Below are 115,343 nucleotides of genomic sequence, written 5' to 3'. Positions count from 1 at the left end.
CCGCCGAGGAGCTTTCTGCCTCCGTCGAGGAAATCGGCCGCCAGGTCCGGCAATCGGCCAGCGCCGTCGAGCAGGCGGGCCAACGCACCGAGAAATCGGTCGCCGAAATCGAGGGCCTTGCGGCAGCGACCCAGCGCATCGACGGCGTGCTGAGCCTGATCCAGGCGATCGCCGAGCAGACCAATCTCCTGGCGCTCAACGCGACGATCGAAGCGGCGCGTGCCGGCGATGCCGGCCGCGGCTTTGCCGTGGTCGCTCACGAGGTCAAGGCGCTGGCCGAGCAGACGGCGAAAGCGACCGCCGAAATCGGGCAGAACGTCGGCCTGATCCAGACCTCGACCAAGACCTCCGTCGAAGCGGTCCGCGAGATCGGCAATGCGGTGCGCGAGATCAACGAGGTGACTTCCATCATCGCCAGCGCGATCGAGCAGCAGGATTCGGCCACCCGCGAGATATCGTCGAATGCGCAACTGGCGGCACAGGGCAACGGAACGCTGGTGGTCAATATCTCTTCGCTCAGCGATGCGATCGGCACGACCAGCACCGCCGCGGCCTCCGTCCTCACCGCCTCCAGCGAACTGACGGCCACCGCCGATACGCTGTCCCGCGAGGTCGAAAAATTCTTCCGCAATCTGCGCGCGGATTCATCCGAGCAAATGCGAAAGACGGGGACGTAAGGCGCCTTTGGCGCAGTAGCCCTCACCTCTCGCGCTTGCGGGTGAGGGAGCGACGGCCCTCGGTCTTAGCCCCTCACTCCACCAGCACCACATCGACGGCGACGCCGAGCTTCTGCTTGCGCGATCCAACGATGATGCCGTCGACTGGCGAGACGTCGGAAAAATCCCTGCCGATCGACAGGATGATGTGGTCGTTCTCGACCAGCAGGTCGTTGGTCGGGTCGAAGCCGACCCAGCCGAATTCGGGGCCGCACCAGACCGACACCCAGGCGTGGCTGGCGTCGGCGCCCTGCAGGCGCGGCTGGCCGGCGGGCGGAATGGTTCGGAGATAGCCGCTGACATAGGCCGCCGGCAGGCCGAGCCCGCGCAGGCCCGCGATCATCACATGGGCAAAGTCCTGGCAGACGCCGTGGCGCTTTTCGAGCACTTCCCGGAGCGGCGTCGAAATCACGGTGGCTTTAGGGTCATACCTGAAGTCGTTGCGGATCCGGGACATAAGGTCGACGGCGCCTGCGAGGATGCCGCTGCCCGGCGGGAAGCTTGGTGCCGCATAGGCGGTGAGCGGCGCCAGCACCGGCACCAGCGAACTCGCAAAGACGTACCCGACCGGCGAAGCGGGACCAAGACTGGTGGCCTCGAATGCCACGTCGCGGATGCGCTCCCAGGACGGGCTGGGCGCCGCGCGAGCAGGCGCCCGGCGCGAGACCGAAACCCGCGAGCGGGAATCGATCCGCAAATTGCGATGCGCGGTCTCGATCAGCACGCTCTCGGTATGGGTTCCGAAAAAGTCGCGCCGCGCCGTGCGCTCGGCCGGCCGCGGCCGGATCTCGACCGAATGTGAGATCAATTGCTGCCCGTCGCTGCTCCGCGGCTCCAGTCGCAGCGAGCAGCGCGCAAAGCTTACCGGGCTCTCGTAAGCATAGGTCGTGACGTGACGGATGTCGTAGATCACGCGAGGCCCGTCAGCTTCTCCGGCCGGCTCGCATGCGGTCCGTGCGGGAAATAATGCTGACCAATCGCGTCGGCGAGATTGAGCAGAGCCTGTTCGAGCCCGAACATGGTCGTGACGTCGAGCGCTGCGGCCTCTCCCGTCGTCAGCGTTGCCTGCAATGCCACGGCCAACCGTTGTGGCCGCTCGATCAGGCCGTGCTCCTTCAGGCTCGGCAGGGCTGCGATATGATCGTTCAGCGTCGCCACCTGAAACGCGACCGAGCGCGGATTATAGGGATCGAGCACCGCAAGATCCCGCACCGGCGCCAGCGCCGGCCCAACCAGATAGCGCGAGCGGTAGGTGATCTGGCAATCCACCAGCGTCAGCAGGGCATCGAGGTCATCCTCGCCCGCTTCGTCATAGGCAAACTGCCGCGCAAACCGCACGGTGTTGATGGCGCGCTCGGCGCGGCGGCCCATGTCGAGGAAGCGCCAGCCGGCGGCGCGGTTCATGTTCTCCTGTGCGAGGCCGGCAAGGCTCGCCAGCTCCTGCAGCGTCAGTTCGGCGGCACTGACGACGCTGTCGTCGTCGTCGACCTGCAGCGCGAGGCGCTCCACCATCTCGGTGATGATCTGCCAGGCGTCGGGCGACAGCCGCTCGCGCAGCGAGCTCGCGGTGCGTTGCACCGATCGCACCAGAGAAAGCGCCGAGCCGAACTTCTCTTCGCTCTGCAGCGCCTCGGCGATGACCCGCGCCGGGTTGGTCCGCGTCGCCTGCGAAGTCGCGCCCCACGTGACCAGAATTCGCTGGATGCGCTCGACCGAATGCAGCGCGGTTGGCGCGCCGTTGGCCGGATCGCGCGTCGAGGTGCCGAGCGCGCGGATCAGCCGCAGCGTCGCCTCGGCGCGTTCGAGATAGCGGCCGAGCCAGAATAAATTGTCCGCGGCGCGGCTCGGCACCACGCCGGCGATCCGCCTGATCCGTACGGTTTCGGCGGCCGGCAGCAGCGTCGAAGTCGAGACCGCCTTGTCGGAAACCACCCAGACGTCGGCCGCTCGCGCGCCGTCCCCCATCGACACCGCGCGGGCATCGGGTTGGTCGGCGATCCGGCAGAAACCGCCGGGCAATATGGTCCACCCCTGCGGGGTGGCCGCGGCAAATACCCGGAGCACAAACGGGCGCGGCGTGATCCGCCCCCGCTCCCATACCGGTGTGGTCGACAGCCGCACCAGTTCCTGACCGACGTAATCGATGCCGCGGTCGGTGATCGCCTGCCTGAGCCGGTCGCGTTCGTCGGGCGGCAGCTCGCCGGCAAGCACCGGCCCATGGCTGGAAAAGCCAGGAACGGCGCGACCATAGGCGCCCTCGATCGCGAAATCCTCCAGCCGCGACAGCACCTCCTCGCGCGCGGATTTCTGGCCGCACCACCAGGTCGCGATGTGCGGCATGATCAAGGTCTCGCCGAGCAGACGCCGGCACAGGCTTGGCAGGAAGCCAAGCAGCGCCCTCGCCTCCAGCACGCCCGAGCCCGGCATGTTGGCGATCACCACGCCGCCCTTGCGCACGACGTCGATCAGGCCGGGCACACCGAGCTGCGAGGAGGCATCGAGTTCGAGCGGATCGAGAAAATTGGAATCGACCCGGCGCAGCAACACGTCTAGCCGCTTCAGCCCCGCGACGGTGCGGATATGGATGCGGTCGCCGCTGACGGCGAGATCGTCGCCCTCGACCAGCAGAAAGCCGAGATAGCGCGCCAGCGTGGCGTGTTCGAAATAGGTTTCGCTGAAGGCCCCCGGCGTCAGCAAGCCGATCCGCGGCTCGTCGCGGTCGGCGCTGGCGCGCAATGAATCGCGGAACGCCTCGAAGAACGGCGCCACCCGCTCGACGTTCATCGACTTGTAGAGATTGGAAAAGGCGCGCGACAGCACCAGGCGGTTTTCGAGTGCGTAACCAGCGCCCGACGGCGCCTGCGTGCGGTCGTTCAATACCCACCAGCGGCCGTCGGGGCCGCGGCCGACATCGGCAGCATAGAAATGCAGATGACGCCCGCCGGGCGGTTTGACGCCGCAGACGGCGCGCAGATATTCGTTGCTGCCGGCAATCGCGGCCGCTGGCACCGCGCCCTCGTTGACCAGCCGGCCATCGCCATAGAGATCGCGCAGGATCATTTCGAACAACTGCGCGCGCTGCGCGATGCCGGTGGTCAGTTGCTGCCAGTCGGTCTCGTCGATGATCAGCGGCAGATGGCTGAGCGGCCACAGCCGGTCGGCGGTCTCGCCGGGCGCCCGATAGGTGACGCCGGCCTCGCGCAGATGGCGGTCGGCGGAGGCGAAGCGCCGCTCGATATCGACCGGCGAAAGCGCCGCAAAGGCATCGAAGAAGCGGGCCCAGGCGGCGCGGGGCGCGCCATCAGGCCCTATATATTCGTCAGGGATTCCGGGCAGACGCGCATAGTCGCGCGTCCATTGCGCCATCCGGCGCTGGCCCGGACGGGCCTTGCTCTCCTGACTGTTGCCCTGGCCTGACATTCCGATTCCCCGAGACCGTCGCTGCCGATTAGATCAGGAGCGGCGTCCTCAAGTCGAGTGTCAAAGGGAATTCAATGGTGCGTTCCTCGGGCGGCGGCTCGATTTTGCCCGGGGTGTGGCCGTGATCCTGAAACCGGGCCAGCCGGCGGGCTTCCGCCTCGTAGGAATTGACCGGCTTGGTATCGTAGTTGCGGCCGCCGGGATGGGCGACGTGATAGACGCAGCCGCCGAGCGAGCGGCCGTTCCAGCTATCAATTAAGTCAAATGTCAGCGGCGCGTGCACCGGAATGGTCGGATGCAGCCCCGAGGCCGGCTGCCAGGCCTTGAAACGGACGGCGGCGACCGCCTCACTGGCGCGGCCGGTTGGCGTCATCGGCATCCGCCGGCCGTTGCAGGTCACGACATGGCGGCCTTCGACAAAGCCGGTCGCCTTGACCTGCAGCCGCTCCACCGAGGAATCGACATAGCGCACGGTGCCGCCGGCCGAGCCCTCTTCGCCGAGCACGTGCCATGGCTCCAGCGCCTGCCGCAATTCCAGCGCAACGCCGCCATGATGGACGCGGCCGAACACCGGAAAACGAAACTCGAGCTGCGCCGAATACCATTCCGGCGAGAAATCGTAGCCTGACAGCCTGAGCTCATCGAGCACGCCGAGAAAATCCTCCCAGAGGAAATGCGGCAGCATGAAGCGATCATGCAGCGCCGTGCCCCAGCGCACGAACTTGCCTTGTTGCGGTTCGCGCCAGAGCTTTGCGATCAGCGCGCGGATCAGCAATTGCTGCGCCAGCGACATCCGCGGATCGGGCGGCATTTCGAGCGCGCGGAATTCGACCAGCCCGAGACGGCCGGTCGGGCCATCAGGCGAATAGAGCTTGTCGATACAGATTTCGGCGCGGTGGGTGTTACCGGTGATATCGACCAGGATGTGCCGGAACAGGCGATCGACCAGCCATAGCGGCGCCTCGATGCCGGGCGGCGGCACATGCGAGAGCGCGATCTCCAGTTCATAGAGCCCGTCATGCCGCGCTTCGTCGATCCGCGGCGCCTGGCTGGTCGGGCCGATGAACATGCCGGAGAACAAGTACGACAGCGACGGATGGCGCTGCCAGTACAGCACGAGGCTTTTCAGCAAATCCGGACGGCGCAGGAACGGCGAGGCTTCCGGTGTCGAGCCGCCGACCACGACATGATTGCCGCCGCCGGTGCCGGTGTGACGGCCGTCGACCAGAAAGCGGTTGGCGCCGAGCCGGACTTTTGCGGCGTCTTCGTACAGGCCGAAGGTGATATCGACCGCCTCGCGCCAGCTTTGCGCCGGCTGGACATTGATCTCGATGACGCCGGGATCGGGCGTCACCTTGATGACCTCGATGCGCGGATCGTAGGGCGGTCCATAGCCCTCGACATGGACCGGAATCTGCATCTCCTCGGCGGTCGCCTCCACCGCCGCGATCAGTTCGAGATAGTGTTCGACCTTCTCGACCGGCGGCATGAAGACGCACAATACGCCGTCGCGGATTTCGACTGATGTTGCCGTGCGCACGGGCTTGGCCTTCGGCTTATGCGCCAGCCGCGAGGGCACGCTATCAGCCACCGCGTCCTTGTCTTCCTTCGCCAGTTCGAGCCGCGGCTCCATCGGGTCCTGTTCGACGATGTAGGGATATTCTTCCGGCTCGATATGCGGCAGCGAGGCCATGGGCAACCGCAGCCCGAGCGGAGAGTCGCCCGGGATCAGGAAAAGATGGCTGCGCCGAAGCTGCCAGCGCTCGCTCATCCAGCCCGAACCGTCGCCGTCCGCGTGCTGGATCGGCAACACGAACCCTCTGGCCTTGTTGAGCCCTTCATCGAACACCCGCGCCATGCGCGAGCGTTCCTCGGGATCGCTGAGCTTGGGGTCGCTGGGATCGACATTGACCGGCAGCGCGGCTTCCTTCTGCAGCCAGTGCACGGGATCTTCATAGGCTGATATAACGTAATCGACGCCGAGCCCGAGCCGCTTCGCGGTGCCTTCCATAAAGGCTTTGGCGTCTTCGATCCCAGCCTTGCTGGGATTTTCGATCGTCCCGATCAGATCGGCGTTCTTCCAGATCGGCGCGCCGTCCTTGCGCCAATAGAGGCCGAACGCCCAGCGCGGCAGGCTTTCGCCCGGATACCATTTGCCCTGCCCGTAATGTAGGAGCCCGCCCGGCGCAAAGCGCGCACGCAGTTTCCGGATCAGTTCATCCGCCAGCGCCTGCTTGGTCGGGCCGATGGCGGCGATGTTCCATTCCGGCGATTCCATATCGTCGACCGAGACGAAGGTCGGCTCGCCGCCCATGGTCAGTCGCACGTCATCCCGTTTGAGGTCGGCATCGACCTGTTCGCCAAGACTGTCGAGACGCGCCCAGGATTCATCCGAGAACGGCCGCGTGATCCGCGGCGCCTCGCGGATGCGCTTGACGCTCATCTCGAAGCCAAAATCGACATTGGCGAAGCCGGCGCTGCCGGAGATCGGCGCGGCGGAGCGATAATGCGGCGTGGCGGCGACAGGGATATGCCCCTCGCCCGTCAGCATGCCCGAGGTGACGTCGAACCCGATCCACCCCGCGCCGGGAAGATAGACCTCGGCCCAGGCGTGCAGATCGGTGAAATCGCTCTCGACCTCGCGCGGGCCTTCCACCGGATCGATGTCGGGCCGCAATTGCATGAGATAGCCGGAGACAAAACGCGCCGCGAGGCCAAGATGACGGAAGATCTGGATCAACAGCCACGCCGAGTCGCGGCACGAGCCGGAGCCGGCAGCCAGTGTCTCCTCCGGCGTCTGAATGCCCGGCTCCATCCGGATGACGTAGCTGATCTTTTTCTGCAGTTGCGCGTTGAGGTCGACCAGGAAATTGACGGTGCTGTCGGCTTCGCGCGGAATCTCCTTCAAGTACGCCGCGAACAGCGGCCCCTGCTCTGACGTGGCGAGATAAGGCGCCAGCTCGGTCTTGAGATCGTTGGGGTATTGGAACGGAAAGGAGTTGGCGTAAGGCTCGACAAAGAAGTCGAAAGGATTGACCACCGTCATCTGCGCGGTGAAATCGACTTCGACCTTTAGTTCGGTCGCCTTCTCCGGAAACACGAATCGCGCCAGCCAGTTGCCCTGCGGGTCCTGCTGCCAGTTCACGAAATGATTTGATGGCGTGACTTTGAGCGAATAGCTCAGGATCGGCGTGCGCGTATGCGGCGCCGGGCGCAGGCGAACGGTTTGCGGGCCGAGATCGATCGGTCGGTCGTATTTGTAGTGCGTGACGTGATGAAGTGCGACGAAGATCGACACGGACCGGAAACTCCAGCGGCTTTTTTAAGCAGAACACCGGTTCCGGGTGGGATCAAGCACTAACAACGGGCACGGAGTGCCTATGGGAAGTGCGAACGTTTGACGCCGTCATTCCGGGATGGTCCGAAGGACCAGACCCGGAATCTCGAGGTTCCGGGTTCGATGCTTCGCATCGCCCCGGAACGACGAACTAATCACTCACATCGTCGCCCCGATCACCCACGGCGCGAACTCGGCGCTGCCGAAATCGAAACTCTCGCTCTTGGTCGGCTGCCCGGATGCTGTTTTCAGCATCAGCTCGAAAATGCGCTGGCCGCATTGCTGCACGGTTTCCTCACCGTCGAGGATGGTGCCGCAATTGACGTCCATGTCGTCTTCCATCCGCTTGTACATCGGCGTGTTGGTGGCGAGCTTGATCGAGGGCGCGGGCTTGCAGCCGAACACGCTGCCGCGGCCGGTGGTGAAGCAGACCATGTTGGCGCCGCCGGCCACCTGCCCGGTCGCAGCAACCGGGTCGTAGCCGGGCGTATCCATAAAGACAAAGCCCTTCTTGGTGATGGGCTCGGCGTAGTTGAGCACGTCGACAAGATTGGTGCTGCCGGCCTTGGCCATCGCGCCCAGTGATTTCTCGAGGATCGTGGTGAGGCCTCCAGCCTTGTTGCCGGGGCTCGGATTGGCGTTCATCTCGGCGCCTTCGCGCCTGGTGTATTCCTCCCACCAGCGCATCAGGCCGACAAGCTTTTCGCCGACCTCGCGGCTGACCGCGCGCCGGGTCAGGAGATGTTCGGCGCCGTAGGTCTCGGGCGTCTCGGAGAGGATCACGGTGCCGCCGTGACGCACGAGGAGATCGCTCGCCGCACCCAGCGCCGGATTGGCCGAGACCCCGGAGTAGCCGTCGGATCCGCCGCATTGCAGGGCGACCGTCAGTTCGCTGGCCGGCACGCGCTCGCGCTTCACTCTATTGGCGTCGGTCAGCGCCTCCTTCACGAAGGCGACGCCGGCTTCCACCGTCTTGCGGGTGCCGCCGACCTCCTGGATGTCCATTGCGCGCAGGCGGCCGGCGAGCTTCTGCTCCTCCATCAGCCCGCCGATCTGGTTGACCTCGCAGCCAAGCCCGAGCACGACCACATGGGAGAAATTCGCATGCCGCGCATAGCCGCCGAGCGTGCGGCGAAGCAGCGCCAGCGGTTCATTCTGCGTCATGCCGCAGCCGGTCTTGTGGGTCAGCGCCACCACGCCGTCGACATTCGGGAAATCGGCCAGCGGGTTATCGCCGGTAAATGGATTCTTCTTGAACATGTCGGCGACAATGCTGGCGACATGGGCGCTGCAATTCACCGAGGTCAGAATGCCGATATAGTTGCGCGTCGCCACGCGGCCGTCGGCGCGGCGAATGCCCTCGAAGGTCGCGGGCAGATCGAAGTTCGGCACCGGCTTGACGTCGACGCCATAGGCGTAGTCCTTGGAAAAATCACCCATGCCGCAGTTTTGGGTGTGCACGTGCTGGCCCGGCGCAATCGGCGCGGTGGCAAAGCCGATAATCTGGCCGTAACGGCGCACCGGCTCGCCCATGGCGATCGGCCTGATGGCGACCTTGTGACCCGCGGGTATCCGCTCGACCGTGGTGACGCCGTCGGCCACCACCATGCCGGGCGGCAGGCTCGCGCGCGCGATCAGCACGCCATCGTCAGGGTGCAGGCGGATCACGGGTGCCGGGGTCATGTCGGTGTCTCCTGTGAAGTGGGCGAATAGCGAATGGCGAGTAGCGAATGGTGAACCTTGTTTCGCTGCTCTCCACCCTATTCGCCATTCGCTACTCGCTATTCGCGTACCTCAAGCCTTCCCGCCCGAGTCCTTGCGGGTCTGGTTCACCTGCATCCTGGCGTAGGTCGACATCAGGCCGACCTCGTTCGACAGCGTCACCAGCTTGAAGCCCATGTTGATGGCGCGCACCGCACCCTCGGCGCCGGAGCAGTGGATGCCGGGATTGAGGCCGCGCTTGCCGCACTCCTTGATGATCTTCTCGTAGATCTTCAGGATCTCCGGCTCGTCGCGGTCGAGCTTCGGCACCAGGCCATAGGAGAAGCCGAGGTCCGACGGGCCGATATAGACGCCATCGATGCCCTCGACATCGAGGATCGCTTCCATGTTCTCTACCGCCGTCTTGGTCTCCATCATTGGCAGCAGCACGATCTCGTCATTCGCAGTCTGCTGGTACGAACCAGCCGTACCGTACATGCCGGCGCGGATCGGACCGTTCGAGCGCGTGCCCTTCGGTGGATACTTGGCGTACTGGACCAGGTTCTTGGCTTCCTGCGGGGTGTTGATCATTGGGCAGATCACGCCATAGGCGCCGCCGTCGAGCACCTTGCCGACGATACCGGGCTCGTTCCAGGGCACGCGAACCATGGGCGTCGCCGGATGGCCGTTCATCGCCTGAAAGCATTGCACCATCGAGAGGTAATCCTGCACGCCGTGCTGCATGTCGACCGTAACACTGTCGAAACCACATTGCGCGATCACCTCGGCGGTGAAGCCGGACGGGGTCGCGAGCCACGCGTTCACCACGGCCTTGCCCGAGGCCCATACTTTCTTGACGTTGTTGGTTGCCATTGATCGCTTTCCCTTTGTGATCGCTACGATTGTTGGAGTTCGCGGTGTTGATTAGCTTGTGGCGCGCTGGATGCTCGTCTCGCTGACACCGACCTCGCGGGCGGTGTTGACGATCGCAGCCCAGGTATCGTCGGGAAGCGGCACGCCGTTTTTGGTGCGCTCGGCGCGCATCTTCCGTTCCGGATCGCCCGGGACCAGCACGGACTCGACACCGGCGATCGGCTTGGTCTCCCGGATGAAGTCGGTATAGCGCGAGATTTCGCCGTCGAAGAAGTTGGCGGTGTCCACCACCTTGGGATCGACATAGAAGGACAGCATGCCGTTGGCGAACTGCCGCCCGCCCGAGGTGGCGCCGGTGCCGGTCAGTGCACCGCCGAGTAGCTCGCAGATGAAGGCAAGGCCCGAGCCCTTGTGCTCGCCGAACGCGCGGATCGCGCCGGTACCCTTGGTGTGGTCGCGCGGCCCGTCCGGGGTGTAGGGACCGTAAAGCACGGACGGCTCCTCGCTCAGCGTACCGTCGGCATCGACCAAAGCGCCGGTCGGCAGTTTCTTGCCGCCACGGCTGGCGACCAGCACCTTGCCTTCGGCGACGATGGAGGTCGCGAAATCGAGCACGATCGGGTCCTGCCCCTTGCGCGGAATGCCAACACAATAGGGCGCGGTCGAGAGCCGTTTCTGAACGCCGCCGAACGGCGCGACCAGCAGCGAGCCGGCGGCATTGACGAAGTGCACCGACACCAGCCCTTCGGCCGCAGCCATCTCGGCCCAGTCGCCGACACGGCCGATATGGCCGGCATTGCGTAGCGCGATTGCAGACAGTCCGGCTTTCTTGCACTTCTCGATGCCGGTCCGCACCGCGAACGGCGTCACGGTCTGGCCATAGCCGAACTTGCCATCGACCACCGCAAGCGATGGCGTATCGACGACGATTTCGGGAGTCTGGTTGGGAATGACGTTGCCGGTCTTCTTCCACCTGATGTAGACGGGAACCCGGATCACGCCGTGGCTGTCATGGCCGGTGAGATTGGCCGTCGTGAGATAGGTCGCGATGCGCCTTGCTTCCTCGGGCGAGGATTCCGAATGGGAAAAAACCTCAGTGACGAAATCGATCAGATTGTTGACTTTGATGGTGACCATGTCCGGATTTCAGCCCTGTCCTTGTACGGCGGAAGCCTGCGATTGAGCAGCCAGGCCCGCGACTCCCGCGCCGGTTTTCATGACCGGCTTGGCCGGCACTTTGAGCGAAAAACCGCGCGAATGTCTACTCGCCTCGATCGCATTTAGCCAAATGATTGCAATCATTTGCCCGGCCGCTATGCATCGGCTCGGTAGCATCATGCAAATTTGTGCTTACTCATCCGCCTCCGCATCGCCCTCACCTGCTACTTCCATCGCCGCAAGGCTGCGCTCCAGTTCGCCCAGCATGTCTTGCAGCTCAGTGAGCTTGCGCGCGCCATAGCGCTGGGTGATCTCGGCGTAGATGGCTTCCGAGGTCGGCGCCACGGCCTCGATCAGCTTCAAGCCCTTGGACGAGATCGACACCTCGCCGCGGCGCAGGTCCGTCTTGGCGGCACGGCGCTCGATCAGGTCGCGCGCTTCGAGATCGCGCAGGATGCGCGACAGGCTCGGCCCCAGCAGAAACGCGACGCGCGCCAGCTCCGTCACCTCGATGGTATCCACCGCCGTCAGTGCGCGCAGGATCCGCCATTGCTGCTCGGTCAGGCCGTGGTTGCGCAGCGAGGGGCGGAACTGGCGCATCACGGCTTCGCGCGCGCGTAAGAGCGACATCGGCAGCGAACGCGAGAATTCGCGCATCGGCCCGCGGCGCGCTTCCGGTGTCCCCTCCTGGTCCGAACGCGATCCGTTCGGCGATTTCTTGCCTGTCATCTCCAGTGATCCGCCATCGGGAATCCTCGATCTCGCGAACGATAAAGTTTTGCGGCGCAACAAGCATCAAATCAGTTTGCGTCGGATAACTTAACATGTTAAACAAATTTCGGCACCCGCTTTTTTCTGAAACAGCCGGACGCTCATGGCCCTTTCAACAGACGACATCCGAAGTGCCGCAGCGCGGCTCGATCAGGCCGAAAAGACGCGCAAGCAGATCCGCCAGCTTTCGCTCGAACATCCCGCCATAACGATCGAGGATGCCTACGCTATTCAGAAAGCCTGGGTCGAGATGAAGGTCGCGCAGGGACGTGTCGTGAAGGGCCACAAGATCGGCCTGACCTCGAAGGCGATGCAGAGCGCGCTCAATATCGACGAGCCGGATTCCGGCATCCTGCTCGACGACATGTTCTTTGCCGATGGCGGGCTGGTGCCCTCGGACCGCTTCATCGGTACCCGCGTCGAGGCTGAACTCGCCTTTATCATGAAGTCGCGGCTGGCGGGGCCGGACTGCACCATGTTCGACGTGCTCAATGCCACCGATTTCGTAGTGCCCGCGCTCGAAATCCTCGACACAAGGGTCGAGCGGGTCGATCCGCAAACCAAGTCGACGCGGAAGATTTTTGATACCATCGCCGACAACGCCGCCAATGCCGGCATCGTGCTCGGCGGCCGCCCGATCCGGCCGATGGACGCGGATTTGCGCTGGATCGGCGCGCTGTGTTTCCGCAACGGCCAGCTCGAGGAGACCGGGCTTGCGGCCGGCGTCCTCAACCATCCCGCGACATCAGTGGCCTGGCTCGCCAACAAGATCGCGCCGAACGGCCTCGCGCTGGAAGCCGGACAGGTGGTGCTGGCGGGATCGTTCATTCGTCCGATCGAGACCCGCAAGGGCGACACGATCCAGGCGGATTACGGCCCTTACGGCTCGGTGAGCTGCTACTTCGCCTGAAGCTTTAGGACGACAGGAGCCATCGCAACATGCCGCACTTCACGATTGAATATTCAGGCAATCTTGACGGACGCGTCGACATGGTCGGCGTCGTAGAGCTGGTTCGCAAGGCCGCGGTCGAGACCGGCATCTTCCCGCTCGGCGGTATCAGAGTCCGCGCCGTCAAATGCGAGCATTATGCGATTGCCGACGGCCGCCAGGACTATTGCTTCCTCGACATGGTGCTGCGCCTCGGTGAGGGCCGCGACCTCGCCACCCGCAAGAAGGCGGGCGAACATATTTTCAAGGCCTTGTCGGCCTATCTCGATCCGGTCTTTGCGAACGAAAAGTTCGCGCTGTCGTTCGACATGCAGATCAACGACAAGGAAACAAGCTGGAAACGCAACAACATCCACGAAGCTCTGAAGGTGGAGGCTAGCAATGGATAAGGTGACACCTAAGGACGGGTTTCAGGCCAATCGCGACCGCGCAGCCCCCCTGCTCGCCAAGCTGAAGAGCGACGGCATCGGGCACATGATCGACGGCAAGACCGTGCCGTCGGCTTCGGGGCAGACTTTTGAGACGAAGTCACCGATCGATGGCGGCGTGCTGGCGTCGGTCGCGCGCGGCAACGCCGAGGACATCGACCGCGCCGCGAGCGCCGCAACCCGTGCCTTCAAGTCCTGGCGCGACATGCCGGCGGCGGCGCGGAAGAAGTTGCTGCATCGCGTGGCCGACGCGATCGAGGACAATGCCGACGACATCGCGGTGCTCGAATGCATCGACACAGGCCAGGCCCATCGCTTCATGGCCAAGGCCGCGATCCGGGCGGCGGAGAATTTCCGCTTCTTCGCCGACAAATGCGGCGAGGCCCGGGACGGACTCAACACGCCCTCCGAGGAGCACTGGAACATCTCGACCCGAGTCCCCATCGGCCCGGTCGGCGTCATCACGCCCTGGAACACGCCGTTCATGCTGTCGACCTGGAAGATCGCGCCCGCGCTCGCTGCCGGCTGCACGGTCGTGCACAAGCCGGCGGAATGGTCGCCGGTCACGGCGGCCCTGCTGGCAAAGCTCGCGAAACAGGCCGGCCTTCCCGACGGCGTACTCAACACCGTCCACGGCATGGGCGAGGAAGCCGGCAAGGCGCTGACCGAGCACCCCGCCATCAAGGCGATCGGCTTTGTCGGCGAAAGCGCTACGGGATCTGCGATCATGGCGCAGGGCGCTCCCACTCTGAAGCGCGTCCATTTCGAGCTCGGCGGCAAGAACCCGGTGATCGTGTTCGACGACGCCGATCTCGACCGCGCGCTGGATGCGGTCGTCTTCATGATCTACTCGCTGAATGGCGAGCGCTGCACCTCCTCCAGCCGGCTGCTGGTCCAGGCCGGCATCGCCGACAAATTCATCGAAAAGCTCACCGCCCGGGTGCAGGCGTTGAAGGTCGGGCACCCCCTCGATCCCGCCACCGAAATCGGGCCGCTGATCCACGAGCGGCATCTGGCAAAGGTCTGCAGCTATTTCGAGGTCGCCAAAAAGGACGGCGCCACCATTGCGGTCGGTGGCAAGCCGCACGACGGCCCGGGCGGCGGTCATTACGTGCAGCCGACGCTGGTCACCGGCGCGCATTCGAAAATGCGGGTAGCGCAGGAGGAGGTGTTCGGCCCGTTCCTGACCGTGATCCCCTTCAAGGACGAGAAGGACGCCGTCGAGATCGCCAATGGCGTGCAATACGGCCTGACCGGCTATGTCTGGACCGGCGACATGGGCCGGGCGCTGCGGGTGGCCGATGCGCTGGAGGCGGGCATGATCTGGCTCAACTCCGAAAACGTCCGTCATCTGCCGACACCGTTCGGCGGCATGAAGGCCTCAGGGATAGGCCGCGACGGCGGCGACTATTCGTTCGACTTCTACATGGAAACCAAGCACGTCTCGCTCGCCCGCGGGACGCACAAGATTCAGAGACTGGGAACCTAGCACTCACCGTCGTTCCGGGGCGATGCGAAGCATCGAACCCGGAACCTCGAGATTCCGGGTCTGGTGCTTGCGCACCATCCCGGAATGACGAAACTAACCAAGGGAACACCCATGCCGGTGCCGACGCACATCTTCGATCCGCCGTTCAACATCATCCGTTGCAGCCACGCCGTCCTCGATGTCGTCGATCTCGGCAAGAGCCGCGCCTTCTATGAGAACACCGTCGGCCTGCATGTCGAGGACGCCGACGACAAGGCGGTGTACTTGCGCGGCAGCGAGGAACATCAGCATCATTCGCTGGTGTTGCGGAAAGCACCGGTAGCCGCCTGCAGCCGGCTCGGCTTCAAGGTCGGCAATGACGGCGATCTCGACAAGGCCGCCAGCTTCTTCTCCGAGAACGGCATCGCCTACGCCTTCGTCGATCAGCCGTTCCAGGGCCGCACCCTGCAATTCACCGATCCCGCCGGCTTCCAGCTCGAACTCTATGCGACGATGGAGAAGCGCCCGCATCTGCTCAGGCGCTACGACCTCTACAAGGGGTGTCACCCGCAGCGGCTCGATCACTTCAACGTCTTCGCGCCCGAGGTGCAGAACACTGTCGATTTCTATGCCCGGCTCGGCTTCCGCCTGACCGAATATGGCGAGGAGGACGGGCCGAACGGGCGGATCGCGGCGGCCTGGATGCATCGCAAAGGCAACGTCCATGACTTCGCCATCACCAATGGCCGTGGCCCTCGCCTGCACCACATGGCCTACTGGACGCCGACAGCCATGAACATCCTGCATCTCTGCGACGTCATGGCCTCCAGCGGCTATTTGAAGAACATCGAGCGCGGCCCGGGCCGCCACGGCATCTCGAATGCGTTCTTCCTCTATGTCCGCGACCCGGACGGCCATCGCCTCGAACTCTACACCAGCGACTATTTCACCGGCGACCATGACCACGAGCCGCTGCGCTGGTCGCTGAACGACCCACGCCGGCAGACGCTGTGGGGCGCGCCAGCGCCGCGCTCCTGGTTCGAGGAAGGCTCACCCTTCACCGGCCAAGCGGTGCGCGAACCGGCCTTCGTCGCCGACGTTACGATTGCGGATTAAAGAAGATGGCCCCTCCCCGCTTTGCCACCTACACCGTCAACGGCGCGCAGAAGTATGGCGCGGTGACCGATGCCGGTATCGTCGATCTCTCCGCGCGGTTCGGCAAAGAATATCCGACTCTGCGCGAGGTCATCGCGGCCGGCGCGCTGACGAAGCTCGCGGACGAAGGCGTGCGGTTTCAGCCGGACCATGCGCTTGATGCGATCACATGGCAGCCGCCGATCCCCGCGCCGGAAAAGATCATCTGCATCGGCGTCAACTACCCGGACCGCAATGCCGAATACAAGGACGGCCAGGACGCGCCGAAATATCCGAGCATGTTCATGCGGACGCCGCGCTCCTTCGTCGGCCACAACACGCCGCTGGTGCGCCCGCGCGCCTCGGCGCAACTCGATTACGAGGGCGAACTGGTGCTGGTCATCGGCAAAGCCGGACGCCACATCAATGAGAGCGACGCATTGGACCATATCGCCGCCGTCACGCTCTGCAACGAGGGCACCATCCGTGACTGGGTGCGGCACGCCAAGTTCAATGTCACCCAAGGCAAGAATTTCGACTCCACCGGCAGCCTCGGCCCGTGGCTCGTACCCTATGCCGGTGAAAGCCAGATCGCGGACATCCGTTTGACCACGAAGGTCAATGGCGAGACGCGGCAGGACGACCGCACTGGCCGGTTGATCTTCGGCTTCCGTTACCTCATCAACTATCTCTCGACCTTCACAACGCTGGTGCCGGGTGACGTCATTGTGACGGGAACGCCGACCGGCGCCGGCGCGCGGTTCGATCCGCCGCGCTATCTGAAGCCCGGCGACGTCGTCGAGATTGAAGCCGAGGGTGTCGGCATGCTGAAAAACGGCGTGGTCGACGAAGCCTGAACAACTCCTGCAAGCGAGTGGATAGCACAATGAGCTCAACTTCCGGCGGCGAAGCAATCGTCAACGGCCTCGTCGCGCACGGCGTCGATACCGTGTTCGGCCTGCCCGGCGCGCAGATCTATGGCCTGTTCGACGCCTTCCATCAGGCGCAGTTGAAGGTGATCGGCGCCCGGCACGAGCAGGCCTGCGGCTATATGGCCTTCGGCTATGCCCGCTCATCCGGAAAGCCCGGCGTGTTCAGCGTGGTGCCCGGTCCCGGCGTGCTCAATGCCAGCGCGGCGCTACTCACCGCGTTCGGCTGCAACGAGCCGGTGCTGTGCCTGACCGGACAGGTGCCGACGGCGTTTCTCGGCAAGGGCCGCGGCCATCTGCACGAAATGCCCGACCAGCTAGCGACGCTGCGTACCTTCGTGAAATGGGCTGAGCGCATCGAATATCCCGACGCAGCGCCATCCGTGGTGTCGCGCGCGTTTCAGGAGATGATGTCGGGCCGTCGGGGTCCGGTATCGCTGGAAATGCCGTGGGACGTCTTCACCCAGCGCGCGCAGGTCGGCCGTTCGACGGTGCTCGATGCTGTGCGCCCACCGCAGCCCGACCCTGACCGTATCAAGGCGGCGGCGGCGCTGATCAAGGATGCGAAGCGGCCGATGATCTTCGTCGGCAGCGGCGCGATCCATGCCGCTGAGGAAATCCTCGAACTGGCCGAGATGATCGACGCGCCCGTTGTGGCATTCCGCAGCGGCCGCGGCATCGTCTCCAACGCGCATGAGCTCGGGCTGACCATGGCGGCGGCCTACAAGCTCTGGCCGAATACCGACCTGATCATCGGGATCGGCACCCGCATGGAGCTGCCGACCTCAGGTTTCCGCTGGCCGTACCAGCCGAAGGGCTTGAAGTCCGTTCGCATCGATATCGATCCGGTCGAAATGCGCAGGGTTGCGTCTCACGCAGCCATCGTCGCGGATGCCAAGGCCGGCACGGCCGATCTGGTGGCGGCCGTGAAAAAGGCCGGCTACAGCCGGACCAGTGGCCGGCGCGGCGCGATCCGCGAAGCCACCGCGGCGGCACAGCAAGAAATTCAAAAAGTTCAGCCGCAGATGGCGTATCTGAACATCCTGCGCGAGGTGCTGCCGGCGAACGCCATCGTCACCGACGAGCTGTCGCAGGTCGGCTTTGCTTCCTGGTACGGCTTTCCGATCTATGAGCCGCGCACCTTCATCACTTCAGGCTATCAGGGCACGCTCGGCTCGGGCTTCCCGACCGCACTCGGCGCCAAGGTTGCCAACCCTGATCGGCCGGTGGTCGCGATAACAGGCGACGGCGGGTTCATGTTCGGCGTGCAGGAACTCTCCACCGCCGTGCAGTTCAAGATCGGCGTGGTGACGCTGGTGTTCAACAACAACGCCTACGGCAATGTGCGCCGCGACCAGCGCCAGCATTTTGACGGCCGCGTGGTGGCGTCCGACCTGGTCAATCCGGATTTCGTGAAGCTCGCGGAATCGTTCGGCGTCCCGGCAGCGCGCGTCACCTCGCCCGATCATTTCCGGCCTGCGCTGGAAAAAGCGCTGGCCGATGGCGGGCCATATTTGATTTCGGTGGAAGTGCAGACGGACTCCGAAGTGAGCCCCTGGGCGTTCATTCATCCGCCGAAGCCGTAGTTCGTCGGCCGTCATTCCGGGGCGCGAAGCGAACCCGGAATCTCGAGATTCCGGGTCTGGTGCTAACGCACCATCCCGGAATGACTGCGGAAGAGCCTCAGGACGGTCAGCGCGCTTTTCGAAACGTCAGATTGATCCGCTGGCGCCCCATGACGGGATGTTCGCCATCGGCCAGCGACGCGACACCATGAAAGAACAGCCGCGACGGGCCACCCCAGACCACCACGTCGCCGTGCTCGAGACGATAACGCGCAGTCTTGTCGGCACGCTTCGGGCCGCCGAACAGAAAGATCGCCGGCAGACCGAGCGACACCGATACGATCGGCGCACCAAAATCGCGCTCGTCCCTGTCCTGATGCAGTGACAGCTTCGCGCCTGATACATAGCGGTTGATCAGGCAGGCCTCCGGCGCGAAGCCGTTAAAGCCGGCGTCATCAGCAGCGTCGGCCGCTACTCTGCGCAGCACAGGCGGCATCGCCGGCCACGGCTGTCCGGACTCGGGGTCGATGGCGTCATAGCGATAACCGGTGTGGTCCGACACCCAGCCGACACTGCCGCAATTGGTCATCGCGACCGACATACGGTGGCCGCCCGGCGTGATCAGATGCCGGAACGGCGCCTGTTTGACGATCGCGCGCAGTGCCGGAAGCAGTTCGGCTTCGAACGGCCGCGCGAAGCCGCGCAGCAGCACCGCGCCCTCGGCCAACGCTTCGCGCGAAGGGCGCACGTCCGGAACGGCGTCGAATAAATCCTCTGTCAATTCAGTCCGCACTCATTTGGCATCGTGGAAGATCACGCCGACGGTATGGCGATGGCCGGATCTGATACGGCTGACGCCGTGGCGCAGATTAACGCGGTAAGGCCCGCGCGTCCCCTGCACCGGCCGATGATGCACAGCAAAGGCGACCGCATCGCCCTGTTTGAGCGACACCACCTCGGGCCGCGACTGCATCCGCGGCCGCTGCTCGGTCAATACGAACTCGCCGCCTTCGAAATCGCGCCCCGGCTCCGACAGCAGGATCGCGACCTGCAATGGGAACACGTGTTCACCATAGAGGTCCTGATGCAGGCAATTGTAATCGCCCTCGCCATATTGCAGCAGCAGCGGCGTCGGCCGCGTCTGCCCGGCATCGTGGCAGCGCTTCAGGAACGCCTCGTGACGGTCGGGGTAGCGGATATCGATTCCCATCGTCTCGTTCCAGCGATTGGCAACGCCGCACAGCCGCGCATAGAGCGCCGGCCGCAATTCCGCGATCAGGTCGGGCAGCGGATAGGCAAAATATTTGTACTCGCCGCGGCCGAAGCCATGGCGCCCCATCACGATCCTGCTGCGAAAGTTCGCGTCGTCAGGATAGAGCGCGGCCAGCGCGTCGCATTCTTCCGGCAACAGCAATCCCTTCAGGACGGCGCAGCCCTGCGCGTCGAGGTCAGAGGTTACCTGCGCCCAGTCGATGGCGGCGACGCGGCTGGCGATGGTGACGGGATTTGCCTTGATGGTCGCAAGATTGGCCTTTGGCATGTCGGTCTCCGAAATTCGTTATTCCGGGACGGTTCGAAACGACGAGCCCGGAATACCGATAATTTCGTAATTCCGAGGTGCATCCACCACCCGATTCCCGGGCAATCTGCTACTGGAACCGACTAATTCTCGGCACTATTTGCCGACAATGTGCGGGCAATCACAGGTACCATGCGCAAGGCGCTCACCATCTTCGGAAAGTCCGTCCTGGCCCTGCTCTCGCTGGCAGGCGTGGCGTTGCTATGGTTCACGGGCTGGCTGATCTGGCACTATGAATACGGTATTGGCCTTCCTACCGAGACTACGCTCTCGGCACTCCCTCCGAGAGATCACGTCTGCTCCACCGGTGATCGCGGCGCGTTTGTTCCGCTCACCGATATTCCGCCCCTAGTACGCAAGGCAGTCGTTGCGTATGAGGATCTCGATTTCTACGAGCGGCCGTTGGTCGGCCCCCTAGCGCAGTTCGCGCTTGCCGTGGTCTCCAATCGCAGGCCGCCCCTCTCAAACATCTCGTTATCGGTCACGCGGGACTGCCTGAGAACGTTGAGTCCCGAATGTTGCAAAGGGATCGACTGGCACATCGGCAATTGGGTTTTCACGGGACGTGTCGAGCGCGCGCTGTCGCGGGATCGTATTCTCGAGATCTATCTGAACGACACATATTTCGGCCGGGGTGCCGATGGTGTTGCCATGGCCGCGGAAGCGTATTTCGGCAAACCTCTCACAGAACTGGATATCCACGAAATCGCATTCATTGTCGCCCGCGCCAGATACCCGTATCCGAGCAAACGTTTTGACGCGTCATTCAGAAATCGAGTCATCGATCGCATGCTGGACGCTGCAGTCATCAGCGAGGCACAGGCAGTCACGGCTAAGGATCATCCGATGCCGCTCGACAAGAATGCGAGCGACGGCCAGAACAAGCCAGGCAATCAGTAATGGCGTCTAGCCCAGCACCGGCATCGTGATCACCTCATACCCGTGGCTGATCTTGCGCTTCAGCACGGGGTCTTCCAGCTCGAACTCGAATCGACTGGCCGGGCGGATACCGCCTTTGGCCGCAAACGTGCCACCGAACATGGCGCAGCCGTCGGGTAGGCCTTTGCCGCCGAAGCCGAGGTCGATCAGGTCGTTGACCGGCAGCATGGCATCCAGCGTACCCTCCTGGTACAGCACGCGTGCGCCGCCGATAGTGGCGTAGGAGCGCAGGATCATCTTGTCCCAATGGGCGATGACGTCCTCCAGTTCCCACAGCACCGAGGCCATCGGCTTGTCGCACATCTGTTTTGAAACGGTGACGCTATAGCTCTCCACCTTGCGGTCGGTATGATCGGAGCCGCAGCCAACGAAGACGCGGCCCTGCCAGCCGATCAGCACGAATTCGACCTCGCCGCTGGAGTTTTCGCCTGAGACCTCGATGCGGTCGGCTTGCGTAATCCGCCGCGCCGAGCAGCGATAGTAGATCGGCGTCGTCGCTGGCCGCGCGATGCCGAGCGCTTCGAGCTCGGCGATGTGCTTGTCGCGCGCCACCGGATCGCGCCCGGTCCAGCCGGCGATGACGGCCTGGTCGATCGCAAGCGTCAGCGGCGTCAGCATGCCCTTGTCGTCGACGTTGAAGGTCAGATCAAACACGGATGATATCCTCCATTCCGGCGGCGAGTTCGAAGATGCGACGGTCCGCTCCGCCTGATGCCGCAAGCATCAGCCCGACCGGCATCTCGCCTTCGCGATGCGCCGGCAGCGAGATTGCGCAGCCGTCGAGCATGTTGATCAGCGTGCAGTTGCGGAGCGCCCGCAGATTCTCCGTGGCGAACAGCTTGTCGTCCGCGACAAGGTCGGCGATTCTCGGCGGCGCGTTGGCCGTGGTCGGCAGCACCAGCGCGTCATAGGGCGCGATGCGCTGTTCGGTGCGCGCAATGAACGAACGACGCGCGTTGACGATGTCGATATAGTCCGCCGCGCTGATGGCTTCGCCGCGCAGGATGCGGACGCGGACGCGGGGATCGTAGACGTCGCCTTTGCTGGTGAGTAGGTAGCGGTGCCAGGCGTAGCTTTCGGCGGCGGCAAAACCGCCCTTGCTGTTCATGACGCCGACGTCGTGAAATTCAGGCAACTCGATCCGCTCGATCAAGGCACCCTGGCGCGACAGCGTCTCCAGCGCACGTTCGAAGGTTTTGGCGACCTCCTCGTCAAGATCATCGAGCGCGATCGTGGTCGGCACCGCCAGCCGCATGCCCTTGATCGGGCGCGGCCGCAACGGCTGCACGGTTTCATCCGCGAGCATGGCGTCGAGCACCGCGCAGCAGCCAACCGAGCGCGCCAGTGGGCCAAAGCTGTCGAGCGAGGACGACAGCGGTACGCCGCCTTCAAGCGGCACGCGCGCCTGCGTCGGCTTGTAACCGACAATGCCGTTATAGGCTGCCGGAATCCGGCAGGAGCCGCCAGTATCGGTGCCCAGCGCGCCATAGGCCATCCGGTCGGCGACCGAGACCGCAGCGCCCGAGGACGAACCGCCGGGCACGTGGCCGACGCTGCGATTGAAGACGCTCTTCGGCGTGCCGTAATGCGGATTGATGCCGATGCCGGAATAGGCGAATTCGGTCATGTTGGTGCGGCCGATCACGATGAAGCCCGCGCGCCGCAGCCGCGTCACCACAGGCGCGTCGGCTTCGGCAGGTGCGGAATCGTCCAGCGCGCGCGATCCCGCACGCGTCACCTGCCCCTTGATGTCGAACAGGTCCTTGATCGAGACGGGAATGCCCGCATAGGGCGATGGTGCGGCATGCGCTTTGCGCAGATGATCCATCGCGTCCGCTGCCGATATCGCCGCGTCCTTGTCGACATGGATAAAGGCGCGCGCACCCTCGCCGCCGGGGTCGGCAATTCTTGCCAGACATTCCTCGACCAGTTTGCGCGCGGTGGTGCGCCCGGTGTCGAGATCGGCGGCCAAGGTGGCGAGTGTCGGATTACCAGGCATGATCGTCGGTCGCTCTCTCTGTTATTTGCCATCCGGCGCGGTTGGGATGTCGAGATCAAGCAGCGCCGAACTCAGCGATTTGCCATGCGCATCGAGAGCCAGCGAGCGCGTCACGCCGCCTCCCAGCGCCTGGTCCATCACGAAATTCAGTGCAGCGAGATTGGGCAGTTCATAACGAACGACCTCGCCTTGGACAACGCCGGCGAAATGCGATTTCACGCGCGCGGCCGTAACCTGTTCCAGCAACAGTGGATAGTCCTTCGCGTCATAGGCAATGACGGAGATGTTGGAGATGTTGCCCTTGTCGCCGGTGCGGGAATGAGCGATCTCGCGCAGCTTCACCTTATGCTCCCACAAATCGGACTTGCGGCTTTGCCAAATCGCGCGGCAGCAGCACGGACGCGACCGCCACGACGTCACGCGCCGATTTCCACGCGCCGCCACCAGCGGCCGGGCCGTTGGTATAGAGCGTTTCGACCTCGTTGCCGATCCTGATCGCCTCGCGCAAATTCTCGGTGCGCCCGGACACGCGCACGCGCACCTCGTAGGGTTCGCCGGCGCGCGCGGAAACTTCCGGCCCGTGCAGGGAATCGACGCCGACCAGTTCGAACCGCAGTTCGCTAGTGGCGACACTGGTGAGCTTCAGCCGCTCGCGGACGATCTCGAGCGCCAGCCTGCCCCTCGCCAGTGCGCCGGGGCCGGCATAGGAGATCTGTCCCTCGCCGATATAGCTGTCAACATAGCCGACCGAGACTTTCAGCGTGTCCGTGCGCTTCGCGCCGCGCCCGCCGCTGACACGAACACGATCGCGTCCGATTTCCTCAACCGTTACCTGCGAGAAATCTGCCACCACATCCGGCTGGAAGTATCTGGTGGGGTCATGCACCTCGTACAGCAACTGTTCCTTGCAGGTCTGCGCCGTCACGGCGCCGCCCGATCCCGCGACCTTGGTGACGACAAGGCTGCCATCCTCGCCGACCTCTCCGATCGGAAAGCCGAGCCGCGCAAGATCGGCCACATCCTTGTAGCCGGGATCGGCAAAATAGCCGCCGGTGATCTGTCCGGCGCACTCCAGCAAATGTCCGGCAACCGTCCCCTGCCCGAGCAGATTCCAATCGTCCATCGCCCAGCCGAAGGCGTGGATCATCGGCGCCAGGAACAGCGCCGGATCGGAAGCCCTGCCGGTGATGACGATATCGGCGCCCGCAGCGAGCGCCTGCGCCATCGGCTCGGCGCCGAGATAGGCATTCGCCGACAACAGCCGGTTGCCGAGCTGCTTGATCGTGCCGTCGAATTCCATGATCTTGAGATCGCCGGCCTTGCAGGCGTCGAGCACGTCGTCGCCGACGATGGCGGCGACTTTCAGAGACGGCAGTCCCAGTGACCTGGCGATCTCGGCGGTCTTTCGCGCGGCGGCTTCCGGATTGGCCGCGCCCATGTTGGTCACGATCTTGATGCCCTTTGTGGTGCAGAGCGGCAGCACCGCGCGCATCCGCTCCTCAAGCAATGGATCATAGCCGCTGTCGGGATTCTTCATGCGCGACTGCTGCGCCAGCGCCACCGTGCGCTCCCCGAGGCATTCGAACACGAGGTACTGGATATCGCCCTTCTCGGCGAGTTCGATCGCCGGCTCGATGCGATCGCCCGAATAGCCGGCACCGGATCCTATTCGTATCGTTCGCACGTCGTCTCCCTGTCGTCGCAAGCACCACGCGGCTTGCAACAGAAATACCCTAGCGCGGAAAATTACTGGCATACAAGCGCTGTGGCTTGGAGGAATGCGGCCATGCGGCAACGCCGCTGCTGGGACCGTTGACGGGGAACGGTCAATGGCGCATCAAGTTCGCAACGAGCGGCTTGGTCCGCATCCCCAAGGAGAATAGCCGAGATGGCGGAGCCCGCGCGCGCTAAACCAAAACCCACGCCTGAAACGCAGCACTTCTGGGATGGAACGCAGGCCGGCGAATTGCGCCTGCAGCGTTGCGATGCCTGCGCCAATGTCTATTTTCCGCCGCGTCCGTTCTGTCCCTCCTGCGCCTCGCGCAAGGTTTCCGTCTTCAAGGCCACTGGCAAGGGCAAGCTCTATAGTTACGTCATCAACCACCGTCCGGCCGCGCCCGGCTTCACGCCGCCTTACGCCATCGCCGTTGTCGAACTCGACGAAGGCCCGCGCATGATGAGCAACATCATCGACTGCCCGCAGACGCCGGAGGCGCTGGAGCTCGACATGAAGCTCGAAGTCGCGTTCGAAAAACTCGACGACAAGATCATCCTTCCCCTGTTCCGTCCGGCGAAGGGCTAAGCATCATGCGTAGAAACCAGGTCGCCGTCGTCGGCGCAGCCGAAACCACCGAACTCGGCGTCATCCCCAACGTGTCGCAGATCCAGCTCCATGCGGATGCGGCGCTCAACGCCATTGCCGACGCTGGGCTGAAACTGTCCGACATCGATGGCATCGCTACCGCCGTGGAAACCCCGCAGCAGATCGCCCATTACGTCGGTATCACGCCGACCTGGGTCGACGGCACCTCGGTCGGCGGCTGCTCGTTCATGCTGCACGTCCGCCATGCTGCGGCAGCGATCGAGGCCGGGCTCTGCAAGACCGTGCTGATCACGCACGCCGAGAGCGGCAAATCGATGATCGGCAAATTGCCGCGCTCGATCCCGGCCGACAGCCTGCAGGGCCAGTTCGAGGCGCCGTTCGGCGTCTACGGGCCACCCAGCATGTTCCCGATTCCCGTGCTGCGCTACATGAAGACCTACGGCATCACCCACGAGCAGATCGCCATGGTCGCCGTGGCACAGCGTGAATGGGCCGCGAAGAATCCGCGCGCGATGATGAAGGACCCGATCACGGTCGCCGACGTGCTGAACTCGCGGATGATTGCCTACCCGTTCCGCCTGCTGCAGTGCTGCCTCGTCACCGACGGCGGCGGCGCGCTGATCCTCACCTCCGCCGACCGCGCCAAGGACTTTCCGAAAAAACCGGTCTATATCCTAGGCACCGGCGAGAGTGTGGAAACGCCGATGGTCAGCCAGATGGAGACGTTCAACTCCTCGCGCGCCTTTAAAGTGGCGGGCCCCACCGCGTTCAAGGAGGCCGGCATCACCCACAAGGACGTCGATCATCTGATGATCTACGACGCCTTTGCGCATCTGCCGCTTTACGGCCTCGGCGATCTCGGCTTCATGCCGCATGAAGAGACCGGCCAATTCATCGCCGACGGCAACACCCGCCCCGGCGGCAAGCTGCCGCTCAACACCAATGGCGGCGGCTTGAGCTATATGCACTCCGGCATGTACGGCATGTACGCGCTGCAGGAAAGCGTGCGGCAAATGCGCGGCATCGCGCCTGCGCAGGTCAAGGACGCGAAGATTTCGGTTTGCCACGGTGTCGGCGGCATGTTCGCGGCGAGTGGCACGATCATCTTTACGAACGAACGCTAGGAAATGGCTGGCACGAGCCCAGCACTCAATCCGTCATTGCCGGGCTTGACCCGGCAATCCATCTCCTTCTGAAGAAGGATGGATGCGCGGGTCAAGCCCGCGCATGACGAGTGGAGTTCTGCATCGGCCTGCGAAAACAGAACAGGAGACCTCCAATGGCAAAATCACTGCAAGACAAAGTCATCATCGTCACCGGCGCAGGCCGCGGCATCGGGCGCGAGATCGCGCTGCTCTGCGCGGCCGAAGGCGCCAAGGTCGTGGTCAACGATCCCGGCGGCGCGGCCGACGGCGCCGGTTCGAATGCTGCTCCCGCCGAGGAAGTGGTCGAGGAGATCAAGAAGCGCGGCGGCACGGCGGTCGCCAATTTCGAGTCGGTCGCGGAAGCGATCCCTGCCAGCAAGATCGTGAAGACCGCGACCGATCATTTCGGTCGGCTCGACGGCGTCGTCAACAATGCCGGCATCTTGCGCGACATGATCTTCCACAAGATGAGCGTGGAGGCCTTCGAGGCCGTCATCAAGGTCCACCTGATGGGCTCGTTCTATGTCTCTCACGCCGCGGCAAGGCTGTATCGCGAACAGGAGTCTGGCTCCTTCGTGCACTTCACCTCGACGTCGGGCCTGATCGGCAATTTCGGCCAGGCCAACTACGCCGCCGCCAAGCTCGGCATCGTTGGCCTGTCGAAGTCGATCGCGCTCGACATGGGCCGCTTCAACGTGCGCTCGAACTGCGTCTCGCCGTTTGCCTGGACCCGGATGATCGGCACCATCCCGACCGAGACCGAAGCCGAGAAGGCACGCGTCGAGAAGATCAAGCAGATGGGCCCGGAGAAGATCGCGCCGCTGTGCGCCCACCTCCTCTCCGATGCCGCCAAGGACGTCACGGGGCAGATCTTCGGCGTGCGGATGAACGAGATCTTCCTGTTCAGCCAGAATCGTCCGGTGCGCTCGGTTCACCGCGGCGAAGGTTGGACGCCGCAGACCATTGCCGAACACGGCATGCCGGCACTGAAGGGATCGTTCTCCAACCTCGATCGCTCCGCGGACATCTTTACGTGGGATCCGATCTGATCCGCGTCCTGCGCAACTCACAGCGTCATTGCGAGGAGCGAAGCGGACGAAGCAATCCATAGTTCCGCACACGCTGAGGGATGGATTGCTTCGCGGAGCCTGTCATCGGGCGCGCATTCGCGCGACCCGTTGGCTCGCAATGACGGGCCCACCACTCTGTACCTGCCAGACCTCATCCTGAGGAGGCGCGTAGCGCCGTCTCGAAGGATGAATGGCACCAGCGGGGCCACATGGTTCGAGACGGCGCTACGCGCCTCCTCACCACGAGGGATTAATAGTTGCAATTGTTCAACTCAGCCCGCCCGCTTTATGCCGGATTGCAGGCTGATGTTTTTCCTCCCAACAAAAATACATGGGAGGAAATCATGACAACCTCGCTGACCAATTCCGATCCCCAGCAACAAGGCGGCGGTTTTGACCGTCGCAAGGTACTGACCGGCGCGGCAGCGCTCGCCGCTTCCGCCGTGACGATGAAGACGGCCTCCGCGGCATCGGTGGCGCCGCTCGGCCAGACCGCCGCACCGACCACGGCATCGCCGCCCCTGCCGCTCGGCCCGCTTCCCGGCGCCCGCTATCCGGATTCTCGCCTGGAGTCGATGAAGAAGCCGAAGGTTTCGTTCGGGCCATCAGGCTTTCCAGCCTTCGCCGGCACCATGGCGGTTGAGCGCGTCGCGACCGGGTTCCGCTGGGCCGAAGGTCCGGTCTACTTCCCAGCTGGGCGCTACGTGCTGTTCTCCGACATTCCCAACAACCGCATCATGCGCTTCTCGGAAGACGACGGCCATCTCAGCGTCTATCGCCAGCCGTCGATGAACTCGAACGGCAACACGATCGATCGCGAAGGACGGCTGATCACCTGCGAGCATTCCGGCCGACGGGTCACGCGGACCGAACTCGACGGCTCGATCACGATCATCGCCGACAAGTACAATGGCAAGAAACTGAACTCGCCGAACGACGCGGTCGTCGCGGCCGACGGCTCGATCTGGTTCTGCGACCCAGCCTACGGAATCGGCGGCTATTACGAGGGCATCAAGGCCGAGCCCGAGCAGGACAAGAAAAACGTCTACCGGGTGGATCCGAAATCCGGCGACATCAAGATGGTGGTCGATGACTTCGTGCAGCCGAACGGCCTTTGCTTCTCGCCTGACGAGAAGAAGCTCTATATCTGCGATACCGGCTTCACCGACGGGCCGGATAACCCGTCGCATATCCGCGTGTTCGACGTGGATCTGGCGGCCGGCAAGCTTTCGAACAGCAAGGTCTTTGCGGACATGCCCAAGCCCAGTATTACCGACGGACTGCGCTGCGACACCGCCGGGCGCCTTTGGTGCTCCGTGGGTTGGGGCGATCCGAATGAGGACGGCGTGCGCTGCTACACGGCGGACGGCGACCTGCTCGGCAAGATCCACATACCGGAAACCGTCGCCAACCTATGCTTCGGCGGCCAGCAGCGGAACAGGCTCTACATCTGCGGCTCGTCATCGCTCTATGCCGTCTACACCAGTGCGCAGGGTGCGATGAAGCCGTGAGATGCTCTCACGCGCAAAATCAGTGACGTGATCTATCCGTCATTGCGGCAAAGCGACGAAGCAATCCATCCATCCACGTGTGCGGAGAGATGGATTGCTTCGCTGCGCTCGCAATGACGGGGTGAGGCCGTCGCCCTCACCTCACCCGCTATTCCGCAAGCCCGCCGATATCCCGTTGATGGTGAGCTGAATCCCGCGCAGCACCTGCTCATCCGGGTTCTGCGCGCGGTGCTCCTTCAACAATTCCACCTGCACATGGTTGAGCGGATCGAGATAGGGGAAGCGGTTGCGGATCGACCGGTCCAGCAGCGGGTTGCCCTGCAGCAGGCGTTCGTGCCCCATGATGTCGAGCAGCGTCTCGATCGAGGAATGCCACTCCCGCCGGATGCGCCCAAAAATGCTCTCGCGCAGGGCCACGTCAGGCACCAGCTCGGCATAACGCGAGGCGATTGCGATCGAGCTCTTGGCCAGCACCATGTCCATGTTCGACAGCAGCGTGCGGAAGAACGGCCATTCGCGGTAGAGCTCCTGCAGGAACGGCATGCCCTGCTCCGGATGCTCCGCGATCCAGGTTTCGACCGCCGAGCCGAAACCGTACCAGCCCGGCAGCATCAGCCGGCATTGCGCCCAGCTGAACACCCAGGGAATGGCGCGGAGGTCCTCGATCTCGCGGGTCTTCTTGCGCGATGCCGGGCGGCTGCCGATGTTGAGCGTCGAGATTTCGGTTATGACGGTGGAGCCCCAGAAATAATCGGCAAAGCCTTCGGTCTCATAGACCAGCCCGCGATAGGCCTTGAAGGCCAGTGCCGACAGCTCCTCCATCGCCGTCAGATATTCCTCGCGCGGCGCGCTCTGCCGGGGGTGCAGCAGGCTCGCTTCCAGCGTCGCGGCAGCGAGTATTTCCAGATTGCTGCGTCCGACCTCCGGATTGGAATATTTGCTGGAGATAATCTCGCCCTGCTCGGTGATGCGGATCTGTCCGTTCACGGCGCCGCCGGGCTGCGCGATGATGGCGTCATAGCTTGGCCCGCCGCCACGGCCGACCGAGCCGCCGCGGCCGTGGAACAGCCGCAGCCGCACGCCGTGGCGTTCGAACACGTCGACGAGGCCAATCTCGGCCTTGTAGAGCTCCCAACCCGAGGTGACGAAGCCGCCATCCTTGTTGCTGTCGGAATAACCGAGCATCACTTCCTGGATGGCTCCGCGGCTGTCCACCAGCCTGCGATAATCGTGAAGGGACAGCATCCGGTCCATGATGCCGGATGAGGCCTGCAGGTCCTCGATGGTCTCGAACAGCGGCACGATGTTGATGGCGCTGCGGCCCGACGGATTGATAAGCCCGACCTCCTTCAACAGCACCGCCACCTCCAGCATGTCGGACATGCCCTTGCACATCGAGATGATGCATTGGTGGATCACGTCGGGGCCGAAATGGGCATGGGCCTCTGCGGCGGCACGGAACACCGCGAGTTCGCTGAGCGTTTCGTCGCTATACCTGACGAAGGCCGAGCTGAGCGGCCTTGCGCTGCGCAGCTCGCTCAACAGCAGGCTGACGCGGGCTTCCTCGTTCAGGTCCAGATAGGACATGCCTGATATCGCCGCATCGAACAGTTCCGCTACCGTGCGCTCATGCACCGCGGAGTTCTGCCTGATGTCGAGCCGCGCGAGGTGGAAGCCAAAACAATCCACCGCCCGGCGCAGCAGGCGCAAACGACCGCGCGCGATCACGCCCGAATTATTCGCGATCAGCGAACGATCGAGTACATCGAGATCGGCCTTGAATTCCCGCACGCTCTCATACGGTGCGCCCTCGCCGACCGGTCGTCTTGTCGTCTCGATCTCAAGCTTCAGCGCCGTCGCGGTCAACCGCGCATAAATTCCGGATACCGCGAGGCGGTACGGTTCGCCGCTTCGATGCGGCGAGGAGTCGGGCGAGCGCCCGGCGAGGGCGCGCAATTCTTCGGAGACATCGGCAAGATGCGCCGCCAGCGACAGTTCCGAGCCGAGGACGTGCAACTCCTCCAAATAGAAGCTCATCACCCGGCTCGACTGCAGCCGCAGCGTACCGCGCATGACATCGGCGGTGACGAACGGGTTGCCGTCACGATCGCCGCCGATCCAGCTTCCCATGGTCAGGAACGACGCCAGATCGCCCGGTGTGCCGCCCTCTTCCCGGTTGAGCCGATCCTCCAGCGCGCAATGCAGCCGCGGCACCTCGTGCAGGAAGGTGTAGTCGTAGAAGGAGAGACCGTTTGAGACTTCGTCGAGGACGGTCAGCTTGGTCCGGCGCAGCAGGTTGGTTTGCCACAGCGTCAGCACGGCACGGCGCAACTGCTCGTCGCAGGCCTCGGCCTCCTCCGGCGTGAGCTGGACGCGCTCGCGCCGGTCGAGCAATCCGGCGATTTCCATCTCGCGGTCGATCGTGCTCTTGCGGCGAACTTCGGTTGGGTGCGCGGTCAGCACCGGGCTGACCTGGGCATCCCTGAAGAAGCGGCGCAGGTCGACGGCGCTGAAGCCAGCCGTCTTTGCGTGGGCCAACGTCTGCGTCAGCAGGCTCGGCCGCGGTCCGCCGGGGCCTCGACCGCGCATCTGACGGATGTTGTTCTGGTCCTCGGCGATGTTGGCGAGATGCGAGAAATAGCTGAAGGCGCGAACGATCCGCACGGTGTCGGCGGTCGACATGCTGTCGAGGATGGTCTCGAGTTCCCGCCGCGCCAGCCTGTCCTCGTCGCGGTGGAACCGGATCGAGGTCTGCCGGATGCGCTCGACCAGGTCGAACACGTCGGCGCCCTCCTGATCACGAACGGTATCGCCGAGAATCCGCCCGAGCAGGCGGATATCGGTCCGCAGCCGCGCATCTTCCTCCATCGCCAGCGTTTCATCGCTGCGGTTAAGCCGGATCTCGATCTCGGAAGGCATGGTCTGGGAAGACATTGGCTCGCCACCTCAGGAACAGCCCGGCTGTCCCGAGTGTGCAATTTTTTTGCCGCGGTGCAAGATAAAGATGGAGGCGGCGCACACTCGGCGTGTGCCGGCGCAGTGCCTGTTCGGCGCGGGGCGACGGGACCGCGCCGCTGACGGTAACCGGAAAGGGTCAGCAGTCCCGTGCGGTCACAATGGCCGGACGTACCAAACACCATTGGCCCACGCCAGGGATGGCTTGGCCGCACGCCGGCCATTCCAATCCATCGACATGCAGTTGTTCGGGCCAATCTCGGTCGCTCCCTTGCCCGTCAGGACGCGAATGAGCAAATTTTGATTCAACGCGTTACGCCTAGCTAAATCCTCCGCCCCGCCCGCTCCCAATAGGGATCGCGCAGGCGGCGCTTGAAGATCTTGCCGGAATCCTCGCGCGGCAGGTTGGACTGGATCTCGATGTGCTTCGGCACCTTGTAGTCGGCCAACGAGACCTTGAGCTGGCCGCGGATGGAAGCGAGGTCGAGCGTCACGCCCGGTTGCGGCTCCACCACCGCCATCAGCGCCTCGCCGAATTCCGTGTCGGGAATGCCGAACACCGCGCAATCATGCACGCCGGGAATCGCATGCAGCGCCGCCTCGATCTCGGCCGGATAGATGTTGACTCCGCCCGAGATCACCATGTCGCGCTTGCGGTCGCAGATAAAGACGTAGCCGTCCGCATCGATGTAACCGACGTCGCCCGAGGTGATGAACCCTTCGCGATCGATCTCGGCGCGTTTTTCCGGCTTGTTGTGGTAGGTGAAATCAGGATTGCCTGATATGCGCGAATAGATTTCGCCGATCTCGCCCTGCGGCAATTCCCTGCCGTCGTCGCCGATGAAGCGCAACTCCGCGCCGGGCGAAATCTTGCCGACGGTGCCGGGCTTCTTCAGCGCGTCTTCTGAGGTGGCAAAGGTGACGGCGCCCGACTCGGTCGAGCCGTAGAATTCATAGATGACCGGGCCCCACCACTCGATCATCGCGCGCTTGACGTCGGCCGGACAGGGCGCGGCCGCATGGATGATGTGGCGCAGCGACGACATGTCGTACTTCTTGCGCACCTCGTCCGGCAGCTTCATGAGCCGGATGAACATGGTCGGCACCATGAAGATGGTGTCGATCTTCTCGGTTTCGATCACACGCAGGAATTCTTCCGCGTCGAAGCGCGGCATGATCACCAACGCACCACCGAGCCGGCCGGCACGCAGGCCGAACGAATTCGGCGCGGAATGGTAGAGCGGCCCCGGCAGCAGCGCGCGGGCGCCTGGCTTCAGGCCATAGATCAGGCTGCGCATGCGCTCGGCGTTGGCGGTCTGCTCCGGCGTCGGCGCGAAACGACGAACACCCTTGGGATGGCCCGTGGTGCCCGAAGTGTAGATCATGTTCTGCGGCTGCGGCACCGCCGGTCCGTCATAGCGCGGGTGCTGCTTCAGCCAGGATTCGAAATCGATCGCGAAATAGGGCGTGGTGAGGTCGTCCGGATCGATCTTGTAATTGGCAATAATCTCCGGCGGCGTCGGCACGCTGAGCGCGGAGACCCCTGCCGGGATCGCCTCGCGCAACTGATGCAGCATGTCGGCATGCGCGATCAGCACCGCGGTGCCGGAATCCTTCAGCACATAGTTGATCTCTTCCGGCTTGAAGTGCCAGTTGACGGGAACGCCATAGGCACCCAGCCGCATCGCGGCATAGGCCGCCTCGATGAAGGCGATGTCGTTGCGCATCAGCATGGCGACGCTGTCGCCCTGCTTGACGCCGAGCTGTTGCAATCCGCTGGCGATACGATCGGCGCGCTCGGCGACTTCCGCATGGTCGCGGCGGCGCGGGCCGCTGATGATGCCGAGGAAGGGTGGTGAGGCTGACATTGTCTCTTTCCGATCTGCTGCCGGGTTTTGTGTCGACGTCATTCCGGGGCGATGCGCAGCATCGAACCCGGAATCTCGAGATTCCGGGTCTGGTGCTAACGCACCATCCCGGAATGACGGATTAAACTATCCCGCCTCCGCAAACCGCGGCGCGCGCTTTTCCATATTGGCGCGAACCGCCTCGGTCTGGTTGGGACTGCCGAGCAACTTCTGCTGCTCGACGGATTCGGCCAACAGCGCCGGGGCCGGATCGACGGACAGCTTGTTCAGCATGCGCTTGGCGGCGCGGATCGCGTCGGGACTCTTGCCGGCGATTTCGCGCGCGACTTCGAAGGCCGCCGCGCGGGGATCGTCGCAGATCCGCGTTGCGAGACCGTAGCTCATGGCTTCCTGCGCCGAGAAGATGCGCCCGGTATAGGTGAGCTCGCGCAAAATATCGTCGCGGACGAGGCTGGCGAGGATCGGCGTGCCGGCCATGTCGGGCACCAGGCCCCATTTGATTTCCATGATCGACATCCGCGCATCAGGCGTGAGGAAGCGCATGTCGGCGCCGAGCGCGAGCTGGAATCCGCCGCCGATCGCAACGCCCTGGATAGCGGCGATGACAGGCACCGGAAGCTGGCGCCAGCCCCAGACCGCCTGCTGCGGAAAGTTCGCGACACCATGGGTACGTGCAGTCAGGTCGCGCTTCTCGCCACCGGCGATCCCGTTACCGCCGTTTTCCTTCATGGCCTGGAAGCGCCCCATATCGAGACCGGCGCAGAATGCCCGCCCCTCCCCCGACAATACTACCGCCCGGACGCCTTTTTCATGGGCCAGCCGCTCGGTCGCAGCCACTAGCGCCTCGAACATCGCGGCATCGAGCGCATTCATCTTGTCGGCCCGCACCAGCCGGACGTCGGCGATGCCGTCCGAAATCGAGATCGAGACGCGTTGCTCCATGAAAATCTCCTCGCTGATGCCGCTGTTGCGGCTTTACAGAACGGAATTGTCCGGTTTTAGTCAATCGACCAATTAACAGACAATCCCGTGGGTGGAAACGATGTTCAATGATCAGCTTCTCGCCGGGCGACGCATTCTCGTGACTGGAGGCGGCACCGGCCTCGGCAAGTCCATGGCCGCACGGTTTCTGCAACTGGGAGCCGAGGTTCACATCTGCGGCCGCCGCAAGATCGTGTGCGACGAGACCGCGACCGAATTGATGGACCTGCATGGCGGGCGCGTGGTCAGCCACGGCGTCGACATCCGCAATGCGATGGCCGTCGACGAGATGATCGAACAGATCTGGACCTCGGGGCCCCTCACCGATCTCATCAACAACGCCGCCGGCAATTTCATTTCGCGCTCGGAAGAGCTCTCGCCGCGCGGCTTCGATGCGGTCGCCAATATCGTGATGCACGGCACGTTCTATGTGACGCACGCTGTCGGACGGCGCTGGATCGCCGAAAAGCTGCGCGGCAACGTGGTATCGATCACGGTGACCTGGGTGCGCAATGGCTCTCCTTACGTGGTGCCGTCGGCGATGAGCAAGTCGGCGATCCACGCCATGACGATGTCGCTTGCGGTCGAATGGGGCAAACACGGCATCCGCCTCAACACCATTGCGCCCGGCGAAATCCCGACCGAGGGCATGAGCAAGCGCATCAAGCCCGGCGACGAGGCCGGCGCGCGCACCAGGGCGCAGAACCCGATGGGTCGCGTCGGCACCATGGAGGAACTGCAGAACCTTGCCGTGTTCCTGATCTCCGGCGGCTGCGACTGGATCAACGGCGAGACCATCGCCATGGACGGGGCGCAGGCGCTCGCCATGGGCGGCAATTTCTATCAGTTGCGCGACTGGAGCGACGACGACTGGAACAAGGCGCGCGACTCGATCAAGGCGCAGAACGAGAAGGACCGCGCGGCGCGGGGATGATCTGTCCGCGTCATTGCGAGGAGCGTAGCGACGAAGCAATCCATGCTTCCTCCGCAGCGCTATGGATTGCTTCGCTTCGCTCGCAATGACGGATGATTGCGTGTAACGCTCCGGACCAATATCATCCCGCAGGTGAACAATAATAATGCCTATGGGAGAGTCATGTCCGCTTCGCAGCAACCGGCGAATCTCGCCGACATGGTGCGCGACCGCGCCAGGATCTACGGGAACGCGCTGGCTTACGAATTCGAGGGACGCCAGACCACCTTCTCCGAATTCGACGTCAGGACCAACCGCGTTGCCAACGCGCTGATGGCGATGGGTGTCAAGCCGGGCGAGCGGATCGCCTATCTCGGCAAGAACAGCGACTTCTATTTCGAGCTGCTGATGGGCGCGATGAAGGCCACGGTGGTGATGGCGCCGGTCAACTGGCGCCTCGCCGGTCCCGAGGTCGCCTTCATCGTCGGCGACTGCAAGGCGCCGGTGCTGTTCGTGGGACCAGAGTTCATCACCCAGGTTCGCAGCATCAAGCCGCAATTGCCCGATGTCCGCACCATCATCACGACCGAGGGCGGCGCGCCGGAATGGCAGGATTTTATCGCCTGGCGCGATGCCGCCAGCGCCGACGACCCGAAGGTGCCGATCAGTCCGAAGGACATTGCGATCCAGCTCTATACCTCGGGCACCACAGGCAAGCCCAAGGGCGCGATGCTGTCGCATGCCAACTTCCTCAACCTCGCGACCGCCGGCAGCGAGGCCGAGAAGCCTGAATGGAACAAGTGGACGACGGATGACGTCTCGCTGGTGGCGATGCCGGTGTTCCATATCGGCGGCTCCGGCTGGGGCGTGATTGGTCTCTATCACGGCGCCAAGAGCGTGATTGCGCGCGAATTCGATCCGACCAAGGTGTTGGACTTCCTCGAGCAGTCCGGCGTCACCAAACTGTTCATGGTGCCGGCCGCGATGCAGTTCGTGGTGCGGCAGCCGCGGGCGCGGCAGGTCGATTTCTCCCGCCTGAAATACATGCTCTATGGCGCTTCCCCGATTCCCGCCGCGCTGCTGAAGGAGTGCATCGAGGTGTTCAAGTGCGGCTTCGTGCAGCTCTACGGCATGACCGAGACAACAGGCACCATTGTCGCCCTCCCGCCCGAAGACCATGTCGAGGGGCTGGAGCGCATGCGCTCGGCCGGCAAGGCGCTGCCCGGCATCGAAATCGCGATCCTCGATCCCGACGGCAACCGGCTGCCGCCGCGCCAGGTCGGCGAGATCGCCACCCGCTCCGGCTCCAATATGGCGGGCTACTGGAACCTGCCGGAGGCGACCGCCAGAACGCTCGGCAGCGACGGTTGGCTGCGCACCGGCGACGCCGGCTACATGGACGAGGACGGCTACCTCTATATCCATGACCGCATCAAGGACATGATCATCTCCGGCGGCGAGAACATCTATCCGGCCGAAGTCGAGAGTGCGATCTGCGATCATCCTGACGTCGCCGAAGCCGCCGTGATCGGCATCCCCGACGACTAATGGGGCGAAGCAGTGAAGGCGGTCGTGGTGATGAAGCCCGGCAAGCAGGCGAGCGCCACCGACATCATCAATTTTACCCGCGAGCGCATCGCCGGCTTCAAGACGCCGAAGTCGGTCGACTTCATGGAGGCGCTGCCGCGCAATCCGTCGGGGAAGATTTTACGGCGGAATCTGCGCGAGCCGTATTGGGCGGGCAAGGACCGACAGGTGAATTAGGCCGCTGTCGTCATTGCGAGCGAAGCGAAGCAATCCATCTATCCTCTCGCGGCACCATGGATTGCTTCGTCGCTTCGCTCCTCGCAATGACGGTGATAGCAGCAATGGCTATTTCTTCATCCGCTCGCGCAGCGCGCGGCGGCGCGTCTTGGCTTCTTCCGACCAGACCTCGTTGATATCGTAGAACTCGGCGAACACCTTGGCGTTCGGCGGCAACGTCAACCAGGGCTGCTTGGTGGACGTGAAGATGTGCACGTCCGGCGGGCATTGCGACGGGTCGTCCAACGTGCCGACGCGCACGAAGCGCATCGCCGGCCCCGCCCCGGGATAGTTGCTCCAGATGGCGACCTTGCAAATTGGACAGCGCGCGATGCGCTGGCCCTTGCCGCTGGCCGAGGGCGTATCGATGATCTCAGGCTCGGCCTTGAGGTGCTCAACCCGGTCAAACTCGTACACCGCGTTGAGCGCATGCACGGTGCCGGTCTCGCGCTGGCACCAGGTGCAATGGCAGGCGTTGACGATCAGCGGCCTGCCGGTCAGGCGATAGCGGATATGTCCGCAGGCGCATCCACCCTCCATGGCTTTGCTCCTAATGCTTCCCCGCCCCCATATATCCGAACAGGAATCCCGCCACCTTCCGCTTCTGGATTTCCTCGCTGCCTTCGGTGATGCGGTAGCGGCGGTGGTGCCGGTAGATGTGCTCGAACGGCTTGTGGCGCGAATAGCCCATGCCGCCATGCACCTGCATCGCGCGGTCGGCGGCTTCGCAGCACAGGCGGTTTGCCCAGTAGTTGCACATCGACACCCGATCGGACAGCGTGTGCTCGACCTGGGCCTGGGTGAGCTGGTCCATCTCCCAGGCGGTCTTGCGGATCAATAGCCGCAGCATTTCCGCCTGTGTCGCAAGCTCTACCAACGGCCACTGGATCGCCTGGTTCTCGGCCAGCGCCTTGCCAAACGGCTTTCGCTCACGCGCGTATTTGACGCTTTCGTTGATGCAGTAGACCGCCGCGCCCAGCGAACTCGCCGCCTGCCGGATGCGGTTCTCGTGCACAAAACATTGCGCGAGCGACAGGCCGCGCCCGATTTCGCCGAACAGCGCATCGTCAGGCACGAACACATCGGTGAAGCTGACGCGCGGATGATCCGTCGGCATGTTGAAGGTCCACATGTATTCCTCGACCTTCACGCCCTCGCTCTTCGCCGGCACCAGAAAACAGGTGATGCCGCGGGCATCGCCGTCATTGCCTGACGTCCGCGCAAACAGCGCGCAATGGGTGGCGACATGCATGCCTGTGGTCCACATCTTCTGGCCGTTGATGATCCAGCCCATGACGTTGTCGCGGGTCGACTGCACCGCCTTGGTTTCCATATGCGTCGCGTCGGAACCATGGTCGGGCTCGGTGAGGCCGAACGTAATGCGATATTTGCCTGTTATCGAGCCTTCAATCATCGCCTTCTGCTCGTCGGTGCCGTAGCGGTCGAGCATGGTGACGAGCGGCAGGTTGCCGACGATCGAATGTTCATTCTGCAGATCGTTGTGCAGGCCGAGACCCTTTGAAGCGAAATGTTCGCGGATCACGGCCATCCAGAGGTTGGAACCGTCCTTGCCGCCGTAGCGCCTCGGGATCGCGAAGCGCAGATGACCGGCGGCGTCGGCGAGATTTTTGGCCTTGCGCAGCAACGCTTCCCATTCATGCCGCGGCAGACCGCCGTTCTCGAAATCGGTACGCGCCCATTCGCGACGATGATCGAAGAAGCGGATGTTGTCGTCGGCCTCTTCCAGCGGCTTGATCTCGCGGACGATGAAGCGGTCGAGTTCGTCGAGATAGGCGGTTAGGTCGGCAGGCAGGTTGAAATCCAAGGCGGTCTCTCCCGGAAATGTCGTTTATTGCTTTTGCGTTTAGGCGCTACGCGGCGCTCCTGCTGGGATCGATTTAGCTGAGAAGACCAGCCTCAAGTCAAGCAACGGAATTGACCTTGGCTTGCGCGGGGGCCTTGCGTAATTGGATGGTTTCAGGCGCGCGCCTCGCGCTATGATCGCGGCCAATATTCTTCTCCGCAGAAAATCGAAACGGGAGCCAACATGGACCTGAAATTCTCAGAGGTGACGCGCAAGGGGCCGATCACGATCATCACGCTGTCGCGGCCGGAAGTGTACAATGCGTTGCATATCGACGCGCATTTTGAGCTCAACAAGGTGTTCGACGATTTCTCGGCCGATCCCGAGCAATGGGTCGCGATCGTTACCGGCGCCGGCGACAAGGCGTTCTGCGCCGGCAACGACCTGAAATGGCAGGCGGCAGGAGGTAAGCGCGGCTGGGACAAGGGCGGCTTCGCCGGCCTCACCTCGCGCTTCGACTGCGACAAGCCGATCATCGCCGCCGTCAACGGCGTCGCGATGGGCGGCGGTTTCGAGATCGCGCTGGCCTGCGATCTGATCATCGCCGCCGAGAATGCGACCTTCGCCCTGCCCGAGCCCCGCGTCGGCCTCGCCGCGCTCGCCGGCGGCGTGCACCGGCTGCCGCGGCAGATCGGGCTGAAGCGCGCCATGGGCATGATCCTGACCGCCCGCCACGTCTCGGCGAAGGAGGGCCTCGAGCTCGGTTTTGTGAACGAGGTGGTTCCCGTCGGTGAAGCGCTTGCGGCGGCCGAGCGCTGGGCGGAGACGATCTGCAAGAATTCGCCGATGTCGATCCGCGCTTCCAAGCAGGCCATCCAGCGCGGGCTTGACGGATCGCTGGAACAGGCGATCGCCGAGCAGCGGGAGTATCCGGCCGTGAAGGCGATGGCGGCCTCGCAGGACTACATCGAGGGGCCGAAGGCGTTTGCCGAAAAGCGACCGCCGAAGTGGCTGGGGCGGTAAGGCTTCTTTGCGCCTAACAGCTTCTCCGTCATGGCCGGGCTTGTCCCGGCCATCCACGTCTTGCTTCTCGTAGACAAAGACGTGGATGCCCGGGACAAGCCCGGGCATGACGACCGGGTGACATCCGAGCTACTTATTTCCCCAACTCCCTTTTGTACGACGCGTAGTTCGGCTGGTCGACGGCGAGCTTGTCCATGGTCGTCTGCCAGAGGTGTTCGGCGAGGCCCGGCGTCTGCAGATCGACTTCGCCTGTTGCGATCTTGTCCGACAACGCGCGATTCAACTCGAACAGCGAGCCATCCGAGCTAAGCAACTGCTTCAGCCGCGCAGCCTCCGCCGCATCGCTCCCCTGCTCCAGCGCCAGTTGCCGCGTCACGAGGTCGAGCGCGTTGATGCCGACGCGGAGCTTGAAGGCGTTGTGGCCCTTGATCCCCGGTGCGATCTCGTTGCGGAGGAAGTCCGCGACCGCCTTGATCAGTTCGGTGGGAGTGGGTTCGTCCTGCATCTTTACCCTCCTCTCGGAGCCAGCAGTCGTAACAAATCGATTTCCGTCTCCGACGAGCGCCGCCCGATCATGGCGCGCTCCATCGAATGGTCGGGGCCCGCACGAAAACGCTGCATCATGCCGCAGCACATGATGCCCCAGCGCAGCGTGCCCATCACTTCCCAGAACATCACTCTGCTAGCATCGACCTTGCGGCCGGCTTCCTCATAACCTGCGAACAGGTCCTCGCGCGTGCCAAAGCCGCCGACCGGCTTGTCGATCTCGCCGAAGCGCCAGGAATTGACGCAGATCCAGCCGAGATCCTCCATCGGGTCGCCGAAATGCGCGAGCTCCCAGTCCAGCACGGCACGAACGCCATCGGGGCCGATGATGAGGTTGCCGTGGCGGAAATCGCCATGCACCAGCGTCACCTCCTGCGACGGTCCGGGATCGCGCTCGCGCAGCCAGCGCAGCGCCAGCTCGAATACCGGCCGCGGCCAGTCGAAGCTGCGGTATTCGCGCTCGAGGTCGGCGATCTCCTTGGTCGCACTCATCTCGCGCAGCTTCGGTAGCCTCTCCGCCGGTAAGCCGTGGATGCCCGCGATCACCGTGCCCAACTGCCGCGCCAATATCGGCCGCGCTTTGGCAAATTGCTCGTCGCGCAGAATCTTGCGCGCGATGGTCTCGCCCTCGATGCGTTGCATGATGAAGCCGCGGCCGAGTTCGTCTTCCGGCCTCAGCACGTGCATCACTCTCGGTGACGGCAGGCCGGCATCATGCGCGAGTTGCATCAGCGTCGCCTCGGCATCGAGCCCGGCGGCGCGACCCGGCGACGCGCCAAATCCCGGCGGCGCGCGGCGCAGGATCGCGCCGATCGTTCCGCCGGCGTGAACGATGTCGAACGTCCAGGTCTCCTGGCTGGCGCCGCCGGAGAGTTTTGCGGCGCCGGTCACGCCGGTCGCTCCCGGATACCAGGAGGCGACGCAGCGGCCGAGTTGGGCCTCGATCATTTGCCTTTGAACTTGGCCGGGCGCTTTTCCAGGAAAGCGGTGACGCCTTCCTTGAAATCCTCCGCCGCGCCGGCGATGCGTTGCGATTCGAACTCGAGGTTGAGCTGTTCCTCGAAGGAGTTTTCCGGGCTGTCCCAATAGAGCTTTCGGATCAGCGACAGTGCGATCGTCGGACCATTGGCGAGCTCATGCGCGAGCTTCATCGCCTCTTCCATCAAAACCGCATCGTCATAGACGCGGTTGACGAGGCCCCATTCCAGCGCCTTCTCTGCCGGCAGCCGTTCGCCCATCAAGGACAGCTCAACCGAACGCGCCTTGCCGATCATCCGCGGCAGCAGCCAGGTCGAGCCGCAATCCGGCACCAGGCCGATGCGGCGGAACGCCTGTAGAAAGTAGGACGAGCGGGCGCACAGGATCATGTCGCCCATCAATGCAAAACTCATCCCGGCGCCGGCGGCGGGACCGTTGACGGCGGTGACGAGCGGGCAATGCAGCCGGCGAATACGGCGCAGGAATGGATGAAAGCCGATTTCCAGCGATTGTCCGGCATTGCTCTTGCCGGGCTTCTGGTTGTTGCGCCCCTGCAGATTGGCGCCGGTGCAGAAGGCGCGCCCCGCGCCGGTCAGCACGACGCAGCGGACTTCCTCCCGCTTCTCCTCGATCGCATCGAGCGCCTCGCCGAGACCGCCCAGCATGTCCATCGAGACCGCGTTCATGACCTCCTGATGGTCGAGCTTGAGAACGGCAACCGGGCCGTCGAAATCGAGCGTGACGTGCTTGAATTGCATTGTTTCCTCTTAACTTGTGTTTACGCGCTATTTCGCTGCGCGGAAGACCTGATGATGTCGTACCCATATTTGATTTTCCTGATGGCGTTGTCCATGCTTGCGCCAGAACATCTGCCCGCCACCGGGCGCAAGTCAGCTACCCAACAAATTGGAAACATCCCATGAGCATCTTTGACCTCACCGGCCGCACGGCCGTCATCACCGGCGGCAATGGCGGTATCGGCCTTGGTATCGCGCAGGCGCTGAACGCGCAGGGCTGCAACGTCTCGATCTGGGGCCGCAACGCGGACAAGAACAAGGTCGCGGCCGCGACCATGTCGGCCGGCCCCGGCAAGGTTCATACAGAGATCTGCGACGTCTCCGATCCCGCCTCCGTCAAGGCCGCGATGAAGGCAACGCTCGACACGTTCGGCCGCGTCGACGGCTGCTTTGCCAATGCCGGTATCGGCGGCGGCGGGCGCCGCGCCTTCATCGACCGCACCGAGGAGGAATGGCGAAAAATGTTCGCGACCAATCTCGACGGCGTCTTCCACGTGTTCCAGGCTGCGGCCCGTCACATGACCGAACGCGCGGAAGGTGGCGACAGATTCGGCCGGCTGGTCGCGACCTCCAGCCTTGCCTCGCTGTTCGGCACCGCCCGCAACGAGCATTACGCCGGCACGAAAGCGGCGCTGAACGCGCTGTGCCGCGCGCTCGCGGTTGAACTCGCGCGCCACGGCGTCACCGCAAATGCGATCCTGCCCGGCTGGATCAAGAGCGACATGACCGCCGGCATCATGGCCAACGACAAGTTCGTCGCCAACGTGATGCCGCGCATTCCCGTGCGCCGCTTCGGCGAACCGACCGATTTCGGCGGCATCGCCGTGTACCTCATGAGCAAGGCTTCGTCGTATCATACGGCGGATTGTTTTGTGATCGATGGCGGGTATGCGGCGTTTTGAGGTACGCGGCGGCATCGCGGCCACATGGTTCGAGACGCGCGGCTTTGCCGCGCTCCTCACCATGAGGGGCCAACATCTCTCCTCATCCTGAGGAGCGCGGAACGCGCGTCTCGAAGGATGCAGCCCGCGCTCTCTCCCCGCCATTGCGAGCGCAGCGACTTGTCCGCCGTAGCTTTAGCGAAGGCGGAAGCAATCTATCGCACGGCATAACGGATGCACGGATTGCTTCGTCGCCTTTTCTCGCAACGACGAGACGAGAGAGTCGGCACTATCCCGGTTTGCGGGAATCTCCATCGCGCCGGGCGGCAATTGTGTCCTGAAAACATCGTAGCCAGCTTCGCTCCATAGTCCGGCCAAGTCCGCCTTTCAGCCGCGCGATGGAGGATCGCTTGATGACGTCAGACAGACGCACATTCCTGGGTACCGGCCTCGGCATCGCCGCCGCCGTTACTTCGCATACCTACGGCCTGACCGACGCCGCGCAGGCCGACGCCGCCGAAATGCCGTCGCGCGACAGCGCTCGCACCGAGGCAAGCGGGGATTTCGGCCGCCTGATCCATCGCGAGCCGCGCGCGGTGGCGCAGCCGGTTTCCAGTGCGGAGGTCGCCAGCCTGTTGCGCCTGGCGAGAAGCGAGGGGCTGAAGGTTGCGGCGCTCGGTCAGGGCCATTCGATCTACGGCCGCTCGCTGAGCGAAGACGGCATCGTGATCGACATGCGCAGGCTCGGTTCGATCCGCGAGCTGCGGCCGGACCGCATCGTGGTCGAGGCCGGCGCCACCTGGAAAAGCGTGCTCGACGCCACGCTCGCGCAAGGCCTGACGCCGCCGGTGCTGACCAACTATCTCGGCCTGTCGGTCGGCGGCACATTGGCGGTCGGCGGGATCGGCGGTGCCTCCTCCCGGCATGGCATGCAAACCGACAACGTTCTCGAACTCGACGTGGTCACCGGAGACGGACAGGAACTGACCTGTTCGGCGACATCGAACCCGAATGCTTTTGACGCCGTTCGGGCGGGGCTCGGCCAGTGCGGCATCATCACGCGCGCGACCCTGCGCCTGCAGCGTGCACCGGAGCGCGTGCGCCGCTTTCAACTGTTCTATCCTGGCCTGACCGAGCTCATGGCCGACCAGCGGCGCGTCTTGGCGGAAGAACGCTTCGACCAGTTGCAGGGAGCAATCCTTCCCGACGGCGCCGGCGGCTGGCGATACCAGCTTGACGCGGCCGTCTACTACAACGAGGACCGTCCTCCGGACGACGCAGCTCTGCTCAAGATTCTATCGGACACGCGCAGCGCCGCCGTGATAACCGACCTAACCTATGGCGAAGACGCCGCCGCATTTGCAAAATTCGAAGCCCTGCTCCGATCGAAGGGCCAGTGGGCCACGCCAAAACCATGGTTGCTGACGTTCCTGCACGGCCGCAACGCGGAACAAATCGCGCGCGACGTCCTTGCCGGATTGACCGATGCGGATGTCGGACCGTTCGGACGGATCACCTGCTATCCGATGCTGACGCGCGCGTGCCGCACGCCGCTAGTTCGGCTGCCCGACGAGAGCATCGTCTTCCCGTTCAACGTCATCCGCATGCCGGCGTCGAACGATGCGGCCGCGGCGCAGCGGATGGTCGCGCAGAATCGCGTGCTTTACGATCGCATCCGCAGCGCCGGCGGCGTGCAGTATCCGGTTGGCGCCTTTCCGATGTCGCACGGCGACTGGAGGGATCATTTCGGATTGAGCTGGCCGCGATTCAGCGAGAGCAAGCAGCGCCTCGATCCTGCCAATTTGCTCACGCCGGGCTACGGTATCTTCTAACGGCTCTTTGGTTTGCGCATGGTCTTATCGAAAAACCGGTGTCCACTTTTTCGGATCATGCGCTAGAGCAATTCGGTCTTGAGACCGTTCGCCAGGAAATCGGCGAAGCGCCGCATCCGCTCCAGCGGTGCTTTCGTCGGCGGCCAGACAAGCTGGATCGGCATGCCTTCGGTCTCGAATTCAGCCAGCACGATCAAAAGCGTGCCTTGCTCGACGAGTTCTCTGATTTGCCAGAGCGGCAGTTGCGCGAGGCCGATGCCTTCGCCGGCCACCGCGCGGATCGCCGCAGCGCTGTTGGAGTGAAAGCGGCCGGAAACCCGGACCGCTTGCAGCTTGCCGCCGACGCGAAACGGCCATTTGTCGGCCCCGCCCGCACGCAGCACGCAGTGATGGCTTCCGAGCTCATCTGGGTGTTTCGGGGTGCCATGCTCCGCGAGGTAGGCCGGCGTACCACACGTCACGACCCGCAGCGCCTGTAGCCGGCGCGCGGCCAGCTGTTCATCGACGGACTCACCGATCCGCACCGCCATGTCGAGGCCATCAGCAACAAGATCGACCTGATCGTCAGCTGCCTTCAGCTCGATCTCGACGTTCGGATAGAGCTTTAGAAAGCGGCCAATGATCGGCGCGACATAGGACGAGGCGAACAGCACCGGCGCGCCGATCTTCAGCGGACCCGAGACCTCGCCGCGGATGTTGGCAGCTTCGTTCCGCGCCGCGATGATTTCGGCAACGGCCGGCTTGATGCGCTCGTAGAACATTCGCCCGGCTTCCGTCGGCTCCGATCGTCGCGTCGTGCGCTTGATGAGCTCGACGCCGACGGCGCGTTCCAGGGCGATCAGCGAGCGGTTGAGGGATTGCAGCGGACGTCTAAGGTGGCGCGCCGCGGCGGCCTGACTGCCCTTCTCGACCACGGCCACGAATGTTTCGAGGTCGTCCAACCGTTCCATGCCGGGATCCCTCTTTTGCGATGCTGTATCACAATGGGGACAAGCACGATCGCTCCATCCGGGTTTCATCAGCATGAAGTCGCGACGCACGGTGAGCGAAGTAAATCGGCATCGGATGATTGCCGGCGCAGCAAAACCCGCCGCTGGTGACAGCGGCGGGTCTCTGCTCTATCGGCTTAGCCCCATGGACCGCGCGAAGCGGAGGTGCGGCCCCACGGGCCGCGGCGCGGGTAGTTGCCGCGGTCGTTGACGGAAAGCGTTCCGCCCTGCGCGCCCATCTGCGCCGCGAGCTGCTGCAGCGCGGCGATGCGGTTCTCGGTCGAGGGGTGCGTCGTGAACAGATTGTCCATGCCCTGCCCCGACAGCGGGTTGATGATGAACATGTGCGCGGTTGCCGGATTGCGCTCGGCTTCCGGGTTCGGCACGACATGTGCGGCACCCGCGATCTTGCTCAAGGCCGACGCCAGCCACATCGGCTGACCGCAGATGCGCGCGCCGAGATCGTCGGCGGCGTATTCGCGGGTCCGGCTGATCGCCATCTGCACCAGCATGGCGCCGAGCGGCGCCAGGATCATCATGGCGATCGAGCCGATGATGCCGGGGCCGTGATTGTTGTCGCGGTTGCCGCCGAAGAACATGCCGAACTGCGCCAGCATCGAGATCGCACCGGCGATGGTCGCGGTAATGGTCATCAAGAGCGTGTCGTGGTTCTTGATGTGCGCGAGCTCGTGCGCGATCACGCCGGCGAGCTCCTCGCGGCTGAGCTGTTGCATCAGGCCCGTGGTGACGGCGACCGCCGCGTTCTGCGGATTGCGGCCGGTGGCGAACGCGTTGGGCTGCGCCTCGTCCATCACGAACACGCGCGGCATCGGCAGGCCGGCGCGGCCGGCAAGCTCGGCCACGAGATGAACGAGGTCGGGCGCGCTATTCCGGTCGACTTCATGGGCGCCGTACATCGACAGCACCATGCGGTCGGAATTCCAGTAGGCAAATATGTTGGTCGCGGCCGCGATCACGAGCGCGATCATCGCACCGGTGGCGCCGCCGATCAGATAGCCGACGCCCATGAAGAGGCCGGTGAGACCGGCCAATAGAATGGCAGTCTTCAGATAGCTCATTGTCGTCTCCTTAGCCCGCCCACGGCGGAAGCCGTGACTGGCATCCCAGAGGTAGGAATTCCCCTGGCGGCGCTGCAAGATACCGGGGTGCGTCGAGGCGCCGCGCTGGCTGGCGGGCCCATGGCGGCTTACCAAAGCGTAATCCGCCGTATCGGTTCCGCTCCCCTGTTCACGGGTAAGGGACCGGATCGTTCTGCGGAAAGGTCAAATCAAAGTTGAATCTCCGGTGGCCGAACGAAACCTCCGAATTCGCGCTCCAGCAGCCCCGCGAAGGCGAGCGGGGTCCGGTCTTCGAACAAGGGGCCGATGATCTGCACGCCGATCGGAAGGCCTGCCCTGGAGCGGCCCACGGGCATCACGGTCGCCGGCAGTCCCGGCGGCGTCGCGAGCGTGCCCCAGACGATCAGCGACAGATAGGGGTGCGCCTCGCCATCGATATCGATCGTGCGCTCCTCCTGATCCGGCTTCTGATCGTGCGGGAATGCAACGACGGAAAGCGGCGGGCAAACAACCACGTCGAATTCGCCGAACAGAGCAGCCCATTGCTGACGCAGGCGGGCGCGCGTGATTTCTGCCGCCATCCATTGGTGATGGCTAAGCAGCGGCGCGCGTGTTCGCCACGCTTTCAGCCCATCATCATCCGGTTTAAGCCCGGCGACGTCCTCCTGAATCTTCTTGAAGAATTCCGGAGGGCGGCCGAACGCGACAACGTTCCGCACCATACGGGTATGCAGGCGCGCCGACTCGGCCAGATCAGGCAGCCGCGAGCTCGACCGCGCAACTTTCGCGCCCGCGGTCGTAAGCCTGTTCGCGAGCTGATCGAGTGCAGCCCTGATCTCACCAGCCACCGGCACCAAGGGATGACTGTCGATCACCAGGACACGAAAGTTCTTCAGTGCGTCATGGCGCGCCCGTGGAAGGGCGAGACGGTACGCACCGGCTTCGAAATTGTCCGGTCCGGCGATCAGGTCCAGGGCTGTCGAAAGATCGGCGGCGGTTCGAGCCATGGGTCCAACGACACCGAGGCCGCTCGTCAGGTCCGTTGCCAGGGCCGGCGAACGCGGCGGGGCATGGCCGCGCTGCGGGGCCAGATTGGAAGTCGGCTTGTGGCCGAAGACGCCGCACAGATGGGCCGGCGCGCGGATGGAGCCGCTGATATCGGAGCCCAGCTCCAGCGGCACATAGCCGGCGGCCAGCGCTGCCGCCGAGCCGCCAGACGATCCGCCGGCCGTGCGCTTGATGTCCCAGGGATTGTTCGTCGTGCCGTAGATAGGATTGAAGCTCTGCCAGTCGCCGAGCGCGATCGCAAGATTGGTCTTGCCGAGGATCACGGCCCCCGCCGCCTTCACCCGCGCGACGGCGACGGCATCTTCCGGCGCCTGCCAGTCACGGCCCGAGGGGAGTCCCCAAGTCGTCGGCAATCCCCCGACATTGAAAGACTCCTTCACGGTCATGGGAATGCCGAGCAACGGCCGACGCTCGCCGCGCGCCAGTGCCGCATCTGCCTCGCGCGCTGCTATGCGGGCGCGTTGGAAGTCGCGCACCACCACGGCGTTGATACGGGAATCCAGCGCTTCGATGCGGACGACACTCTGCTCTAGCAGCTCGACAGCGGAAATCTTGCGCGCATCGAGCAAAGCCCGCAGCTCGCTCACGCTGGCGTAAGCCAGGCTCTGTCCCGGTGCGGGCGAGGCCGCTGCCTTTTGGGCGAACGCTGGCCTCGGCGAAGGGCCGGCCATGGCCGCGAGTGCGGTAGCGCCTGCCCTCAGCAAGAAGCGTCGGTTCATGATCATGGTAGGTCCTCCCCCGTTCGACGGCGCCGATGCCATTTCCGTTAGCGCCAGATTGGACTAGCATCCGAAACGCGCATGGCAGTTGGCCTGCCGCCGTTCCGCTATGGTTGGGAGAGTTTGGACGCGTGGACGCCGCAACGCCCGAAAGAGTGCCGAATGAACGCCGAAATTGGGACGAAAACCAAGCCGGCTCTCGTGGACGGTGACGCGCCGGCCGCGGTCCCCCACGGCGTGCTGCGCTTTGCGGGCTTCGAGGTCGATCGCGACCGAGGCGAGCTGCGCGTCGGCGGCCCGGCGGTTTCCCTTCGTCCCAAAACCTTTGCATTGCTTGCCTATCTGGCCGGACATCCGGGCCGGTTGCTGACCAAGGACGAACTGATCGAGGCGGTATGGCCCGACGTGACCGTGACCGACGACTCGTTGGTGCAATGCGTCAGCGAACTTAGGGCCGCCCTTCGGGACAATGGTCAGGGCCTGATCAAGACCGTTCCGCGACGCGGCTACCTGTTTGATGCAGCACCGGTCGATACGGCACACGCCGATGGAACCGCCGAGACCACGGCGAACGCTATACCTGCCGAGGATGCGCCGCCGCGATCGTCCCTCCGCAAGGGATCGTTAATGCCGCTTCTCGCTCTGGTGGCCGCAATCGCACTCGCCGGCGTGCTCTGGTTCGCTCTCTTACATCGCGGGCAAACCGGCGCCGTTATCAGCAAGAACACGATTACCATTCTGCCGCTGGCCGGCGTCGGCGGCCAGAGTGCGATCGACCTCGCCGAGGCCGTCACCGAGGATCTGACCATCGAAGTGTCGCGCTTGCCCGACACGCTGGTGATCGCGCCTCCGGCAGGAAATGCGGATGGCCGAACGGAGGCCGCCTATGCCCTGAGCGGCAGCCTGCAGCGACAGGGCGAAGCGGTCTCGATCGCGGTGAAATTGCAGGCGACGACCGGCGGCGCGCTGTTGTGGTCGGAGCGGTTCGACTATGGCGAGCAGGCCGGGTGGAATTGGCGACGTGACGTCACGGCGCGCATCGCCAACGAACTGAAAGTGCGGATCGACGACGCCAGGACGTTCGACAAGCCTTACGCCGGCCGCACCTTCGCTGCCATCGACCCGACGCTGGAAGGCTGGCGTCTCCTGAAACGGGTGCATGTGCGTGAAATGCCTCAGCAGGCACGTGCACTGTTCGAGCAGGCGCTGCAGATCGATCCTGATTCCGCCACTGCACTCTCGGGGCTGGCGCTCAGCCACATCACCGAAGTGCTGAACCGTTCCAGCCGAAATCCGCATAACCAGACGGCGCTGGCCGCGCAGGCGATTGAACGGTCGCTGGCGCTGCAGCCCAACGATCCCCGCGCCAATTATGTGCGAAGCCTTGTGCTGTCGACGCAGGGAAGACTCGATGAAGCGGAACAAGCGGTGCAGCGCGCCCTGTCGCTTTATCCGAACCACCCGCGGGCGCTGCAACGGCTAGGATTCCTTAGGCTCCAGCAGGGACGCCCTGAGGAGGTCGCCGAATTGGTTACGCTGTCGCTTCGCCTCGACCCGGCCAATGCCGAACAGGTGAGCGTTGGCCATTTCACACTTGGCATGGCGGAATTCCATCTGCGCCGCGACGATGCTGCCTACGGGCATATGCGGCAGGCGACCATCAGCAGCCCACAAAACGGTTTTGCATGGCAATGGCTCGCCGCGATCGACGCGCTGCATGGCCGCACCGAGCAGGCCAGGATGAATCTGGCGGAGTATCAAAAACGCAATCCGGGCCACACCATCGGCGGCCTGAAGGCTTCGGAGCTGTCGCGCCATGCGGCATTCTGGCAGGAACGCAATCGCTTCTATGAAGGATTAAAGCTCGCCGGATTACCCGAGTAGCTGCCCCGCGGTTGCTTGTACAACCCCCGCACCACCGTCTACATTGCGGGCAACGAGCAGCGTGCAGGGCTGCGCCGCGACATCAAGCGGGTAAGCACGCGGTTCGTTTCGAACGACAATTTGGGAGGAATTGAAGAAATGTTTTCGCATGTCATGATCGGCACCAACGACCTCGAAAAGGCCAAGGCGTTCTACGACGCGTTGCTCGGCACGCTCGGCGTGCGGCCGGCCAAGGTCGATGGCCACCGGATCTTTTACTTCACCAAGACCGGCGTGTTCTCGGTGACCAAGCCGATCAACGGTCAGGCCGCCACGCCTGCCAATGGCGGCACCATCGGCTTTGCGGCAGATTCACCCGAACAGGCCGACGCATGGCATGCGGCCGGTATCGCCAATGGCGGCACCACCTGCGAAAATCCGCCGGGTGTTCGCGAAGGCGCAGGCGGCAAACTCTACCTCGCCTATCTGCGCGATCTCGACGGCAACAAGATCTGCGCCATGCACCGGATGCCGGCGTAGCTTCCCTTCTCCGTCATGGCCGGGACATCTGCGCGAAGACGCGCTTCGCGCTTTTGTCCCGAGCATGACGAGCCAGTTACTTTGACCACGCATTGCAGCGCAATCGAAGGAGCCCGGACCATGAATCGATTTGTCAACTCGTTGGCTGCAGCCGTCACCCTATTCGCAGCTACCTCGCTGCCGGCCCATGCAGAACTCGATGTCGCCCAACTGAAGAAGGCGATCCAGGCCTCGATCGAAAGCGATTATCCAAAGCTCGACACCCTCTACAAGGATATCCACGCCCACCCGGAGCTTGCCTTTCAGGAAGTGAAGACCGCCGCCAGGCTCGCCGCGGAAATGCGCGCGCTTGGCTTCGATGTCACCGAGAACGTCGGAAAGACCGGGCTGGTCGCGATTTACAAGAATGGCGATGGCCCCACCATCATGGTGCGCACCGAACTCGATGCGCTGCCCATGGAGGAAAAGACCGGACTCGATTATGCGAGCCGCGACAAGGCCAACTGGAACGGGCGGGAAGTGTTCGTCGCCCATAGCTGCGGTCACGACATCCACATGGCGAGCTGGGTCGGAACGGCAAAGACGCTGCTTGGCCTGAAAGACCAGTGGCGCGGCACGCTGATGTTCATCGCCCAGCCGGCGGAAGAAATCGTGGCCGGCGCCCGGGCCATGCTTGCGCATGGCCTGTTCACGCGCTTTCCCAAGCCCGACGTCGCCTTTGCCCTGCATGCGGGCCCATTCTCTCATGGCACGGTCTTCTATCGTACCGGGGTCGGCACGTCTGCCGCCGACAGCCTCGAGGTGACATTCCACGGCCGTGGCGGTCATGGCTCGGCGCCGCACACGACCGTCGATCCCGTTACGATTGCGGCGCGGTTCATCGTCGACGTACAAAGCGTGATCAGCCGGGAAAAGGATCCAACTGAATTCGGCGTCGTGACCATCGGCGCCATTCACGGCGGCACCGCTGGGAATATCATTCCCGACTCCGTGCAGCTCTCCGGCACCATTCGCTCCTTCAAGCCAGAGGTTCGTGCCAAACTGCATGCTGGGATCGAACGAACGGCAAAGGCCGCCGCCGCCATGTCAGGCGCACCCGCGCCCGATATCAAGATCGCCGAGGGCACCAAGCCGGTCATGAACGATCCCGATGTGGTCGCCACCGCTGCTGAAGCGTTGAAGACGGTATTTGGCGACAAGTTCAGGGTTTCGCCGCCGGGGACCGCCAGCGAGGATTTCTCCGAATACGCCGGCGCCGGCGTGCCATCGATGATGTTCAACATCGGCGTCTATGACCAGGAACGCATCGACGCAGCACGCAACGGCGGGCCACCGATACCGTCCAATCATTCGCCGCTGTTCGCACCGGTGCCGAGGCCGACCATCGAAACCGGCATCACCGCGATGACGCTTGCGGTGCTCAGCGCGTTCGACCAGAAGGCGCGGCGGAAGTAAGAAGCGGCCGCGGCGCCGCTTCCCATGAGACGGAAAATCACGTCCGTCCGCTCGCGCTTGTACAAGCCCCTTCCCGCCGTCTACATTGCCGGCCAACGAGCCGAGCGCGCGTCCGCGGGATCCACGATCCCTGCGCCAATGGGAGGAAATAATCCATGAAACACGCCTACATCCCGCGAACGACGACCTACAATCTCAATCCGGGCGAGGAACTGAACGATTTGCGCATGTCGGACGAGGTCCGGCCGCTGTACGAGCACGTCAAAAAATTCATCCGCGAAACCGTCGATCCGATGTCGGTCGAGTTCATGCGGCTTGGCGAGGCCAAGAAGGATCGCTGGAGCTTTACGCCGGAGCAGCTCGCGGTGCTGCAGAAGGCCAAGGACAAGGCCAAGGAAGAAGGGCTCTGGAACTTCTTCCTGCCCGATGCCGAGACCGGCGAAGGCCTGAAGAATCTCGACTACGCCTATATCGCGGTGGAGCTGGCGAAGAATCCTCTGGCCTCGGAGACCATGAACTGCTCGGCGCCGGACACCGGCAACATGGAAGTGTTGGAGCGCGTCGGCACCAAGGCGCAGAAGGAGAAATGGCTGAAGCCGCTGCTGGCCGGCGAGATCCGCTCGGCCTATGCGATGACCGAGCCGAACGTCGCCTCCTCCGATGCCAAGAACATCTCGACCACGGCAAAGCTCGTCGGCGACGAATGGGTGATCAACGGCGAAAAGTATTACATCTCCGGCGCCGGCGATCCGCGCTGCAAGATCATGATCGTGATGGTGAAGACCAATCCCGACGCACCGCCGAGCAAGCAGCAATCGCAGATCCTGGTGCCGATCGACACGCCCGGCGTGGAAATTCTCGGGCCGATGCACGTGTTCGGCCACGATCACGCGCCGCGCGGCCACATGCACTTGCGCTTCAACAATTGCCGGGTGCCGAAGGAGAACATTCTGCTCGGCGAAGGCCGCGGCTTCGAAATCTCGCAGGTCCGTCTAGGGCCGGGCCGCATCCATCACTGCATGCGTACCATTGGCAAGGCGGAAAAGGCGCTCGACCTGATGGTGTCGCGCGGCCTCACCCGTGAAGCCTTCGGCAAGAAGATCGCCCATCTCGGCGGCAATCTGCAGATCATCGCACAGGCGCGCTGCGAGATCGAGGCGATGCGGCTGATGGTGCTGAAGGCCGCGAAAGCCATGGACGTGCTCGGCAACAAGGAGGCCCGGATCTGGGTCAGCATGGTGAAGGCCATGGTGCCGGAGCGCACCTGCAAGATCATCGATCAGGCGATCCAGATGCACGGCGCCACCGGCATTTCGCAATGGAGCCCGCTCGGCGAAATGTACCAGGACGTCCGCCACCTCCGCTTCGCCGACGGCCCGGATGAAGTGCACTGGATGGTGGTCGGCCGGCACGAGCTGAGCATGCCGTAGGGTTGTGCTGGGCGTCCCATCGGCAATCCCCGTGGGGCGGCCCCCACACCCCGGCCCTCCCCCTCAAGCGGGAGAGGGAGTTCGAGCGCGCCGCGTTGCCGCCAGCGTGGTCGCCATTGGCCACCCTCGCTTGTTCTTTGTGGATTCAGATCGCGCTGCAAACGGCGCAGCGCCCCCTCTCCCGCTTGCGGGGGAGGGTTGGGGTGGGGGTGCATCCGCATAATCGCTCGCAGTGAGTCGTGGGAAGGCGCTATGCACCCTGCCCCACCACACCTTGCGGCCGCGCAAAATGGTGGGCACGCTGCGCTTTGCCCACCCTACGCGGAGCTCCTTACATGCAATACGATCCCGGCGACCTCAAACCCCGCGAGCGCTACAAGGTGCTCACCTCCTTTGTGCTGCCGCGGCCGATCGCGTGGGTGACTTCGCTCGGTCCGACCGGCGTCGTCAACGCGGCGCCGTTCAGCTTCTTCAACGTGTTCTGCGAGGATCCGCCGCTCTGCATGTTCGCCGCGAATCTGCGACCCGACGGGCGCGTCAAGGACACCGTGATCAACATCCGGCGGACTAACGAGTTCGTGGTCAACATGACCGACGAGCCCCTGGCGCAAGCGATGCATGAATCCAGCGGCGATTTTCCGCCCGATATCGGCGAGCCGGACTATCTGAACCTCAAACTCGCGCCCTCAACCAAGATCGCCGCGCCGCGGCTCGCCGATGCGCCGTTTGCGATGGAGTGCAAGACCTGGAAGGAGATCGACGTCAACGGCGACCGGCTGCTGGTGATGGGCGAAGGCATCCACTTTCACATCCGCGACGAATTGTGGGACCACGCCGCGATGCGCGTGCACATGGAGCGCTATCATCCGATCGGTCGCATGTTCGCGGACCGCTACTGCCGTACGGATGACCGTGTGGTGTTTCCGCCGGCTGAGGGGACGAAGACGGCGGTGTAGACGTAGGATGGGTGGAGCGCAGCGATACCCATCAATACCGTTCGTGATGCTGATGGGTATCGCTTCGCTCCACCCATCCTACGGACTATGACGGCGGCCGGTGCGCGCGGAGGAAAGACCGGATCTGGCGCACCGCGAGCGGCACGCGCTCCTTCGGCTCCTTCCACGGAAACAAACTCACTTCGGCATTCGGCGCCAGCATCGCGCTTTCCATCGCGACCGCATAGGGATGCGCCGGGATATCGTCGGGCAGGATCAGCACCGGCGTCTGACATTGGCGGACGAAGTCGCGCGTCACCGTGAAGACGAAATCGGGGTTGGTGCGATACATCCGCGTCAGGAATTTTTCGGCCTGCTCCATCGTGATGTCGGGCCGGCGCTTTGTCAGCTCCGGCGCCCAGCCGGTCATGTTGTTGTTGTAAAACAGATCACGCATTTCGGGACGCGAGCCTGAAGGCATCGCCAGCACGGCGGCAACCACACGGTCCGGCGCACGCTTGATCAGATTCCAGATCAGGGGACCGCCGATGCAGAAACCCAGCACCATGAATTTTTCAAAGCCGAGGTGATCCATCAAGGCCAGTTGATCGTCGGTGTGGGAATCCCAGGGGCGGTCGATTTCAAGCGGACCGGAGGACTGGCCGGGCGGCGCGTTGCGCAGGTCGTAGGCGACGCAACGGTACTCGCCGCCGAATTCCTGGATGGCGTTGAACGGCGGATAATCGCCGGTGATGCCGGATATGTTCGAGTTCAGCCCGCCGCCGGCGATCAGGAGCAGCGGGAAGCCGGAGCCGGCTTCCTCATAATGGATACGAACGGCGCCTTTTTCGAAAAAGCTCATGGCGGTTTTCCCTCTTCCGGAGCTTTACGTCTTGGCGGGCTCGCCGATCTTGTCCTGCGTCTTCGTATCGAAATCGCTGGCCTCGTGCCGCTCGTGCAACTGGCTGGCCGGATCGCCGGAGATGCGATTGACCATGCGCCCGCGCTTCACCGCCGGACGCTTGGCGATCGCGTCGGTCCAGCGCTGCACATTCTTGTACTCGTGCACCGACAAAAATTCGCCGGCGCCATAGACCAGACCTTTTGCCAATGCGCCGTACCACGGCCATGTAGCCATGTCGGCGATCGTGTAGTCCTTGCCTGCGAGAAACTCGTTGTCGGCCAGGCGCCGATCGAGCACATCGAGCTGGCGCTTCACCTCCATCGCGTAGCGGTCGATGGCGTATTCGATCTTGGTCGGCGCATAGGCATAGAAATGGCCAAAACCGCCGCCGAGAAACGGCGCGCTGCCCATCTGCCAGAACAGCCATGACAGGCACTCCGCCCGCGCCTCGCCGCCGGCCGGCAGGAACGCGCCGAACTTTTCGGCCAGATGCATCAGGATCGCGCCTGATTCAAACACCCGGATTGGCGTCGGTCCGCTGCGATCCATCAGCGCAGGGATCTTCGAGTTCGGATTGACCGAGACAAAGCCGCTGCCGAACTGGTTGCCGTCGATCTTGATCAGCCAGGCGTCGTATTCGGCGCCGCTGTGACCGGCGGCGAGCAGTTCCTCGAACATCACGGTGACCTTGACGCCGTTCGGCGTCGCCAGCGAATAGAGCTGGAACGGATGGCGGCCGACAGGCAACTCCGCCTCATGCGTGGGGCCCGCGATCGGACGATTGATGGCGGCGAAGCGGCCGCCGCTTTCCTTGTTCCAGGTCCAGACTTTTGGCGGGGTGTATTCGGCGGGATCGTTGACGGGGGCGTCGGTCATTTCTTTTTATCTCCGGAGCCGCAGGGTGGGCAGAGGCGCGCCTGCGCCATGCCTACCACGCAAATGTGCGTGTTGAATATGGTGGCCACACTCCGCTTTGCCTACCCTACAGATCTACGTGATGGGCCCCGGCCGCAGGTGTACTCGGAGCAATGCTTCTGTGGCTGGCGTAGTCGAGATCGGCCATAATGGATGGATCGCTACAGCAGAGATCCTCCAGATGCTCCCATCACAGCGCGCCTTGTTCGAGATACCGCGCCAGATTTGCTACCTCAATGCCGCCTCCTACAGTCCGCTGCCGCTTCGAACCCTGGAGGCCGGGCGCGCCGCGGTTCTCCGCAAGGGCACACCGTGGACGCTCGAGGCCTCCTTCGCCAGCCAGCAGAATGAGCGCGCGCGCCTTGCTGCCGCCCGGCTGATCAATGCCGAGGCTTCCGATATCGCGCTGACCCCCTCGGTCAGTTACGGCGTTGCGACCGCCGCGAAGATACTGCCGATCGCCCGCGGCACGCGCGTGATCGTGCTGGAAAACGATCACTCCTCGCCGGTGCTCGAATGGCAGACCCGGGCCGAGGCGGAAGGGTTTTCCGTCGAGACGGTTCGGCAACCTGACGATGGCGACTGGACGTCGGCGGTGCTTGCCGCGATCGAACGATCCAGCGCCCCGCCGGTCAGCCTGGCCTCGATCTCATCGGTGCACTGGTCGGACGGCGGCCTAATCGATGTCGAGAAGGCCGGCGCGGCGCTACGGCGACAGGGCGCTGCCTTCCTTGTCGACGCGACGCAGAGCACCGGCGTGCTGACGACCGACGTGAAGCGCCTTGACCCGGATTTCGTTATCTTCCCGACCTATAAATGGCTGCTCGGCCCTTACGGCCGCGCCTTTCTCTATGTTGCAAAACGCCATCAAGGCGGAATCCCGCTGGAGCAGACCGCGTCCGGCCGCCGCAACGTGCGCGCCGAGAACGCGGTCTATTTCACCGACCCCAGTTACGTCGGCGATGCCCGTCGCTACGACATGGGCGAACGCGATTATTTCATCTCGATGGAGATGGCCTCGATCGGCATGGAGATGATGGTCGAATGGGGAGCGCCCGCCATCGAGCAACGGCTCACGATGCTGACGGAGCGGATCGCGGCGGGCGTGCGCGACACCGGCGTCAGCGTGCCCGAGCTTGGTCTGCGCAGCCCTCATATTTTGAGCCTCGCGTTCAAGGGCGGGATACCGGCAGGATTGATCGAGGGAATGGCAAGCGAGGGCGTCTATGTCGTGCCGCGCTTGGGACGGATGCGCGTCTCGCCGCACGTCTATAATGACGAAGCTGACGCTGACCGGTTCGTTGAGGTGTTGGCGCGGCGGCTGCGCGGCTGACTTGTAGGGTGGGCAAAGCGCAGCGTGCCCACCTCCAATGTTCGGCTCGTGATGGTGGGCACGCTTCGCTTTGCCCACCCTACGGGAGCTTATGACGCCGCCATCTTGCGCGGCGCTTCCGCTCCCTCCATCACAAAGCCCTCATAGCTCCTGGCAGCCACATCGTTGCAGATCTGCCGGTAGGGCCCGACGCCGCCGATATAGGGCATGAAGATGCGCGGCTTGCCGGGGACGTTGGCGCCCATGTACCAGGAATTGGCCTGAGGATAGAGCGTGGTGGCGGCCACCTCGTTGACGTGGGAAACCCACTTATCCTCCGCGTCGACCGTCGCCTCCATCGTGTCGAGGCCGCGGTCGCGCATATAGGCCATGCAGTCGGTGATCCAGTCGACATGCTGCTCGATCGAGACGATCATGTTCGACAGCACCGATGGGCTGCCGGGGCCGGTGATGACGAACAGATTGGGAAAGCCGGCGCTCATCAGGCCGAGATAGGTGCGCGGGCCCGCGGCCCATTTTTGATTGAGCGTCTGCCCGCCGCGGCCCCTGATGTCGATCTTCGCCACCGAGCCCGTCATCGCGTCAAAGCCGGTCGCGAGCACGAGTGCATCGACTTCGTAATCCCTGCCCGCCACGCGCACGGCGCTTTCCGTGATCTCTTCGATCGGATTCGATTTGATGTCGACCAGCGTCACGTTCGGGCGGTTGAAGGTCGCGAAATAATCCGTGTCGATGCAGATGCGTTTGGAGCCGATCGGATGGTTGTTTGGCTGCAACAGCATCGCCGTTTCCGGGTCTTTGACGATCTCGGCGATTTTTTCGCGGACAAAATCGGCGGCGGTGTCGTTGGCGGCCTTGTCGAGTGCGAGGTTGTTGTAGACCGACATAAAGGTGAGCCCGCCGCGATTCCAGCGCGCCTCGTATTTCGCGCGGCGCTCGTCGCCGCCGTCATCGAGCGCGCCGCGGTCCGGCATCTCGGTATAGATGCCGTTCTTCGCGACTTCGCGCGCAAAGCGCCTGATCTCGGGATAGTTGTCGCGAAACTTCTGCCGCTCTTCCTGCGTCAGCGGCGCATTGCGGGCGGGAATGGAAAAGTTCGCCGTGCGCTGGAATACCGTGAGCTGGCTCGCCTGCTCGGCGATGACGGGTACCGACTGGATGCCCGATGATCCCGTGCCGATCACGCCGACGCGCTGGCCCGTGAAATCGACTTCCTCATGCGGCCAGTGGCCGGTGTGATAGACCCGGCCCTGGAAGCGATCGAGGCCCTTGATGTCAGGCATCCGCGCGTTCGACAGGCAGCCGGTGGCGAGCACGACGAATTTCGCCGTCACTCGCTTGCCGTCGGAGGTCGAGACCGACCAGAGATTGGTTGCCTCGTCGAACGCGGCGCGCTCGACGCGGGTATTGAACTGGATGTCCCTTCGCAAACCGAAGCGATCGGCGACGTGATTGGCGTATTTCAAAATCTCGGGCTGCGGCGCGTAACGCTCGCTCCAGTCCCATTCCTGTTGCAGCTCTTCCGAAAACGAATAGGAGTACTGCATGCTCTCGACGTCGCAGCGCGCACCGGGATAGCGGTTCCAGTACCAGGTGCCGCCGACGCCCGAGCCCTGCTCGTAGACCCGCGCCGTCATTCCCTGCCCGCGCAACCGGTGCAGCATATACATGCCGGCAAAGCCCGCACCGACCACGACGACGTCGTAGCTCTCGGACGATTTGGCGGTAACGGAAGGCGTGGCGGACATGAAGGCTCCCTGAAAGATTATCTGTTTGCCCGTCAGCATTCTCTCGATAGCGTCAAAGCGCAAGACGCAAATCGGCGGCATGGCATTGCATATTTTGCGCGGTGGAATGTTTGCTCCTCATGGCAAGGGGCAAGGCCGCTTGGCATGCAAGCCTCCGATGGGCTAGCGTCTCGCGGAAAGCCGAGCGGCAATCTGGAATGCTGCCACCGGGAGGACAAGCCATGAAATCGCCGATCTGCGACATGCTGGGTATAGAATTCCCCCTGCTCGCCTTCAGCCATTGCCGCGACGTGGTGGCCGCCGTCAGCCGCGCCGGCGGGTTTGGCGTGCTGGGCGCGACTGCGCATTCGCCTGAAACCATCGAGCAGGAACTGAAATGGATTGACGACCACGCCGACGGCAAGCCGTACGGACTCGACGTGCTGATTCCCGAGAACATTTCGACCGCGGGTGAAAAGGACGTCACCTGGAAGAGCCTGGAAGCGCGTATCTCGCCGCAGCATCGCGACTTCACCCGCAACCTCCTGAAGAAATACGGCGTCGAATTGACAACGACCAATGTCGCCGACAACCAGCCGCAGCCGTTCGACGCGCAGCGCGCACTCGATGTGCTCGAGGTCTCTTTCCGTCACCCGATCAAGCTGATCGCGAACGCGCTCGGCGTGCCGCCGAAGCAGATGATCGACATGGGCCGCAAGCATGGCGTGCCGGTTGCGGCGTTGGTTGGTTCGAAAGAGCACGCGCTGCGACAGGTCGCAGCCGGTGTCGATATCTTGGTGGCGCAAGGCACCGAGGCCGGCGGCCATTGCGGCGAGGTCTCGACCATGGTGCTGGTGCCCGAAGTGATCAAAGCGATCAGGCCGGTGCGCGACGTGCCGGTGCTGGCCGCGGGCGGCATCATGACGGGGCGGCAGATGGCGGCGTGCATGGCGATGGGCGCGGCCGGCGCCTGGACCGGATCGGTGTGGCTGGCGACGGTGGAATCTGAGACCACGGAAATCTTCCGCGAAAAGATGATCGCAGCCTCCTCGCGCGATGCGGTGCGCTCCAAGGGTCGTACCGGCAAGCCGGCGCGGCAATTGCGCTCGGTATGGACGGATGCGTGGGACCGCGGACCGGACAGCCCCGGCGCGTTGCCGATGCCGCTGCAAAGCATCATCAGCCGCGACGCCTTCAACTCGATCGACCGCGCGGCCGCCGCCGGCAATGCGCAGGCGCGCGATCTCGTCAGCTACTTTGTCGGACAGGGCGTCGGCCTGATCGACAGCGTGAAATCCGCCGGCGCGGTGGTGCAGGAGTTCAAGGAAGATTTTGCCGATGCGGTGGAGCACATGAATATGCTGATGGAGGAGTGATTGCGAAACTCCCGTAGGGTGGGCAAAGCGAAGCGTGCCCACCACCTCCCAGCAAGACGCTAGATGGTGGGCACGGCGCTACGCGCCTTTGCCCACCCTACGGATTTGAATGTCCAGAAAGCGAAACAAGAAAAAATGCCAAGCACTTCCCTCCCCGAAGACCGCATTCCCGTCATCGTCGGCGTCGGCGAAATCGTCGACCGGCCCAAGGATATCGCTGATGGCCTCGAGCCGATGGCACTGCTCGAACTGGCGGTGCGGCGCGCGGAAGCCGATAGTGGCGCAAAGCTGCTTGGCGATCTCGGCTCGCTCGATGTGGTCAATTTCCTGAGCTGGCGCTACCGCGATCCGGAGAAGCAGCTCGCCGCGCGGCTCGGTGCCAGCCCGGCCCATTGCTATTACGGGCCGGTCGGGGGCGAGAGCCCGATCCGCTACATTCACGAAGCGGCGCAACGCATCGCGCGCGGCGAGTGCAGCGTGGCCGCGGTCTGCGGCGCGGAAGCGCAATCGACCGCGACCAAGGCCGAGCGCGGCGGCATCTCGCTGCCGTGGACGCCGTTCGCCCATGACGTCGAGGAGCCGAAGCGCGGCGCGGCGTTTCAGAAACCGATGGCGGTGAAGCTCGGCGTATTCAGGCCGATCACCGTCTACCCCCTGTATGAATCCGCCACCTCGGCGCATTGGGGCCAGACGCCGCGCGAGGCGCTGGCGGAGTCCGGGGCGCTTTGGTCGACCTACTCGAAGGTTGCATCTGAGAATGAAAATTCATGGCTAAAGAGGCGTTTTGCGCCGGACGAAATCACCACGCCAACGCCCGAGAACCGGCTGATCGCCTGGCCCTATACAAAGCTGATGGTGGCCAATCCAACCGTGAACATGGGCGCCGCGGTCCTGCTGACGTCGCTCGCAAGAGCGCGCGCGGCCGGCGTGCCCGAGCAGCGGCTGATCTATCCGCTCGGCGGCGCCTCGGCGGAAGAGCCGCGCGATTACCTCGTGCGCGATCAGTTTTATGAGAGCCACCCGCAGAACGCCGTGCTGAAGGCGGTGATGGACCTCGTCGAGGGCGATGGCAAAAAGTTCGACGCGATCGAACTCTATAGCTGCTTTCCCTGCGTGCCCAAGATGGCGCGTCGGACGCTGGGTTTGGGTGCCGGCGTGCAGCCGACGGTGACTGGTGGCCTCACCTTTTTCGGCGCGCCGCTCAACACCTACATGACGCATGCGGCGGTGGCGATGGTGCGGAGCCTGCGTAAGGGCGGCAAGCTCGGCCTGCTTTACGGCCAGGGCGGCTTTGTTACCAAGCATCACGGCCTGGTGCTGTCGCGCGAGGCGCCGAAAGAGACTCTCAAACAGGACACCAGCGTCCAGGCCGAGGCCGACCGCAACCGCGGCAGGGTACCGGAGTTCGTCACGGAGGCCTCGGGCAAGGGCAAGGTCGAGAGCTTCACCGTGATCTACAAGGCCAAGGGCGACGTCGAGCATGGCGTAGTGATGCTGCGCACCGAGGCCGACGCGCGGGCGCTGGCCCGCATCCCCGCCAATGACGAGAAGACGCTGAAGCATTTGCTGAACATGGACCAGACGCCGGTGGGGACGGTCGGCGCGATCGTCGCCGCTGATGATGGCGTGCTGGAGTGGCGGGTGAGCTGACGGTCCTGCTCCGTCATGACCGGGCTTGTCCCGGCCATCCACGTCTTTGGCGCCACACGCAAGTAAGACGTGGATGCCCGGGACAAGCCCGAGCATGACGAAGGAGTAACTCTGCCCCTCCCCTATTTTGGAAGCCGCGCCGCCCCTACGCCGCCCGCACCGTATCGAGGAACTTGCCGACCTCGAGCTTGAGGCGATTGCTGTTGGCGGAGAGCGACTGCGCCGCTGAGAGCACCTGCGCGGAGGCTGAGCCGGTCTCGCCGGCGCCGCGCTGCACGTCGGTGATGTTGGCGGAGACCTGCTGGGTGCCTTCGGCCGCCTGCTGCACGTTGCGAGAGATTTCCTGAGTGGCGGCGCCCTGCTCTTCCACGGCGGCCGCGATCGTCGAAGCGATCTCGGCCAGCCGTTCGATGGTGCCGCTGATCTCCTTGATCGCACTGACCGACTCCTGGGTGGCGCCCTGGATGCCGGTGATCTGCTGGCCGATCTCGCCGGTGGCCTTGGCGGTCTGCTCGGCCAGCGCCTTTACCTCCGACGCCACGACAGCAAAGCCGCGGCCAGCTTCGCCGGCGCGCGCCGCCTCGATGGTGGCGTTGAGCGCCAACAAATTGGTTTGCCCGGCGATGGTGTTGATGAGTTCGACGACGTCGCCGATGCGGGCCGCCGCCTTCGACAATTCGCTGACGCGATCGTTGGTGACGCGGGCCTGGTCGACGGCCTCGCCGGCCATCCGCGCCGATGCCTGCACCTGACGGCTAATCTCGTTGACGGAAGAGGACAGCTCTTCCGTCGCTGAAGCAACCGATTGGACATTGGTGGACGCCTCTTCCGAGGCCGCGGCCACCATGGTCGTCACCTGCTGGGCGCGTTCGGCGGTTGCCGTCAGCGTGCTGGCAGAGGCTTCGAGCTCGGTGGACGCCGACGAGACGGTTTCGACGATCTCGCCCACGGCTGCTTCGAAGCCAGCAGCAAGCTTCATCATCTCTGCCTTGCGCTGCGCGGCGGTTTGCTTTTCGATCGCCTGCTGCTCGGCTTTCAGGCGCTCGACTTCGAGTCCATTCACCTTGAACACTTCAACGCTCCGGGCCATCTCGCCAATCTCGTCGCGGCGGTGCATGCCGGGAACATCCGTCGAAAAATCATTTCGAGCGAGGATCTCCATTGCGGCCTTCAGACGCACAATCGGCCGGGACATCCCACTGATGCCGATCCACATCCCCCCGACAAGGCTGAGCAAAAGTCCCGCACCGGCCGAAATCAGCACGGTATTGATTGAGGCGCTGGCTTCGAGGGTCATGGCATCTGCCACTCTCTTCGAATCGGCGAGCAGATCGTCGACCAGTTTGACTTGACCTGCGATCGCGCTTTCCATCAATGGCACGCATTCCGCCTTGAGGCGTGCGGCGGCCTTCATGTTTTCTTCCGGCGTCGTAGTTGTAGCCGCATACTCGATCGCCGGGCCACAGGCTGCGAAGGCAGTGTCGAACCTTGCAAGAACCGACTGAATCGCGGAGGCCTTCTCGGGCATGTTCTTCATCACGTCGGCCATGCCGGCTTTGTAATCTTTCTCGCTTTCCCTGGTTTGAGCGAGGTATCTGGCGTTGCCTGCGTCCGTTGTCTCGACTGCAAGCTGAAATGCCCCTGAAATATAGCTCTCGGCGCGGCGGCCCATGCGCGTTGCCAGAGTCGTGTATTTATCGACCCGCGTTACGATATCGTTGCTCGCGTCGTCCATTGCTCGCATGCGATGGGCCGCAAAGAGCGTTTCTCCGACCATCACGATACCCAGGAAGGCCACGATCAGACCGATCTTTACGACAATCTTGAGACTATCGAGCCAGGACATTTCACACTCCAATTCTGTTCGAAGCTGACCAATTGCAAAGTGAACAGCCATCCGTAATGGAATTGGGCAAAACCACCGAAGCACTGGACCCAACGCGTTACGGTGCTCTAGTCCCAGATGGTCGTTTGGCCATAGGGATCGATGACCTTCCCCACCACACGCAGATGGCGGGATCTCACTGATGAAGCACCGGGCCAGAGAATTGGACGAGCTGGTTCATGGCGGACGAAGGAGCTCCTGTGGCGGCATCACCACAGAGCGGCACTCATACGCGCAAGGATTCCATGCGATGGCTAACCAGCATCTAAAGCGGCACGGTCCGGGAACTCGTAGTATTACGGAAGCGCGGCACGCTTTATCGCCGTCATGATGGGTCATCCGTCTGCTTGCGTGCCGCCGACAACGTCTGCTGCGGCGTTTCGCCGAACAGTTCGCGGTACAACGCGGTGAACTCGCCCATGTGCCAGAAGCCATTCGTGAGCGCGACCGCCTTGATCGATTGCGGCGGAGTTCCGTGCACCAGTTGTTGCCGCACATTCCACAGCCGCCGCAGCCGCATGTAGCGATGCATACTCATGCCGCGAATCGCAACCACGGCATTATGCAGCGTCCGTACCGAGACCCCGAGTTGCCGCGCCACGTCGGCGCTGTACAACGTCTTGCCGATGCTGTCGGCCACGAACTCGTCGAGCTTCCGAACCAGCGCCAGATAGTGGCTAAGACTCAGGCGCTTGGCTTCGGGTGTGGGCGATGCCGCAGCCATCGCCAGATCGACGGCCTGCAGGAGCGATTCTTCCACGTGCTCGATCACGTTCGGCTGTGCGAAAGTATTGGGCGAATGCGAAGCGAGCGTCAGGGCATCGCGAACCGTCGCCCGCAGCGTTTCGCATTTGTCCGGCTGCGTCGCGATCAATTGAGCGCTATCGGCATCGCCCGGCCAGTCGCGATCGTCGATGGAAGCGAAATTCACAAGCGCGACCAGATTGGCCTGCTGCTCCACGATCTCACACGTCGCGGTACCCTTGACCAGGAGCACGGACGGCGCGCGGGCTTCAACGCCGTTGATGATCACCGAAGCCGCATCGTCCATCGTGAAGCCGAGGATCGCGCCGGTGGTGGAATACTGCATCTGCAGGATTCGCGGGAACGTCCGCTGCAGATAGACCGAGCAGGACTTCAGCTTCAACGAGGCAAAAGCGGCGGCGAAGTCCTTGGTGTCGATCGGAATGCTCTTGGCATCGCCCAGTCCTTCGATGCTCTGAAAACGATCGACGTCCAGAGACCGGCAAACCTTTACGAACTCAGACTCAACTAGTTCATCAAGCAACGACACGCGGCGGTCATCCGAGCCATCGGTAGCGATCATTGGCAGATCTTCTGGCACCAGACCTTTTGACATCAAATCGTCACGATGCCTTTGCGTCTTACCACTTTTTCCCGATTACGGAAGTTCGCCCGCAACAATTGGCCCCAGTTTCGCTCAGAGCGATTGGTCGGCGCCTGCCGCAATCGCAATTTCACGATCTAGGGATGTCTCCTGCTTCTCTTGCAGCCAAAAGCCGGCTGCTTGGCAGTTCGCGTTTCCGATTCGAAGCGTCTGCGGTCGCGAAGCCGGCATGAGAAACCGGCTTCCGACCGAACAATCAGGACGGACTCAGGCCGCCCGCACCGAGTCTAGGAAGCGGCCGACCTCGAGCTTGAGGCGGTTGGAATCGCCCGAGAGCGATTGCGCCGCCGCAAGCACCTGCGAGGACGCCGATCCGGTTTCGCTGGCGCCGCGCTGCACGTCGGTAATGTTGGACGACACCTGCTGGGTACCCGTCGCCGCCTGCTGCACGTTGCGGGAGATTTCCTGTGTCGCGGCGCCCTGCTCTTCCACGGCGGCCGCGATCGTCGACGAGATCTCCGACAGTTTTTCAATCGTGCCGCTGATCGCCTGGATGGCGTTCACGGACTCCTGGGTGGCGGCCTGAATGCCGGTGATCTGTTGCCCGATCTCGCCGGTGGCTTTCGCGGTCTGCTCGGCCAATGCCTTGACCTCGGAGGCCACGACGGCGAAGCCGCGGCCGGCCTCTCCGGCGCGCGCCGCCTCGATGGTGGCATTGAGCGCCAACAGGTTGGTCTGGCCCGCGATGGTGTTGATCAGCTCGACGACGTCGCCGATGCGGGTTGCCGCCTTCGACAGTTCGCTGACGCGGTCATTGGTGACGCGCGCCTGGTCCACGGCGTCATTGGCCATCCGCGCCGATTCCTGGACCTGGCGGCTGATCTCGGTAACGGACGACGCCATCTCCTCGGTGGCCGACGCCACCGACTGCACATTGGTCGAAGCTTCCTCGGAAGCCGCCGCGACGGTGGTCGCGAGTTCCTGCGCGCGTTCCGCGGTCGCCGTGAGCGTGCCCGCCGAAACCTCGAGCTGGCTGGACGCCGACGACACGGTCTCGACGATGCGGCCGACCGCGGCCTCGAAATCGTCGGCCATCTTAATCATGTCCGCCTTGCGGCTTGTCGCCGTACGGGTCTCGGCCTCGCGCTGTTCGGCCTCCAGCGTCTTTTGGGCGACGGCATTGCTCTTGAACACCTGCACCGCCTTGGCCATCTCGCCGATCTCGTCGCTGCGTCCGACACCGGGCACCTCGACGGCAAGGTTGCCGCTGGCGAGATCGTTCATCGCAACGGTCATTCGCTGCAGCGGAGCGGTGACGCTCCGCGCCACGAAGACCGACACCACGAGCGTAAACAGCAGGATCACACCCGCCACGATCAGGGAGCGTTGGGTCGAAGCCCAAGTCTGCGCCGTCAGGTCGTCGATATACACGCCGGTGCCGACGACCCAGTTCCATGGCGCGAAGCCGACCACATAGGACAGCTTCGGTTGCGGCTTGTCGAAACCGGGCTTGGGCCATTCATAGGGAACGAAGCCGGAGCCTGCTTTTTTGACGGTATTGACGAAATCGACGAACAGCATTTTGCCATTCGGGTCCTTGAAGGCCGACAGATCATTGCCGTTCATCTCCGGCTTGATCGGATGCATCACCATCTTCGGATGCATGTCGTTGATCCAGTAATAGTCGTTGTTGCCGTAGCGGAGCGCGCCGATCCGCGCCATCGCCCGCTTCTGCGCGTCCGCGTCCGAAACGCCACCCTTCTGTACCGCGGCGTGCTCTTCCTTGATGATGCCGAGCGCGAGGTCGCCGAGGTGCCGCAGCTCGATCTGCTTCTGCTGATTGAGGCTCGACGCCATTTCCCGCGAGTCGAGGAAGGCGATGCCCACGAGCCCGACGAAACCGAGGCAGATGAGGGCATAGATCTTTCGGCCAACCGTCATCCTGGCCCGACGTATTATTGCAAACATGCTTGAATCTCCACGCGACGACGAAGGTCGTCCGCCCCATTGCACGGAATCGTATAGGTTAGCCGCTTTCTACCCGTTAATTTTGTAATCAGTAGATATACGGTGTTTTATTAACCGGGGCGCTGCGCGGTCAGGCGGCCTCAGGCCGCCCGCACTGAATTGAGGAACTTGCCGACTTCGAGCTTGAGGCGGTTCGAGTCCGTCGACAGCGATTGCGCTGCCGAAAGCACCTGCGAAGAGGCCGAGCCAGTCTCGCTGGCGCCGCGCTGCACGTCAGTGATGTTGGACGAGACCTGCTGGGTGCCGTGAGCGGCTTGCTGCACATTGCGGGAGATTTCCTGCGTCGCCGCGCCCTGCTCTTCCACTGCCGCGGCAATGGTCGAGGAGATTTCCGACAGCCTTTCGATGGTGCCGGTGATCTCCCTGATCGCGCCGACGGACTCCTGGGTCGCGGCCTGAATGCTGGAAATCTGCTGACCTATCTCGCCGGTGGCTTTCGCCGTCTGTTCCGCGAGCGCCTTCACTTCAGACGCCACGACCGCAAAACCGCGGCCGGCCTCGCCGGCACGCGCCGCCTCGATGGTCGCGTTGAGCGCCAGAAGATTGGTCTGGCCGGCGATGGTGTTGATGAGTTCGACGACGTCGCCGATGCGAGCAGCCGCCTTCGACAATTCGCCGACGCGATCGTTGGTTTGACGGGCCTGGCCGACGGCCTCGCTCGCCATCCGCGCCGATTCCTGAACCTGGCGGCTGATCTCATTTACCGAAGAGGAGAGCTCTTCGGTGGCGGAGGCGACCGACTGCACGTTGGTCGAAGCTTCTTCCGAAGCCTCCGCCACCACGGTGGTCAGTTCCTGCGAGCGCTCGGCGGTCGATGTCAGCGTGACGGCGGAGGCTTCGAGTTCGGTCGAGGCCGACGACACGGTTTCGACGATCTCGCCTACGGCCCGCTCGAAACCGTCGGCGAGCTGAACCATGTCGGCGCGGCGTTGTGCGGCAGCGCGGACTTCCGCTTCCTTCTGCTCACGCTCCATGCGGATCCGGGCGAGACCATTTTCCTTGAACACCAGGGCGGTCTTGGCAACGTCGCCGACCTCGTCGGCGCGCTCCGTGCCAGAAATGCCGATGTCGTATTTGCCGCCGGCAAGCTGCTGCAGCAACTCGACGACCGCCCGGATCGGCTTGGCAATGCCGTACTGACCGACCGCGAAGCCGAACCCGAGACCGAACACCACGCTTCCGACCGCGAGGATGACAAGCAGCCGCGACGCCGAGGCATATTCCTCTTCCGCGGCCTTGTTGTTTTCCATGACCCGCTGGTCAAGCCTGGTCGCCACTGCGCGGATAGCGAGCTGCAGCTCCTCTGCCGCAGCGCGGCTCTTCATCGTCGCATCCCGCAATGCTGCCGCTGACTGCGTCACCTCCACGGATTTGGCGGCGTCGACCGACTGAAGCGTCTGCTTCAGTTGCGACTGATAGGCGGAAAGCGCCGACCTGACGGCCGGCAGCAGCGCCTGCGTCTTCTCGTCAGTGGTCTTGCTCACTTCGGCAAGGCGCTCCTCGAGCTGCTTGAGCTGTTCATCAATCGAGGCGCGTGCAGACAACCTGTTTTCATCGCGAGGATCAAGGGCGCTGCGAAACTCGGCGCGGTTCATTGTCACCACATTGTTGTTGGCGCGGGTAGCCAGCAAGGCTCGTTCCGCCGATCGCGCCATGGTATTCGACTTTTCGCTCACCGAATGTAGCGAACTGATCCCGAGCCAAGCCATGATTCCCGTGATCAGCGACAGCACACAAATGATTGCCAATACTTTCGTGAGCACACGGAAATTCGCCAGAAACATCGGGGGGACCTCTTTGTCAGCGGCATTCAAAAAGCCTGTACAAAGGGTTTAAGCGGCGGCTCTTTATCCAATGTAAAGTTGACGCTCCGTAACTTTACGGAGCTTGCAAGCGCAATTACCGAAGCCAATATCGATTTGTTCCGGTTGTTGCTGGCGACACGAAGAAGTTTGAGCGAGCCGGCGCCCGCCCTCGAAAAGAAAAGCCCGGCCGCGAGGGCCGGGCCTTGAATTTTCCTGACGATGGAGGGATCAGGCGGCGCGCACCGAGCCGAGGAATTTGCCGACCTCGCGCTTGAGACGGCCGGAGTCGGACGACAGCGACTGCGCGGCTGAGAGCACCTGCGATGAGGCCGAACCGGTTTCGCCGGCGCCCCGCTGCACGTCGGTGATGTTGGCGGAGACCTGCTGGGTGCCTCGGGCGGCCTGCTGCACGTTGCGGGAGATTTCCTGGGTTGCGGCACCCTGCTCTTCCACGGCGGCTGCAATGGTCGAGGAAATCTCCGACAGCTTCTCGATGGTAGAGCTGATCGCCTGGATTGCCCCGACCGACTCTTCCGTCGCGGCCTGGATGCCGCTGATCTGCTGACCAATCTCGCCGGTCGCCTTCGAGGTCTGCTCGGCCAACGCCTTTACCTCAGATGCCACGACAGCAAAACCGCGACCGGCGTCGCCGGCGCGCGCCGCCTCGATGGTGGCGTTGAGCGCCAGCAGATTGGTCTGCTCGGCGATGGTGTTGATGAGTTCGACCACCGCGCCGATGCGAGCAGCGGCCTTCGACAATTCGCTGACGCGGTTATTGGTGGTGCGGGCCTGATCGACGGCCTCGTTGGCCATCCGCGCCGATTCCTGAACCTGACGGCCGATCTCGGTGATCGACGACGCCATCTCTTCGGTGGAGGAAGCCACCGACTGCACATTGGTTGAGGCTTCCTCGGACGCCGCCGCCACCATCGTGGTCAGTTCCTGGGCGCGTTCGGCGGTCGTCGTCAGCGTGCCGGCGGCGTTTTCGAGGTCGGTCGAGGCCGAAGACACGGTCTCCACGATGTTACCGATCGCGCCTTCGAAATCGTCGGCGAGCTTGATCATTTCGGCCTTGCGCCGCTGCGCCGCGGCCAGGTCCTGCTGGACCTTGGCTTCGGCTTCCTCGCGCGCCTTCTGCTCGGCGTTCTCGCGGATGACGGTTACGGTCTTGGCGAGGTCGCCGATTTCGTCGCCGCGGCCGGCGCCGGGAATTTCGACCTCGAGATTGCCGCCGGCCATCTCGCCCAGCGCACCGTTGAGGCGCGTCATCGGACGGGCGACGCCGAGGAAGGAGAACACCACGGAGGCGATCAGCGACGCGACAACAACGATCGCCATGATCAGGTTGATCTGGTTGGCACGCTCGGTGTCGGCCATGACCTCATCCTTCGAGATCTTGGCATCCTTCTGCGCGCCAGCCACCGTCGCTTCCATCAGATCGGCGACGTCAGCAGCGGCCTTGACGGTGCGGTTGGCGATGATTTCGCTCTTCGACTGCTCGGTCCTGACGGCCTCCTCATTGGCGGCGAGGAAGCGCTTCACGATCGAGGAAAGGTTGCTGACCACAACCAGCAGATCCCGGTCATCGGCTTCGCCACGCAGCTTGTTGAAAATGTCCTTGAGCGAGGCTTCGGTCTTTGCCATCTCCGTGACCAAACTGGCATCGCCGGTGGCGCCGAGCTTCCAGGCACCAGCTCGCAGCGCGTTCACCTTGCCATCGGCCTGAAACAGCAAACGCTCGATCTCGAGGCGGTTGTCCAGCTTTTGCATGGCCGGCAACTTCATCTGGGTATCGACCGCCTTGTTCCACTCCTCAGAGATGACCGAGCGCTTGTCGATCTGCGCCAGCAGCGTCATCTGCGCCTTCGCGAGATCTTCCACCGCTGCGGCAAAACCTTCCATCAAGGCCTTGGTCTTCTGGAGCTGTTCCTTGGCTTCCGGCCGCTGGGCCGTTGCCAGCGCAGCCTCCAGCTCCTTCACCGCGCTCGCCTTGTGGCGCTGCAGATCGGCAAGGGCCTTTTCGACTTGCGCAGGCGTTCTCGCCATTCGAACGTCGCCGGCGTCAAGCTGAATCTTGCGCAGGTCGATATGCGCGGCGAGCGCATTGTTCGCCACCTGCTGCGATCGGGTTGCGCGATCGCCGGCTTCCTCGATTTTCGTTTCGGTGACCATCTGGTTGGCCACCATGCCGATCGCCAGCAGGACGCCGACAGCCCCGGCCAAGCCCAGTTTGTTTCCGATACGGTTGAGCTTGATCATGTCGACGACCCCAAATTCTTCTGAAGCATTTTTCCGGAGGCGGAATTTGCGGCGCAAAGGAACCGGCAACCTCGCGCGCGAATCCCGGAGATGCCGGGGCAGCGTACCGGGGACCGGTTAATTTCCGCTTTCGTGCAACTACGGAATGTCCATCCGGGTTGCAACGCCAACGACTTCGCGCCACGCGCGAAAAGGCCGGGCCCCCTTGCCGGGAGCCAGGGCCTTCGTCTGCCGCCGGCCGGTTGTCAGGCTGCCCGGACCGACTCCAGAAACTTGCCGACCTCGAGCCGGAGACGGTTGCTATCGCCCGACAGCGACTGCGCCGCCGAGAGCACCTGGGACGAGGCTGCGCCGGTCTCGCTGGCGCCGCGCTGCACGTCGGTGATATTGCTGGAAACCTGCTGGGTGCCCCGCGCCGCCTGTTGCACGTTGCGGGAGATTTCCTGGGTCGCGGCGCCCTGTTCTTCCACGGCGGCCGCGATCGCCGAGGAGATCTCCGCCAGCCTTTCGATGGTGCCGCTGATTTCCTTGATCGCGCTCACGGACTCCTGGGTCGCGCCCTGAATGCCGGTAATCTGCTGGCTGATTTCGCCGGTGGCCTTTGCCGTCTGTTCGGCGAGCGCCTTGACTTCCGACGCCACGACCGCAAAGCCGCGGCCGGCATCGCCGGCGCGCGCCGCCTCGATGGTGGCGTTGAGCGCGAGCAAATTGGTCTGACCGGCGATGGTGTTGATGAGTTCGACCACGTCGCCGATCCGGCCCGCTGCCTTGGACAATTCGCTGACCCGGTCGTTGGTAACGCGGGCCTGGCCGACCGCGTCCGTCGCCATCCGCGCCGATTCCTGCACCTGACGGCCGATCTCGGTCACCGAGGAAGAAAGCTCCTCGGTCGCCGACGCCACCGACTGCACGTTGGCGGAGGCTTCTCCGGAGGCTGAAGCTACGGTCGATGTCAGCGTCTGCGACCGCTCGGCGGTCGCAGACAGCGTGCCGGCGGACGCCTCGAGCTGTGTTGACGCCGATGATACCGTCTGCACGATCTCGCCGATCATGCTTTCGAAATTGCGGGTAATGCTGTCGACCCGCCGGCCACGCTCGATCTTGGCTTCGGCGTCGGCGGCAGCGGCCTCGTCGGCGGTCTTCTTGGCGATCAGCGCTTGCTTGAACACCTGCAAGGTGTCGGCCATCGCACCGATTTCGGTCTTCTCGCCCTGATGCGGCACGTCGGCGCTCAGATCGCCATTGCCCAGCGCCTGCATCGGCATGACGATGGAAGCGATGCCGCTCGATACGTCGCGAACCAGGTAATAGCTGACGGCGATGCCGATGAGCACGGCGGCGCAGAGGATCGCGGCCAGCATGATCAAGGCGGAAGCATAGCTGTCGGCCGCTTCCTGTGCCGCCTTGTCGCTGCCCGCGTTGTTGAGGTCGATACTCTTCTTCAGAACGGCATCGGCCTGAAGCCCGATCTTGTTCACGGTTGTTGCATTCAGGTCGTTGGCCTCGGTGGGAATCTGGCCGACCGCATTGCGGGACAGCTCCATGACTTCCTGGGTGCCTCTGCGGTATTTGTCCCAGAGCTGCGCCCACTCATTATACAGCGTGCGCTCTTCCGCCGACATAATCAGGGGCTCATAGGCTGCGCGGATCTTGTTGTTGGCCTCGATGACGGCAGCCAGCGTCTTTTCCGTCGCCAGTTTTTCTTCCAGCGTCTCGGACAGCATGTGTTCGCGGATCACGTTGCGATAGGTGATGACGCCGGCGCGCAGGTCGCCCAGCACGCGGATGCTCGGCAGCCAGCTGGTTGCGATGTCGACCGTGTTGGCATTGATGGCCCGCATGTTGCGGACAGCGAGCAGACCCATGCCCATCATCGCGACGAGCAGGAACGCCACCACGGCGATGATCTTGGTGCGGATGGAATACCTGGCAAGCATGGCTGAATCTCTTGGTTTTGCGCGCGGGGAGCACGCCGGATGGCGGCAAGGCGGGAACACGGGGGACGCCTTGCGCACATCAAACCCGATGCGTCCTCAGGTTGAGTTAACGCGCGTTGACAAAGATACCGACGCCGGCGGACCCTGCCGGGCAATGAACGCTGGCGAAGCGGTCAGCGCATCAGGTTCAGCGCATCGGAAAAAAACGCGGGCCCGCCGAAATTGCCCGACTTGAGGGCAAGCAACATTCCGCCCCTGTCGGTGCCAACGGCGCTTAAAACCGGCACTCCTGCAGCGATTTCTTCGCCTACGAGGAAGCCGGGAATGCGCAGGCGATCGACCACGGCGCCTGAGGTTTCACCACCGGCGACCACCAGGCGCCGCACGCCTGAGCGCACCAGGCCTTCGGCGATATCGGCCATCGCCTGCTCGATGGCATGCCCGGCTGCATCGCGGCCATGCCGGGATTGCAGAGCTGAAACCTGATCCGGCGTCGAGCTGCTGGCGATCAGGATCGGGCCGTCAGTGATTCGGTCGCTCGCCCAGGCCAGCGCGCGGCGGGCTTCGGCGGGGCCGGCGATGATCTGCTCGGGATCGAGATGCAGGACGGGCATCGTCTTTTCAGCGTTGGCAATCTGCGCCAGCGTCGCCTGCGAGCAGCTCCCCGCAAGGCACGCCGCCGGTCCGCCGACCGGCGCGCCTGATACCGCGCCCGCGGCAGCCGCCTTGACCTTGCCGGAGGCAACCAGCGCCCGGGCGAGGCCGAGGCCAATGCCGGATGCACCTACCGACAAGCGGTGATCCAGCGCGACGGCGCCGATCGTTTCCAGATCGCGATCAAAGACTGCGTCGATGATGGCCGCGCCAATCCCCTTGCCCGCCAAATCGGCGAGACGCCCGCGAACCGGCTCCGCGCCGCGCGACAGCGTGGCGAGATCGACCAGGCCGACCTTGGTCTTGCTCTGCCGCGCCAGCACCCGCACCAGATTGGAATCGTGCATCGGGTTGAGTGGATGGTCCTTCAGCGGGCTTTCGTTCAGCGGCACGGAACCGACGAACAGGTTACCCTGATAGACGGTGCGTCCGGTCTCCGGAAAGGCCGGCGTCACCAACACGATCGCATCGCCGGAATCCGTGCGCAGCGCGTCCATGACAGGGCCGATATTGCCGGCGTCTGTGGAATCGAAGGTCGAGCAGATCTTGAACAGCACATGGCCGGCGCCGCGGCCGCGCAGCCATTTTTCCGCGGCGCGCGAACGGTCTACTGCGACATCAGCCTCGATCGAGCGGCTCTTGAGCGAGACCACGACCGCGTCGACCTCGGGCAGCGCCAGATCGTCCGGCGGCACGCCGATGGTCTGCACCGTGCGCAGGCCCTGACAGGTGAGCGTGTTGGCGAGATCGGAGGCGCCGGTGTAGTCGTCGGCGATGCAGCCCAGAGACAGTTTCACGATTTTGCTCCGGCATAGGGCTTGAACCAGCCGAGACCATCGACGGTCTTGCCGCGCGGGTTGTATTCGCAGCCGACGAAGCCGCCATAGCCGAGACGGTCGAGTTCGGTGAACAGGAACGGATAGTTCAGCTCTTCGCCGTCTGGCTCGTTGCGCGAGGGAATGCTGGCGATCTGGACATGGCCGGTGATCGGCATCATTTCGCGCAGCCGCATGGTGACGTCGCCGTGGATGATCTGGCAATGATAGATGTCGAACTGCAGTTTCAGGTTCGCGATCTTCAGCTCCGTGATCAGGTCGCGAGCAAAAGTAAAGTCGTTGAGAAAGTAGCCCGGCACGTTGCGGGCATTGATCGGCTCGATCACGACGTCGAGGCTGTGGGGCGCAAAGAATTCCGCGGCCCACGTCACCGACTTATAGAACTGCTCTACGGCTTTCGATTCGCTTCGGTTGGCGATACCTGCCATCAGATGCAGACGCCTGACGCCGGTCGCCTTCGCGTAAGGAAGCGCCGTCTCAAGGCTTCGCTTGAGATCGTCGAAACGCTCCGGTAGCGCAGCAAAACCTTTTTCGCCGGCGTCCCAATTGCCCGGCGGCAGATTGAACAGCGCTTGCGTCAGGCCGTTCTTTTTCAGGCGATCGCCCACGGCCTCCGCCGGATGATCGTAGGGAAACAGGTATTCGACCGCGGTGAAGCCGGCTTTCGCCGCAGCGTCGAAGCGATCGAGGAATGGAACTTCGGTGAACATCATGGAGAGATTGGCGGCAAAACGCGGCATCGAGCGTCCCCTTCTTGATCTTGCTATTTCGGCTCGCCCGGCAGATGCGTGCCGGTGACCTTCGCGTACATCCGCGCCACTGAAGCATCGTCGTCGCGGCCCATGCCGGCGGCCGACGTCATCAGGAACATCTGCAAGGCTGCGGCGGAAACCGGCACCGGGAATTTCTGCGAGCGCGCCATATCCTGGATGATGCCGAGGTCTTTCACGAAAATATCCACCGCGCTGCGCGGCGCATAATCGCCATCGAGCACATGCGGCATGCGGTTCTCGAACATCCAGGAATTGCCGGCGGACGCCGTGATCACCTCATAGACCTTACGGATATCAAGCCCCTGCTTGGCGGCGAACGCGATCGCCTCCGAGGCGGCGGCGATATGCACGCCGGCGAGCAACTGGTTGATCATCTTGAAGGCGGCGCCTTGACCGGCGTCGTCGCCGAGTTCGTAGAGTTTTGCCGCCATCGCATCCAGCGCCGGGCGTGCCTTGGCGAAGGCGGTCGGACTGCCCGACGCCAGAATGGTGAGTTCGCCCTGCGCCGCGCGCTGCGCGCCACCAGAAATCGGCGCGTCGAGGTAGTGACGGCCGGTCGCTTCCAACTGTTTGGCGAGCCCCCGTGCGACGTCGGGATCCATCGTGGCGGAGGAAATGAATACCGCGCCTTTCGCCAGCGTTTCCGCGACGCCATTCGCGCCAAACAAAATGGTCTCGGTCTGGGCGGCGTTGACGACGACGCTGACGACTATATCGGCCGATTTCGCGGCTTCCGCCGGCGTGCCGGCGCCCTTGCCGCCGTCGGCCACGAACCGCCCCACGGTATCCGCCGAGACGTCGCAGCCGGTCACTTCGAGCCCGGCGCGGCGCAGCGATGTCGCCATGCCATAGCCCATCGAACCCAGCCCGATGACGGTGACACTTGGTTTGGCGGATTCTGGCATGCGGCGGTTCCTCGAGCTTTCTTGCGGCTTTGCCTCTGGGTATCACGGCTTGGCCGCGCTGCCAAAGCGTGGGACAAGATAAAAAAGGGATGACGCCGGAATACTGACATGAGCGAAACCAAGTTACGCGAGGAAATCTGCCGCCTCGGCCGTTCGCTGTTCGAGCGCGGGCTGACGCCGGGCTCCTCGGGCAACATCAGCGTGAAACTCGACGATGGCGGCTGGCTGGTGACGCCCACCAATGCCTCGCTCGGGTCGCTCGACCCGGCGCGGATGTCGCGGCTTGGGCCCGACGGAAAGCTGGTTTCCGGCGATGCGCCGACCAAGGAAGTGCCGCTGCACACCGCGCTCTACCAGACCCGCAGCGCCGCACGCGCTGTGGTGCATCTGCATTCGACCCACTCGGTGGCGTTGTCGATGCTGCCCGAGATCGACCCCCACGCCGCGCTGCCGCCGATGACGCCCTATTATCTGATGAAATGCGGACAGACCGCGCTTGTGCCCTATTATCGACCCGGCGACCGGGCAGTAGCCGACGCCATCAAGGGGCTGGCCGGCAAATACTCGTCCGTGCTGCTAGCCAATCATGGGCCGGTGGTGTCCGGCGACACGCTGGAGGCGGCCGTTTACGCGATTGAGGAACTGGAAGAGACGGCGAAACTCTATCTGCTGCTGCGCGGGCTGAATCCGCGGTATCTGTCGCCGGAGCAAGTGATGGATTTGACCAAGGTGTTTGGGCTGGTGCTGCCGGAGCATTCACACAATCACAAATAAGCGGACTCCCTAGAGGTCAAGGATGGACTGCGTTCGAGTTACTCGTGAGTTTGGCATAGTAGTCCGTCTTGCCTCATTGAATGAGCAAGGAATCTCTTTCGAGAAGTTGCTGATTGCGCTCGAGAACTCCTCGCCATTCGATAGCAATGCTGAAATCGCTTCGTTCGGCCCGCATTTCGGCGCGGAGGCGCTTGAGGTCTTGGTTCGGCGTCTATCCGATCTGGGGCTAAAATACTTTGATGATTTCTTTGAATTTTCGGGAGATTTTCCGAAGTGGTGCATTTTTGGGGTATCCGCGGCAAGTGCGCCGGAGCATAGGCGCGAACACGGGCATGAACTCCCAGAATTGGCGCGACCTAGGGACGCCGAGGTCGAAGCGGCGGCTCGTGTCCTTGATAAAGCGAGGCGCCATTATCATTGGTGGCCCAAAACCAATGAGCCATATGATGAGTTTGCCAAGACGGACCCGATCGCCAAGAGCGAGTTTGAAGGGATCGTGGAACAGATGTTGATGGCCGCATCACAGGCAAAGCGAAATACGGAAACACCATAACGCGCTGCAGTCGTAGCCCGGATGGAGCGCAGCGCAATCCGGGGCCAGCGTTCGTTGTTTCCCCGGATTTCGCTGCGCTCCATCCGGGCTACGAGTCACAATCCCAGATACGCCTTTCGCACATCCGGATTGACGCTGATCTCGGCCGCGCTGCCCTGCATCAGCACGCGGCCGGTCTGCAGGATGTAGGCGCGGTCGGCGATCTCCAAGCACTCCGACATCCGCTGCTCGACGATCAGCACGGTCATGCCGGCGTCGCGGATGCGTTTCACCGCCTGGAAGATTTCGTCGACCAGTTTTGGCATGATGCCCTGCGACGGCTCGTCGAGCATCAGCAGCCGCGGGCGCGTCATCAGGGCGCGGCCGATGGCGAGCATCTGCTGCTCGCCGCCGGAAAGCGTTTCGGCGCGCTGCTCCAGCCGCTCTTGCAGGCGCGGGAACAGCTTGAACACGAGATCGAGCGGCGCTTCGCGGTCGGCCTCGCCGCGATAGAGATAGCTGCCGAGCCTTAAATTGTCGCGCACCGACAGGCGCGGAAACAGCCGGCGGTTTTCCGGCACATAGGCGATGCCGCGCGAGGTGATGACGTGCTGCGCCATGCCGTCGATGCGGGTGCCGTCGAACGACACGGTGCCGGAGCGCGGACGTTCCGCGCCGGCGATCGATTTCAACAGCGTCGACTTGCCGGCGCCGTTGGCGCCGGCGACGCACACGACCTCGCCCTTTGCCACTTCGATCGAGACCGCCGAGATCGCGACCAGGCCCTGATAGGCGGTGGTGACTTCATGCACCGACAGCATGACGGTCTCCCAGATAGGCGGTGATGACTTTCGGATCGCGGACGACGTCGGCGGGCTTGCCCTCGACCAGCACCTTGCCGAGATCGAGCACGATGGCGCGGTCGACCAGCGGCATCACGATTTCCATGACGTGCTCGACCATCAGCACGGTGACGCCGGTGTCGCGCACCTTGCGCACCAGCTCGACGCCGGTCTTGGCCTCGACCGGTGTCAGCCCGGTGAGCACCTCGTCGAGCAGAAGGAGCTTCGGCTCGGTCGCCAGCGCCCGCGCCACTTCGAGCCGGCGCTTTTCGGAGGGCACCAGGTCGCTCGCCAGCACGTTGGCGCGCGGACCAAGGCCGCAGAATTCCAACACCTGATGCGCCTTGCGGCGGGCATCGCGCATCACGGTGGTGCGGACCAGCGCGCCGACGATGACGTTGTCAATGACGGTCATGGTCTCGAAACTTTTCACGACCTGGAAGGTGCGGCCGACGCCGCGCTGGCAGCGCTCGGCGGCCGGCAATGCGGTGACGTCCTCGCCGTCGAAGATGATCGAGCCTTGGGTCGGCGGCAGCACGCCCGCGATCAGGTTGAACAGCGTCGACTTCCCCGCGCCGTTCGGACCGATCAACCCGACGATCTCGCCGCGGCCGACCGAAATCGAGACGTCACTGTTGGCGATCAGGCCGCCAAAGCGCTGCCAGACGCCGCGGGTTTCCAGAAGAGGCGTCGTCATCGGACAGCCTCCTTGCGCTTGGACGAGAACAGTCCGGCGAAGTGTTTGAACGAGAACAGGCCGATCAGCCCCTGCGGCCGCGCCAGCGAGATCGCTATGATCAGGCCGCCATAGACGATCAGGTCGATACCTTTTCCGGAGCCGCCGACATAGGAGCGCGTTAATTCGGTGAGCGGGATCAGGATGACCGCGCCCAGCATCGGCCCCCACAGCGTGCCGATGCCGCCGAGCACCGCGGGCAGCGCCATCAGCAGCGAGAACTGAAAGCCCATCACGCTTTCAGGGTCGATATAGAAGACGTACTGCGCGTAGAAGCTGCCGCCGACTGCGACCAGGAATGCCGATACCGCCGCCGCGCCCATCTTGGAATTGAATACGACCACACCGAGGCTTTCGGCGGCTTCCGGATTGTCCTTCACCGCACGCCACCAGTAGCCCCATTTGGAATCCTCCAGCCACCAGGTGACGAACCAGGCGACGCAAGCCAGCGCCAGCGCGAAGTAGAAATACGGCAGCTTGCTGCGCGGGAACTGGAATTTGAGCCAGCTATCGCCGCGCGCCGGGATTTCGATGCCCATCGCAGCACCGGCCCAATCCCAGTTGTGAAACAGCAGCAGCCCGATCTCGGCAATGACGATGGTGGCGATGACGAAGTAATGTCCGCGCAGCCGGAAACAGGGATAGCCGAGCGCCATCGCAATCAGCGCGGAGATCACGCCGCCGCCGAGCATGCCGAACCATGGCAGCACACCGAACTTGGTGAACAGCAGCGCAGTGGTATAGGCGCCAAGCCCAAAATAGAGCGCGTGGCCGAGCGAGATCTGGCCGCAATAGCCGGAAAGGATGTTCCAGCTTTGCGACAGCGCGCCCCACATCAGCGTCATCACCATCATGTTCTGGACGTAGGTGTCCTTGACGAACAGCGGGACTGTGGCCGCGATCGCGGCGAGGACAAAGGCGACGATGAGGTCGCGGCGGCGGCGTTCTGCGAAAGCGGTATCCATCACATCGATCCGAACAGGCCGCGCGGGCGGACAAAGACGACAAGGAGATAGACGGCGTAGATTCCGACCGCTTTCAGCGACGGCGGCAGCAACATGGCGGTCGTGGCTTCGACGAGGCCGACGATGATGCCGCCGGCGAAAGCGCCGAACACGCTGCCGAAGCCGCCGAGCGCCACCGTCACATAGGCGATCAGCGCAAAGGAAGCGCCGACATCGGGATAGATGTAGAAGAAGATCGCCATGATCGCGCCGGCGAGGCCCACCAGCGCCGCGCCGAGGCCCCAGCCGAGCGCGAATACCTTGTTCTTGTCGATGCCGACCAGCGCCACCGCGCCAGCGTCCTCGCGGGTCGCCTCCAGCGCCCGGCCGAAATCGGTGCGGTTGATGAAGAGATAGAGCCCGCCGAATGCGGCGATCGCGACCAGCGCGCCGACCAGTTGCGGCACGGGCAGGAATATGCCGGCCACCGACACCGTCTTGCCGCCAAGCCATGAATGGGTGACGCTGCGATAATCCGGCGTGAAGAAATATTGCGTCAGGCCACGCATGACGATGGCCAAACCAAAGGTCGAGAAGATCTGCACCATGCCGGCATTGGCTTTCGCGCGGACCGCAAAGCGCACGATTAGTAGATAAACCACCGCCCCGAACACGAACAGGGCAGCCGCGACCAGCGGCGCGGACAGCAAGGGATCGATCGCGAAGAACACGAACAGGAAGAACGTCGCGTACATCGCGATCATCAGGAACTCGCCATGGGCGAAGTTCACGACGTCCATGAGGCCGAAGATCAGCGCGAGGCCGACGGCGATCAGGCCATAGAGCAGGCCCATGAGGAGCCCGCTGGCGAGGCTTTGGATGATGGTTTCGGCTGTCATGAAAGTCGCTCCAGCCCGGAGGCCTTACTCTCGACGTTCGTCATTGCGAGCGCAGCGAAGCAATCCATTCTTTCCTCGTGCGGCACGATCGATTGCTTCGTCGCTACGCTCCCTTGCGCAAACGCTTCGCGTTTGTCGCAGGCAATGACGGAGCGGGCGAAATTCCTTGTGTTGTTAGTCATATCCCCCGCCCCCGCGTTGTCGGCCTATTTCATCGGCCAGACGGCTTCGGCGATGGCGGCCTGCGGCGGGAAGATGGTGACGAACTTGCCGCCGATATATTGCAGCAGCACCGGGTCGGCGTCGTTGTTCTGGCCGAGCTCGTCGAACTTGACACGCTTCCAGGGCATGATGGTCTGCTCGCCCGGAATGTCGGTCGCGACCAGCGCCTCGCGGATCTTTTCGCCGTCGGTCGACTTGGCGCGGTTGAGGCGTCCGCCATCACCAAGAGCCCCATGAACTGGCGCGAGGTGAGGTCGTTGAAGTCCTTGCCCGACTTCTCCTTGAACATGGCGTTGATCTTGCCGACCATCGGCCGCTTGGCGGCGAGGTCGAGCGAGAAGCTGCCGCGCGAGATCACGCCTTCGAGCTTGTCGCCGACAGCGTCGTACAGCGCTTTTTCAGAGAAGCCGGCGTTCTGCGCCACGATCGCGTTCGGCTTGTAGCCGAGCTCGGCCATGGTTTTCACCAGCAGGATGCCGTCGGTGGTGTAACTCGAGGGCATCAAGACGTCGGCATTCGCGGTCTTGAGCTGTTGTACCTCAGCAGACAATGACGGCGAGTTGGAGCGGTACTTGATATCGGAGATGACCTTGTAGCCGCGCTCGGAGGCCAGCTTGAGCTGGGTGTTGGCGGAGTCGGTGCCGAAGATGGTGTCTTCGTGGAACAGCGACAGCGTGTCGATCTTGGTGCCCCTCTTCTTCATCGCATCGAAGAAGTTGAACATCGCAGCCGAGAACATCTCGTCATGCGGAGCGGCGCGGAAATAGAACTTGAGACCGCGCTTGTGCAGGCTCGGCGAGGAATTATCCGCCGAGATGAACGGGACCTGGTAGCGCTCGCAGATCTGGCTGACGGTGACGGCGACCGCGCTCTGATAGGTACCGATCACGGCGCAGACCTTCTCCTGGGTGATCAGGCGCTCGGTCTCGGCGCGGCCCTTCTGCGGATCGGCCTGATGGTCGGCGAAGACGAGGCGGATCTTGGCGCCGCCGAGGCCGGGCAAGCCCTCGCCTTTCGCCAGCGGCAGATCGAAATCATGGTTCTTGTTGATGATGTCGAGCGCGGTCTCGAACGACTTCTGCGCATCGACGCCCATCTGCGCGCTGGCGCCGGAGAACGGATAGATCACGCCGATCACGACTTCGGACGTCTGCGCGCGGGCCGCGACAGATCCGAGTGCTGCGGCAGCAGTGGCTCCAAGCAGTACGTTACGGCGCGTGATGTTCATGACGATATCCTTTGCTGGATGGCGACTATCGATGAACCGGGCGAAGGTTACGGTAAAGCCTCTATGAGCAGCAGGACTGCATCAAAGCACGGCAAGCGATTTGTTCCTGAGATCGGTGACGAGCATCAATCCGGGCGCATGCGTGATCGCGAACGGCACCTTCGCGGCCTGGATGACCGATTGCGGGGTCACGCCGCACGCCCAGAACACCGGAATTTCGTCCACTTCGACCGGCACGGGATCGCCATAGTCGGGCTTGGCGAGGTCGGCGATGCCGATCGACTCAGGGAGACCGATATGAACCGGCGCCCCATGCACCGAGGGGAAACGCGAAGTGATCTGCACCGCACGGATCGCATTCGCCGGCTTGAACGGCCGCATCGTCACCACCATCGGTCCGGCAAAGGGACCCGCGGGGCTGCAGGCGATATTGGTGCGGTACATCGGCACGCGCACATCGCGCTCGATATGGCGGATCGGCAGACCTTCCTCCAGCAGTGCTTCCTCGAAGGAGAACGAGCAGCCGAGCACGAAGGCAACGAGATCATCGCGCCAATGCGCCATGATGTCGGTCGGCTCCTCCACGACTTCACCGTCGCGCCAGATGCGATAGCGCGGCAGGTCGGTGCGGATATCGAGGTCGATGCCGAGCGCGGGAATGCGGGGGTCACCGACGTCGGACATGCCGATGATCGGGCACGGCTTGGGATTGAGCTGGCAGAAGCGGTGAAAGGCGCCCGCGAGTTTTTCCGGCAGGATTGCGAGGTTGCCCTGAACGAAGCCGTTGGCAACGCCCGCCGTGTGATGGGCCATGCCGTTGCGGCAGGCATGACGGGCCGCGACACTCGGCGATAAATCCGCCGTATCCTGACCGGGCCGTTCCGTTCTCGCCAAGCTGGTCATCGTTGTCCCCGCTTCCATTCTTGTCGACATCCACTCCCGCATATGGCTATGATAATGTCTAATCGTCTTTTCTAATCAAGTTCAATAAAACAGAATTATCGATCTGCGGGCAGAGGGTGCATGACTGATTTCAAGGCAATTGAGACCTTCATGTGGGTAGTGACGCTCGGCAGCTTTCGCGGCGCGGCGCAGAAGCTCAACACCACTCAGCCCGCGATCTCGCAGCGGATCGCCCAGCTCGAACGCGAAGTCGGCGTGCGGCTGCTGCAGCGCGACCGCCGCATGGTGTTGCCGACGCCCAGCGGACGGCAATTGATGGTCTATGCCGAGAAGCTGATCGGGCTGCGCTCTGAAATGCTCGCTGTCGTCGGCGATCGCTCGGCGATGCGCGGCGTGCTGCGGCTCGGCGTCGCCGAAACCATCGTGCACACCTGGCTGTCGCAACTGATCAAGAGCGTCAATCACGCCTATCCCAACCTCTCGCTCGAAATCGAGGTCGACATCACCTCGAACCTGCGGACGCGCCTTTTGGCGCAGGAGATCGAACTCGCCTTCCTGCTCGGGCCCTTGACGGCGCCGAGCGTCAGCAACCGCGTGCTGTGCGATTATCCCGTCGGCTTCCTCGCCAGCCCCTCCCTCGGGCTCGGCACCCGCCAGTTGACGGTGCATGATCTGGCGAAATTTCCGATCATCACCTTTCCGCGCAAGACGCCGCCCTATGAGGTGGTGCGCTCGCTGTTCAACCGGCCGGACCTGCCGCCGATGCGCCTGCACGCCAGCGCCTCGATCGCAACCGTCATTCATATGGCGATCGAAGGCCTCGGGATTGCCGTGATTCCGACCGCGATCGTCGAAAGCGAAATGACCGATGGACGGCTGCAATTGCTGTCGACCGATGTGCAACTGCCAAAGCTGACGTTTTCGGCGAGCTGGCTGGCCTCGCCGGATACCGTTGCCGTGGAACGCGTGGCCGAGCTCGCCGCAAATCTGGCGCGGGGTGGCGTCATTGTTGACGGGCCGCCGCAGGCGCGTCATTGAAAATGATCGAACAAGAATGAACAAGCGCCTGCCCACCTGATCCCGGAATAATGCATGACCAAGATCGGCTCCAACCTGCAAATCGATTCCGCCCGGCTGTGGGGCACGATTCACGAAACCGCCAAATTCGGCGCCACCCCGAAAGGCGGTGTGCGACGGCTGACGCTGGGGCCCGAGGACAAGCAGGTGCGCGACTGGTTCCGGAACGCCTGCGAGGCCGCAGGGCTGGAGGTGCATGTCGACACGCTGGGCTCGATGTTCGGCGTGCGCAAGGGCCGGGATATGTCGAAAGCACCGATTGGACTGGGCTCGCATCTCGATACGCAGCCGACCGGCGGCAAATATGACGGCGTGCTCGGCACGCTGGCGGCGCTGGAAGTGGTGCGCACGCTCAACGATGCCGGGATCGAAACCGAGATGCCGATCTGCATCTGCAACTGGACCAATGAGGAAGGCTCGCGGTTTGCGCCGGCGATGATGGCGTCTGCCGCCTATGTCGGCGATTTCTCCACTGACGACATTTTGTCACGCAAGGACGCCGAGGGCGTCACCGTGGCGCAGGCGCTCGACAGCATCGGCTACCGTGGCGATCGCCCGGTGGGAACGCAGAAATTTTCGGGCTTCGTCGAACTGCATATCGAACAGGGTCCGATCCTGGAGGCCGAGAACAAGACCATCGGCGTGGTCGATTCCGGCCAGGGTGTGCTGTGGTACGATGGCAAGATCACCGGCTTCGAGAGCCATGCCGGCTCAACACCGATGCCGCTGCGGCGCGACGCGCTGGCGACGCTGTCGGAAATCGTGCTGGCGATGGAAGCAATAGCAAAGAAGCATGGTCCCAAGGCCGTCGGCACGATCGGCGAGGCCGTGATCGCCAATCCCTCGCGCAACGTGATTCCCGGCGAGATCGCCTTCACCGTGGATTGCCGCAGCGCCGATGCCGCGATCATGGAGGCGCTGGATAAGGATCTGCGCGCCGCAATTGCCGAGATCGCGGCCCGGCGCAAGGTCGAGGTGCAGTTCGATCTGATCTGGCGCAAGCCGCCGACGCATTTCGATCCCAAGCTGGTGGATGCGGTAGAGAGTGCCGCAAAGATGCTCGGCTATTCCCATCGCCGTATCACCTCCGGCGCCGGCCACGATGCCTGCAACCTCAACACCGTGATGCCGACAGCGATGGTGTTCGTGCCCTGCAGGGACGGCGTCAGCCACAACGAACTGGAAGACGCCACCCAGGCCGATTGCGCGGCGGGCGCCAACGTGCTGATGCATACCGTGCTGGCGCTGGCCGGCGTCGCATCCTGATATCAAAACAACAAATGGGGGGAATGCCCATGCGCGGAGTTTTTGTCGACGCCAATGAATCGCTGGCCGTGATCTTCGAGCGATTAGAACAGCCCGGCGATCCCAAGGTGCGGATCAACCGCGATCCTGATATCAGCCCGGAGCAATATCCTGAGATCCTCGACGGCGCTGAAATCGCCATCGTCGATCACACGGCGCTGCCGACCGCTGTTGCAAAAAAGTGCGCCGGACTGAAGCACGTCGTTTTTCTCGGCACCGGCGCGCGCAGCTACATGAATCCCGAAGAGCTCGCCGAGACCGGCATCCATGTGCACCTGATCAAGGGCTATGGTGATACCGCGGTGGCCGAATGCGCCATCGCGCTGATGTGGGAAGGCGCGCGCGGCCTCGCCAAGATGGATCGCGGCATCCGCGCCGGCAACTGGCTGCGCGACGATGGCATGCAACTGACCGGCAAGACGCTCGGCCTGATCGGCTTCGGCGGCATTGCTGCCGAAGTCGCGCGCATTGCGCTCGGCTCCGGCATGCGGGTGATCGCCTGGAACCGATCGCCGAAGAAATATCCCAAGGTCGAGTTCCTCGATTACGATGAAGTGCTGACCGAGAGCGACGTGGTCTCGATCCATCTGCTCCTGAACGACGAGACACGCGGCATGATCTCGCGCGCCTGCATCGAGGGGATGAAACCCGGCGTCATCCTGGTCAACACCGCGCGCGGGGCGATCGTCGACGAGGAAGCGATGATCGACGCGCTGAAATCGGGCCAGATCCGCCATGCCGGGCTCGACGTCTTCAACATCGAACCGCTGCCGCCGGACCACCCGCTGACGACGCTACCGAACGTGACGCTATCGGCGCATTCGGCGTTCCGGACGCCCGAAGCGAGCGAGAACTTGATGAGCGCGGCGTGGGAGCATTGCCGGCGGATTGCGAAGGGGAAATAGTCCGTTCGTTTTGAACGATGGCGGCGCTTCGCGACATCAAGGACGGCTCGGCGGGGTTCCGCTTGAAATTAAAGGCACTCGCTCAAATAAGTAGGCCTTCACTCGAAATCCTGGCCATGGAGGGCCGCTGGTGGAATCGGAACGATATTTTGCCGGAGACATCACTGTCGTTCTCGCCGATGGATCGCGTGTGCCTGCCAAACTAACTGCAGACGAAGTCTACGCGGAAGGTAAAGAGATCTATCGAGTTTCCCTCGAACAGGGCACTGAAGTAAGAACGGTCAAGTCCGGAGTGGACTTCTTTGAAGCGTTGAAGCAACTCCGGCAGGAGCTGGAAAAGACCGGTGCATTGCTCTATTGCTTTGGCGCCAGCGAGGATGTTTATCCCTCCGGAATGCAGAGATCGATGGGGCCAGCGGTTCTCGCTTACAAGATGCGCATCGGCTTCCCGGCTTCACGACAGGATATTGTCAGCATCTTTGAAGCTGATGAAACGGTTGTTCCAGCTACAGTCGAGCAACAGGAGCGCTTTCATCGCAGATGGATCGATAGCCTGCTTAACTCGGCGCAGGAGCAATGAATCCAGAGCCAGATGGTCATCAGGAACGATGATGTGAGATGGATCGCTGAGCGACTGGCCCTTGGTCGCGAAACCCGGCATGGCCGGACGATGGAGCAAAAATAGCCGCGCCGTCCCGGCCGTTTTGAACCGGTCCCCGCGATCGCACGACAACAGGGCGCGGCCCGGTAAGAGGCCGCCCTGCTCACTCAGGCCATCCCGGGGTCTACATGCTGTCACGTTTCAAGATACCGCTGTTCAATCGAGGGGCAGATACTGCGAATTCCTTTGAGCGGCGGCTGGCCATCTACCAAGGCGAACTCGACGAACCCGAATTCACCTCCCGCGATCCCGGCGACCGTCGTATCGACGTTCACGCCTTCGGCCGGGATTTTGTGCCGGATTGCGAAGAGGGTTCGGATGAAGGCTACGTTCTTCTGACCAACGGCATGAGCGAGCAGCGCATGGCCGTACCGGATCAAGCCAAGGAGGCAAAGGTTCGCGCCGAGCTGATGTGGTACGTCCGCGAAGGAACGACGGAGATCTGCAGCAACCTGCGCTGGCTCGCTTCGGTGCCGTCCATCGACAACACCTGGTTCGGGTTCGGGCACCGTCTGCCCATGCCGGCGCCGCCTGTCCGGGGTACGGACTTCAGGACCTTCCTGTTCCTCACGCCGATCATCGCCCCGGACCAACGCATCGCGGAACAACTTTCGATCGCGGGGGACCCGGTGGAAATCCTGTCCGTCAACCTGATCTCCGACCGCGAGTATGAGCTGATCAAGAACGAGGGGCTCGACGCGTTTTTGGATCTGCTCGACGAGAATGATTATCCGCCGATTTTCGATCCGGCGCGAAAATCGTATGTTTAGTTTTCACGACGCGTAGGTAGGCAAAGGCGCATTAGCGCCGTGCCCACCATATGTCTCAAATCGCACGATGAATGGTGGGCACGCTTCGCTTTGCCCACCCTACGCTACTGATTGCCAACGAGCACCTTTTCCTTCTCCCCTTGTGGGAGAAGGTGCCGGAGCGAAGCGCAGGCGGATGAAGGGTTCTCTCCGCGGATAGAGACCCCTCATCCGGCACTACGCGCCACCTTCTCCCACAAGGGAGAAGGAAGAAATCAATCCACCATCTCCGCCACCGCCTTGCCGCACGCCGTGGTATCCGCATTGCCGCCGAGATCGCGCGTGCGGAGCGTACGTTCGCCGAGGGTGCGCTCGATGGCGCCGACGATGGATTCTGCGGCGTCTTTCTCGCCGAGATGCTCCATCATCATCGCGCCGGACCAGATCATGCCGATCGGATTGGCGATCCCCTGCCCCGCGATATCGGGCGCCGAGCCATGCACCGGCTCGAACACGGACGGAAAATTGCCTTCCGGATTGATGTTGCCCGACGGCGCAATGCCGATGGTGCCGGTGCAGGCCGGGCCGAGATCGGAGAGGATGTCGCCGAACAGGTTGGAGCCGACCACGACGTCGAACCAGTCCGGATGCAGCACGAAATTTGCGGTGAGGATGTCGATGTGGTACTTGTCCCACTTCACGCCCGGATACTTCTTCGCCATCGCCTCCACGCGCTCGTCCCAATAGGGCATCGTGATCGAGATGCCGTTGGACTTGGTCGCGGAAGTCAAATGCTTCTTCGGCCGCGACTGCGCGAGCTCAAACGCGAATTTCAGGATGCGGTCGACGCCGGTCCGCGTCATCACCGTCTGCTGCGTGACGAATTCACGATCGGTATCGGGGAACATGCGGCCGCCGACGGAGGAATACTCGCCTTCCGTATTCTCGCGCACCACCCAGAAATCGATATCGCCGGGCTTGCGGTTGGCAAGCGGCGACGGCACGCCGGGCATCAGCCGCACCGGGCGCAAATTGACGTACTGGTCGAACTCGCGCCGGAACTTGATCAGCGAGCCCCACAGGGAGACGTGATCCGGGATTTTCGCAGGCCAGCCGACTGCGCCGAAATAGATTGCGTCATGCTTGCCGATCTGCGCCTTCCAGTCCTCCGGCATCATCTCGCCGTGCTTCTCGTAATAGTCCCAGGAGGCGAAATCGAAATGATCGAATTGCACGGAGATGCCGTGCTTTTTCCCTGCCGCCTCCAGCACGCGCAGCCCCTCCGGCATCACTTCCTTGCCGATGCCGTCGCCGGGAATGACCGCGACCCGATATTGTTTCTTGGCGCTGCTCATCGAGAGTTTCCTTGTTACCTTTGCTGAGCCGGCTAATGCCGCTTATTTGATTGCCATGCAATGGACCAAACCTGCCGCTTGCGCAACGCTGCACTGCAATGTTGACCGTCATGGCGCCCCAAGCCTAACAATTTGTGGCCTCCTCTTCTGCCTCCCTCACCGAAGCGAGAATTCCCATGGATCTGCACCTGCGCGGCAAGCGTGTCCTGATTACCGGCGCCTCCAAGGGCATTGGCGCGGCCGCGGCCGAAGCCTTTGCCGAAGAGGGAGCCGACGTCATGCTGGCCGCCCGCAACGGCGAACAGCTCAAAGCGTTGGCCGAGCGGCTGCGCTCGGCGCACCAGATCAGCGCAACCGCCCATGTCGTCGACTTGCGCAAGGGCGAGGACATCGCGCGGCTGGTCAAGGAAGCCGCCGATATCGACATCCTCGTCAACAATGCCGGCGACATTCCGGGCGGCTCGATCGACAAGATCGACGAGGCGACCTGGCGGCACGCCTGGGAGCTGAAAGTGTTCGGCTACATCAACCTCACCCGCGCGATCTACGCGCAGATGAAGGCCCGAGGACACGGCGTCATCGTCAACGACATCGGCGCCGCCGGCGAAAAGTTCGACGCCAACTACATCTGCGGCAGCGCCGGCAATGCCGCGCTGATGGCGTTCACCCGCGCGCTCGGCGGCAAGAGCCTCGCCGACAATATCCGCGTGGTCGGCATCAATCCCGGACCGGTCGGCACCGACCGTCACGTGACGCTACTAAAGACGCGTGCCAGCAACCAGTTCGGCGATGAAAACCGCTACCGGGAATTCCAGAAGGGCATGCCGCTCGGCCGGCCCGCCCATGCGCGCGAGATTGGTGATCTCATGGCATTCCTGGCGTCGGACCGATCGGGATATACGTCGGGGGTGATCTTTACGGTGGACGGCGGACATACCTCGGGGTGGAGTTAGGCCGCTACCACCAGCGTCATTGCCTGCGACAAACGCGAAGCGTTTGTGCAAGGGAGCGCAGCAACGAAGCAATCCATGCCTCCCCTTGCGGCGCGATGGATTGCTTCGCGAAGCCTGTCATCGGGCGCGCATTCGCGCGACCACCCGTTGGCTCGCAATGACGGAGCCCGCTAACCTGTCGTCCGCTCGAACAACTGCCGGATCAGCGTCGTGATCCTGCCCTTCGGCGACATCATCTCGTACATGATGGTGAAATGGTTTGCATCTGGAATTTCCTCATACGTCACCGGCAATCCATATCGCGCGCGGTGGCCGGCGAAATCGGCGGTCTGCTTGCGCAGCAGCGGCAACTCGGCGCTGCCGACGACCAGTGAGAGCGGCTTTGGCGGGCCGCCTTCCTGCATCATCGGCGAGTTGCGACGCGACGTCGCCTCGTCGGCGCGCAGCTTCTCGTTGAGATAGGAATGGCGGATCGGTTCGAGGTCGTAGATGCCTGAGATCGCCATACCCGCCCTCACCTTCGGGTGTGACAGCGCCATCGACGTCAGGTGCCCGCCGGCGGACCAGCCTGACACCACGATGCCACTGGCAGCAGCGCCAAGCGTCGGCAGTTGTCCGGTGAGGAAGTCGATACCGGTGTGGATTTCGGCGACGATTTCATCCAGCGTCGCCTCTGGCGCCAGCGTGTAGCCGATCAACGCCACATTGATGCCGTGCGCCATCGGGCCCTCGGCAACGATCGTGAAAACCTCCTTGGAGCGCGCCTGCCAGTAGCCGCCGTGGATAAATAGCAGCGTCGGCGCGCCGTCGGCGGCTTTCAGGAAATCGATCCGGGTGCGGTCGCGCGGGCCGTAGCGGAGATCGATGTGCTCCGCGTAACGCTTGCGCATCTCGGCAGAACGCTGCTCCCAGCCTGCGACCATCTCGACGCTGCCGGGCACGGCAACGCCATTATTAAGGCCGAGGTCGCGCTCCTGCTGGCTCATCGCGCGCCAGTCCAGCGCAGAAAACAACGTCGTCATGCAATATCTCCGGTCGGCCACAACTTTGGTGCGTTTCCACTTTGCCGGAAAATGTTCTACAGCACCATCTGCGACGGACAAACGGAAACGCGCGGGAGATAGCGAAGTGGCTGATCAAGGGTTGGTGCGGGAGACGGCGGTTTCCATTGTCGGCAAGCTGAAATCGGGCGAAGTCACCCCGCTCGACCTGCTCGATGTGCTCGAAAAACGCATCGCCGAGGTCGACGGCAAGGTCAACGCGCTGCCGACGCTGTGCTTCGACCGTGCCCGTAAGCACGCCAACGAGCTGATGAAGAAGCCAACCGGCGAGCGCGGCCTGCTCGCAGGGCTTCCGATCCCGATCAAGGACCTGACCAATGTCGCCGGCGTCCTGACCACGCAGGGCTCGCCGATCTACAAGTATACGATCCCCACCAAGTCGGACCTTCTGGTCGAGCATCTCGAAAACAACGGCGGGGTGATCTACGCCAAGTCGAACACGCCGGAATTCGGCGCCGGCGCCAACACCTTCAACGAAGTGTTTGGCCCGACCCGCAACCCTTTCGACACGTCGCGCTCCGCCGCTGGCTCCTCGGGCGGCGCGGCGGTCGCGCTTGCGACCGGCACGGCGTGGCTGGCGCATGGCTCCGACATGGGCGGCAGCTTGCGCAACCCCGCCAGCTTCTGCGGCATCGTCGGTCTGCGCCCCAGCATCGGCCGTGTCGCGCACACGCCCAAGGCCGCGATCGACCGTAATCTCGGCGTCCAGGGTCCGATGGCGCGAAATGTCGAAGACGTCGCGCTGCTGCTTGACGCCATGAGCGGCGAGCATCCGGCCGATCCGCTCTCGCTGCCGGTGCTGCCGACGTCGTTTCTCTCCGCCGTCCGTTCCGGCAGCAAGCCGAAGCGCGTCGCCTATTCGCCGGACCTCGGCATCACGCCGGTCGATCCGGAAGTCGCCGCCGTCACCCGGAAGGCGGCGCAGCGTTTTGCGGAGCTAGGTGTCATCGTCGAGGAGGCGCATCCGGACCTGCGCGAGGCCCACGAATGTTTCCACGTCCTGCGCGCCTTCGACTTCGCGCTCTCCAAGGCGGCGCTGCTGCGCACCAAGCGCGACCTGCTCAAGCCGGAAGTGATCTGGAATATCGAGGAAGGTCTCAAGCTGACGGTCGAGCAGCTCGAACGCGCCGAGGCGCAGCGCGTCGCGATGACCGCGCGCACGCTGGAATTTTTCGACAAATACGATCTATTGCTGGCGCCCGCCACCATCGTGCCGCCCTTCCCGGTCGAGAACCGCTACGTCGCCGAATGCAACGGCAAGAAGTTCGACAATTACGTCGAATGGCTCGGCATCGTCTATGCGATCACGCTGGTGTGTTGTCCCGCGCTGTCGTTGCCGTGCGGCTTTACCGCCTCCGGCCTGCCGGTCGGACTGCAGGTGGTCGCGCCGCCGCGCGGTGAGGCCCAGTTGCTCGCCGGAGCCAAGGTGCTCGAGGATATTCTGGGTGTGCGCGGCACCACGCCGATCGATCCAAGGGCGCCCAAGTAAGCGCGATCGTCAGAGCAACGGCTCCATCCGGCCCAGCGTTCTCCGTTTTGTGATCGGGGAACCCGGCATAGCCCGTCTTCGTTTCCCGCCGTTGTGCGTGACGAATTGATCCGGGACAAGGGGATCGTAGATCGCCCTTTGGAGACGGATCATGACCGATCAAATCTGCCGACGATCATTTTGACATCCAGGACGTGGAGCGGCGGGTCAAGGCGATCTTCATCGGCTCGATCGGCAACCTCGTCGAATGGTACGATTTCTACGCCTACACCGCGTTCGCGCTGTATTTCGCGCCGGCCTTTTTTCCGAACAGCGATCCTGTCGTACAGCAGCTCAACGCCGCGGTGCTGTTTGCGGCAACCTTCCTGATGCGCCCGCTTGGCGGCTGGCTGTTCGGCTTCATCGCCGACCGCTATGGCCGGCGGCTGTCGCTGACGCTTTCCGTCGTCTGCATGTGTTTTGGCTCGCTGATCATCGCGGTGACGCCGACCTATGCCACCATCGGCATCGCCGCCCCCGCCATTCTGGCGCTGGCGCGCATCATCGAGGGCTTGAGCCTCGGCGGCGAGTACGGCGCCAGCGCCACCTATCTCACCGAAGTCGCCGACCCCAAACACCGCGGCTTCTATTCGAGCTTTCAATACGTCACGCTGATCGGCGGCCAGCTCACGGCGATCATGGTGCTGTTGCTGCTGCAAAAGGTGTTTTTGACACCGGAGCAACTAAAGGATTGGGGCTGGCGAATCCCCTTCGTGATCGGCGCGCTGCTCGCGATCTTCGCCGCCGTCATGCGGCGCAATCTACATGAGACCGAGGCGTTCGAGGAAGCCAAGAAGGTCACAAAGCCGACGGGCTCGATCCGCGGACTTCTAACGTATCCGCGCGAGCTGTTGCTGGTGGTCGGCCTTACCGCCGGCGGCACGGCAGCGTTCTATACCTTCACCACCTACATGCAGACCTTCGTCAAACTGTCCGTCGGCCTCACCGAGGACCAGACCACGTTTGTGATCTTCGGCTCGCTGATCTTCGCGACCGTGCTGCAGCCGATCTATGGCGGCCTGTCCGATCGTATCGGCCGCAAGCCCCTGCTGATTTTCTTCGGCGTCATGGGCACACTGGCCACGGACGATCCTGACCACGCTGAAAGACACCAAATCGCCGTTCACCGCCTTCCTGCTGATCTGCGCCGCCTGGATTTTCGTCGCCGGCTATACCTCGATCAACGCCGTGGTGAAGGCCGAATTATTCCCGACCAACGTCCGCGCGCTCGGCGTCGGCCTGCCCTATGCCATCACGGTATCGCTGTTCGGCGGCACCGCGCCCGCCGTCGCGCTCTATTTCAAGACGCTGGGGCATGAGGACTGGTTCTATTATTATCTCAGCGGCATGATCTTCCTCTCGTTCCTCATCTATGCGACCATGCGCGACACCAAACATGCGTCTGCAATGCATCGCCACGAGTGACTGTTTCAGGTGACTGTTTAAGATATGGCCAACGAAAACGAGCCGCCGCCGGAGAGCAAGCTGACGCGCAGCAAAGCGCGCTGGGCGCGCGAGGGGAAATTTCTCACCGGCAAGATTTCGCGACCTGAGGACCAGCGATTGCCGCCGGGCCAGCACTTGACCAGGGACTGGCCGACGCTCGATCTCGGGCTTACGCCGAGCATTTCGCGCGAGCGCTGGCGGCTCGATGTATACGGCGCAGTCGAGCATCCGCTGTTCTGGGATTTTGCGCAGTTTTCTGCGCAGGCACAAAGCAAGTTCGTATCGGACATCCACTGCGTCACGACTTGGTCGCGCTACGACAATCAGTGGGAAGGGCTCGCGACCCGCGATCTGCTCGACGCCTGCCGGCCACGCGAGGAGGCCCGCTTCGTGGTGCTGCATTCCCATGACGGCTACACTACCAATCTGGCGCTGGAAGACTTTGCCGCCGAGGACGCGATCCTCGTTCATAGCTGGTCGGGCGCGCCGCTGGAGCAAGAGCATGGCGGCCCGGTGCGCCTCGTTGTGCCGCATCTCTATTTCTGGAAAAGCGCGAAGTGGCTGCAGAGCATCGAATTTCTTGTAGAGGATGCGCCGGGCTATTGGGAAGTCCGCGGTTACCACAATCGCGGTGATCCCTGGGCCGAGCAGCGTTACTCTGGCGACTAGACCTAACGCTTTAGGGGAGAACATCCGTGCCGCACGAACGCTTTCAATTCACCGGTGAAGGCGGCCATCAGCTCGCCGCCGCCCTGGACACACCGGACGGACCTATTCGCGCCTACGCGCTGTTTGCGCACTGCTTCACTTGCGGCAAGGACGTATTGGCGGCCAAGCGCATCGCAACCGCGCTCGCCGCAAAGGGCATCGCCGTGCTGCGGTTCGACTTTACCGGCCTCGGCTCCAGCGAGGGCGAGTTCGCCAACTCGACCTTTACGTCCAACGTCGCCGACCTCGTCCGCGCCGCTGATCATCTGCGCGAAACACGCGGCGCACCTGCGATTCTGATCGGGCACAGCCTCGGTGGCGCAGCGATCCTCGCGGCGGCAGGAAAAATCCCGGATGCGAAAGCTGTCGTGACGATCGCGGCCCCCTCCGATCCCGTGCATGTCACGCATCTGTTCAAGGATCGCATCGAGGACATCCGCAAGCATGGCAAGGTCGAAGTTCAGCTTGCCGGCCGGCCGTTCCATATCAAGCGCGAATTCCTCGATGATGTCGCTGAACACAGCCTGATGTCCCACATCACCAAGCTGCACAAGGCGCTGCTGATCATGCATTCGCCGACCGACGACACCGTGGGGATCGACAATGCCACGAACATTTTCGTGGCAGCCAAGCATCCCAAGAGTTTCGTTTCGCTGTCGGGCACGGATCATCTGTTGAGTGGCAAGCAGGACGGCGCCTATGTCGCTGGCGTGATCGCCTCCTGGGTCGAGCGCTATATCGAGCCCGCCGCCGTCCAGCCGGCCGCGGTCCCGAGCGAGACGCCACGCCACGTCGTGGTGCGGGAAACCCGCAACAGCAAATTCCAGCAGACTGTGACAACGGGCCCGCACCAGATGCTGGCGGACGAGCCGGTTGCCGCCGGCGGCCAGGACAGCGGACCGGGACCGTATGATTTCCTGCTCGCAGGCCTTGGCGCCTGCACCTCGATGACGATGCGGATGTATGCCGACCGCAAGTCGCTACCGCTCGACCGCGTTACCGTGACGCTCAAACACAGCAAGATTCACGCGAAGGATTGCGCCGAATGCGAAACCCGCGAGGGCATGCTGGATCAGATCGACCGCATCATCTCGATTGAGGGCAGCACGCTGGATGCCGACCAGCGCGCGCGGCTGATGGAGATCGCCGACAAGTGCCCGGTGCACCGGACGCTGACGTCGGAGATCCGGATCGTGACGCAGGCGGCGGATTAGGCCGCGGCCAGCGGGCGGACGCGCAGTGCGCCGCGCAAGCCCGCGGCAGTGCCGACGAGAATGCCGGCGAAGGCAAGCAGCGACGCCAGCGCCAGGGTGGAGAATCCGGTCAGGCCCTGCCCGATCGAGCAGCCGAACGCCATCACGCCGCCCGCCCCCATCAGCGCCGCACCGCCACCGGAGCGCAGCATGTGGCGCGGCGACTGAAAGCCCTCGAGCTGAAAACGCCCGGTCAGCAGCGCGGTCGCAAGACTGCCGGCGAACACGCCGAACACCGTGACAATGCCGAAATTCAGCGTCGAGCCCGTCGACAGCATGACGTATTGCAGCGCGTCTGCGATCGGCGCGATGAAGGTGAGCGAGGTCACCGGCACGGGATTGAAATCGTCGGCGCCGAGATAGCCGGTGGCAAACCAACCGCCTGCCACCAACAGGCCGACCACGAGGCCCGCGGCGATCTGGCCCGGCGAGCGCCGGAATGCCGGATGCGCAAAGGCGAAGATGATCAGCGCGGCCGAGATGATCGACGCGGCCAGCATGCGCGCGGCTGTAGCGCTCAAGCCTGCGCTAGCCAGCAAGGCCGGCACCGAGTTCGCATTTGTCGTCGTCTGTGACGCGCCGACCATCGCGATGCGCGACGGCGCGATCAAGCCCTTCAGCGTCATCTGGGCGAAAATCGCCAGCACGACCACCACCACGAAGGAACGGAGATTGCCGCGCCCGAGCAGCACCAGCGCACGCGAGCCGCAACCGTTCGACAGCACCATGCCGTAGCCGAACAACAGCCCGCCGAAGAACATCACCGGCGCGGAGAAAGACGGCTGCAGATAGATCGACTTGCCGATATCGACGAACCCGCCCGCGGCCAGCAACTGCGTCATGGCAACCGCCACGCCGATCGCCAGCGCATAGCTGCGCACCAGCCGGCCGTCGCCTTCGGCCCAGAAACCCCTGAGGCTGCTGAGCAGGCAGAACCCGCTTAGCAATCCCACCGATCCATAGACGAGGCCGATCAGCAATCCGCTGATGACGACGATATTGGCGCTGTCCAGCACTGGCGTTTCCCTGTTCCTTCGCAGGCCGCTCCAGCGGTCACCGCTCAAATAGGAAGCAATTTCGGCGGTTGCTAATATGTTGGAAGGGTGTGCGCGTCCACAGCCTAACGACCCGGAGAATGAATTGATCGCCGGAATCGCCGACAGCAGAACAAAATCGCTGCATGCGATTGTAGAACGGCAGATTTGTTCCCCATGAAAAAATGGCGGAATCCCGCGCTTCCGGCGAATGCCTGACTTCAAGGTCGCAGGATCACCCGGTCCCGCGACGAGCCGGCCACCGCGATGAAGGCAGCCTTCGCCTGTTCCAGCGGATAGATCGCCGCCGGTTTGATCGGGAACGGCTTGAGGTGGCCGCCGGCGAAGCCGGGAGCGAGTTCACGCAGCACCGTCCCGGTCGCGACCGACGACAGGCCGAGCGTATCGATGCCCACATACGTGTGCTGGCCGCGATAGAACTCCAGAATGTTGAACTGCACGATCCGGTCGACGGCGGCGATCAGGATCTGGCGTCCGCGCAAGGCCAGCGACTGGTGCGCGGCCTGGAAATATGGATCGCCGACCGTATTGAACACGATATCGGCACCCTTGCCACCCGTGAGCCCACGCACGCGCGCCGCAACATCGGTGATGGAGGCGTCGATAACTTCAACTTTCGAATTGGAGTGGCCCTCATACGGCTCGTTCTTGCGCACGACACCGATCACCCGCGCGCCGTGCCAGTTCGCGATCTGCGTCGCCGCCTGCCCGACCTTGCCGTTGACGCCCATCACCAGCACGGTCTCGCCGGCTTTCGGAATGCCGGCGCGGCGCAAGCCTTCCATGGCGGTGACAAAGGGCACGCCGATGCCGGCGGCCTCCTCCCATGAAATGCTTTTCGGCTTCTCCACCACGGCGTCGGCTTCGACCACGAGATGCGTGGCATGCGTGCCGTCCCGGCGAATGCCGAGATCGCCGGAGGAGCCGAACACCTCGCGTCCGATCCACGCCTCGGGCCCGTCGATCACGACGCCCGCATAGTCGCGGCCCGGCGTGCGCGGGAATACGGCATAGGGCATCAGCCCGGTCGCAGCCTTCACGTCGGATGGATTGACGGCGGCGGCCTTCAGCTCGATGAGCAGATCATTTTCGCCGCGCGACAGCGCGTGCGTCTCGATGACCGGCGCGAGCGACGCGGCATCGCCTGCATTCGCCGGCAGGCGGACACAGCGCGCCTGGACCTTGGCAGATCGAACATCGGGCTTCTCGGCAAATGACATCAGGCATTCCTGCTGGCTTCTGAGCAGCAGGAGTTACTCTTTCGGCCGCTTGTCGTAAACCCGTTTCGCTTTGCCAAGCGAACGCTCCAAGGTGTTTGGCGCGACGGCCTTGATCCGGGCGGTAATGCCGATGGTGTTCTTAATGAAGAGCGCGACCTTTTCGGCGTGTGGCAACATCCCGCTGCCGTCCCAACTTTCGGGGCGGGCTTCGGCGAGCACGGTCATCTCGTCCATCCGCCCCTCGCGCGTCAGTTCGATGATGAAATGGCCGCCACACCAATCGGTGGCCAGCAGCGCTTCCTCTATCTGGGTGGGAAAGACGTTGACGCCGCGCAGGATGATCATGTCGTCGGAACGTCCCGTCACCTTTTCCATGCGCCGCATGCCGGGGCGCGCGGTGCCCGGCAACAGCCGCGTCAGATCGCGGGTGCGGTAGCGGATGATCGGAAAGCCCTGCTTGGTCAGCGAGGTGAAGACCAGCTCCCCCTTCTCGCCGTCCGGCAGCACCTTCCCCGTTTCGGGATCGATCACCTCGGGGTAGAAATGATCCTCCCAGATGTGCAGGCCATCCTTGGTCTCCACGCATTCCTGCGCGACGCCGGGGCCGATCACCTCCGACAGCCCGTAAATATCGGTCGCGTCCATGTCGAAGGCCTGCTCGATCTCGACGCGCATCGCGTTGGTCCAAGGCTCGGCGCCGAAGATGCCGAATTTTAGCGACGATTTTCTGGGGTCGAGACCCTGCCGCTTGAACTCGTCGAGAATAGCCAGCATGTAGCTCGGCGTCACCGTGATGATGTCGGGTTTGAAGTCATTGATCAGTTGTACCTGTCGCTCGGTCATGCCCCCCGAAACCGGCACCACCGTGCAGCCGAGCTTTTCCGCGCCGTAATGCGCGCCGAGGCCGCCGGTGAAGAGACCATAGCCATAGGCATTGTGGATGATCATGCCGGTGCGGCCGCCGGCGGCGCGGATCGAGCGCGCCATCACCTCCGACCAGATGTCGATATCGCCTTGCGTATAGCCGACCACGATCGGCTTGCCTGTCGTGCCCGAGGAGGCATGAACGCGAACCAGCTTTTCGCGGGGTACCGCAAACATGTTGAAGGGGTAGTTGTCGCGGAGATCCGTCTTCACAGTGAACGGGAATTTGGCGAGATCGGCAAGCTCTCTGAAATCGGACGGATGCACGCCGGCCGCATCGAACGCTTTCCTGTAATGCGCAACATTGTCATAGGCGTGCTTGAGTGACCAGGCGAGGCGCCCGGTTTGCAACGCCATAATCTCGTCGCGAGAGGCGCGCTCGGCCTCATCCAATTCAGCGCTATAACCACTTCCGCTGGATTTTGGTTTTGCCATGGCCATGGTGCGTTCCCCTTGGTCTGTATGCTTAACCGGCCTCGTTGCCCGCAACCGGCAGCCATGTGCCGGCGATGGTGCGGGAATGGCCGCGGAATTCGGCGATCACCACATCGCCGGCGGTGACACGAACGTCGTAAATTCCGGACCGGCCGTTGCGCGAGATTTCGCGCGCGGTCGCGACCAACACGTCGCCGAGCTTGCCCGGACGGATAAAGGCGATGTCGCATTGCGCGGCGACTGCGCGCTCATTCCGGGAGTTGCAGGCAAAGGCGAAAGTGGAATCGGCCAGCAGGAAGATGAAGCCGCCATGGGCAATACGCTGGCCGTTGACCATGTGCGGCTGCACCGTCATCGTCAGCGTCGCGAAGCCGGGTTTTACCTCGACAATCTTCATGCCGAGGCCCTTGCTGGCGTCGTCTTCCTTCCACATCGCATCCGCGCAGGCGCGGGCCATCTCGTCGGGCGAAAGCGCGACGTTCATAGCGGGTTGCCCGCTCTGCGAGACGGTTCCACGACGTTCTCTCCCTGTATCGTTGCGGGCCTGTTTGGCCTCTTTACGTAGTCAATGTTGGGTCGAAGCACCTGAGGTGTCAACGATCCCGCTATTTCTCAGTTTGTCATTCCGGGATGGTCCGAAGGACCAGACCCGGAATCTCGAGATTCCGGATTCGATGCTTCGCATCGCTCCGGAATGACGCCGTGGTCACACGTGATCGTAATCCACCACGACCTTGTCCGAACAGGGCCGCGCCTGGCAGGTCAGGATGAAGCCTGCCTTCAGTTCCCACGGCTCCAGCGAATAATTGAGCTCCATCTGCGCCTCGCCCTCGACCAGCTTGGCGCGGCAGGTCGAGCACATGCCGCCCTTGCATGCGAACGGCAGATCCATGCCGGCGCGCAACGCGGCATCGAGGATGGCCTCACCTTCAGCGACCGGCACCTCGCGGCGCTTGCCGTCGATAATCAACGACGCCATCGCCTTCGGCGGCGCCGAGAGTTCGATCACTTTCTTCGGATGCGGCTTGCCGCCGAATTCCGAGACGAAGCGCTCGACGTGAATACGATCCTCAGCGATGCCGATATCACGGCAGGTCGCCTCGATATCCTCGCTCATGCCCATCGGGCCGCAGATGAAGACGTGATCGACGCTCGATGCCGGCACCAGCGAACGCAGCAGCACGCGCACCTTCTCGCCGTCGAGCCGGCCGTGCAGGATCGGGATATCCTGCTCTTCACCCGAGATGACATGGAAGAGCGAAAGCCGCTGCATGAAGCGGTCTTTCAATTCCTCCAGCTCTTCAAGGAACAGCATGCTCGTTGTCGAGCGGTTGCCGTAGAACAGGAAGAAGCGGCTATTTGGTTCGCGCGCCAGCACGCCCTTGACGATCGACAGGATCGGCGTGATGCCGCTTCCGGCGGCGAAGCCGACATAGACGCGCGACTCCTCGGGCGCATGCGCTATGCCGAAGCGGCCGGTCGGCGTCATCACATCGAGCTCGTCGCCGGTCTTCAACTCGTCCGCAGCCCAATTGGAGAACGCGCCGCCATCGACCTTCTTCACAGCAATGCGCAGCTCACCGTCGTCAGGGCCGGAGCAGATCGAATAGGAGCGGCGCACTTCCTCGCCGTCCATCGTCGTGCGCAGGGTGAGGTATTGGCCCGGCGTGAAGCTGTAGTCGCCTTCCAGTTCCTTCGGGATAACGAATGTCATCGATATGGCGTCAGCGGCTTCGCGGCGGAGGTCGTTGACGGCAAGACGATGAAAGCGTGGAGCAAGGGACATCTGCTATCTCCCCGCGTCATTGCGAGGAGCGAAGCGACGACTTGTCCGCCGTAGCTCGAAGAGCGAAGGCGGAAGCGATCCATCTGGCGTCGCATGGAGGCATGGATTGCTTCGCTTCGCTCGCAATGACGGCACTCCCTCTCGGTCTACGCTGAATGAAGACATGATCAATGACACTTGAAATAATCGAACGGTTCGCGGCAGGCCTTGCAGCGCCACAGTGCCTTGCATGAGGTCGAGCCGAATTCGGACAGCAGCTCGGTATTTGCCGAGCCGCACTGCGGACAGGTCACCCGCTGCTCGCCGAACAGCGCGCGGCGCGAATTCGACGCTTGCGGCGGCGCGATGCCGTATTCCCGTAGCTTGTTGCGGCCGTCCTCGCTCATCCAGTCGGTGGTCCAGGCCGGTGAGAGCACAGTTCGGATGGTCGGCCGCCCGAAACCGGCGCGCTCGAGCGCCAGCTCGATTTCGAGCGCGATCATGTTCATGGCGGGGCAGCCCGAATAGGTCGGCGTGATCGCGACCTCGACGCGGCCGTCATGGACCTCGACCTCGCGCAGCACGCCGAGATCGGCGATGGTGAGCACCGGGATTTCGGGATCGACGACCTGCGAAGCCGCCTCCCAGGCGCGCCGGCGCAGATCGGTGTCGCCTGATACCGCCGTCACCATGTTGCCTCCGGAAAGGTCCGCTGCATCGATTGCAGTTCGCTGAGGAGGTGGCCGAGATGTTCGCTGTGCCGGCCGCTGCGGCCGCCCTGCTGCATCCAGTCGTTCTTCGGTAACGCGAGCGTCGCCTCGCCGACGACGCCAGTGATCGTCTTCAGCCATTGCGTGCGCAATGGTGCGGGATCAATCGCGATGCCGGCGTCGATCAGGCCGCGCTCGCTGTCGTCGACCGCGAACATCTCGCCGGTGAAAGCCCAGAGCTCGTCGATGGCCGATTGCGCGCGGCGGTGGCTTTCCTCGGTGCCGTCGCCGAGGCGGACGATCCATTCCGAGGAATGGCGGACGTGGTAGGCGCTTTCCTTTTCCGACTTCGCCGCGATCGCCGCTAGCGTCGGATCGGTGGAACGCATCATCGCGCGCCAGTAGAGATCGGCGAAGGTGGCGTAGAAGAATTGCCGCACCATCGTTCGCGCGAAATCGCCGTTCGGCTGCTCCAGCAGGAGGAGGTTGCGATACTGCCTGACGTCGCGCAGATAGGCGAACTTGTCCTCATCGTTATCCCTGCCCTCGACCTTGGCCGCATAGGAATAGAGCTCGCGCGCCTGGCCGAGCAGATCGAGGCCCATATTGGCGAGCGCCATGTCCTCTTCCAGCATCGGCGCGTGACCGCACCATTCCGACAGCCGATGGCCGAGGATCAGCGCATCGTCGGCGCGGCGCAAGGTGTAGAGCACCAGCGGTGTTTCGGAGACGGTGATGTTGGCGACGGTCATTTCAACCACCTGCTAGATCGTCATTGCGAAAATGAAGCGACGACTTGTCCGCCCTACCTCGAAGAGCGAAGGCGGAAGCAATCCATTCTTCCGTTGCGGCGCGATCGATTGCTTCGCTGCGCTCGCAATGACGAAAAACCTACATATGCCCGACTTCCTCCGGCACGTCGTAAAACGTCGGATGGCGGTAGATCTTGGATTCCGCCGGCTCAAACATCATGCCCTTCTCCGACGGATCGGAGGCGGTGATGGCGCTCGACGGCACCACCCAGATCGAGAGGCCCTCGCCGCGACGGGTGTAGATGTCGCGCGCGGCCTGCAGCGCCAGCGTGGCATCGGTCGCGTGCAGCGAGCCGACATGCTTGTGCGCCAGCCCGTTGCGGCTGCGGATGAAGACTTCCCAGAGCGGAATGTTCGGCGTTGCCATTAGCTGTCTCCCTACTCTGCGGCCTGCAAGGCGGCGCGCTGCCGGCGCTTCCCGGCATAGGCCATCGCAGCCTCGCGTACCCAGGCGCCGTCCTCATGTGCCTTGCGTCGCGCCGCGAGGCGATCGCGATTGCAGGGGCCGTTACCGGCCAGCACCTGCTTGAACTCCTCCCAGTCGATCGCGCTGTATTCCCAGTTTCCGTTCGCATTCTGCTTCATGCCAGGATCGGGAATCGAAAGCCCCAGGAACTGCGCCTGCGGCACGGTGGCGTCGACGAATTTCTGGCGCAGCTCGTCATTGGAAAAGCGCTTGATCTTCCACTTGGTGGAGGTGTCGCTGTGCTGGCTGACCTGGTCGGGCGGACCGAACATCATCAGCACCGGCCACCACCAGCGGTTCAGCGCGTCCTGCGCCATCGCCTTCTGCTCGGCGGTGCCGCGGCACAGCGTCAGCATGATCTCAAAGCCCTGGCGTTGGTGGAAGGATTCCTCCTTGCAGACGCGGATCATCGCGCGCGCGTAAGGACCATAGGAGCAGCGGCACAGCGGAATCTGGTTCATGATCGCTGCGCCGTCGACCAGCCAGCCGATGGTGCCGATATCGGCCCAGGTCAGCGTCGGATAGTTGAAGATCGAGGAATATTTTGCCTTCCCCGCCAGCATCAGGTCGACCAGCTCTTCACGCGAAGTGCCGAGCGTTTCGGCGGCGGCGTAGAGATAGAGCCCGTGGCCGCATTCGTCCTGCACTTTTGCGAGCAGCGCCGCCTTGCGGCGCAGCGACGGCGCGCGGGTGATCCAGTTGCCTTCGGGAAGCATGCCGACGATTTCGGAATGCGCGTGCTGGGAGATCTGCCGCGTCAGCGTCTTGCGATAGGCCGCCGGCATCCAGTCGTTCGGCTCGATGCGCTCATCGGCGTCGATGCGCGCCTGGAACTGCGCAGCCCGTTCGGCGTCCTCAATGTTGCGGTCTTCGCCCTCGGACGAATTGAGCGCCTGCGTGTACATGGCGGACCTCCCGGTATTTGTTGGGAGGCAATATATAACATAAATTACGATATGCAATATAATTCTGTAACATATTTACGGATCGCCAAAGCGCTTCGAAAGTTCCGCGCCGGGCTTTGGCAAGGGGCCGCTTTCGTTGGTGGCATGGCGGTCAAGCCATTGTTCGGACGCAGGAAGCAGCGCGCGATAGATCTCGCCGCAGAGCTTCCGGGCCGCCCTGCCCGGCCAGTCCGCGGGCAACAGCGCGGTCGGCAACAGCGGGTCGCGCAGCACAACGCGGCGGTAATGGTGGATCAGGAGCACACGCGCGGTAAAGGCGTCGGCTTCCGTCAGCCGCTCGCCACGGCTGATCCACTCCCGCAACGGCGCGAAGGTTGTCATGAACTTCTGGTAGGCGTCCGCGGTGCGATGCAGCGGCCAGCTCTCGCTGAGCAGGCGCCGGCCACTGTCGTCTTCGGCGGAGACTTCGAGGCGAATGGCGCCCGCGGCTTCTTCCGGCACCGGCACGCCCGACGGCGCCACCCACACGCCCGGCAGCGGACTGCCGAAGCCTGCATTCTTCAGCGCCTCGCGCGAAGCGTCGCGGTCTTCGCCATTGCCGATCAGCAGCAGTTCGAACCGCCCGGTCCAGTCGGAGGCCGGCGGGCCGTAGATGTGTTTCGTTGCGATATCAAAAGTTTGCCGTCCACTCTGCACCAGACGATAGAAGCTGTTGCGGCCGACTTTATTGCGCTCGAACCAGCCGTCCGCCGTCAGCCGCGACATCGCGGTGCGCACCACGCTGGCGTCGATGTCGAGTTGCTCGAAGAATTCCAGCAGCGTGCCGAGCCAGACCGAGCCGCCGCGCGGCACGATGGCATCGCCGAACACGGTGATGACGATCGAGCCGGTGCGCGACGGTTCGCGCTTCAACTGCTGGATAATGCGGGCAAGCGGCGGCGGCATGCGTCAAGGCATAGCGCGTTTTGCGGGAGAGCGACAACGGTCGCTCTTCTCCTTCTCCCCGCGTGCGGGGAGAAGGTCGGGATGAGGGGATGCCTCCGCAAACGAGATAGAAGGGCATACGCGGACAGCCCCCTCACCCGCCGCTTCGCGATGGCCTCTCACCGCTCGCGCGGCGAGGCTATCGGAGTTCGCGCCTTCAGCGATGCGGGTTCGGATAAACCAGGCCGCGCCAGCCGCTCCGATCGAATGGCGCCCACTCGCCTTCCGGCTGCGCCAATCGATCGGCGACCGCGTAGACGGCGGCCGGATGATGGCCCATGCCGCAATGGCTGCTCTCGACCTCAATGCTCTCTGACGTCGCCGAGGTCTGCTCCATGCAGCCCTGCCAGGCGCAGATGCCGTCGGTGCGGCTGAAGATGGCGGTGGTCGGCACTGGCGGCGTCGAAGACAGCGCGCCGCCGAAACGGGCATCCTCTTCGTCGGCGCGGCGGCCGCTCGCGATCTCGTAGACGCGCCAGGCGTTGGTCGCCTTCGGGCCCGACGCAAACGGGCTGCCGAGCGTAATCACCGAGCGCACGCGCTCCGGCATCATCTTGGCAAGCTGGCGCGCGTAGAGGCCGCCGAGGCTCCAGCCGACCAGCGAGACCTTGCGGCCGTGCGTATCGTTCAACTCCTGCACGAGATCGACCATCGCGTTCTGCACGCCATGGCGCAGCCCGAGATTGCGGCCCTGACGCCAGCCCGATACGGCGTAGCCGCGATTGCGCAAGAAGCTGCGCAGCGGACGTGTCGAGGTGTCGGATGCAACAAGCCCGGGCAACACCAGCACCGGATGACCATCGCCGCGCGGCGCGAGACTCAGGAGCGGCAATGCACCAAGAAACGCACCTAATTCGGAAATCGCTCGCCCCTCCAGAAACATCAGGGTTCTGGACGGCGGCGAAAGCGTCTGTGCAGCAACGGACATTATGTCTCCTCTCGGGTCGGCCCCTTACGTCGCGGCAGCCGGCCACTGGTTCAGTTAAGTAGACGCAAACGCAGCAGAATCGTTCCGCAGCGCAACATGGCTCCATAAAAAGCTAAGGAACCGATTTTGCTCTTGCAAGCGGGCCAGATCACACTTGGGACAAGTAAAAGCGTTGTCGTGATGAATTAGTCACAGCAACCGAAGCAGGTATTCGAGGGTGTAGAGCGCCAGTCCTGCAAGCCCGCCGATCAGCGAGCCGTTGAAGCGGATGTATTGCAGGTCGCGGCCGATATTGATCTCGATCAGCGAGATCAACTGCCCCATGTCCCAGGATTTCACCTGATCGGAGATGAAGGTGGAGACGCCGCTCTTCTGTTCGGCGACCACGGTGCGCATCACCGCAACGAGACCCTGGTTGATTTCGGCACGCAGTTCGACATCGCCGGCCAAGGCCTCGCCGGCTGTTACGAACATGCGCACGAGATATTGCTCCAGCACCTGCGTCTCGCCTGACGCGCTGCGCTCGAAGAACGATCGCGTATTCTCCCAAATGTGGCGCGCAAGGCTGGTCAGTTCGGGACGCGCCAGCAGATCGCGCTTCAGGCCCTGGATGCGCTCGGCATAAACAGGATCGGTACCGAGCCGATCGACGAAGGTCAGCACCATCCGATCGAACTCGCCGCGGAACGGATGAGCGGGATCGTTGCGCACTTCCTCGAAGAAGGCGGTGGCAGAAGCCACGATCTTGTTCACCAGAAACTTGTCGGCGCGATAGAGTTTTAAAAGCGTCGGCAGTTCGGCGCGGATCTTCTCGCGGATCATCGCCATCGTCTCGGCCTGCGTCATCGTCTCATGCACCCCGCGCAGGAGATCATCGAGCAGGCCCCGATGACGGCCTTCCTTCACAAAGGCGCGCAGCGTTCCGGCGGCGAGCGGCGCCAGATCGATCGCCATCAATTGCGCGGTGATGCGGCGGCTGACGAAGGTCACCAGCCCGGAATTCTCCGTCGCCGCGAACGCTTCCGGCAGCAGCCGCAGCGCGAAGCGCGCGAGATCCTCGCTGCGCTTGCGGTCGCGCAGCCAGTCGGCGATGAACGAGCCGAAATCGATCTGCCGCAGCTTGGCTTCGACGGGCGCGGCCTCCAGAAAATGCTGCTCGATGAATTCACCGAGCTTGTCGGCGATGCGGTGCTGGTTGCTCTGGATGATCGCCGTGTGCGGGATCGGCAGACCCAATGGCCGCTTGAACAGCGCCACCACGGCGTACCAGTCAGCGAGACCGCCGATGGTCGCAGCCTCGGCAAAGGCGGCGATAAAGCCGAAGGCCGGATGCATCGGCACCAACGCCTTCGCGCCAAGGAAAACGACAAACGTCGCCGCAAGCACCCCCGTCGCCAGCAACTTCACGCGCCGCAGCTCGGCGGCGCGGGCGGCGTCGCCGGGCGTGTCGATGACGAACGTGGCGGGAAGCGTCATGACGGCTTTCGAATGAGATTCGCGCCTGCGTCAGCCTACTCCGTCATTGCGAGCGCAGCGAAGCAATCCATCTCACCGCGGGCGGAAAGGTAGATTGCTTCCGCCTTCTCGCGGAGCTTCAGCGGACAGTCCGTCCGCTTCGCTCCCTTGCGCAAACGCTTCGCGTTCGTCGCAGGCAATGACGGAGGAGGATGCAACATTGATCTATGCCGACGCCCGACAAAAAGAAGGCCCGCTTAAGCGGGCCTTCGAATTGGGCAGTTGTCAGGCGATCGCGATCAGGCGGTCTGGGAATAGACCTTGGAGAAATTGTCCTGCGCGGTCTTGGCACCGTCGGCGACGAGCTTGCCGAGATACTCGGTGGAGGCCTTCGCCCGCGAGACGAGCACTTCGCCGCGCGCACGGACCAGGTCCGACTGGATCTGGGCGGCTTCGCTCAGCGACTTGGCCGAAGCGAGCTTGTCGATGCCGGCGAAGAACGCTTCCGCGTCCTGGTACAGCGCTTGCTGAATGTTGCGGCTGATCTTGGCGGCCTCCGTGACCGAACCGGCAACAGCGGTCTCGATCGCGGCGGTGACCTTCTCGGAACCGGCATGGAAGTCGGCAGCACGAACCTTCGCGGTCTCGGCCTGCTTCTTCACGAACTCACGGGCGGCTTCCGGAACTTCCAGGTTCTGGAGCTTGGTGAACGCTTCGGTAACGGGCGCGAAGGCTTCCTTGACGGTGTTCAGCACGGAATTGGTATCGGTGGTCATTGGGGGTCTCTCCATCCTCAGGTTTGAGCAACGGGGCTCACCCCGTCCGGATTGGCCCGGGGCACGAGTGTTATGCCATAGTTAATGGTGCGACGCAACATTAATGTTGCAGCGCGATATCACGAGATCGTGAATCAGCCTAAAGGCCGGGCAGTTTGTCCAGGACACGGGCCTCGGCGCTGCCGCCGTTTTCGGCAGGCCGCCTTAGCGGGCGGATAGCCGGGCCGGAGGCCGAGGGGCCAAGGCGCGGTCCACCGCCGCAAGCGCATGGATCGTCGTGGTGTCGAACAAGGGCACCGAACTGTCCTCCGTCGAGACCAGCAGCATGATCTCGGTACAGCCCAGAATGATCGCCTCCGCGCCCCGTGCAATCAGCCGCGCGATGACCTCGCGGTAGACCCTTCGCGATTCCGGTCGGACCTCGCCTGCCACCAATTCCTTATAGATGATCTCATGAACTGCCCGCCGGTCATCGGCATCCGGCACCAACACGTCGAGGCCGAAGGCCCTCTCTAGCCGTCCCTTGTAGAAATCCTTCTCCATCGTGAATGCCGTGGCAAGCAAGCCGACCTTGCGGAATCCCGCGGCCTTGATCTTGTCGGCGGTGGGATCGGCGATATGGAGCAGCGGAATATCGACGGCCGCTGCTATTTCGTCCGCCATCAGATGCATGGTGTTGGTACACAGCACGACAAAATCGGCGCCGCCGCGCTGCAATCGGAGCGCGGCATCCTGCATTCTCTTCGTCAGTTCATCCCAATCGCCGCGGTGCTGGAGGCGCTCGATCTCGCCGAAATCGACCGACCACATCAGGCTGCGCGCGGAGTGGACTCCGCCGAGCCGGTTGCGAACCTCGCGATTGATGATCCGGTAGTATTCGACGGAGCTTTCCCAGCTCATGCCGCCGATCAGGCCGATAACGGCTTGCTCGCTCATCTCGGCCCTAAGCCCCCAAACCCTAGTGCTGCACCGCCCCGGGGACCCCATACGCCTCGAGCTGCGCCCGGACCTGCGCCACATTGTGCCCGAGCACGACGATGTCGTGCTTCTTGCCGTCGACGTCCCGGACGTGGTCCCGCAGCAGGGCCTCGGCCTTGAAGCCCAGGCTTTCGAACAGCGTGATCGCCGCCTGCTGGTCGACCGTCATCTGGACCGACAGCTTCTCCATGCCGGCGCCCAAAGCGAGCGCAAAGGTCTCCTGCGACAGCGCCCGGCCAACCCCCTGCCCGCGGACATCCAGCGAGACCACCATCCGGATCTCGCCGACATGCGGCGACCAGGAATGCGGGTCCCGCACTAGGGTGCCGCAGCCGACCACCATCCCGCCCTTCACCGCGAGCAGGCTGACGATGGCGCCGCGTTCGATCTCGTTGACCCAGGCCGACAGCACTTTGGGCTGGCTGATATTGCGCGGCAGGAACAGCAGATCATGCGTCGGCAGCTGTTGTGCAAACGCCAGCACCGCGGGCTCGTCGGCGCGCGACATCAGGCGAAATTCGATGTCGCCGGCGTCGGTCTTGACGTGGCGGGGATAGGAACGTGTCTCGCTCATGTTGATCTCTTACCTAGCCAGGAATCCAGTTTCGGCCACAGCCGTTTGATGGCGTTGGCGCCGGCGACGAGGCTGACGTGGCCGCCCTTCAGCATCACCTCTTCCTTGTCGGTCGAGCCGACCTTGGCGATCAGGTGCTTTGCGGCGTCATAGGGCACGATGTGATCGTGCTCGGCGACCGCATGCAGGATCGGCACCGTGATCTTGGAAAGATCCGCGGCGCGGCCGCCGACCGACATGGTGTCGTTATAGAGCTTGTTGTCCCACATCAGGTTCTTGGTGATGTCGCGGAAATACTCTCCGGCCAGCGGCAGCGTATCGGTCGCCCAGCGGTCGAACATCCGGTAGGATTTCACGAACTCGTCGTTCCAGATGTTTTCCCACAATTGCACCTGGCTGACGGTGCGCGAGGCCGGCCGCAGCATCTCGAACGAGGACAGGATCATTTCCGGCGGCACGTTGCCGACGCTGTCGACGAGGCGGTCGACGTCGAAATAGCGGCGGTCGGAGAAATTCTGGAACAGCTTCATCTCGCGGAAATCGATCGGCGTGGTGAAGCAGATCAGGTTCTTCATCGGCCCTTCATTGAAGATCGAGCCATAGAGCAGCGACAGCACGCCGCCGAAGCAATAGCCGATCACGGTGACGTCGCGTTCGCCGGAATCCTGCTGCACGCGGCGGACGCAATCCGGAATGAAGTCGAGAACGTAGTCCTCCATCCGCAGGCTTTTCTCTTCCGGCTTCGGCGCGGTCCAATCCAGCATATAGACGTCGTAGCCGCGCTTCAGGAGAAACTCGATGAAGCTCTGGCCCGGCACCATGTCGAGGATGTAGCCGCGGTTGGTGGTGGCCATCACGATCAGGATCGGCACGCGGTAGATTTCATCCGCGATCGGTCGATAATGATAGAGGTTCATGGTGCCACGGACGGCGAGAATGTCCTTTGGCGTCGAACCGAGCGAGAGACCCGACGAAGAAAAATATTCAACGCCCTTGATGCTGCGCTGGATCGCGCGCTGCACCTCGGACTGGACCCGCTCCGAGATGGAGGCGAAATCGAGACCGGTGGGAGCGTTCATTTTTGCTCACCCTCCGATGGCGGACGCTTGGTGCGCGGCGGTCGTGGCGTGCCGTAGCCGCTCTCCGGAGCGAGCGAATTATGATGCACCTGCTGCAGCAGCGCCTTGATCTCATTGAGCTGACCTTCGATGGCCTGGATGCGCTCGGCCATGCCGACCATCTGCGCCCGGCTCGGTAGGTTCATCGCCAAGAGATACTTTTCCATCAGCTCGCCGAGCTGCTTCTGCGCGCCCGCGGTGGCGCCGCCGACCTGGTTCATGACCTTGGAAAACTCGGGCGACGCCATTGCCTGGTTGGCAAAGGAGTTGAACCCCTTTTCCATCTCCCCGATCATGGTCTGCCAGATCACGGCAGGATCGTTGCCTTTATCGGCCATTGGCGCCCTCTCCCTGACGGTTACGAGCGCTTGCCACGCTTCGCTTGTATTTGGCCCATACCACACCGTTGCGGCGGGCCGGTCAACCGCTGCCAAGCCTTCTGCGGTGCGGGAAAGCATGCCATAGTTACTGCGGTATCACTTGAGGGAAGACACACGCGATGCTAGCCCATCAGCCGCCAACGATCGCCCGCGCCAACGGCATCGACATCTGCTACGAGATCTTCGGCGATCCGGCTTCGGAACCGCTGCTCCTGATCATGGGCCTCGGCGCCCAGATGATTCATTGGGACGATGATTTCTGCCGCCAGCTCGCCGGGCGCGGCTTTCGCGTCATCCGCTTTGACAATCGCGACATCGGCAAGTCCTCACATTTTACTGGCGGCAAGCGGCTGACGCCGTTCGAACTCTTGAAGCAGCGGTTCCTGAAGATCCCGGTGGCCTCGACCTACAGACTGATCGACATGGCCAAGGACACCGTCGGCCTGATGGACGTGCTCGGCATCCAGTCCGCGCACCTCGTCGGCGCGTCGATGGGCGGCATGATCGCGCAGGAAATCGCGATCTCGTTCCCGCAGCGGGTACGTTCGCTGACGTCGATCATGTCCACCACGGGCAATCCCAAGATCCCGCCGCCGACGCGCGAGGCCGCCGCCGTGCTGATGGCGCCGCCGCCAACATCGAAGGAAGAATATTTCGAACGCTTCGCCAAGACCTGGAAAGTGCTGCGCGTCGGCTCCTTTCCTGAGGACGAGGCGCTCGATCCGGCGCGCGCCGCACGCACCTATGAGCGCGGTCTCAACCCCGCCGGCGTCGGTCGGCAGTTGCGGGCGGTGCTGGCCTCCGGCAGCCGCAAGGAACGGCTCGCTCAGGTGAAGTTGCCGACGCTGGTCATCCACGGCACCGTCGACCCGCTGGTGCGGCCCGAAGGCGGCAAGGACACCGCAGCCTCGATCCCCGGGGCAAAGCTGCTGATGATCGAAGGCATGGGTCATGCCCTGCCGATCCCGATGTGGCCGCAGATCATCGACGCGATCGACAAGCACGCGCATGGCGCTGCGGCGAAGGCGGCGTAGTACTTGTAGCCCGGATGGAGCGCAGCGTAATCCGGGATTCGAGCAACATAGGCAGCGCCCCCGGGTTGCGCTGCGCTCCACCCGGGCTACGATTTGCTTGCAATCCAGATGATGTGACGCACGCCGCGGCCTTTGCCGGTGGCGCGGATATTGATTTCGTTGACGTCAAAGCCCGCGCCGCGAAGGCGTTTTGTGAACGCCGCATTGGGGCCGGAAGACCAGACCGCCAGCACGCCGCCCGGCCGCAGCGCTGTGCGCGCCGCGTTCAATCCGCTTGTGCTGTAGAGCGCATCATTGCCCTTGCGGGTCAGCCCCTCCGGTCCATTGTCGACGTCGAGCAAAATGGCGTCGAATTTCGACCGATGCGACCGGATGATCTCGGCGACATCAGCCTCGCGGACGGTGACGCGCGGATCATTCAAGCTATCGCCAAAGATTTCAGCCATCGGACCGCGCGCCCAGGCGACGACGGCCGGGACCAATTCCACCACCTCGATCCTTGCCTTGCCGCCGAGAACCGCGAGCGCGGCGCGCAGGGTAAAGCCCATGCCGAGGCCGCCGATGAGCATATGCGGGCTGGCGACCTTCTCGATCTTCTTTGCTGCGAGCGTGGCGAGCGCCTCTTCCGAGCCGGACAGGCGGCTGTTCATCAGCTCGTTGGCGCCGAGCATGATCGAGAATTCCTTGCCCCGCCGCTTCAGGCGGAGTTCATCGTCGGTGCCGGGAATGCGGGCGGTGTCGATCTTTTCCCAGGGAATCATCGACGGCTTGTATCATGATTGCGCGATGCCGCGGCTCGCGATGAACCGTAGATGGGGTAACGGGCCCCGGTCCACCCTCCAGGCAAGCCGCGCTTGCTACGGCGGTGTTGGGTGGCGCGCTTCGCGCGACCTGCCTGGAAGGCGGGCGGTCGTCCCTCACATTGATGGTGTTA

The 115,343-nt window shown here is 63.4% G+C and carries 97 protein-coding genes and 3 pseudogenes (1 of these 100 running past the window's edge); 38 read left to right on the top strand and 62 right to left on the bottom strand.

Annotated elements, in window-relative coordinates; genetic code table 11:
- On the top strand, positions 1–677 hold the end of the coding sequence (locus AC0QUY_RS13435) for a methyl-accepting chemotaxis protein (protein ID WP_161852970.1). It extends 1,030 nt beyond the left edge of the window; 677 of the gene's 1,707 nt are visible here — the last part of the coding sequence; its start codon lies off the left edge, out of view; its stop codon occupies positions 675–677.
- A gap of 73 nt (positions 678–750) precedes the next feature.
- On the opposite strand, the gene AC0QUY_RS13430 is transcribed toward AC0QUY_RS13435, so the two are convergent.
- From AC0QUY_RS13430 to hpaR, 7 genes are all read right to left on the bottom strand, one after another.
- Complete coding sequence (locus AC0QUY_RS13430; RefSeq protein ID WP_475387183.1) at positions 751–1,629, bottom strand: transglutaminase family protein; 879 nt, start codon at positions 1,627–1,629, stop codon at positions 751–753.
- Entirely contained in the window at positions 1,626–4,136 is a 2,511-nt protein-coding gene (locus AC0QUY_RS13425; RefSeq protein ID WP_475387182.1) for a circularly permuted type 2 ATP-grasp protein, read from the bottom strand. The genes AC0QUY_RS13430 and AC0QUY_RS13425 overlap by 4 nt, the downstream gene beginning before the upstream one ends.
- Before the next feature lie 28 nt (positions 4,137–4,164).
- Positions 4,165–7,434 carry a transglutaminase family protein gene (locus AC0QUY_RS13420; RefSeq protein WP_475387181.1) on the bottom strand — a complete coding sequence of 1,090 codons (3,270 nt, stop codon included), beginning with the start codon at positions 7,432–7,434 and terminating at the stop codon, positions 4,165–4,167.
- Positions 7,435–7,632: 198 nt separating this feature from the next.
- On the bottom strand, positions 7,633–9,156 hold the full coding sequence (locus tag AC0QUY_RS13415) for a UxaA family hydrolase (RefSeq protein ID WP_475387180.1): 1,524 nt from the start codon (positions 9,154–9,156) through the stop codon (positions 7,633–7,635).
- Between the two features lie 111 nt (positions 9,157–9,267).
- Positions 9,268–10,047, bottom strand: coding sequence for an HpcH/HpaI aldolase family protein (locus tag AC0QUY_RS13410; RefSeq protein ID WP_161852965.1), 780 nt, complete (start codon positions 10,045–10,047; stop codon positions 9,268–9,270).
- A 51-nt stretch (positions 10,048–10,098) separates the two neighbouring features.
- Entirely contained in the window at positions 10,099–11,184 is a 1,086-nt protein-coding gene (locus AC0QUY_RS13405) for a malate/lactate/ureidoglycolate dehydrogenase (RefSeq protein ID WP_475387179.1), read from the bottom strand.
- 213 nt (positions 11,185–11,397) lie between these two features.
- Positions 11,398–11,934 carry a homoprotocatechuate degradation operon regulator HpaR gene (gene hpaR, locus AC0QUY_RS13400; RefSeq protein ID WP_475387178.1) on the bottom strand — a complete coding sequence of 179 codons (537 nt, stop codon included), beginning with the start codon at positions 11,932–11,934 and terminating at the stop codon, positions 11,398–11,400.
- A 145-nt stretch (positions 11,935–12,079) separates the two neighbouring features.
- Here hpaR and hpaH point away from each other — a divergent pair, with 145 nt between their 5' ends.
- The 6 genes from hpaH (at position 12,080) to AC0QUY_RS13370 (ending at position 18,470) form a co-directional block, all read left to right on the top strand.
- Positions 12,080–12,886 (top strand): 2-oxo-hept-4-ene-1,7-dioate hydratase, encoded by an 807-nt coding sequence (gene hpaH, locus AC0QUY_RS13395; protein ID WP_475387176.1) that lies wholly within the window; start codon positions 12,080–12,082, stop codon positions 12,884–12,886.
- 29 nt (positions 12,887–12,915) lie between these two features.
- The gene (locus AC0QUY_RS13390) at positions 12,916–13,314 is read left to right on the top strand and encodes a 5-carboxymethyl-2-hydroxymuconate Delta-isomerase (RefSeq protein ID WP_161852961.1); all 399 of its coding nucleotides are present in this window, start codon (positions 12,916–12,918) and stop codon (positions 13,312–13,314) included.
- Positions 13,307–14,842: a 5-carboxymethyl-2-hydroxymuconate semialdehyde dehydrogenase gene (gene hpaE / locus AC0QUY_RS13385; protein WP_475387175.1), complete on the top strand. Its 1,536-nt coding sequence runs from the start codon at positions 13,307–13,309 to the stop codon at positions 14,840–14,842. The genes AC0QUY_RS13390 and hpaE overlap by 8 nt, the downstream gene beginning before the upstream one ends.
- A gap of 111 nt (positions 14,843–14,953) precedes the next feature.
- Positions 14,954–15,937, top strand: coding sequence for a 3,4-dihydroxyphenylacetate 2,3-dioxygenase (gene hpaD, locus AC0QUY_RS13380; RefSeq protein WP_161852959.1), 984 nt, complete (start codon positions 14,954–14,956; stop codon positions 15,935–15,937).
- Between the two features lie 5 nt (positions 15,938–15,942).
- Positions 15,943–16,812, top strand: a complete 870-nt coding sequence (locus tag AC0QUY_RS13375; RefSeq protein WP_475387174.1) for a fumarylacetoacetate hydrolase family protein — start codon at positions 15,943–15,945, stop codon at positions 16,810–16,812.
- Positions 16,813–16,841: 29 nt separating this feature from the next.
- Positions 16,842–18,470: a thiamine pyrophosphate-dependent enzyme gene (locus tag AC0QUY_RS13370; protein WP_475387173.1), complete on the top strand. Its 1,629-nt coding sequence runs from the start codon at positions 16,842–16,844 to the stop codon at positions 18,468–18,470.
- A gap of 106 nt (positions 18,471–18,576) precedes the next feature.
- On the opposite strand, the gene alkB is transcribed toward AC0QUY_RS13370, so the two are convergent.
- Both alkB and AC0QUY_RS13360 read right to left on the bottom strand, forming a co-directional pair.
- On the bottom strand, positions 18,577–19,230 hold the full coding sequence (gene alkB, locus AC0QUY_RS13365; protein ID WP_475387172.1) for a DNA oxidative demethylase AlkB: 654 nt from the start codon (positions 19,228–19,230) through the stop codon (positions 18,577–18,579).
- Positions 19,231–19,242: 12 nt separating this feature from the next.
- Positions 19,243–19,989 (bottom strand): 2OG-Fe(II) oxygenase, encoded by a 747-nt coding sequence (locus AC0QUY_RS13360; RefSeq protein ID WP_475387171.1) that lies wholly within the window; start codon positions 19,987–19,989, stop codon positions 19,243–19,245.
- 171 nt (positions 19,990–20,160) lie between these two features.
- On the opposite strand from AC0QUY_RS13360, the gene AC0QUY_RS13355 reads away from it, so the two are divergent.
- On the top strand, positions 20,161–20,928 hold the full coding sequence (locus tag AC0QUY_RS13355; protein WP_475387170.1) for a transglycosylase domain-containing protein: 768 nt from the start codon (positions 20,161–20,163) through the stop codon (positions 20,926–20,928).
- Between the two features lie 6 nt (positions 20,929–20,934).
- Here AC0QUY_RS13355 and AC0QUY_RS13350 read toward each other — a convergent pair whose 3' ends face one another.
- The 4 genes from AC0QUY_RS13350 to AC0QUY_RS13335 are packed head-to-tail and all read right to left on the bottom strand — an operon-like array spanning position 20,935 to position 24,650.
- On the bottom strand, positions 20,935–21,621 hold the full coding sequence (locus tag AC0QUY_RS13350; RefSeq protein ID WP_475387169.1) for a DUF2848 domain-containing protein: 687 nt from the start codon (positions 21,619–21,621) through the stop codon (positions 20,935–20,937).
- The gene (locus AC0QUY_RS13345; protein ID WP_475387168.1) at positions 21,614–22,966 is read right to left on the bottom strand and encodes an amidase; all 1,353 of its coding nucleotides are present in this window, start codon (positions 22,964–22,966) and stop codon (positions 21,614–21,616) included. Before AC0QUY_RS13345 ends, AC0QUY_RS13350 begins: the two co-directional genes overlap by 8 nt.
- Positions 22,967–22,987: 21 nt before the next feature.
- The gene (locus tag AC0QUY_RS13340; RefSeq protein ID WP_475387167.1) at positions 22,988–23,308 is read right to left on the bottom strand and encodes an AtuA-related protein; all 321 of its coding nucleotides are present in this window, start codon (positions 23,306–23,308) and stop codon (positions 22,988–22,990) included.
- 1 nt (position 23,309) lies between these two features.
- On the bottom strand, positions 23,310–24,650 hold the full coding sequence (locus AC0QUY_RS13335; RefSeq protein ID WP_475387166.1) for an acyclic terpene utilization AtuA family protein: 1,341 nt from the start codon (positions 24,648–24,650) through the stop codon (positions 23,310–23,312).
- A gap of 204 nt (positions 24,651–24,854) precedes the next feature.
- Here AC0QUY_RS13335 and AC0QUY_RS13330 point away from each other — a divergent pair, with 204 nt between their 5' ends.
- The 4 genes from AC0QUY_RS13330 (at position 24,855) to AC0QUY_RS13315 (ending at position 29,015) form a co-directional block, all read left to right on the top strand.
- Entirely contained in the window at positions 24,855–25,268 is a 414-nt protein-coding gene (locus tag AC0QUY_RS13330; protein WP_475387165.1) for a Zn-ribbon domain-containing OB-fold protein, read from the top strand.
- A gap of 5 nt (positions 25,269–25,273) precedes the next feature.
- Positions 25,274–26,413: a thiolase C-terminal domain-containing protein gene (locus AC0QUY_RS13325; RefSeq protein WP_475387164.1), complete on the top strand. Its 1,140-nt coding sequence runs from the start codon at positions 25,274–25,276 to the stop codon at positions 26,411–26,413.
- A gap of 155 nt (positions 26,414–26,568) precedes the next feature.
- Positions 26,569–27,483, top strand: coding sequence for an SDR family oxidoreductase (locus AC0QUY_RS13320; RefSeq protein WP_161852948.1), 915 nt, complete (start codon positions 26,569–26,571; stop codon positions 27,481–27,483).
- Between the two features lie 596 nt (positions 27,484–28,079).
- Complete coding sequence (locus tag AC0QUY_RS13315; protein WP_161856496.1) at positions 28,080–29,015, top strand: SMP-30/gluconolactonase/LRE family protein; 936 nt, start codon at positions 28,080–28,082, stop codon at positions 29,013–29,015.
- A 141-nt stretch (positions 29,016–29,156) separates the two neighbouring features.
- On the opposite strand, the gene ppc is transcribed toward AC0QUY_RS13315, so the two are convergent.
- The 3 genes from ppc to AC0QUY_RS13300 all read right to left on the bottom strand — a co-directional run bounded on the left by ppc (position 29,157) and on the right by AC0QUY_RS13300 (position 34,780).
- Entirely contained in the window at positions 29,157–31,949 is a 2,793-nt protein-coding gene (gene ppc, locus AC0QUY_RS13310) for a phosphoenolpyruvate carboxylase (protein WP_475387163.1), read from the bottom strand.
- 344 nt (positions 31,950–32,293) lie between these two features.
- Complete coding sequence (locus AC0QUY_RS13305) at positions 32,294–33,838, bottom strand: acyl-CoA synthetase (RefSeq protein WP_475387162.1); 1,545 nt, start codon at positions 33,836–33,838, stop codon at positions 32,294–32,296.
- A 126-nt stretch (positions 33,839–33,964) separates the two neighbouring features.
- Positions 33,965–34,780, bottom strand: coding sequence for a crotonase/enoyl-CoA hydratase family protein (locus AC0QUY_RS13300; RefSeq protein WP_475387161.1), 816 nt, complete (start codon positions 34,778–34,780; stop codon positions 33,965–33,967).
- A gap of 100 nt (positions 34,781–34,880) precedes the next feature.
- Between AC0QUY_RS13300 and AC0QUY_RS13295 the strand changes: the two genes are divergently transcribed.
- Complete coding sequence (locus tag AC0QUY_RS13295) at positions 34,881–35,753, top strand: SDR family oxidoreductase (RefSeq protein WP_161852944.1); 873 nt, start codon at positions 34,881–34,883, stop codon at positions 35,751–35,753.
- Between the two features lie 162 nt (positions 35,754–35,915).
- Positions 35,916–37,496 (top strand): annotated as a pseudogene (locus AC0QUY_RS13290) (fatty acid--CoA ligase).
- A 108-nt stretch (positions 37,497–37,604) separates the two neighbouring features.
- On the opposite strand, the gene AC0QUY_RS13285 reads toward AC0QUY_RS13290, so the two are convergent.
- Both AC0QUY_RS13285 and AC0QUY_RS13280 read right to left on the bottom strand, forming a co-directional pair.
- The gene (locus AC0QUY_RS13285; protein ID WP_161852942.1) at positions 37,605–38,075 is read right to left on the bottom strand and encodes a GFA family protein; all 471 of its coding nucleotides are present in this window, start codon (positions 38,073–38,075) and stop codon (positions 37,605–37,607) included.
- A gap of 10 nt (positions 38,076–38,085) precedes the next feature.
- Positions 38,086–39,360 carry an acyl-CoA dehydrogenase family protein gene (locus AC0QUY_RS13280; protein WP_475387160.1) on the bottom strand — a complete coding sequence of 425 codons (1,275 nt, stop codon included), beginning with the start codon at positions 39,358–39,360 and terminating at the stop codon, positions 38,086–38,088.
- A 222-nt stretch (positions 39,361–39,582) separates the two neighbouring features.
- On the opposite strand from AC0QUY_RS13280, the gene AC0QUY_RS13275 reads away from it, so the two are divergent.
- Complete coding sequence (locus AC0QUY_RS13275) at positions 39,583–40,362, top strand: enoyl-CoA hydratase-related protein (protein ID WP_161852940.1); 780 nt, start codon at positions 39,583–39,585, stop codon at positions 40,360–40,362.
- Positions 40,363–40,495: 133 nt separating this feature from the next.
- On the opposite strand, the gene AC0QUY_RS13270 is transcribed toward AC0QUY_RS13275, so the two are convergent.
- The 3 genes from AC0QUY_RS13270 to AC0QUY_RS13260 are packed head-to-tail and all read right to left on the bottom strand — an operon-like array spanning position 40,496 to position 42,644.
- Positions 40,496–40,867 (bottom strand): DUF6285 domain-containing protein, encoded by a 372-nt coding sequence (locus tag AC0QUY_RS13270; RefSeq protein WP_475387159.1) that lies wholly within the window; start codon positions 40,865–40,867, stop codon positions 40,496–40,498.
- 2 nt (positions 40,868–40,869) lie between these two features.
- Positions 40,870–41,856 carry a phosphotransferase family protein gene (locus AC0QUY_RS13265; protein WP_475387158.1) on the bottom strand — a complete coding sequence of 329 codons (987 nt, stop codon included), beginning with the start codon at positions 41,854–41,856 and terminating at the stop codon, positions 40,870–40,872.
- A complete protein-coding gene (locus tag AC0QUY_RS13260) occupies positions 41,853–42,644 on the bottom strand; it encodes an enoyl-CoA hydratase/isomerase (RefSeq protein WP_475387157.1) in 792 nt (263 codons plus the stop codon). The genes AC0QUY_RS13265 and AC0QUY_RS13260 overlap by 4 nt, the downstream gene beginning before the upstream one ends.
- A 161-nt stretch (positions 42,645–42,805) precedes the next feature.
- Between AC0QUY_RS13260 and AC0QUY_RS13255 the strand changes: the two genes are divergently transcribed.
- Both AC0QUY_RS13255 and AC0QUY_RS13250 read left to right on the top strand, forming a co-directional pair.
- Positions 42,806–43,585 carry an SDR family NAD(P)-dependent oxidoreductase gene (locus AC0QUY_RS13255; RefSeq protein WP_475387156.1) on the top strand — a complete coding sequence of 260 codons (780 nt, stop codon included), beginning with the start codon at positions 42,806–42,808 and terminating at the stop codon, positions 43,583–43,585.
- A gap of 392 nt (positions 43,586–43,977) precedes the next feature.
- Positions 43,978–45,396 carry an FAD-binding protein gene (locus AC0QUY_RS13250; RefSeq protein ID WP_475387155.1) on the top strand — a complete coding sequence of 473 codons (1,419 nt, stop codon included), beginning with the start codon at positions 43,978–43,980 and terminating at the stop codon, positions 45,394–45,396.
- A 62-nt stretch (positions 45,397–45,458) separates the two neighbouring features.
- On the opposite strand, the gene AC0QUY_RS13245 is transcribed toward AC0QUY_RS13250, so the two are convergent.
- From AC0QUY_RS13245 to AC0QUY_RS13235, 3 genes are all read right to left on the bottom strand, one after another.
- Positions 45,459–46,346, bottom strand: coding sequence for a LysR family transcriptional regulator (locus tag AC0QUY_RS13245; protein ID WP_475387154.1), 888 nt, complete (start codon positions 46,344–46,346; stop codon positions 45,459–45,461).
- A 176-nt stretch (positions 46,347–46,522) separates the two neighbouring features.
- Positions 46,523–47,464, bottom strand: a complete 942-nt coding sequence (gene htpX, locus AC0QUY_RS13240) for a zinc metalloprotease HtpX (RefSeq protein WP_161852933.1) — start codon at positions 47,462–47,464, stop codon at positions 46,523–46,525.
- A gap of 209 nt (positions 47,465–47,673) precedes the next feature.
- The gene (locus AC0QUY_RS13235) at positions 47,674–49,257 is read right to left on the bottom strand and encodes an amidase (protein ID WP_475387153.1); all 1,584 of its coding nucleotides are present in this window, start codon (positions 49,255–49,257) and stop codon (positions 47,674–47,676) included.
- Between the two features lie 156 nt (positions 49,258–49,413).
- On the opposite strand from AC0QUY_RS13235, the gene AC0QUY_RS13230 reads away from it, so the two are divergent.
- The 5 genes from AC0QUY_RS13230 (at position 49,414) to AC0QUY_RS13210 (ending at position 55,495) form a co-directional block, all read left to right on the top strand.
- Positions 49,414–51,135: a winged helix-turn-helix domain-containing tetratricopeptide repeat protein gene (locus AC0QUY_RS13230; protein ID WP_475387152.1), complete on the top strand. Its 1,722-nt coding sequence runs from the start codon at positions 49,414–49,416 to the stop codon at positions 51,133–51,135.
- Between the two features lie 138 nt (positions 51,136–51,273).
- On the top strand, positions 51,274–51,654 hold the full coding sequence (locus AC0QUY_RS13225) for a VOC family protein (protein ID WP_475387151.1): 381 nt from the start codon (positions 51,274–51,276) through the stop codon (positions 51,652–51,654).
- 120 nt (positions 51,655–51,774) lie between these two features.
- Complete coding sequence (locus tag AC0QUY_RS13220) at positions 51,775–53,109, top strand: amidohydrolase (protein WP_475387150.1); 1,335 nt, start codon at positions 51,775–51,777, stop codon at positions 53,107–53,109.
- 155 nt (positions 53,110–53,264) lie between these two features.
- On the top strand, positions 53,265–54,539 hold the full coding sequence (locus AC0QUY_RS13215; RefSeq protein ID WP_475387149.1) for an acyl-CoA dehydrogenase family protein: 1,275 nt from the start codon (positions 53,265–53,267) through the stop codon (positions 54,537–54,539).
- Between the two features lie 335 nt (positions 54,540–54,874).
- Entirely contained in the window at positions 54,875–55,495 is a 621-nt protein-coding gene (locus AC0QUY_RS13210) for a flavin reductase family protein (protein ID WP_475387148.1), read from the top strand.
- Between the two features lie 85 nt (positions 55,496–55,580).
- On the opposite strand, the gene AC0QUY_RS13205 is transcribed toward AC0QUY_RS13210, so the two are convergent.
- Entirely contained in the window at positions 55,581–56,336 is a 756-nt protein-coding gene (locus tag AC0QUY_RS13205; RefSeq protein ID WP_475387147.1) for an alpha/beta fold hydrolase, read from the bottom strand.
- Between the two features lie 24 nt (positions 56,337–56,360).
- The gene (gene yghU, locus AC0QUY_RS13200) at positions 56,361–57,254 is read right to left on the bottom strand and encodes a glutathione-dependent disulfide-bond oxidoreductase (protein ID WP_475387146.1); all 894 of its coding nucleotides are present in this window, start codon (positions 57,252–57,254) and stop codon (positions 56,361–56,363) included.
- A gap of 220 nt (positions 57,255–57,474) precedes the next feature.
- Between yghU and AC0QUY_RS13195 the strand changes: the two genes are divergently transcribed.
- Positions 57,475–58,626, top strand: coding sequence for an aminotransferase class V-fold PLP-dependent enzyme (locus AC0QUY_RS13195; RefSeq protein WP_475387145.1), 1,152 nt, complete (start codon positions 57,475–57,477; stop codon positions 58,624–58,626).
- A gap of 89 nt (positions 58,627–58,715) precedes the next feature.
- Here AC0QUY_RS13195 and AC0QUY_RS13190 read toward each other — a convergent pair whose 3' ends face one another.
- Positions 58,716–60,374 carry a flavin-containing monooxygenase gene (locus AC0QUY_RS13190; protein WP_475387144.1) on the bottom strand — a complete coding sequence of 553 codons (1,659 nt, stop codon included), beginning with the start codon at positions 60,372–60,374 and terminating at the stop codon, positions 58,716–58,718.
- 221 nt (positions 60,375–60,595) lie between these two features.
- Here AC0QUY_RS13190 and AC0QUY_RS13185 point away from each other — a divergent pair, with 221 nt between their 5' ends.
- Together AC0QUY_RS13185 and AC0QUY_RS13180 are read left to right on the top strand one after the other, a co-directional pair.
- Positions 60,596–61,729, top strand: coding sequence for a nitronate monooxygenase (locus AC0QUY_RS13185; protein WP_475387143.1), 1,134 nt, complete (start codon positions 60,596–60,598; stop codon positions 61,727–61,729).
- A gap of 135 nt (positions 61,730–61,864) precedes the next feature.
- Positions 61,865–63,379: an acetyl-CoA acetyltransferase gene (locus AC0QUY_RS13180; RefSeq protein ID WP_475387142.1), complete on the top strand. Its 1,515-nt coding sequence runs from the start codon at positions 61,865–61,867 to the stop codon at positions 63,377–63,379.
- A 145-nt stretch (positions 63,380–63,524) separates the two neighbouring features.
- Here AC0QUY_RS13180 and AC0QUY_RS13175 read toward each other — a convergent pair whose 3' ends face one another.
- The 9 genes from AC0QUY_RS13175 to ltnD all read right to left on the bottom strand — a co-directional run bounded on the left by AC0QUY_RS13175 (position 63,525) and on the right by ltnD (position 77,809).
- On the bottom strand, positions 63,525–65,225 hold the full coding sequence (locus AC0QUY_RS13175) for a methyl-accepting chemotaxis protein (RefSeq protein WP_161856495.1): 1,701 nt from the start codon (positions 65,223–65,225) through the stop codon (positions 63,525–63,527).
- A 364-nt stretch (positions 65,226–65,589) separates the two neighbouring features.
- Positions 65,590–66,591, bottom strand: a complete 1,002-nt coding sequence (locus tag AC0QUY_RS13170) for a helix-turn-helix domain-containing protein (protein WP_475387141.1) — start codon at positions 66,589–66,591, stop codon at positions 65,590–65,592.
- Positions 66,592–66,879: 288 nt separating this feature from the next.
- Positions 66,880–68,580, bottom strand: coding sequence for a methyl-accepting chemotaxis protein (locus tag AC0QUY_RS13165; RefSeq protein ID WP_475387140.1), 1,701 nt, complete (start codon positions 68,578–68,580; stop codon positions 66,880–66,882).
- 140 nt (positions 68,581–68,720) lie between these two features.
- Positions 68,721–70,424, bottom strand: a complete 1,704-nt coding sequence (locus AC0QUY_RS13160; RefSeq protein WP_161852921.1) for a methyl-accepting chemotaxis protein — start codon at positions 70,422–70,424, stop codon at positions 68,721–68,723.
- Between the two features lie 249 nt (positions 70,425–70,673).
- Positions 70,674–72,701, bottom strand: a complete 2,028-nt coding sequence (locus AC0QUY_RS13155) for a methyl-accepting chemotaxis protein (RefSeq protein ID WP_475387255.1) — start codon at positions 72,699–72,701, stop codon at positions 70,674–70,676.
- Positions 72,702–72,949: 248 nt separating this feature from the next.
- Positions 72,950–74,641 carry a methyl-accepting chemotaxis protein gene (locus AC0QUY_RS13150; protein WP_475387139.1) on the bottom strand — a complete coding sequence of 564 codons (1,692 nt, stop codon included), beginning with the start codon at positions 74,639–74,641 and terminating at the stop codon, positions 72,950–72,952.
- A gap of 173 nt (positions 74,642–74,814) precedes the next feature.
- Entirely contained in the window at positions 74,815–76,092 is a 1,278-nt protein-coding gene (gene otnK, locus AC0QUY_RS13145) for a 3-oxo-tetronate kinase (RefSeq protein WP_475387138.1), read from the bottom strand.
- Positions 76,089–76,871 (bottom strand): 2-oxo-tetronate isomerase, encoded by a 783-nt coding sequence (gene otnI, locus AC0QUY_RS13140; RefSeq protein ID WP_161852918.1) that lies wholly within the window; start codon positions 76,869–76,871, stop codon positions 76,089–76,091. The genes otnK and otnI overlap by 4 nt, the downstream gene beginning before the upstream one ends.
- A gap of 23 nt (positions 76,872–76,894) precedes the next feature.
- A complete protein-coding gene (gene ltnD, locus AC0QUY_RS13135; RefSeq protein ID WP_161852917.1) occupies positions 76,895–77,809 on the bottom strand; it encodes an L-threonate dehydrogenase in 915 nt (304 codons plus the stop codon).
- Between the two features lie 108 nt (positions 77,810–77,917).
- Between ltnD and otnC the strand changes: the two genes are divergently transcribed.
- Together otnC and AC0QUY_RS13125 are read left to right on the top strand one after the other, a co-directional pair.
- Positions 77,918–78,583, top strand: a complete 666-nt coding sequence (otnC, locus tag AC0QUY_RS13130) for a 3-oxo-tetronate 4-phosphate decarboxylase (RefSeq protein ID WP_161852916.1) — start codon at positions 77,918–77,920, stop codon at positions 78,581–78,583.
- A 22-nt stretch (positions 78,584–78,605) separates the two neighbouring features.
- On the top strand, positions 78,606–79,136 hold the full coding sequence (locus tag AC0QUY_RS13125; protein WP_475387137.1) for a hypothetical protein: 531 nt from the start codon (positions 78,606–78,608) through the stop codon (positions 79,134–79,136).
- A gap of 95 nt (positions 79,137–79,231) precedes the next feature.
- Here AC0QUY_RS13125 and AC0QUY_RS13120 read toward each other — a convergent pair whose 3' ends face one another.
- From AC0QUY_RS13120 to AC0QUY_RS13095, 6 genes and pseudogenes are all read right to left on the bottom strand, one after another.
- The gene (locus AC0QUY_RS13120; protein WP_161852914.1) at positions 79,232–79,936 is read right to left on the bottom strand and encodes an ABC transporter ATP-binding protein; all 705 of its coding nucleotides are present in this window, start codon (positions 79,934–79,936) and stop codon (positions 79,232–79,234) included.
- On the bottom strand, positions 79,920–80,654 hold the full coding sequence (locus AC0QUY_RS13115; protein WP_161852913.1) for an ABC transporter ATP-binding protein: 735 nt from the start codon (positions 80,652–80,654) through the stop codon (positions 79,920–79,922). The genes AC0QUY_RS13120 and AC0QUY_RS13115 overlap by 17 nt, the downstream gene beginning before the upstream one ends.
- Positions 80,651–81,658 carry a branched-chain amino acid ABC transporter permease gene (locus AC0QUY_RS13110; RefSeq protein ID WP_161852912.1) on the bottom strand — a complete coding sequence of 336 codons (1,008 nt, stop codon included), beginning with the start codon at positions 81,656–81,658 and terminating at the stop codon, positions 80,651–80,653. Before AC0QUY_RS13110 ends, AC0QUY_RS13115 begins: the two co-directional genes overlap by 4 nt.
- Complete coding sequence (locus AC0QUY_RS13105; RefSeq protein ID WP_475387136.1) at positions 81,658–82,536, bottom strand: branched-chain amino acid ABC transporter permease; 879 nt, start codon at positions 82,534–82,536, stop codon at positions 81,658–81,660. The genes AC0QUY_RS13110 and AC0QUY_RS13105 overlap by 1 nt, the downstream gene beginning before the upstream one ends.
- 206 nt (positions 82,537–82,742) lie before the next feature.
- A pseudogene (locus AC0QUY_RS13100) lies at positions 82,743–83,986 on the bottom strand (ABC transporter substrate-binding protein).
- A gap of 81 nt (positions 83,987–84,067) precedes the next feature.
- Entirely contained in the window at positions 84,068–84,889 is an 822-nt protein-coding gene (locus AC0QUY_RS13095; protein ID WP_475387135.1) for a putative hydro-lyase, read from the bottom strand.
- A gap of 120 nt (positions 84,890–85,009) precedes the next feature.
- On the opposite strand from AC0QUY_RS13095, the gene AC0QUY_RS13090 reads away from it, so the two are divergent.
- From AC0QUY_RS13090 to AC0QUY_RS13070, 5 genes are all read left to right on the top strand, one after another.
- Complete coding sequence (locus AC0QUY_RS13090) at positions 85,010–85,927, top strand: LysR family transcriptional regulator (RefSeq protein WP_161852909.1); 918 nt, start codon at positions 85,010–85,012, stop codon at positions 85,925–85,927.
- Positions 85,928–85,981: 54 nt separating this feature from the next.
- On the top strand, positions 85,982–87,232 hold the full coding sequence (locus AC0QUY_RS13085; protein ID WP_475387134.1) for an allantoate amidohydrolase: 1,251 nt from the start codon (positions 85,982–85,984) through the stop codon (positions 87,230–87,232).
- 29 nt (positions 87,233–87,261) lie between these two features.
- Positions 87,262–88,176: an NAD(P)-dependent oxidoreductase gene (locus AC0QUY_RS13080; protein WP_475387133.1), complete on the top strand. Its 915-nt coding sequence runs from the start codon at positions 87,262–87,264 to the stop codon at positions 88,174–88,176.
- A gap of 130 nt (positions 88,177–88,306) precedes the next feature.
- Positions 88,307–88,756, top strand: coding sequence for a hypothetical protein (locus AC0QUY_RS13075; RefSeq protein ID WP_475387132.1), 450 nt, complete (start codon positions 88,307–88,309; stop codon positions 88,754–88,756).
- A 209-nt stretch (positions 88,757–88,965) separates the two neighbouring features.
- A complete protein-coding gene (locus tag AC0QUY_RS13070) occupies positions 88,966–89,607 on the top strand; it encodes a suppressor of fused domain protein (protein ID WP_475387131.1) in 642 nt (213 codons plus the stop codon).
- A gap of 254 nt (positions 89,608–89,861) precedes the next feature.
- Here AC0QUY_RS13070 and AC0QUY_RS13065 read toward each other — a convergent pair whose 3' ends face one another.
- Positions 89,862–90,941, bottom strand: a complete 1,080-nt coding sequence (locus AC0QUY_RS13065; protein WP_161852905.1) for a tartrate dehydrogenase — start codon at positions 90,939–90,941, stop codon at positions 89,862–89,864.
- Positions 90,942–91,117: 176 nt separating this feature from the next.
- Between AC0QUY_RS13065 and AC0QUY_RS13060 the strand changes: the two genes are divergently transcribed.
- Positions 91,118–91,894 (top strand): SDR family oxidoreductase, encoded by a 777-nt coding sequence (locus AC0QUY_RS13060; RefSeq protein ID WP_475387130.1) that lies wholly within the window; start codon positions 91,118–91,120, stop codon positions 91,892–91,894.
- Between the two features lie 170 nt (positions 91,895–92,064).
- Here AC0QUY_RS13060 and AC0QUY_RS13055 read toward each other — a convergent pair whose 3' ends face one another.
- Positions 92,065–92,916, bottom strand: coding sequence for an alpha/beta hydrolase (locus tag AC0QUY_RS13055; protein ID WP_475387129.1), 852 nt, complete (start codon positions 92,914–92,916; stop codon positions 92,065–92,067).
- Between the two features lie 106 nt (positions 92,917–93,022).
- Here AC0QUY_RS13055 and AC0QUY_RS13050 point away from each other — a divergent pair, with 106 nt between their 5' ends.
- The 4 genes and pseudogenes from AC0QUY_RS13050 (at position 93,023) to AC0QUY_RS13035 (ending at position 97,851) form a co-directional block, all read left to right on the top strand.
- Positions 93,023–94,444: an amidase gene (locus AC0QUY_RS13050; RefSeq protein WP_475387128.1), complete on the top strand. Its 1,422-nt coding sequence runs from the start codon at positions 93,023–93,025 to the stop codon at positions 94,442–94,444.
- 158 nt (positions 94,445–94,602) lie between these two features.
- Positions 94,603–95,908 (top strand): annotated as a pseudogene (locus tag AC0QUY_RS13045) (MFS transporter).
- Between the two features lie 24 nt (positions 95,909–95,932).
- Positions 95,933–96,598, top strand: coding sequence for a sulfite oxidase-like oxidoreductase (locus AC0QUY_RS13040; protein ID WP_475387127.1), 666 nt, complete (start codon positions 95,933–95,935; stop codon positions 96,596–96,598).
- A 26-nt stretch (positions 96,599–96,624) separates the two neighbouring features.
- The gene (locus AC0QUY_RS13035) at positions 96,625–97,851 is read left to right on the top strand and encodes a bifunctional alpha/beta hydrolase/OsmC family protein (RefSeq protein ID WP_161852899.1); all 1,227 of its coding nucleotides are present in this window, start codon (positions 96,625–96,627) and stop codon (positions 97,849–97,851) included.
- On the opposite strand, the gene AC0QUY_RS13030 is transcribed toward AC0QUY_RS13035, so the two are convergent.
- The 17 genes from AC0QUY_RS13030 to AC0QUY_RS12950 form a co-directional block, all read right to left on the bottom strand.
- The gene (locus AC0QUY_RS13030; protein WP_475387126.1) at positions 97,848–98,906 is read right to left on the bottom strand and encodes a YeeE/YedE family protein; all 1,059 of its coding nucleotides are present in this window, start codon (positions 98,904–98,906) and stop codon (positions 97,848–97,850) included. The two genes, AC0QUY_RS13035 and AC0QUY_RS13030, sit on opposite strands and share 4 nt — an antisense overlap.
- A gap of 239 nt (positions 98,907–99,145) precedes the next feature.
- Positions 99,146–100,165, bottom strand: coding sequence for a quinone oxidoreductase family protein (locus AC0QUY_RS13025; protein ID WP_475387125.1), 1,020 nt, complete (start codon positions 100,163–100,165; stop codon positions 99,146–99,148).
- A 33-nt stretch (positions 100,166–100,198) separates the two neighbouring features.
- Positions 100,199–101,524 (bottom strand): phenylacetate--CoA ligase PaaK, encoded by a 1,326-nt coding sequence (gene paaK, locus AC0QUY_RS13020; RefSeq protein WP_475387254.1) that lies wholly within the window; start codon positions 101,522–101,524, stop codon positions 100,199–100,201.
- A 31-nt stretch (positions 101,525–101,555) separates the two neighbouring features.
- Positions 101,556–102,008 carry a hydroxyphenylacetyl-CoA thioesterase PaaI gene (gene paaI, locus AC0QUY_RS13015; RefSeq protein WP_475387124.1) on the bottom strand — a complete coding sequence of 151 codons (453 nt, stop codon included), beginning with the start codon at positions 102,006–102,008 and terminating at the stop codon, positions 101,556–101,558.
- Between the two features lie 222 nt (positions 102,009–102,230).
- The gene (gene paaE, locus AC0QUY_RS13010; RefSeq protein WP_475387123.1) at positions 102,231–103,310 is read right to left on the bottom strand and encodes a 1,2-phenylacetyl-CoA epoxidase subunit PaaE; all 1,080 of its coding nucleotides are present in this window, start codon (positions 103,308–103,310) and stop codon (positions 102,231–102,233) included.
- A 167-nt stretch (positions 103,311–103,477) separates the two neighbouring features.
- On the bottom strand, positions 103,478–103,981 hold the full coding sequence (paaD, locus tag AC0QUY_RS13005) for a 1,2-phenylacetyl-CoA epoxidase subunit PaaD (RefSeq protein ID WP_475387122.1): 504 nt from the start codon (positions 103,979–103,981) through the stop codon (positions 103,478–103,480).
- Positions 103,975–104,751, bottom strand: coding sequence for a 1,2-phenylacetyl-CoA epoxidase subunit PaaC (gene paaC / locus AC0QUY_RS13000; protein WP_475387121.1), 777 nt, complete (start codon positions 104,749–104,751; stop codon positions 103,975–103,977). The genes paaD and paaC overlap by 7 nt, the downstream gene beginning before the upstream one ends.
- Before the next feature lie 139 nt (positions 104,752–104,890).
- Positions 104,891–105,178 carry a 1,2-phenylacetyl-CoA epoxidase subunit PaaB gene (paaB, locus tag AC0QUY_RS12995; RefSeq protein WP_057854047.1) on the bottom strand — a complete coding sequence of 96 codons (288 nt, stop codon included), beginning with the start codon at positions 105,176–105,178 and terminating at the stop codon, positions 104,891–104,893.
- Positions 105,179–105,189: 11 nt separating this feature from the next.
- Positions 105,190–106,182, bottom strand: coding sequence for a 1,2-phenylacetyl-CoA epoxidase subunit PaaA (gene paaA, locus AC0QUY_RS12990; protein WP_475387120.1), 993 nt, complete (start codon positions 106,180–106,182; stop codon positions 105,190–105,192).
- Between the two features lie 75 nt (positions 106,183–106,257).
- Positions 106,258–107,127 carry a phenylacetic acid degradation operon negative regulatory protein PaaX gene (paaX, locus tag AC0QUY_RS12985; protein WP_475387119.1) on the bottom strand — a complete coding sequence of 290 codons (870 nt, stop codon included), beginning with the start codon at positions 107,125–107,127 and terminating at the stop codon, positions 106,258–106,260.
- A 196-nt stretch (positions 107,128–107,323) separates the two neighbouring features.
- Positions 107,324–108,094, bottom strand: a complete 771-nt coding sequence (locus AC0QUY_RS12980) for an esterase/lipase family protein (RefSeq protein ID WP_161852891.1) — start codon at positions 108,092–108,094, stop codon at positions 107,324–107,326.
- A 189-nt stretch (positions 108,095–108,283) separates the two neighbouring features.
- A complete protein-coding gene (locus tag AC0QUY_RS12975) occupies positions 108,284–109,570 on the bottom strand; it encodes a DUF445 domain-containing protein (protein ID WP_475387118.1) in 1,287 nt (428 codons plus the stop codon).
- A 278-nt stretch (positions 109,571–109,848) separates the two neighbouring features.
- Positions 109,849–110,325, bottom strand: coding sequence for a phasin (locus tag AC0QUY_RS12970; protein WP_475387117.1), 477 nt, complete (start codon positions 110,323–110,325; stop codon positions 109,849–109,851).
- A 204-nt stretch (positions 110,326–110,529) separates the two neighbouring features.
- Complete coding sequence (locus tag AC0QUY_RS12965; protein ID WP_475387116.1) at positions 110,530–111,261, bottom strand: aspartate/glutamate racemase family protein; 732 nt, start codon at positions 111,259–111,261, stop codon at positions 110,530–110,532.
- 22 nt (positions 111,262–111,283) lie between these two features.
- Positions 111,284–111,877 carry an N-acetyltransferase family protein gene (locus AC0QUY_RS12960; protein WP_475387115.1) on the bottom strand — a complete coding sequence of 198 codons (594 nt, stop codon included), beginning with the start codon at positions 111,875–111,877 and terminating at the stop codon, positions 111,284–111,286.
- On the bottom strand, positions 111,874–112,956 hold the full coding sequence (locus AC0QUY_RS12955) for an alpha/beta fold hydrolase (protein WP_475387114.1): 1,083 nt from the start codon (positions 112,954–112,956) through the stop codon (positions 111,874–111,876). The genes AC0QUY_RS12960 and AC0QUY_RS12955 overlap by 4 nt, the downstream gene beginning before the upstream one ends.
- Positions 112,953–113,333: a hypothetical protein gene (locus AC0QUY_RS12950; protein ID WP_475387113.1), complete on the bottom strand. Its 381-nt coding sequence runs from the start codon at positions 113,331–113,333 to the stop codon at positions 112,953–112,955. The genes AC0QUY_RS12955 and AC0QUY_RS12950 overlap by 4 nt, the downstream gene beginning before the upstream one ends.
- A gap of 161 nt (positions 113,334–113,494) precedes the next feature.
- On the opposite strand from AC0QUY_RS12950, the gene AC0QUY_RS12945 reads away from it, so the two are divergent.
- On the top strand, positions 113,495–114,409 hold the full coding sequence (locus AC0QUY_RS12945) for an alpha/beta fold hydrolase (RefSeq protein WP_475387112.1): 915 nt from the start codon (positions 113,495–113,497) through the stop codon (positions 114,407–114,409).
- A gap of 86 nt (positions 114,410–114,495) precedes the next feature.
- Here the strand turns inward: AC0QUY_RS12945 and AC0QUY_RS12940 are convergent, their stop codons facing one another.
- Entirely contained in the window at positions 114,496–115,170 is a 675-nt protein-coding gene (locus AC0QUY_RS12940; protein ID WP_475387111.1) for a spermine/spermidine synthase domain-containing protein, read from the bottom strand.
- Between the last annotated feature and the right edge of the window lie 173 nt (positions 115,171–115,343).

Source organism: Bradyrhizobium sp. WYCCWR15520, assembly GCF_056174665.1.
The sequence above is the reverse complement of the archived record's forward strand: the minus strand, read 5'-3'. Positions and strand labels throughout refer to the sequence as shown.

What these genes read in the sequence shown, in the direction of transcription:
- AC0QUY_RS13125 (WP_475387137.1), top strand. Translation starts at nt 78,606, where the DNA reads ATGGACTGCGTTCGAGTTACTCGTGAGTTTGGCATAGTAGTCCGTCTT.
- paaK (WP_475387254.1), bottom strand. Translation starts at nt 101,524, where the DNA reads ATGGCAAAACCAAAATCCAGCGGAAGTGGTTATAGCGCTGAATTGGAT.
- AC0QUY_RS13355 (WP_475387170.1), top strand. Translation starts at nt 20,161, where the DNA reads ATGCGCAAGGCGCTCACCATCTTCGGAAAGTCCGTCCTGGCCCTGCTC.
- AC0QUY_RS13110 (WP_161852912.1), bottom strand. Translation starts at nt 81,658, where the DNA reads ATGGATACCGCTTTCGCAGAACGCCGCCGCCGCGACCTCATCGTCGCC.
- AC0QUY_RS12955 (WP_475387114.1), bottom strand. Translation starts at nt 112,956, where the DNA reads ATGAACGCTCCCACCGGTCTCGATTTCGCCTCCATCTCGGAGCGGGTC.
- AC0QUY_RS12950 (WP_475387113.1), bottom strand. Translation starts at nt 113,333, where the DNA reads ATGGCCGATAAAGGCAACGATCCTGCCGTGATCTGGCAGACCATGATC.
- AC0QUY_RS13415 (WP_475387180.1), bottom strand. Translation starts at nt 9,156, where the DNA reads ATGACCCCGGCACCCGTGATCCGCCTGCACCCTGACGATGGCGTGCTG.
- AC0QUY_RS13260 (WP_475387157.1), bottom strand. Translation starts at nt 42,644, where the DNA reads ATGCAATTCAAGCACGTCACGCTCGATTTCGACGGCCCGGTTGCCGTT.
- AC0QUY_RS13360 (WP_475387171.1), bottom strand. Translation starts at nt 19,989, where the DNA reads ATGCCAAAGGCCAATCTTGCGACCATCAAGGCAAATCCCGTCACCATC.
- AC0QUY_RS13375 (WP_475387174.1), top strand. Translation starts at nt 15,943, where the DNA reads ATGGCCCCTCCCCGCTTTGCCACCTACACCGTCAACGGCGCGCAGAAG.
- AC0QUY_RS13305 (WP_475387162.1), bottom strand. Translation starts at nt 33,838, where the DNA reads ATGTCAGCCTCACCACCCTTCCTCGGCATCATCAGCGGCCCGCGCCGC.
- paaE (WP_475387123.1), bottom strand. Translation starts at nt 103,310, where the DNA reads ATGTCCCTTGCTCCACGCTTTCATCGTCTTGCCGTCAACGACCTCCGC.
- AC0QUY_RS13275 (WP_161852940.1), top strand. Translation starts at nt 39,583, where the DNA reads ATGGACCTGAAATTCTCAGAGGTGACGCGCAAGGGGCCGATCACGATC.
- AC0QUY_RS13190 (WP_475387144.1), bottom strand. Translation starts at nt 60,374, where the DNA reads ATGTCCGCCACGCCTTCCGTTACCGCCAAATCGTCCGAGAGCTACGAC.
- AC0QUY_RS13195 (WP_475387145.1), top strand. Translation starts at nt 57,475, where the DNA reads ATGCTCCCATCACAGCGCGCCTTGTTCGAGATACCGCGCCAGATTTGC.
- AC0QUY_RS13150 (WP_475387139.1), bottom strand. Translation starts at nt 74,641, where the DNA reads ATGCTTGCCAGGTATTCCATCCGCACCAAGATCATCGCCGTGGTGGCG.
- AC0QUY_RS13255 (WP_475387156.1), top strand. Translation starts at nt 42,806, where the DNA reads ATGAGCATCTTTGACCTCACCGGCCGCACGGCCGTCATCACCGGCGGC.
- AC0QUY_RS13160 (WP_161852921.1), bottom strand. Translation starts at nt 70,424, where the DNA reads ATGTTTCTGGCGAATTTCCGTGTGCTCACGAAAGTATTGGCAATCATT.
- ltnD (WP_161852917.1), bottom strand. Translation starts at nt 77,809, where the DNA reads ATGCCAGAATCCGCCAAACCAAGTGTCACCGTCATCGGGCTGGGTTCG.
- AC0QUY_RS13090 (WP_161852909.1), top strand. Translation starts at nt 85,010, where the DNA reads ATGACTGATTTCAAGGCAATTGAGACCTTCATGTGGGTAGTGACGCTC.
- AC0QUY_RS13370 (WP_475387173.1), top strand. Translation starts at nt 16,842, where the DNA reads ATGAGCTCAACTTCCGGCGGCGAAGCAATCGTCAACGGCCTCGTCGCG.
- AC0QUY_RS13055 (WP_475387129.1), bottom strand. Translation starts at nt 92,916, where the DNA reads ATGACGACGTTGTTTTCTGCGCTGGACTGGCGCGCGATGAGCCAGCAG.
- AC0QUY_RS13085 (WP_475387134.1), top strand. Translation starts at nt 85,982, where the DNA reads ATGACCAAGATCGGCTCCAACCTGCAAATCGATTCCGCCCGGCTGTGG.
- AC0QUY_RS13065 (WP_161852905.1), bottom strand. Translation starts at nt 90,941, where the DNA reads ATGAGCAGCGCCAAGAAACAATATCGGGTCGCGGTCATTCCCGGCGAC.
- otnI (WP_161852918.1), bottom strand. Translation starts at nt 76,871, where the DNA reads ATGCCGCGTTTTGCCGCCAATCTCTCCATGATGTTCACCGAAGTTCCA.
- ppc (WP_475387163.1), bottom strand. Translation starts at nt 31,949, where the DNA reads ATGTCTTCCCAGACCATGCCTTCCGAGATCGAGATCCGGCTTAACCGC.
- paaB (WP_057854047.1), bottom strand. Translation starts at nt 105,178, where the DNA reads ATGGCAACGCCGAACATTCCGCTCTGGGAAGTCTTCATCCGCAGCCGC.
- AC0QUY_RS13115 (WP_161852913.1), bottom strand. Translation starts at nt 80,654, where the DNA reads ATGACGACGCCTCTTCTGGAAACCCGCGGCGTCTGGCAGCGCTTTGGC.
- AC0QUY_RS13330 (WP_475387165.1), top strand. Translation starts at nt 24,855, where the DNA reads ATGGCGGAGCCCGCGCGCGCTAAACCAAAACCCACGCCTGAAACGCAG.
- AC0QUY_RS13210 (WP_475387148.1), top strand. Translation starts at nt 54,875, where the DNA reads ATGCAATACGATCCCGGCGACCTCAAACCCCGCGAGCGCTACAAGGTG.
- AC0QUY_RS13320 (WP_161852948.1), top strand. Translation starts at nt 26,569, where the DNA reads ATGGCAAAATCACTGCAAGACAAAGTCATCATCGTCACCGGCGCAGGC.
- AC0QUY_RS13270 (WP_475387159.1), bottom strand. Translation starts at nt 40,867, where the DNA reads ATGCAGGACGAACCCACTCCCACCGAACTGATCAAGGCGGTCGCGGAC.
- AC0QUY_RS13060 (WP_475387130.1), top strand. Translation starts at nt 91,118, where the DNA reads ATGGATCTGCACCTGCGCGGCAAGCGTGTCCTGATTACCGGCGCCTCC.
- paaX (WP_475387119.1), bottom strand. Translation starts at nt 107,127, where the DNA reads ATGCCGCCGCCGCTTGCCCGCATTATCCAGCAGTTGAAGCGCGAACCG.
- AC0QUY_RS13390 (WP_161852961.1), top strand. Translation starts at nt 12,916, where the DNA reads ATGCCGCACTTCACGATTGAATATTCAGGCAATCTTGACGGACGCGTC.
- AC0QUY_RS13070 (WP_475387131.1), top strand. Translation starts at nt 88,966, where the DNA reads ATGCTGTCACGTTTCAAGATACCGCTGTTCAATCGAGGGGCAGATACT.
- AC0QUY_RS13405 (WP_475387179.1), bottom strand. Translation starts at nt 11,184, where the DNA reads ATGGTCACCATCAAAGTCAACAATCTGATCGATTTCGTCACTGAGGTT.
- paaC (WP_475387121.1), bottom strand. Translation starts at nt 104,751, where the DNA reads ATGACCGTCGCCAACATCACCGTCTCCGAAACACCGCTGGTGCTCTAC.
- AC0QUY_RS13220 (WP_475387150.1), top strand. Translation starts at nt 51,775, where the DNA reads ATGAATCGATTTGTCAACTCGTTGGCTGCAGCCGTCACCCTATTCGCA.
- AC0QUY_RS13225 (WP_475387151.1), top strand. Translation starts at nt 51,274, where the DNA reads ATGTTTTCGCATGTCATGATCGGCACCAACGACCTCGAAAAGGCCAAG.
- AC0QUY_RS13285 (WP_161852942.1), bottom strand. Translation starts at nt 38,075, where the DNA reads ATGGAGGGTGGATGCGCCTGCGGACATATCCGCTATCGCCTGACCGGC.
- paaA (WP_475387120.1), bottom strand. Translation starts at nt 106,182, where the DNA reads ATGTACACGCAGGCGCTCAATTCGTCCGAGGGCGAAGACCGCAACATT.
- AC0QUY_RS13175 (WP_161856495.1), bottom strand. Translation starts at nt 65,225, where the DNA reads ATGTCCTGGCTCGATAGTCTCAAGATTGTCGTAAAGATCGGTCTGATC.
- AC0QUY_RS12945 (WP_475387112.1), top strand. Translation starts at nt 113,495, where the DNA reads ATGCTAGCCCATCAGCCGCCAACGATCGCCCGCGCCAACGGCATCGAC.
- paaI (WP_475387124.1), bottom strand. Translation starts at nt 102,008, where the DNA reads ATGAACGTCGCGCTTTCGCCCGACGAGATGGCCCGCGCCTGCGCGGAT.
- AC0QUY_RS12980 (WP_161852891.1), bottom strand. Translation starts at nt 108,094, where the DNA reads ATGTCCGTTGCTGCACAGACGCTTTCGCCGCCGTCCAGAACCCTGATG.
- AC0QUY_RS12975 (WP_475387118.1), bottom strand. Translation starts at nt 109,570, where the DNA reads ATGACGCTTCCCGCCACGTTCGTCATCGACACGCCCGGCGACGCCGCC.
- paaD (WP_475387122.1), bottom strand. Translation starts at nt 103,981, where the DNA reads ATGGTGACGGCGGTATCAGGCGACACCGATCTGCGCCGGCGCGCCTGG.
- AC0QUY_RS13185 (WP_475387143.1), top strand. Translation starts at nt 60,596, where the DNA reads ATGAAATCGCCGATCTGCGACATGCTGGGTATAGAATTCCCCCTGCTC.
- AC0QUY_RS13165 (WP_475387140.1), bottom strand. Translation starts at nt 68,580, where the DNA reads ATGTTTGCAATAATACGTCGGGCCAGGATGACGGTTGGCCGAAAGATC.
- AC0QUY_RS13235 (WP_475387153.1), bottom strand. Translation starts at nt 49,257, where the DNA reads ATGATCATGAACCGACGCTTCTTGCTGAGGGCAGGCGCTACCGCACTC.
- AC0QUY_RS13295 (WP_161852944.1), top strand. Translation starts at nt 34,881, where the DNA reads ATGTTCAATGATCAGCTTCTCGCCGGGCGACGCATTCTCGTGACTGGA.
- AC0QUY_RS13425 (WP_475387182.1), bottom strand. Translation starts at nt 4,136, where the DNA reads ATGTCAGGCCAGGGCAACAGTCAGGAGAGCAAGGCCCGTCCGGGCCAG.
- yghU (WP_475387146.1), bottom strand. Translation starts at nt 57,254, where the DNA reads ATGACCGACGCCCCCGTCAACGATCCCGCCGAATACACCCCGCCAAAA.
- AC0QUY_RS13230 (WP_475387152.1), top strand. Translation starts at nt 49,414, where the DNA reads ATGAACGCCGAAATTGGGACGAAAACCAAGCCGGCTCTCGTGGACGGT.
- AC0QUY_RS13300 (WP_475387161.1), bottom strand. Translation starts at nt 34,780, where the DNA reads ATGGAGCAACGCGTCTCGATCTCGATTTCGGACGGCATCGCCGACGTC.
- AC0QUY_RS12960 (WP_475387115.1), bottom strand. Translation starts at nt 111,877, where the DNA reads ATGAGCGAGACACGTTCCTATCCCCGCCACGTCAAGACCGACGCCGGC.
- AC0QUY_RS13180 (WP_475387142.1), top strand. Translation starts at nt 61,865, where the DNA reads ATGCCAAGCACTTCCCTCCCCGAAGACCGCATTCCCGTCATCGTCGGC.
- hpaH (WP_475387176.1), top strand. Translation starts at nt 12,080, where the DNA reads ATGGCCCTTTCAACAGACGACATCCGAAGTGCCGCAGCGCGGCTCGAT.
- AC0QUY_RS13040 (WP_475387127.1), top strand. Translation starts at nt 95,933, where the DNA reads ATGGCCAACGAAAACGAGCCGCCGCCGGAGAGCAAGCTGACGCGCAGC.
- otnC (WP_161852916.1), top strand. Translation starts at nt 77,918, where the DNA reads ATGAGCGAAACCAAGTTACGCGAGGAAATCTGCCGCCTCGGCCGTTCG.
- AC0QUY_RS13215 (WP_475387149.1), top strand. Translation starts at nt 53,265, where the DNA reads ATGAAACACGCCTACATCCCGCGAACGACGACCTACAATCTCAATCCG.
- AC0QUY_RS13345 (WP_475387168.1), bottom strand. Translation starts at nt 22,966, where the DNA reads ATGCCTGGTAATCCGACACTCGCCACCTTGGCCGCCGATCTCGACACC.
- AC0QUY_RS13170 (WP_475387141.1), bottom strand. Translation starts at nt 66,591, where the DNA reads ATGATCGCTACCGATGGCTCGGATGACCGCCGCGTGTCGTTGCTTGAT.
- AC0QUY_RS13095 (WP_475387135.1), bottom strand. Translation starts at nt 84,889, where the DNA reads ATGACCAGCTTGGCGAGAACGGAACGGCCCGGTCAGGATACGGCGGAT.
- htpX (WP_161852933.1), bottom strand. Translation starts at nt 47,464, where the DNA reads ATGAGCTATCTGAAGACTGCCATTCTATTGGCCGGTCTCACCGGCCTC.
- AC0QUY_RS12965 (WP_475387116.1), bottom strand. Translation starts at nt 111,261, where the DNA reads ATGAGCGAGCAAGCCGTTATCGGCCTGATCGGCGGCATGAGCTGGGAA.
- AC0QUY_RS13105 (WP_475387136.1), bottom strand. Translation starts at nt 82,536, where the DNA reads ATGACAGCCGAAACCATCATCCAAAGCCTCGCCAGCGGGCTCCTCATG.
- AC0QUY_RS13245 (WP_475387154.1), bottom strand. Translation starts at nt 46,346, where the DNA reads ATGGAACGGTTGGACGACCTCGAAACATTCGTGGCCGTGGTCGAGAAG.
- AC0QUY_RS13250 (WP_475387155.1), top strand. Translation starts at nt 43,978, where the DNA reads ATGACGTCAGACAGACGCACATTCCTGGGTACCGGCCTCGGCATCGCC.
- AC0QUY_RS13025 (WP_475387125.1), bottom strand. Translation starts at nt 100,165, where the DNA reads ATGTCATTTGCCGAGAAGCCCGATGTTCGATCTGCCAAGGTCCAGGCG.
- AC0QUY_RS13315 (WP_161856496.1), top strand. Translation starts at nt 28,080, where the DNA reads ATGAAGAAGCCGAAGGTTTCGTTCGGGCCATCAGGCTTTCCAGCCTTC.
- AC0QUY_RS13120 (WP_161852914.1), bottom strand. Translation starts at nt 79,936, where the DNA reads ATGCTGTCGGTGCATGAAGTCACCACCGCCTATCAGGGCCTGGTCGCG.
- hpaE (WP_475387175.1), top strand. Translation starts at nt 13,307, where the DNA reads ATGGATAAGGTGACACCTAAGGACGGGTTTCAGGCCAATCGCGACCGC.
- AC0QUY_RS13325 (WP_475387164.1), top strand. Translation starts at nt 25,274, where the DNA reads ATGCGTAGAAACCAGGTCGCCGTCGTCGGCGCAGCCGAAACCACCGAA.
- hpaR (WP_475387178.1), bottom strand. Translation starts at nt 11,934, where the DNA reads ATGACAGGCAAGAAATCGCCGAACGGATCGCGTTCGGACCAGGAGGGG.
- hpaD (WP_161852959.1), top strand. Translation starts at nt 14,954, where the DNA reads ATGCCGGTGCCGACGCACATCTTCGATCCGCCGTTCAACATCATCCGT.
- AC0QUY_RS13080 (WP_475387133.1), top strand. Translation starts at nt 87,262, where the DNA reads ATGCGCGGAGTTTTTGTCGACGCCAATGAATCGCTGGCCGTGATCTTC.
- AC0QUY_RS13265 (WP_475387158.1), bottom strand. Translation starts at nt 41,856, where the DNA reads ATGATCGAGGCCCAACTCGGCCGCTGCGTCGCCTCCTGGTATCCGGGA.
- AC0QUY_RS13205 (WP_475387147.1), bottom strand. Translation starts at nt 56,336, where the DNA reads ATGAGCTTTTTCGAAAAAGGCGCCGTTCGTATCCATTATGAGGAAGCC.
- AC0QUY_RS13410 (WP_161852965.1), bottom strand. Translation starts at nt 10,047, where the DNA reads ATGGCAACCAACAACGTCAAGAAAGTATGGGCCTCGGGCAAGGCCGTG.
- AC0QUY_RS12940 (WP_475387111.1), bottom strand. Translation starts at nt 115,170, where the DNA reads ATGATTCCCTGGGAAAAGATCGACACCGCCCGCATTCCCGGCACCGAC.
- AC0QUY_RS12970 (WP_475387117.1), bottom strand. Translation starts at nt 110,325, where the DNA reads ATGACCACCGATACCAATTCCGTGCTGAACACCGTCAAGGAAGCCTTC.